The following is a 115,343-nucleotide window of genomic DNA, read 5'->3' as shown; positions in this document are numbered from 1 at the left end:
ACGGCGAGGAACTGGTCTCCGCATCTGACGACAAGACCATCCGCATCTGGGACTGGCAGAGCGGGGTGACGCTCCGCACCATCCGCGGCTATCTTGGCAATGGCAATGACGGCAAGGTCTTTGCGATCGCCGTGTCGCCGGATGGCAAGACGATCGCCGCCGGCGGTTATTTCGGCGCCGGCATCGGCGACAAGCCCCCTTATGGCGATATCAGGCTGTTCGATTTCGCCACCGGCAAGATCAAAACCGTGCTCAAGGCCGCCGACTATGCCATTTATGATGTCGCCTTTTCACCCGACGGAAACACGCTCGCCGCCGGCGGTGGCGATGGTTTCGTCTACCTCTGGCGGGCGGACGACAAATCCGCGTCGGGCTGGACGCTGGCGGAAAAATTCGATGCCGATTCCTGGCGTGTGGAAAAGCTCGCCTTCGCCGCTGCGGGAACCCGGCTGGCAGCGACGACCACCGACAACGGCATCCGGCTCTGGGACGTCGCCAAGGCCGAGGAAATTCCTTTGCCCGCCGAGGCCGAGCCGCTGCGCGATGTCGGCGTCGCCGCACTCGCCGTGTCATTGGATGGCAGCCTGTTCGCCACCGGCAGCAAGGACGGCGACGTCCAGCTCTGGCAGGCCAGCACGGGCAAATTCGTCCGCGCCATGCCGAAGCAGGATTTCCAGATCGGCGCTCTGAGCTTCGCCACGGGTTCGCGGCTTGTTGCGTCATGCAGCTACCACTGCGCCGACAAGCATCGCTCGGTGGTCTGGAATACCGACAGCGGCGAGCAACTGCTCGACTATAACGGCCATGACGGCACGGTCTTTGCTGGCGCCGGCAATGCCGACGGTTCGCTGGTGGCGACAGCCGGCGGCACCCGCAACGGCATCCAGGTCTGGAACCCCATGACCGGCGAGCGCAAGGCGCTGCTGCAAGGGGTCGGCGAACCCGTGACGGCGATCGGGATCGATGCGGCGAGCAACTCCATCGCTTGGGGCAACACCAACCCCTGCCCTGAACGCGTGTCCTGTCCCGAGCTGCAGGGCACGCTGGACAAGGTACTGGCACTACCGACGGCCGAGCGGTTCTTCGAAGACCCGGTGGCGTTGGCGGAACAGGGCGCCTATGCCCGCGCGGCACTCGCACAGGGTGAGTGGTCGCTCCGTGCTGCCCCCGGCGGCAAGGACGGCCTGGAGAATGCCGTGCTCGAAATCGCGAGCGGCGGAAAGGTGATGCACAGCATCGAGAATGCCGCCACCAATGGCTTCGTCCATTCGGCTTACACGCTGATCGGCAATGGGCTTGGCCTGATCACCGGCGGCAGCGACGGCACGCTGTTGGAATACAAAACCGCGACCGCCGATGTATCGGGTGAATTCACCGGCCACACCGGCGAGATCAACGCCATGGTTGCCGCCGAGAAGGAAGGGCTGTTGGTCACCGGCAGCGCCGACCAGACCGTGCGGTTGTGGAATTTGAAGAGCCACAAACTGATCGTGTCGATGTTCTTCGCCGGTTCCGAATGGATCGCCTGGATGCCGCAGGGCTACTATTATTCCTCCGCCGACGGCGACAAGTTGATAGGCTGGCACGTCAATCAGGGTCGCGACCACGAAGGGCGTTTCATCAGCGCCGGCCAGCTGAAGAAATATCTCTGGAGCCCGGAAATGGTGCGCCGGGCCATCATCCTGCGCAGCGCCGAACAGGCGGTCCAGGAAATGCGCCCCGGCGTCGACCGCGAGCTGGAAAAGCTGCTCGAGCGCAAACCGCCGGAATTCGGCATCAAGCTTGCCGCCGACCAGAGCAACGTCCGCGAGGGCTATGTCGCCGTCGAGATTTCGGGCGCGCAGGAAGCCGGCGCCGATGTCGCCGGATTTTCGATCCTGTCGGACAGCCGCAATGTCGGCGATGTCACCGCTCGGTCAATCGATGGCGGCAAGAGCACCATCGTCGAAGTGCCGGTCGAGAATGGCGAAAATACCATTCGCATCACCGGCACCAACGAGTTCGGCTATCTGACCGAGCGCAGTGTCACAGCACTTGGCAGGAAAACCGAAAAGCCCGCCAACAAGGGCAAGCTCTACGTCGCCGTGATCGGCGTCGACAAATATCCTTTCCTCACCGATGCATGCGCCGGCCACGCCTGCGATCTGCGCTATCCCGTCGATGACGCCACCGAATTCCTCAAGGTGATCTCGCAGAAATCCGCGCCCTTGTTTTCGGCGATGGAGACGCTGGTTCTGGTCAACCGCGAAGCGCTGGATGAGGCGCCCGATTCCGGCAAGGACGTGTTCAAGGTCGCCAGCGCCGACACCATCTTGGAACCGGATTCCGACACGATCGACGACCAGCTCGCCGACTTTCTCGACAGACCCGGCGAGAACGACACCACCATCATTTTCGTCGCCGGTCACGGCATCAACATCGACGAAGATTATTATTTCATCCCCACGGACGGCCGCAAACAGGATGCCGACCGCTGGAAGCGCTCCTCGCTGGTCGACTGGGGCGACATCCAGAAATCGGTTGAGCGGGCCAAGGGCATGCGCTTCATGCTGCTCGACACCTGCCACGCCGCCAACGCCTTCAACCCGCGCCTGGAAAAAGACGCGCAGAACGCACGCATCATCGTCTTCTCGGCCACCGCTGCCAACAACACCGCCGCCGAACTGCCCGAGCTCGGCCATGGCGTCTTCACCTATTCGATCCTCGAAGGCCTGCGCGGCCGGGCCAAGACCTCCGACGGCGGCGTGACGCTGTTCGGCCTCGCCGACTACATTTCGCGCGAAGTGCTGCGGCTGACCGCGTCCAAGCAGAAGCCGTTCTACTATGTCGGCGGCGTGGAGAACATTGTGCTGGCTGAGCCGTGAGAGGTCGGCACCCAGGCACCCCCCTCTGGCCTGCCGGCCATCTCCCCCGCAAGGGGGGAGATCAGTCTCTTCATCGCTGGAGATCTATTTTCAAGGTTGATGATTGGCGAAAGTCGAGGCGACATCCAATCTCCCCCCTTGCGGGGGAGATGTCCGGCAGGACAGCGGGGGGTGCCTGGGCACGGACCAGCATTCTGATCTTTGCCACCGCCTTGCTTATCCTCTCAGTGCTTCAAGCGTCTGCCGCCCCCATCACCTGCCCGCCCGGCGACACAAACTTCCCGTCCTTCTACTCCGACCCCACACTCTTCACCGACGCCATCGCCGCCGTCGCCAATATCGAGCCGTCCAACCAACGCCTCACCGGCATCACGGTCCCCCACCACCTGATCGTCGCAGATCTCGTCGCACTCGGTTTCCACGCCGCGTCCGGCTTCCGCTACAAGCGCATCGTCATCCTGTCGCCGGACCATTTCCACGAGACGCAGAAACTCTTCGCCACCACGACGCGCGGCTTCGACACCGTGCTTGGCCCGGTCCTGGCCGACACGGCAGCCCTGCGCCTTCTCCAGGCGAACAGCGACATGGTCGAGGACTCCTGCCTCTTCGCCAAGGAGCACGGCGTTCAAGCCATGCTGCCCTTCCTGCACCATTATTTTCCCGAGGCAACCATCGTGCCGGTGGCGATGTCGGTTAAGGCGAAGCGCGGCGACTGGGACCGGCTGGCGCAGGCGCTGAAAGCGATCGCCGACAAGGACACGCTGATCATCGAATCCACCGATTTCTCGCATTATCTGCCGCAGCACGAAGCCAGGCGTTTCGACCAGCAGACGCTGAACATGCTCGCCGCCGGTTCGCTCGACGGCATCGCGGCGCTGCGCCAGCCGGATCACGCCGATTCGGTCGGTGCGCTCTATATCCAGACCAGGCTGCAGCGCGAACTGTTCGGTGCTGCGCCCCTGGTCGTCGCCAACGAGAACTCGCAGGCGCATTCGGGCGACTATGTCGAGCGCACCACCAGCTATGTCGTGGCGCTGTTCGGCGCCTTCGGCCCCGGCTTGAACAATCCTGCCCGTCCCGACGACAAGCTCTATTATTTCGCCGGCGACGTGAATTTCGGTCGCGCCATGATGAGGATCCTGGTCCGCGACGGTGTTGCCGAGAAGATCGTCGACAGCGTGCTGGCCCTGACCCGCTCGCGGCCGCTGATCGTCAATCTCGAAGGCGTCATCCTGCCCAACGTCCCTGAAGCGATCGACGACATGACGCTGGCGATGCCAACCGATCTCGCCATCGGCATGCTGAAGAAATTGCATGTCGCCGCTGTCAGCCTTGCCAACAATCACGCCTATGACCTCGGCCCGTCAGGCTATGCCGAGACGCTGGCCGCTCTGGACGCCGCCGGCATCGCCCATTTCGGCCAGGGCGAGACGCTGGCGCTTGCCGATCTCGACCTAGTCGGGCTGACCGACATTGATACCAACGGCTCCAGGAACACCGACCTTCTGACGCCTGCTTTGCTCGACCGGCTGCTGCACGACAATGCCGAGCGGCCGGTGATTGCCTTCGTCCATTGGGGCCGCGAGTACAAGACGGAGCCGTCGCCGCGCGAGGAGATGCTTGCCGACCAGATGCGGCTGCGCGGCGTCACGGCAATCGTCGGCGGCCATCCGCATGTATCGAGCGAGGCGATCCTTCCGCTCGGCGGCGGCGATGTTGCGGAGATCTATTCGCTCGGCAATTTCCTGTTCGACCAGAAGGCCGAACGATCGTCCGGGTCGATGCTGGAACTCAGGGTGTTCAGCCAGGGCACGATCTTTGCCAGGCTGATCCCGCTGCCCAATTATTTCGAGATGGGCTCGAAATAACGCGATTCCCGAAAGGACGTGACAGGACCTCAACAGCCTTGCATATCTTCCGGCAGATAGCAGACCGCCGGCTTGGTGCTGGTTTCAAACAGCGACTGCTTCGGCCTGAAATAGAAGAACGTGGCCGGCTTGCTCTCCCGTGTGCTGCCATCGGCGAAATGGGCGGCGATGCTGAAGCGATGGATCGACGACATTGACGACCACATTTTCAGCCGTGCCGTGTAGGCGCTGAGATGCTTATTGCCGCGCACCGGCATGGGGATGCTGTAATCGGTCTTGCCGATCGGAAATTCGATGTTCTGGTAGCGCAGCGCTTCGGGCGACGCGCCGCCGCCATCGCCGCATTCGGCGAGCGATTCTGGAACCTCGATGCTGACCAGCGAGACGATGACGCGAAACGGCTCGCTCTGTTGGTAGATAGCGCCCTGTTCGTCCGCCCAGGAATAATCGAGCTTGCCAATCCCGGTCACGCTCATTTTCTCGACGCTGCCGCTGATGTAATCGGCAACGTCGCCGAACTTGACCTTGTTGGCCACCTGGGCGCGGCAGACATCCAGGCTGTCCCTTGACGGGCAAGTGAAGCGCTCGGTCTCGAGCGTGGTTGTGTCGACGCCGGCTTCAATCAGCACGTTCTTGATCGAGACGTCGACGCCGTCGCCGAAAGTGCCGATGTCCTTCGTGAACGTGCGGCTCGGCTCGCCGGTCGCGTTGTCCTCCTCGTCGGTCCTGGTGAACTGGATCGACATCTTCATGTCTTTCACGTCGCCCCAGCCATTGTTGACGATCGAGAAGTCGGGGCGGAAGCCGACGCAGCCATAATGCTCGCTGATCGACAGCATCGGCTTGCGGTAGGCCTCGCTCGCGGCCACCTTCATTTCCAGGCTGTCGATCTTGACCCTCGACTGGTCGGTGGTCTTGAGGTCGACTTCGGCGAAGGCCGGCGCCGTCTCCCAGTCCATGCCTTCATAGACATTGCCGGTACGAATCTCTCCGGTGCCGTTCCAGGCATCATTGTACTGGTCCGACACCGGATAGATCGCGATGTCTTCGTCGCGCACCAGATGCTGGTACTGCATGTCGGCCTGCTCCGTCATGCGCTGGTCGACGGCAATGCCGATCTCGACCTTGTCGGCGGAACCGCCGCCGGTCTGCGCCTTGAGCAACCCGCCCACTCTGGCATCGGCCAGCACGTCGGGGCGCGCACCGCCGATCTCCTTGCCCATCGCCCATTGCGACCAGTAGACGGTGCCGCCGGGCAACCGGGTGCGGCCCTTGCCATCCTTCAGCCCATCGGCAAAAGAGCCGACGAATATCTTGCCTGTCTTCGTCTCCAGCCTGCCCTCGCCATTCGGCACACCGGCCCTGAATTGCCCTTCATAGCGATTGCCGTCGGCATCGACATGGATCGCATGGCCGTCGAGCTGGCCGGCGACCCAATGGCCGTCGAGAATCTCGCCCGAACGCAGCTCCAGCCGGCCTTGTCCTTCGGGGCGGCCATTCCTGATCTCGCCGAAATAGCTGGAATAGATCGTCTTGGGGTCGTAGCTCGCCGAGCCGCGTACGCGCCAGACCAGCCTGCCCTTGCCGTTGACGGTGCCGTCGGCTGCGACGGTGCGGTCCGGCGACACGCCGGCTGCCGGCTCCCAGGTGAAATCAAGACCCAATTCCGGGTGGGAATCCCAGACCCGTACATTCTTGCGCAGCACCGAACGTGTTTCGCTTTGATAGAGGATTTGCACCCGCTCGGCCCAGGCGCCATCGGGTGCGGCACCGCCTTGATCGGCCATAGCGGAAAAGCATGTCAGTGCGGCCAGCATGGATGCAGCCGCCATCGCTTTGACCCCGAAGATCATTCTTGCCCGCGCCATCTTACCCAACCCCTTGGATCGCCTAGCGTAAGCACCGCTGCAACACAGTGCAAGAGAGGTGTTTCGATACAAAAAAAACCGGCGGCAGGAACGTCCCGCCGCCGGTTTGGTAGTGCTGGTTATCGCCGCTGTTTGCCGGCGAAAGATCATTCAGCCTTATTTGTACAGGCTGTTGATCCACGCCACGTTGGCGGCGTTCAGGCGCACCGCAGTGTTGGCGTTGGGGCTTTCGGCCACGTTCACGCCGGTGACGACGCGCTGCTTGGCGCCATTATCATAGGCGTAGACCGAGCTGCCGCTCGATCCCGGATAGGTGTCGCAGTCGTACTGGAAATACTCCGCGCCGACGTTTTCGGCTTTCACTTCGCAGGTCGCCTTCCACATCGTTCCCATCGGCTTGTCGCCGGGGTAGCCAACGATGTTTGCGGTGAAATCGCCGAGGTTCTCATAGTTGGCATAACCCAGCCAGCCGAGATTGGTGCCGACATCCTGCTTCAGCGTGATGATGCCGAGATCCCACGGAATGACCGAGCCGTAGTAACCCTGATAATTGTCGATGAAGCCCTGCAAGATATAGACGCTCTCGTAGCTGAAAGCGCCAAACGGTGCATCGTCGGCGGTGTTGCCGTTGAGCGACGGCACGAAGATGACGTCGTCGAGCCAAGCCTTGTCTTCATTGCTGTAGAGGCAATGCGCCGCGGTGAGCACCGTGCGCGGACCGATCAGGGTTCCCGAGCAGCTGCCGTAACCGCTCTTGGCTTTGCCTTCGATATAGCCGATCGCGGTGAACGGGTACGTCTTGGTGTTCTTGATCTGCTCGCGGTCGTCGGCCCCGAACACCTGGCGGCCGGCTTCGTCGCCGCCCGTCAGCCCGGTCTTGTTGGCCGCTGGTGCGTTAGCGGGCGCATTCAGTTCCTTGATGACAAGGTCCTTCAGCGTCTCGCCGGCATCGATCTTGATGTCCTTGCCATCGGCGGAACGTCCGACGATGCCATAGGATTTGACCGCCGTGCCCTCGTCGGTCAGCGGCGCTGCCCGGCTGGCTTCATCTTCGGTCAGTTTCGGCGGCGCGATCGGCTTTGCACGGCCGGGCTGGTAGTCGCCCGTTCCGAGATCGCGCATGCTTTCGCCATTGCCGGCATTCGCTGAGCCGGGATCGGCGGCGAAGGCAGGCATCGTCCACAGTGCGGTGGATAGCAGTGCGGACGCAATGATAGTGCTTGTCAGTTTCGTCATGGTGAGACTCTCCCAAAAGTCAGCAAGGAGTGGAGCAAAATACAGAAATATTGTCGAGATCGTGGTGGAGTTAAAAAATTAGTTTGGTTACCCGCCCGTATCGGATCATCGGTCCGGGCGGCCTCGTTAAAGCCCTCCGCCAAACGCACCCGCGTCGATATACTGCCTAAAATAATCCAACATTGGCAATGACAAATCGCTTCCACGTAGCCCGTGGGGGCTATAGGGTTTGGGTGGGCTCTGCCCGATGGGGCACGATTAGCAAAAGTCGTATTTCGGTTTATGACCGCGCGGATGTCGTTCGTTCTGGCAGAAGGCGATCGAGGTACCGCTACCGCTTCTGTTGGTTATGCGTCATGGCGGCATGGCTCGGCATTTTTCATCTCAGGAGGGTTTCAAGGTGAACATTATCCATCGGTTCAGGCCGCTTGCCGCTGCATCGCTGCTGGGCATCGCGGCCGCTTTCCCCGCCGTCAACGCGCTCTATGCAGCCGACGACGCCGCCAGGCCGGAAGCGGCGGTCTCGCCGATGCAGCGCGTCGCCGAATCCCGGGACAAGGCCAAGGCCGAGAATCCCGACGGGGCCGACCGCGTCTATGGCGGCAAGGAAGCCGACAAAGGGGCCTATCCGTTCCAGGTGGCGCTGCTGACCAGCGCCCGGCTGGACCCCAGCCCGGCCTCGCAGCCGAACGCGCAATTCTGCGGCGGCAGCCTGATTGCTCCGCAATGGGTGCTGACGGCGGCGCACTGCCTCAACGACAAGGGCCGGCCGATTTCGCCCGACACGGTGACCGTGCTGACCGGCGCCACCGATCTTACCGAAGGCAAGCGCTACAAGGTGGTCGAGGTCATCGTCAACGAGGGCTACAGCGAACAGACGCTGGACAATGATCTCGGCCTGCTCCGGCTGGCGGAGCCCGCCGATGCGCCGGTCATCAAGATCACCAATGAGCCGACGCCAGACAGCGGCAAGACCACGGTCATCGGCTGGGGCAAGATGCAGGACGGCACCTTCCCGACCGCGCTGATGGTGGCCGATCTCGATCTCGAGCCGAGCGCTGCCTGCAACAGCGGCATCAAGTCGATCTATGCGCATGACCTGAAGGCGGCACTTGGCGATCTCTCGCATCGGATGCGTTATTCGGAAAAGGGCATCGATGCCGCCGCCAATGCGATCGCCGCCGATATGTCGGATCCGCTGACCAAGAACATGATCTGCGCCGGCACCGACAGCGGCGAACGCGACGCCTGCAACGGCGACAGCGGCGGTCCGCTGTTCATGACCGGCGCCAACGGTCCGGTCCAGGTCGGCGTCGTCTCCTGGGGCGAAGGTCCGTCCGACGGCACCGCCGCTTGCGGCCACAAGAATGCCTATGGCATCTACACGCGATTGGCCAACTATACGGGTTGGATCGAAGCCAAGATGAAGACCCCGGCTCCCGCAGCCGCGGCGGCGCCCAAGGCCGGTCTCGGCACGGCCAAGAAGCCCTGAACGGGCCCGAAGCTTGATAAACGCAAAACGGCGGGATCTTTCCCGCCGTTTTGATTCATGTCCGGTGCCGGCTGTTCCGCTTACTTCCGCGGCGGGCCTTTGCGCTCGGCCGACGCCGCCCACAGATTGATGTCGGACTCGCGTGCGTAAGTGTCGATTTCGGCGAGCTCGGCATCGCTGAACTCGAGCACCTTGAGCGCGCCGACGCAGTCCTCGACCTGTTCGGGCCGGCTGGCGCCGATCAGCGCCGAGGTGACCCGGCCCTTGCGCAGCACCCAGGCTAGCGCCATCTGCGCCAGCGTCTGGCCACGCTTGCCGGCGATCGCGTTCAGCGCCTGGATGTTAGCGATGGTCTTTTCGTTGATGAAGGCGGGCCGCAGCGACTTGCCTTGGCTGGCGCGGCTACCCTCGGGGATGCCGCCGAGATATTTGTCGGTCAGCATGCCTTGCGCCAGCGGCGAGAACACGATCGATCCGACACCGAGCCCTTCCAGCGTATCGAGCAGTCCGTCCTCTTCGACCCAGCGGTTGAGCATCGAATAGCTCGGCTGATGGATGATGCAGGGCGTACCGAGCTGCTTCAATATGTCGGCGGCCTCGCGCGTGCGCTGCGAATTGTAGGACGAGATGCCGGCATAGAGCGCCTTGCCGGAACGCACCGCATGGTCGAGAGCGCCCATCGTTTCCTCAAGCGGCGTATCCGGATCGAAGCGGTGCGAATAGAAGATGTCGACATAGTCGAGCCCCATCCGCTTCAGGCTCTGGTCGAGGCTCGCCAGCACATATTTGCGGCTGCCCCATTCGCCATAAGGCCCTGCCCACATCTCATAGCCCGCCTTGGTCGAGATGATCAGCTCGTCCCGATAGCCGGCGAAGTCGGTGCGCAATATCTCGCCGAAGGCGATCTCGGCCGAGCCGGGCGGCGGGCCGTAATTGTTGGCGAGATCGAAATGGGTGATGCCGAGATCGAAGGCCTTGCGCGCGATCGCCTGCTTGGTGTTGTGCGGCGTGTCGTTGCCGAAATTGTGCCACAGGCCGAGCGAGATCGCCGGCAGTTTCAGGCCGGATCGCCCACATCTGTTGTAGAGCATTTTCTCATAGCGGTGTTCAGCCGGCTGCCAGCGCATGGGTACAGATCCTGGATTGTATGGGTGTCGGCGCGAGCGCGCCGACACCCTTCTACCTCATTTCTGCTTCGCCAACAGTCCTTTTGCGTCCTTGACGCCGAGTGCAGCCGGCCGCTCGCAGCTGGTCTGCATGGCGACGAACTTGCCGGTCTCGCCCGACCGCAACAGGCCGGTCATGACATCGACGGCATGCAGCGCGAGCTCCATCGAGCAACGATGCGGCCGGCCCTCGGCGATCGCCAGCGCCATGTCGGCAAGGCCTGCGGTGCGGTAGTTGGCCATCATGCCCTGGCCGTGCATTTCGTTGGGCACGCCGAACGGATGCTGCCATTTCGGCAGTTTCTTCACCGGTTTTGCCGCCTTGGTTATGCGCACGTCGCCACCGAAGAAATTCGGATCCGGCACGAACACCGTGCCCGTCTCGCCATAGAGTTCCATCGGCGCGTGACCATGCGCCCAGACGTCCCAGCTGGTGTTGAGCGTGATCACGGCGCCGTTCTCGAACTCCAGCAGGCCGTGGATCGTCGTCGGCGTGTTCACCGGGATTTTTTCGCCCGCGCGCGGTTTCGACGAGATCGTGCGTTCCTTGGCAGGCGTCGTCGCGAAGGCCGCCACCTGCTTCACCGGCCCGATCAGCTGGATCAGGTTGGTGATGTAGTAGGGCCCGATGTCGAGCACCGGCCCGGCGCCCGGCTGGAAGAAGAAATCGGGATTGGGGTGCCAGTGCTCCATGCCGTGGCCCATCACATGACAGGTGCCGCTGGTGATCTTGCCGAGCGCGCCGGTGTCGATGAGGTTGCGCACCAGCTGGTGCGCGCCGCCGAGGAAAGTGTCCGGAGCCGAACCGATGCGCAGCCCTTTCTTCTCGGCCCGGCTCTTGAGGTCGAGGCCTTCCTTGACCGACAGCACGAACGGCTTTTCCGAATAGACGTGCTTGCCGGCATCGAGGATCTGCTTCGACACCCCGTAGTGCACCGCCGGGATGGTGAGGTTGACGACGATGTCGATCTCGTCATCCTTGAGCAGTTCTTCGACGGTCTCGGCGCGCAGCTTGAACTCCTTCGCCCGTGCCTTGGCCGCGTCCATGTTGATGTCGGCGCAGGCGCGCATCTCAATGCCGCGAAACAGCGGCGCCAGCGAGAAATACGCTTTCGAGATGTTGCCGCAGCCGATGACGCCGATACCCAGTTTCTTTGCCATGATGATTGTTCCTAGTAAGCCTTGACGGATGCGAGCGAGCGGCTGGCGAAGCGCTCGATATCGTTGGGGTTGTCCTGTTCCATGACGTAATATTTGGCCGCGCTCTTCGCCCGAAGTGTCTTGATCAGGCCGGCCCAGTCGATGGTGCCGTGGCCGACATCCGCCCAGCCGTCCTCGTCAAGGCCTTCGCCTGACTTGGCCATGTCCTTGACATGGACGGCGCTGATGCGCTTGCCGTGCTTTTCGATCCACGGCAGCGGATCAACGCCACCGCGGACTACCCAGGCGACGTCCATCTCCCAGCCGATGTCGGGCGCAGCCGACAGGATGTGATCCTGCGGCACCGAGCCGTCGGCGAGTGTCTTGAACTCGAAATCATGGTTGTGCCAGGCAAAGCCGTAGCCGGCTTTTTTTGCGATCTCGCCGACCTTGGCCAGACGCTCGCCAAAGCCGCGCCAGCCGGCAGCGTCGGCCGGCCGCTGCTCGGCCAGCAGATAGGGACAGATAACGAGCGTGATGCCGAGTGCGTCGGCTGTTTTGCGTACGCCGTCGAAATCATTCTCCAGCGCATCGATCGAGAAATGTCCGGTCGGCATCGAAAGCCCGTTCTTGTCGAGTTCGGCGCGGAACGCCGTGGGGTCGTCATAGACGCCGCCGAAACCTTCGACTTCCTTGTAGCCGAGCTTGCCGAGCATTTTCAGGATGCCGTCCCACGGCTGGAAATTGCGGGCGCTGTAGAGTTGGAATGACCAGTTCATCGTCTCTGTCCGTTTCTTGGGTGGTTAAGGCTTGGGGATGTTTTCGGGGGATCGTTTTCGCGAGATCGTTTTAGGGGGATCGTTCTTGGGAGGATGGTTTGCGGATGATTCTAGAGGGTCACAGGCGATTGCCGGTCGCAGCGTCGAACAGCGAGGCGCGCGCCGGATCGAAACCGAACTGGATCGGATCGCCGCTGCGCAGCGTCCGTTCCGCTTCGACGCGGAAGGAGAGGTTGCGGCCGGCAAGCTTGGTCCACACCAGCGTGTCGGAACCCATCGGCTCAACGATCTCGACCGAACCGCCGGCGGAAAACGGCATCGACTTTGCAGCGTCACCGAAAGCGATGTGTTCAGGCCGGATGCCCAGCACGCAAGCGCCGGCCGGGCGCTCCGTGCCGTCAAAGGTATAGCGGTCGAGCGGCACCGAAACACCGTCGGTCCTGAACGCCGGAGCAGCACCGGCTTCCAGCTCCCCTTCGAGGAAATTCATCGCCGGCGAGCCGAGGAAGCCCGCGACAAAACGGTTGACCGGCCGGTTGTAGATCGTCTGCGGCGCGTCGAGCTGCTGGATGACGCCGCCGCGCATGACCGCGATACGGTCGGCCAGCGTCATCGCCTCGATCTGGTCGTGGGTGACGTAGATCATGGTGTTCTGCAGCTTGCGATGCAGAAGCTTGATTTCGACGCGCAGTTCCGAGCGCAGCTTGGCGTCGAGATTGGATAGTGGCTCGTCGAACAGGAAGACGTCGACGTCGCGCACCAGCGCCCGCCCGATCGCCACGCGCTGGCGTTGGCCGCCGGACAAGGCCGCGGGCTTGCGCTGCAAAAGCGGCTCGATCTGCAGGATCTCGGCGGCGCGGGCGATGCGCTTGGCGATCTCGTCCCTGGGCACGCCGGCAACGCGCAGGCCGAACGACAGGTTCTTCTCCACCGTCATTTGCGGATAAAGCGCATAGGACTGGAACACCATGCCGATGCCGCGATCCTTGGGCTCTTCCCAGGTGACGTTCTTGCCCTTGATGAAGATGCGGCCTTCGGAAATATCGAGCAGCCCGGCGATGCAGTTGAGCAAGGTCGACTTGCCGCAGCCCGAGGGACCGAGCAGCACGATGAACTCGCCCTCTGCGACCTCGAGATTGAGGGTCTGCAGCACCGATACAGAGCCGAAATTCAGGGACAGGTCCTGGATCGAAACGCTGGTGCCGTTGGCTGCCGTCATCGCCATCACCCTTTCACCGCACCGGCGGCGATGCCGCGCACGAAAAGCTTGCCGGAAATGAAGTAGACGATGAGTGGCACAAGGCCGGTCAGGATGGTGGCGGCCATGTTGACGTTGTACTCCTTCACGCCTTGCACCGAATTGACGATGTTGTTGAGCTGCACCGTCATCGGATAGGTGTCGGGACGGGTGTAGACGACGCCGAACAGGAAGTCGTTCCAGATGCCGGTCACCTGCAGGATGATGGCGACGACGAAGATCGGCAGCGACATCGGCGCCATGATCCGCAGGAAGATGCCCCAGAAGCCGGCGCCGTCGACCCGTGCCGCCCTGAACAGCTCTTCCGGCATCGAGGCAAAATAGTTGCGGAACAAAAGCGTGAGGATCGGCATGCCGAAGATGGAATGGACGATCACCAGGCCGCTGAGGCTGCCGTAGAGTCCGATCTCGCGCAGGATGATGACGATCGGATAGATCATCACCTGATAGGGGATGAAGGCGCCGACGATCAGGATGACGAAGAATGTGTCGGCGCCCTTGAAGCGCCAGTTGGCGAGCGCATAGCCGTTCACCGAGGCGATCGCGATCGACAGCAGCACCGACGGCACGGTGATGCGCACCGAATTCCAGAAGCCGCGCGAAAGCCCGTCGCAATTGAGGCCGGTGCAGGCGGTCGCCCACGCCTTCACCCACGGTTCGAACGTGATTTCGAGCGGCGGCGAGAAGATATTGCCCATCCGTATCTCGGGCATGCCCTTAAGCGAGGTGACCACCATCACATAGAGCGGCAGCAGATAGTAGACTGCCACCACGATCAGCGTGCCATAGAGGAAGATGTTGCGGCGCGAGAAGACATGCCGCGGCTTCGGCCCGCGCGGCCCCGAGGCTTCGCGCTCGGCGGCACCCGCGCTGGCGGGCAAAGGGACGGCCGGGTCAGCCACGCTTCCTGCCTCCGAATTCAAGGTAGGCCCACGGCACGACGACGATCACCACCGAGAGCAGCATCATGGTCGAGGCGGCAAAGCCCTGGCCAAGATTCTGTGCGAAGAACATGTAGTCGTAGACATATTTGGCCGGCACTTCGGAGGCGATTCCGGGGCCGCCGCTGGTCTGGGCGACAACGAGGTCGTAGACCTTGACGATGCCCGACGCGATGATGACCAGCGTGGTGATGAAAACCGGCCGCATCATCGGGATGACGATGAACAGATAGGTCTTCCACATCGGGATCCCGTCTACCCGCGCCGCCTTCCAGATGTCCTCGTCGATGCCGCGCAGGCCGGCCAGCATCAAGCACATGATGAGCCCGGTGCCTTGCCACAGCGCCGCAATCGAAATGCCGTAGATGACGATGCTGGAATTGTAGAGCGGGTCGAAGTTGAAGCTCGTCCAGCCGAGGTCCCGCACCACATGCTGGATGCCGAAATCCGGATTGAGCAGCCACTGCCAGACCAGGCCGGTGACGATGAAGGAAAGCGCGAACGGATAGAGGAAGATGGTGCGGAACGTGTCCTCGAAACGGATCTTCTGGTCGAGAAGCGCTGCAAGCAGGAAGCCGATGACCAGTGAGAACACCAGCGAGATCGCGCCGTAGATCAAAAGGTTCTCGATCGAGATCAGCCAGCGCGGCGTCGCCCACAGCCGGTAATACTGGTCGAGCCCGGCGAAATTCAGCCGTGGCAGCAGCTTCGAATTGGTAAAGGAATAGAACACCGTCCAGACGGTGCCGCCGACGAAAACCACCGACGCGGTGAGGATCATCGGGATCGAGGCGACCTTCGCATTGATGTTGCGGAACAGCGGGTTGGGGCGTTCGCTCTTGCTCATCTCGTCAGCCGGCTGGGTAAGGGCGGTGCGATCCCGGCCCTGCTTTCGCAAGGCCGGGAGCGAGGTGTATTGCCTCCAACGTCAGTCTGCCGAAGCGATGAGGTCGGCGAAGCGCTTCTGCGCGTCTTCGATGGTCAGGTCCGGCTTGGCGAAGAATTCGGCGAAGAGATCTTCCTTCTGCTTCTGGGTATCCTGCGAAAGCAGTTGGTCCGTCCACGGGATGACGGCGCCCTTGGCGAGGATGGCCAGACCCTTCTTCATGCAGTCGTTCGCCGCATTGAGATCGACGTCGCCACGCACCGGCAGCGAGCCCTTCTTGAGATTGAAGGCGACCTGAGTCTTAGGGTCGAGCAGCGTCTCTGCCAACACCTCCTGCGCCTTGGACTTGTCGGCATCCTTGAGCAGCGGGAAATAGAAGGCGTCGCCGCCGGTGGCGATCACTTCGTTCAGACCGAGGCCCGGCAAGCAGGCATAGTCCTTGCCGGCGACCTTGCCGGCAACCTGGAACTCGCCTTGCGCCCAGTCACCCATGATCTGGCCACCGGCCTTGCCGGTGATGACGAGATTGGTTGCCTGGTTCCAGTCCTGCACATTGGTGTTCTTCGCCATCTTGCGGGCATCGTCGGCGGCCTTGAAGACCTTGGCGATCTCGGGCCCGGCGGCGAACTTGGCATCCTTGTCCTTGTAGACCTTAAGGAACGCGTCGGTGCCGCCGACCGCCGCCAGCAGCACGTCGAAGGCGCCGGAAGATTGCCAGGCCTGTCCGCCGACAGCGAGCGGGATGATGCCCGCCTTTTCCAGGGCGGGCGCTGCCGCCACGAATTCATTCCAGTCCTTCGGCAGCGGCACGCCGGCCTTCTCGAAGGCTTCGTTCGACAGCCACAACCACTGCCAGGAGTGGATGTTGACCGGCACGCAATAGATCTTGCCGTCGATGGTGCAGCTGTCGAGCAGGCTCTTCGGCCGCACGATTTCCGTCCACTTGCCCTTGGTGGCCACATCGGTGAGGTCGCGCATCAAGCCGGCCTGCACCAGTTCTTCGGCCTGCCGGCCGTGATTGAACTGGGTGGCGCCCATCGGATCGCCGCCGGTGATGCGGCTGATCATGATCGGCCGTGCCGTGCCGCCGGATCCGGCAATGGCGCCGTCGACCCAATGATTGCCGGTCGCGTCAAAAGCCTTCGCGAATTCCGCAACCGCCGCCGCCTCGCCGCCCGATGTCCACCAATGGGTCACTTCCAGGTCGGTGGCGGCCGCCGGGCCGGCAAGCTGAAGCGCGGCCGTCGCGGCAAGGGCAGCGGTCAAAAGTCTATAGCGCATTTCGGTTCCTCCCAGAATCTGAAACGTTACAGATTTTCGATACGGCAATTATGCGGTGCGTGCAACCCCTGAGATAAACGCGCTCGAATGTTTTTTCGAGGCGCGAACAAATTCGTTGCGTGCGAACCGGCAAACTGCGCGCAAAACCGGGTGCTGCGCTGCAAAATCATGCTGCAGCGCAAGAAAACCGTCTCGAACCTGATTGTCGCGCAACGTTTCTGGCCGCCAAAACCCTGCCAAAACCATGGCTTGAGAGACCCACGCGCTGCGATGGTGGAAATCTGTAACGTTTCAGTATATTGAGGCCTGACGGCGAAGAACCGTGCCACATCGTCATCGAAGCGATTGTCGGCTGGTCCGGCGGCTGCTATGCGCCTGACGGGGCGGGACGAATGGACAGGGACCAGACGGAGAAGGACGACGAGGCGTCGGCGCATGAGCGGCCGACGCTGAAAACGCTTGCCTTCATGACCGGGCTCGGCGTCACCACCGTCTCGCGCGCGCTCAAGGATGCACCCGAGATCGGCGCCGAGACCAGGCGGCGGGTTCAACTCGTCGCCAGGCAGATCGGCTACCGGCCGAACCGCGCCGGCGTGCGCCTGCGGACTGGCAAGACCAATGTTATCAGCCTCGTGCTCAATACCGAGCGCGAGATCATGAGCTTTGTCTCGGACATCATCTACGGCGTCTCGGAGGTCATTGCCGACACACCCTATCACCTGATCGTCACGCCCTACTCGCGCTCGCAGGATCCGCTGGACCCGGTAAAGTATCTGGTCGAGTCCGGCTCGGCCGATGGCGTCATCATCTCACGCACGCAGCCCAACGATCCGCGCGCCCGCTACATGCTGGAGCGTGGCATACCCTTTGCCACGCATGGCCGCACCGATATGGGGCTTGTCCACCCCTATCACGACTTCGACAATTACGCCTTCGCCGCCGAAGCGGTGCGCCATCTGGCCAGCGTCGGCCGGCGCCGGCTGGCGCTGGTAGCGCCGCCGGTCGGGCTCACCTATTACGACCACACGGTCAATGGCTTTGCCGACGCACTGAGCGAGGTCGACGCCAGCGAAGTGCCGTTCAACGCTGTTTCGATCGACCAGTCGATCGATCAGATCAGGACGCGGACCGCGCAGTTGATGCGCCGCGACGTCAGGCCGGACGGTTTCGTCAGCAGCGCCGCCGCAGCAACGCTGGCCATCGTCGCCGGCATCGAGGATGCCGGCCTGAAACTCGGCCGCGACGTCGATGTCGTGTCCAAGCAATCGTCGGAACTGCTGCATCTGTTCCGCCGGGAGTTGCTGATCGTCAACGAAGACTTCCGCCTCGCCGGCACCGAGCTTGCCCGCGCCGTGCTGGGCTGGATAGGCGGCGCGGCACCTGGCTCTTTGCAGACTGTGGTCAAGCCAGGCGACGTCGTCGCGTATCAGGGCTGACTGGCACGACCTGAGAGGCCGCCTCACCTGACCCTAGCCGGCAGCGCCGCTGCCCCATGGGCCATGGAAAGCCCCCTGCTCGCCGATGCGCTCGAAACCATGCGCGCCGAAGAAATCGCGCTGCGCCTGGATCAGGTTCGAGGTGCCGCGGCCCTGGCGGTAGCTGTCGAAATAGGCAAGCGCCGACGCCAGCGCCGGCACGGGCGAACCGGCCTCCGACGCTCTTGCGACGATGCGCCGGAGCGACGGATGCGCCTCCTGCATCATGGTGGTGAAAGCCGGCGCCATCAAAAGGTTGGTGGACGCGCCGCCCGAGCCGAAGGCTTCCGCCATGGTGTCGAGCATCTGCGAGCGGATGATACAGCCGGCACGCCAGATCTTGGCGATGGTCGGCATCGGCAAGTTCCAGTTGAACTCCTTCGAGGCGGCGCTCATCACCGCGAAACCTTGTGCATAGGCGGCGATCTTGCCGGCGAGCAGCGCCAGCTCCAGGTCTTTCAGAAGTGCCGCCTTGTCGCCGGAGATCTTGATGACGCCGATATTGCCATAGGCTTTTTCGGCCGCCTGCCGCTCATCCTTGATCGACGACAGCACGCGGGCCGCCACCGCCGCCTCGATGGCCGTCGCCGGAATGCCGAGCTGCTGCGCCTCGATGACAGACCATTTGCCGGTGCCCTTCTGGCCGGCACGGTCGAGGATGATGTCGACCACCGGCTTGCCGGTCTTTGCATCGTCGGCGGCCAGCACCTTGGCGGTGATCTCGATCAGATACGAATCGAGCCGGCCCTTGTTCCAGTCCTCGAAGACCTTGCCGATCTCCTTCGGCCCCATGCCGAGACCGTCACGCAGGATGCCGTAGATCTCGGCGATCATCTGCATGTCGGCATATTCGATGCCGTTGTGGATGGTTTTCACGAAATGCCCGGCGCCGTCTGTGCCAAGCCAGGCAGCGCACGGTTCATCCTTGAACTTAGCCGAGATCGCGGTCAGCACGCGTTCGACGCGCTTCCAGGAGTCTTCGGTGCCGCCGACCATGATCGACGGTCCATGGCGCGCGCCTTCCTCGCCGCCGGATACGCCCATGCCTATGAAGGTGAGACCTGAGCCCGACAGTTCCGAAAAGCGCCGCATCGTATCGCGGAAATTGGCGTTGCCGGCATCGATGACGATATCGTTGTCAGACAACACGCCGCGCAGCGCTTCGATCTGTTCGTCGACCGGCTTGCCGGCCAGCACCATGATGATGACCGGGCGCGGCGGCTTGATCGCAGCTGCCAGTTCCTCCAGGCTGTAGCAGGGCACCACCATGTCCCTGAGCGAACCGGCGCCTTCGAGGAAGGCATCGGTGCGCGCCTTGGTGCGGTTGAAGACGGCGATGCGGTGCCCGTGCTCGGCAATGTTGAGCGCGAGGTTGGAGCCCATTGTGCCAAGGCCGATCAGGCCTATTTCGGCTTTTTCCATCGTTTCTTCCCTGCTTTCGGATTTTGTTGAGGCCGCGTTTTTCGGGATGCCCATTTTTCGGCGAGATGATTGACGGGCCTTTCGCGCCACGTCAACCGCCTCGCCGAATTGTGTTGCGTCTGCGTTGTGTCAGACCGAGTCAGGAAGGGTCAGTTGGTGACCAGGCGACGCCTTGCCGATCGAACATATGACGTTAGGTTGAACTTATGGCAGTCAAACGGATGGACAATGTCGGAATCGTCGTCGATGACCTCGACGAGACGATTGCCTTCTTTCGCGAGCTCGGCCTCGAACTGGAAGGGCGGGCGACGATCGAAGGCGAGTGGGCCGGACGTGTCACCGGGCTCGGCGATCAGCACGTCGAGATTGCCATGATGCGCACACCGGATGGCCATAGCCGGCTCGAGCTCTCCCGCTTCCTCACGCCGACGGTCGTCGCCGATCACCGCAACGCCCCGGTCAATGCCCTGGGCTACCTGCGCGTCATGTTTACCGTGGACGACATCGACGACACGCTTGAAAGGCTCCGCAAGCGTGGCGCGCAGCTGGCCGGTGAAGTCGTCCGTTACCAGGACGTGTATCGGCTCTGCTACATCCGCGGGCCGGAAGGGCATCTCATCGGGTTAGCCCAGGAACTCGGCTGAGCGCCCTTCGCAGGCGGGCTGAATATCACTCGGCGCGGATATCGATCGGCGCTTCGATCTTTACCACTTCGAAATCCGAAACCAGAATATCGAGCCGCGCCGTCCAGCGGCCTGGAATCGGAATGACGAGATTATCGACGCGCCAGGTGCCGTCGCCTGGCTTGGTCGCCGGACGCTTGATCGGCTCGATCCCCGAATCGGGCTTGGACAGCACCAGCGTCACTTCCTTGGCGTCGAGCGGGCCGAAATCGCCATCCATGATGACGATGGAGGCGGTGACCTCCCCGGTATGGCCGGGCGTGATGTCGATGTCGGCCATCGCCTTCATAGTGTGGATATGGGTCGACGTCGGTTGTGCCGCGGCGATTGCCAGGGCCCGTGGCGGCGGCGTGAAGCGCCAGCCGGCGGCAACGCCGAAGATCAGGAGCACGATCAGCATTTCGACTGAGATCGAGCGGCTAAGCCGTCGCCGCACTTCCGTCGCTCCGGCCTCGGCCAAGGCGGTGAGCCGCCATCGATTGACCGCCGCCAGCGTGAACAGAAACACCAGCAGCGCCAGCTTGATCAGCAGCAGCCGGCCATAGGCGGTGTTGACCAGTGCCGCCGGTGTCTGCACCTGGATGATGGCGAGCACCACACCGGCGGCGGCAAGCACTACCACCACGGGCATGATCGCGCGCGAAAACCGCCGCAGGAACGCCCCGGCTTCCACCGATTGGCTGCTCAACGCCAGGCCGAGCGGCAGCAGTGCTCCAGCCCAGAAAGCGATGCCGGCGCCATGCAGGAACACCATAGGCCGCGTCAGCCATTGCGGTTCGGCTGCACTGGCATGGCCGCTGGCGGCAAGGGCTGCACCCACACCGGCCAGCCCGGCGAGCGCCAACGGCCTGGCGCCAGCACGCGATCCGACCAACGACAGCAGGCCAAGCCCGAGCGCCGCCAGCGAAATCAGCACCGTCCAGCCGAAGCTGGTGCCAAGCGCCGTCCGCCAGACCACCGGTTGCGCCAGCCGGGCGAGTGGCGCGCCCAGCGCGTCCAGCCCCTGGAACCCGAGCGACAGGGGTGCTGCGACCAGCCCGCACAGGATGGCGGCAATGACGAAGCGCTGGCCTGAGCGCTGGCCTTGCGCCAGCCATGTCAGCGCGAAGGCGCCGCCAATGCCGAGGAAAAGCCCGATGTAGAGAAGAACCTTGCCGGTCCAGATCGCTGACCGCAAATCTATATCGACAGCTTCCCCCACCGCCGGCGCCGCACTTGGCGCGCCAACGGAAAACAGCACCGAGCCGCCGACCGGATGGCCATCGGCGGAAATCACCCGCCAGCTCAAGACATGGGTGCCCGGCCCGAGCTTTTGTGGATTGTCGATCTCAACCGTTTGGTCGCTCAACCGAAACGAGGTCAAAGCGACAGGCGTACCGTCGGGCCGCACCAAGGTCAGCACCAGCGGCGACACAGGCTCGCTGAAGGTCAGCGAAAATTGCGTCGGCGCTCGCTCCAGAACCGCGCCGTCGGCAGGCTCGGCCTTGATCAGCGCCGCATGGGCAAAGGCCTGGTTTGGCGTGGCAAGGACGGCAAGCAGCAGGATCGCGGCCAGCAGGCCGAAGCACCTGCCGGCTGTCCGTTCTATCCGCTGAAAACAGGCCACGTTCATGCCATCCACCAAAACAGTGGCGCGCCGCTTCGAAGCAGCGCGCCGCCAATGCATCATTTCTTCGGCAGCAGGTTGAGGCCGGGCGCCGGATCTTCCAGCGCATCCTCATCCTGACCAGCCGCCGGAATCTCTATCCAACGCGTGGTGGCCCCATCGCATTCCTGCACCACCGGAAAATAGAGTTTTTGCCCGGCCGGCAGATCGGCGGCCAACGTGCCGCGGAAGACGAACTCGTCATAAAATTCATCCGGCAGGCTGCCGCCGCTCCAGTCGACTTCCTTGACGCCCGAGGTCACCGCCTCGCCATAGAGCTGGTAGGATTTCTCGTACTTGCCTTTCTTCACCTGCAGCGTCCAGCCGGGCTTGGGCATCGGCTTCACCCCGATCACCCCTTCCGGGATCTGCACGCGCACGGCAATCGTCGCCTTGCCTTCGCAGCCATGCGGCACGCGCAGCACGGCCTTGTAGGTCGAACCGACCGGCGCTTCCTGGGTTTCGAGCGTGATATGGCCGAAGGCAGCGCTTGTCCCCAGGACAAGGAATGCAGCGGCCGGCAAAAGATACTTGTTCATGATGGTCCCTCTCGAAAAATCGGTTGGCAAATTGATTGGTCAGTCGTTGTCTTCGAGGGGTGGCGCGCTGCCTATGGCTTGCACGGCAAACTCGACGGTCACGGTTCCGGCCTTCTCGAAAGTCAGCGTGGCGGCAAACATCTGGCCTTCTTTAGGCGGCTGCTTCAAATCCATGAACATCACGTGGTAGGCGCCAGGACCCAGCGTGATCTTGCCGCCCGCCGGAATGTCCAGGGCGCCACTGACCGGGCGCATGGTCATGACGCCATCCTTCATCCCCATTTCATGCAGTTCGGCCTTCCCCGAAATGTCGGAGGAAATCGACAGCAGCCGGTCTGGTGCGCTGCCCTTGTTGACGATGGTGAAATAGCCGCCGGCAACCTTGGCGCCGGCTGGCGTGGCACGGGACCAGGGATGCTCGATCTCGATGTCACCGGCCTTGAACTCATGCGCAAGGACGGAATGGGCGCCGACGAACAACAGTGCAAAGGCAAAGAGGGCGCTGCCGAGACGCTGCTCGATAGTGGTGAAGATAGGGGTGCTGCGGCGCAACGCGCCGGCATGACGAAAACGGGACATGGGTAGGCTCCATGAATATGAGGTCGCGCCTTTGTCCGGCTGCGAACGAGTTTATCATTGGATGATTATCGCCCGCGCGGGTTACGCCAAGCGAGCGGCGGTTTTTCAGCCCGCAAGCGGCGGGGCGCGCGGATTGGCCGGAGAGCGCTCACGCGTAACGTCGGGATGCCTGACTGCCGGCGGAAGAAACGCGACTGTTTCAAAAGACAGGCTCACCGGCGCCACGCCGACGCCTGCCGGCGGCGCATAGGCGACGGAGGCCATGCTGCAGCCGAGCATGCAGCATGCCGGCATGTGCGGCTGGTGCGGATCGCCGCCGGGAAGCTGGACCGCCCCCTCATGTGTACAGATGACGTTGCCGAAAACGTCGAGTTGCGAGGCATCCGGCGCAATGCCGAAAGCAAACACGCCGAGCGTCGACTGGAGCAGCAGCACACAGGCCGCGACAAAGGCGGCCATCATGCTCCATCTCTTACGCCGGAAGTCCAAAGACCTGCCTCTTCACGCAGCAACGCTTGGATATCTAGCACGCGGCATGTCGGCGGAAAATCGCCAAATCATCGCTGCGGCAACGCGGCGCGTTAAGAAGCAATCCGACCGATTTCCGGGATCGACGTCAACAGCGTGTGGCGTGCCGACTTCAGATGCTTGCGGCAGGCGGCGTCGACCTTGCCGAGATCGCGCGATTTCAGCGCCGCGATGTAGGCGAGATGCTCGCTCACCGCGACTTCGTTGCGCTCGCGCTCCTGCGCCTTGTTCCACTGGTAGTGGTAGTGAAAGATCATGGCGATGACGTCGTAGAAATCGACGATGAAGCGGTTGTGCGACGCCCGGTGGATCAGCCGGTGGAAGCGCTCGTCTAGCTCCGAGAATTCGTTGAAGCGGATGGCGATTTCGCTGGCCAGAAGCCGGTGCTCGTCTTCCAGCCGGTCGAGATCCGCCCAGACCGGACTATCCCCAGGCAAGGCGGCAAAGGCCGCCGCCGAGCGTATCTCGAACATCTCGCGGATTTCAGTGAGTTCGAGCGCGAAGGCTCGCGTAAACCCCTTCAGCACCCAGTGGCTGTTGCGCCGCTTCTCGATCAGGCCGAAGCGGGAGAAGCGGATGAGGAACTCGCGCACGCTGGTGGTGCCGACGCCGATCTCGCGCGCCAGTTCGAGCTCGTTGATCTGCATGCCGGCCTCGGCGCCGCCAGCCAGCAATCTGCGCATAAACGACCGCTCGATGATCTGGGCCAGTGTGTCTGTCTCCTCCTCGGGGAAGAAATCATCCGGCTTCGGCGCCCTGAGCACTGTCTTGCTGCGTTTGTTCCACGCGATCAGCCCGGTCTCTTCCATGCGCGCCAGAATGGTGCGCACGGTGGTCCGGCTGACGCCGAGCAAAGTGCCCAGTTCCGGCTCCGACGGCAGGCTCTGCGTTTCATCGAGCAGCCGCAGACCCCTGTTGTAAGCGTCCTTGTAGACGTTGTTGTTCTTCGACATCCCTGCCCCGTTGCGCGCCGGCGCTTGCTGTGGCTGGCTTGAAGCGCGATATCACATATGTCCTGGCTCTCACCCGGCAGAGCAAACGCTCTGCGTGTCAGACGCCGCTCCCCACAAGCCAAGCGTCCATCGGACACATGGTCTCCTCCTGAAAAAACAATTGACGCACAAATGTTTTTTCACGATAAAAGACATTATATGTAAACAGACGCGTGTCAATCCGCGCATCCCCAGGAACAGACCCAGGAAACTGCCCGTGAACGCCTCGAACAGCATTCTTCTGTCCCCCGCCGACAATGTCGCGGTCGCCAATGGCCGCATCGAGATCGGCACCCCTCTGCCCGGCGGCGCCGTCGCCACGGCCTTGATCGAGCCCGGCCACAAGGTGGCGATCAAGCCTATCGCCGTCGGCGAGGCGGTGGTCAAGTATGCCCAGGCCATCGGCCGCGCCACCCAGGACATCGCGCCCGGCGACCACGTCCATTCGCACAATCTGGTCTTCGAGTCCGGCCGTCTGCCGGTCGTGCCGCCGAGCGAAGCGGAGCATGCCACCGAAGCCGACCGCGCCCGGACATTCATGGGCTATCGTCGCGCCGATGGCCGTGCCGGCACGCGCAACTTCATCGGCATCATCGCCAGCGTCAATTGCTCGGCCACCGTCTGCCACGCCATTGCCGACGAGGCCAACCGCGTGCTGTTGCCGAAATATCCGGGGATCGACGGCTTCGTCCCGATCGTCCATGGCCAGGGCTGCGGCATGAGCGGCACCGGCGACGGCATGATGGTGCTACACCGCACGCTCGCCGGTTACACCCGCCATCCGAATTTCGGCGGCGCGTTGATGGTCGGCCTCGGCTGCGAGGTCAACCAGCTCACCCTTTACGGCCAGAAGGGTGCGGCGGCGGGAAAACGCCATTTCAACATCCAGGACGCCGGCGGTTCGCGCAAATCGGTCGCAAAGGCGATGGGCGTGCTCGCCGAAATCGCCGAGGAAGTCGGCCAGTATCAGCGCGAGCCGATCCCGGTCTCGGAGATCGTCGTCGGCCTGCAATGCGGCGGTTCCGACGGCATGTCGGGCATCACCGCCAATCCCGCGCTGGGAGCGGCGGTCGACATCCTGGCCGGCGTCGGCGGCATCGGCATCCTGTCGGAGACGACGGAGATCTATGGCGCCGAACATCTGCTCGCCTATCGCGCGGCAACGCCGGAGATCGCCAAGAAGCTCGACGGTTTCGTCAAATGGTGGGAGGACCATGTCGCCAAGCACGGCGCCTCGATCGACAACAACCCCTCGCCCGGCAACAAGCGCGGTGGCCTGACCACCATCCTGGAAAAGTCGCTGGGCGCCGTGGCCAAAGGCGGCCAGACTCCGCTCAACGGCGTCTTCGGTTATGCCGAAAAGGTCACCGGCAGTGGCCTGGTGTTCATGGACACGCCCGGTTACGACCCGGTCTCGGCGACCGGTCAGGTGGCGGGCGGCGCCAACATCATCGTCTTCACCACCGGCCGCGGCTCCTGCTTCGGCTGCCGGCCCACGCCGTCGATCAAGGTCGCCACCAACTCGACCATGTACCACCAGATGGAAGAGGACATGGACGTCAATTGCGGCGTCATCGCTTCGGGTGAGAAGACCATCGCCGGCATGGGCCGGGAACTCTTCGAACTCATCGTCGAGACGGCATCGGGCCGCAAGACCAAGAGCGAGGCGTTCGGCTACGGCGACAACGAGTTCGTGCCGTGGCACCTCGGCGCGACGCTCTAACCACCGACGAAAAAAAACGGGCTGCAACGACGGCTCACAAGGGGAGGCTTTGGATGGACAAACGCCGCATCGGCACGACTGCGCTCGAGGTAACCGAGATAAGCTTCGGCGGGGCGGCGATCGGCGGGCTCTACCGGGCCTGTCCGCGCGAAGCGGCGATGGAGACGCTGCAGACAGCCTGGGATGCCGGCCTGCGCTATTTCGACACCGCGCCCTTCTATGGCTTCGGCCTGTCGGAGCGGCGGACCGGCGATTTCCTGCGCTACAAGCCGAGGGATTCCTATGTGCTGTCGACCAAGGTCGGCCGCCTGTTCCGCCCGGTGCCGGAAGACCAGGTTCCCGATCATTCCTATGTCGACCCGCTGCCTTTCGCGCTCGACTACGACTACTCGTATAACGGCATCATGCGCTCGGTCGAGTTCTCCTATGCCCGGCTCGGGCTGAACCGGATAGACATCCTGTTTGTGCACGACATCGGCACCTACACACATGGCGTCGAGAAGACGAAGCTGCACTTTCGCCAGCTGATGGACGGCGGCTTGAAGGCGCTGGACGAGCTTAAAACGTCGGGTGTAATTTCCGCCTATGGGCTCGGCGTCAACGAGGTGCAGATCTGCCTCGACGTGCTGCGCGAAGCACCGCTCGACTGCATCCTGCTGGCCAGCCGCTATTCGCTGCTCGACCGCTCGGCTGAAGCCGAGTTGCTGCCGCTGTGTCGTGAGCGACAGACTTCGCTGATCATCGGCGGCGTCTTCAACTCCGGCATCCTGGCAACCGGACCGGTGCACGGCGCGCATTTCGACTATCTGCCGGCGACGCAGGACATACTCGAGCGTGTCGGCGCGATGGAGAAAATCGCTGATGAGGGCGGATATCCGCTGGCGGCGGCTGCATTGCAGTTTCCGCTGCAGGAGCCTGTCGTGGCCAGCGTGCTGACCGGAACGGCCAAGCCTGCCAACCTGACGCGCAACCTCGACCTGTTCGACGTCCAGGTGCCGCAAGCGGAATTCGCCCGCTACGCTCCCTACACCATCGTGCAGGAGCTCGGGTGACGAAACGCCACAATCACGGTTCTCAAGAAGGAATGAATATTCCATATTGACTCGACGGTGGAATTAATATTCCATGATGATCAAGGAGGATCGGGAGCGTCTGGACGTGGCACTGAGGATCGGCAGGGAGGTTTCCCCGCCAAGCCATGCGCAGGCCGATATGAAACACCGCTTGCGTCGGCCGGACCGATGCACTATCAAAAAGCGGCAACTGTTTTTTATTGATAAAGTTCTGTTTGGGCCGCGCCTATCCAAATGGAGCTTCCGTAACCTTCACCGGGCGATCTAGGGAGGATTCCTAATGAAATTCGTGACCAGCATTCTCAACCGCCGCTCACTGATGGCACTAGCTGCCGCCTCGATGCTTGCCGGCACGCTGCACACGGCGCCGGCTTCGGCGGCGGACGTGACCATTCCGATCATCGTCAAGGACACCACGTCCTTCTATTGGCAGATCGTCCTGGCCGGCGCCCGCAAGGCCGGCAAGGATCTCGGCGTCAACGTACCCGAACTCGGCGCCCAGGCTGAAACCGACGTCAACGGCCAGGTCTCGATCCTCGAGAATGCCGTCGCCGGCAACCCGGCCGCGATCGTCATCGCGCCGACCGAATTCAAGGCGCTTGGCAAGCCGATCGATGAAGCGGCCAGCAAGGTCAAGGTCATCGGCATCGACTCCGGCGCCGACTCCAAGGCGTTCACCTCGTTCCTGACCACCGACAATGTGCAGGGCGGACGCGTCGCCGCTGACGGTCTTGCAGCAGCCATCGGCGAAGCCAATGGCGGCAAGATCGAGGGCGACGTCGCCCTGATCACCAACGCGCCGGGCGCCGGTTCGCTGGAGCAGCGCAAGCAGGGCTTCACCGAGCAGCTGGCCGCGAAATATCCGGGGCTCAAGCTCGTCGCGGACAAATATGCCGACGGCCAGGCAACGACCGGTCTCAACATCGCCACCGACCTGATCACCGCCAACCCGAACCTCAAGGGCATCTTCGCGTCCAACCTGATCATGGCGCAGGGCGTCGGTCAGGCAGTCGCCGAGAACAACCTTGGCGGCAAGCTGGCGCTGGTCGGCTTCGACAGCGACGAGAAGCTGATCAAGTTCCTCAATGACGGCGTCATTTCCGCGCTCGTCGTCCAGGATCCGTACCGGATGGGCTATGACGGCATCAAGACCGCGCTCGCCGCCTCGAAGGGCGAGAAGGTCGAGGCCAATGTCGACACAGGCGCCAACCTGGTGACCAAGGCAAACATGAAAGACCCCAAGATCGACGCCCTGCTCAACCCGAAGCTCTGAGCCCGTCGACCAAAAATCCTTTCCGGGGCCTCGCGCCCCGGAAACACCGGATACAAGCTTGAATATCCACCGGCTTGAATCACCTCGACGATGCGGCTTGACTGCATCGCGACGTGCCAATCGTAAGGCCAATCTGGGAGGATTGTCATGACGCCCATGGCGCAGGAACTGCACCCGGCCCCAACGCTAGCGCCCGGCAGGACGATCCTCGAACTGCACGGGCTGGAAAAGCGCTATCCCGGCACGCATGCGCTGAAGCCCGTTCACCTTGCCTTCAAGGCAGGTGAGATCCACGCCATCGTCGGCGAGAACGGCGCCGGCAAATCCACCTTGATCAAGCTTCTGACCGGCGTCATGCCGCGCACCTCCGGCGATGTCATCTGGGAGGGCAAGCCGGCAGCGCTGGCAACCCCGCACGAGGCAATGGCGCTGGGCATCAACGCCGTGCATCAGGAGGTCGTGCTCTGTCGCCATCTCACCGTCGCCGCCAACATGTTCCTCGGCGAGGAGAATTCGCGCTTCGGCATCCTGCAGCAGCGCGCCATGGTCAAGGAAGCGCAGAAGATCATCGACGGTCTCGGCTTCGACCTGCCGGCGCATGTCATGCTGGGTGACCTCACCATCGGCCAGCAGCAGCTGATCGCCGCCGCCCGCGCCACCGTGCGCGGCACCAAATTCCTGATCTTCGACGAGCCGACCGCCTATCTCACCCGCAAGGAAGCCGACCAGCTGTTCACGCTGATCCGCAGGCTCAAGGGCGAAGGCGTCACCATCATCTACATCAGCCATCGCATGGAAGAGGTGTTCGAACTCGCCGATCGCGTCTCGGTGCTGCGCGACGGCACGCTGGTCGGCACCCGCAACATTGCCGAGACCAATGACGCCGAGCTGGTCAAGATGATGATCAACCGCTCGATCGAGCAAGTCTACCATAAGGAGCATTTCACCCCCGGTGCCGTGATCGTTGAAGCGAAAAACCTGTCGGGCAAGGGTTTCGAAGACGTCTCGATGACGGTGCGCGCCGGCGAGATCGTCGGGCTCTATGGCCTGATCGGCGCCGGGCGGAGCGAGTTCGTCACCACGCTCTATGGCCGCCACAAGAAGTCGGCCGGACAGGTCCTTTGGCAAGGCAAGCCGGTCCACATCAATTCCGAGCACGACGCGATCAAGCTCGGCATGGCGCTGGCGCCGGAAAGCCGCCGCGACCAGGGCCTGTGCCTGAACCTGCCGGTCGGCCTCAACCTCAACCTGCCGATCTACAAGCGCATCTCCAACAACCTGCTGATTTCGAACACGAAGGAAAAGGCTGAAGCCGATCGCCAGATCGCCGGCCTCCGCATCAAAACGCCAACACGCGGCGCACTGGCCTCCAGCCTGTCCGGCGGCAACCAGCAGAAGATCGTTATCGGCAAATGGCTGGCGCACGGCGCCAAGCTGTTCATCTTCGACGAGCCTACGGTCGGCGTAGATGTCGGCACCAAGGCCGAGATCTACCGCCTGTTCGGGGAACTGTTGTCCAAGGGCGCCGGCATCATCCTGATCTCGTCCTATCTGCCCGAGGTTTACGAGCTCGCCGATACGCTGCACGTGTTCCGGCGCGGCAAACTGGTCGCCAGCCATGGCTTTCGCGCCGCCAGCCACGAAGACGTGCTGACGCAGGCGATCGGCTGACAAAACAAGAAACGGGAGGAACCATGAGCATCGAAACCGTCGCGATCGAAAAACCGAAACGGAACTACAACGTCCTGTTCGGGCTGACGCTTCTGGCGTTGCTGGTTCTGCTCTGGATCGTGCTGTCGGTGGCGACGCCGAGCTTCGCCTCCTCCAACAACATCGCCAATCTTTTGCGGCAGGGCTCGATGATCGCCATCATGGCGGTCGGCCAGACCTTCGTCATCATCACCGGCGGCATTGACCTCTCGGTCGGCGCCGTGGTCGGCTTCGCCACCGTCATTGTCGCCATGATGATTAATGCCGGCTTCCCGATCTGGGTCGCCATTCTGGTGACGCTGCTGGTCGGTGTTGCCATCGGCCTGTTCCATGGCTTCGGCATCGTCAAGATGGGCCTGCCGCCCTTCATCATCACGCTGGCGACGCTGACCTCGTTGCGCGGCATCGGCCTGTTGATGACCAACGGCAACTCGATCAACATCAACAGCGACAGCTTCACCGCGTTCTCGCGCAGTTCCTTTGTCGGCATCCCCAATCTGTTCTGGATGGTGATCCTGGTCGGTATCCCGGCCTACATCTTCCTGCACCACAGCCGCTGGGGCCGCTATCTCTTCTCTGTGGGATCCAATGCCGAGGCCTCGCGCCTCTCGGGCGTCAATGTCCAGCGCACCATCTACATGGCCTACACGCTGTCGGGCCTATGCGCGGCCTTCGTCGGCGTGCTGCTGGCGGCGCGCATCGGCATCGGCAACCCGACCCAGGCCGAAGGTTGGGAGTTGCAGGCGATCGCCTCATCGGTGATCGGCGGCACCTCGCTGTTCGGCGCCGTCGGCTCGGTGCATGGCCCACTGCTCGGCGCCTTCATCCTGGCCACCATCAACAACGGCGCCAATCTGCTCAACGTCAACTCGTTCTGGCAGCGCATCATCACCGGCGCGCTGATCATAATCATCGTCTATTTCGACGGGCTGCGCCGTCGCGGCAAGTAATTCTCCCTGACCTTCTGCGCCGGCCTGCTTAACAACGGACCGGCGCCTTTTTTGAGAAACACTGGAATTGCCGAATGAAAGCTGTTGTCTGCCGCTCGCCCGGCGAGCTTGTCCTGGAAGACCGGCCGGCGCCAGGAGCGCCGCCTGCCGGCTGGGCGCTGGTCGCCGTCAGCCATGTCGGCATCTGCGGCACCGACTACCACATCTTCGAAGGCAAGCACCCGTTCCTTGCCTATCCCCGCATCATGGGCCATGAAGTGTCGGGCACCGTCGTCGAGACCGGCGAAGATGTCGACCTTGCCGTGGGCGAGCCCGTCATCATCAATCCCTATCTCGCTTGCGGAAAATGCATCGCCTGCCGGCACGGCAAGCCGAATTGCTGCGTCAGGATCGAAGTGCTTGGCGTCCATCGCGACGGCGCCATGGCCGAGCAGATCCTGGTGCCGGCGCAGAATCTTTATCCGGCAAACGGCTTGTCGCTGGCCGATGCGGCGGCGGTGGAATTCCTCGCCATCGGCGCGCATGGCGTGCGGCGCGCTCGCGCCGAACCAGGCGCCCGCACGCTGGTCATCGGCGCCGGGCCGATCGGCCTTGGCGCAGCGCTGTTTGCGCGCATCGCCGGGCTCGATGTCAGCCTGCTCGACATGAGCACGGAGCGGCTGGATTTTGCAAAAGGCGAACTCGGCTTCGCCACGCTCGACGGCTCACAAAAAGCGGCAGCCGAACTGGTGCGCGAGGCAACCGGCGGCGAAGGGTTCGACATCGTCTTCGACGCCACCGGCAACACCGCCTCGGTGCAGTCGGCCTTCGCCCATGTCGCGCATGGCGGCACGCTCGTGCTGGTCAGCGTCGTCAAGGATGACATCGTCTTTTCCGACCCGGAATTCCACAAGCGCGAAATGACATTGATCGGCAGCCGCAACGCGCTGAAAGTCGATTTCGACCACGTCGCCGCCTCGATCCGCAACGGCGCCGTGCCGCTGGCAAAACTCGTCACCCACCGCACCACGCTGGCCGGCACGCCGGATGATCTCACCCGCTGGGCGCATGAGAAATCGGGGTTGATCAAGGCTGTGATCGAGGTTGGGGCATAACATCGCAGGTGGTCCCGGCCCGAATGACGACGACCCGCGCAGGTTGACTCCCACTCCGTCCTCAAAACGCCAGGCCGCTGAAAAATAGGCGCGACCCCGCTACAGCGCCGACAGTTTCAGCTCGACCCGCTCCGCCGGAAACCGTGTTTCGGCAAACTGGATCGGCTGGCCGTCCGGTGTGACGTTGACGGCGACCGCCACCAGCACGATTGCGCCGGGCTGCAGATCGAGGTCGGCGAGATCGGCGGCATCGGCATGGCGGGCCGACAGCACCGTCGATTGCCTGAGATAATCGTCAATGCCGAAACGCTTGAGCGAGGCGGTAACCGAACCGGTTTCGGCCATCGCAGCATTGATGCCGGCGAAACGCTTCGCCTCGTACCAGGCGGCGGCGCGCGACACCGGCCGTCCATCGGCTTCGCCGCGCGTCTCCAGGCGGATCACCTCAGCCCCTCTTGCCAGACCAAGCCCCTCGGCGACGCGCTGACTGGCCGACTCAACTGTAGAAGCTAGCAGCACGATGTGCCGTTCCGATGTTTGCCCTTGCAGACCGGTCGAAAACCGAGTGCGCGCGCCGATCGGATAGGACAGCCGTTTGCGCGAAAAGACGAAGGTGCCGCGTCCCTGCTCGGCCCGCAGCACGCCGTCCTGCACCAGGGCCGATATGGCGCTGCGCACCGTGTGGCGATTGACGCCGTAGTGTTCGGCCAAGGCCATTTCCGGCGGCAGCGCGGCATTCTCGGCAAAATCGCCGGCGGCGATCGAATGCAGGATCAGGTCCGCAATCTGCCGCCACAGCGCGACACCGCTACGGCGTTCGATGCTGCTCGCGCCCTTTTGAGCCACCATTTCGTCCACGCTCCCGCCCATGTCATCCACCCGTCATGGACACAAGTTAGATAATAGGTATAATTTGTATAATTGTCTATATCACTAGACAAATTATATACATTCAGGGAGTTGTCCATGCGAGGACAGGAAGCCCGCGACCAGGCCGAGCGCAAAGCCGTCATGACGACGTTGGCGCAGGCCAGTGGCGATGACATCGCCCGGCTGTGGAATGAGGCCGGCCTGATCTCGGAAGCAGAGCTTTTGCGCGGCCCGGAAACCGGTCTGGTCACCGTGCGTGGCCGCATCGGCGGCGGCGGCGCGCCCTTCAATGTCGGTGAAGTGACCGTCACCCGCGCCACCGTCCGGCTCTCTTCCGGACAGGTCGGCCACAGCTACATGCTCGGGCGCGACAGGCAGAAGGCGAAGCTTGCGGCAATCGCCGATGCACTTTGGCAGGATCCCGCCCATCGGCAGACGGTCGAGAGTGCGCTGGTCGCACCGCTGCGCGCCGCCCAAAGCGAGGCGCGCGAAAAGCGCCGCTCCGAGACGGCGGCAACGAAAGTGGATTTCTTCACCATGGTGCGCGGAGAAGACTGATGGACATCGCAGCCCAATGGATCGACGGCGGCTTCGCCGATCCGGTGTTCAACGCCCAGGCGGTCTTCCGCGCGGTCATGGATGCCATGGCGCGGCCGGGCAGCGAGCGGCCTCTGCCTGCCTTCGCCCGCCCCCCTTCGCCGCTGTCCGCAACCGCCGGCGCCATTGCACTTTCGCTCTGCGACAACGACACACCGCTCTGGCTCGATCCTGCTTTGCAGGCATCGGCAGCGATCAAATCCTGGCTCGGCTTCCACGCCGGCGCGCCACTCGCCAACACACCTGCCGATGCGCATTTCGCGTTGGTCGCCACGCCGGCCGAGATGGCCGCCCTCGACGGTCTTTCGCAAGGCACGCAGGATTATCCCGACCGTTCGACGACACTGATCCTGCAGGTCAGCGATCTCACCTCCGGCGCGCCGCTATTGCTCGAAGGCCCAGGCATCGAAAAGACGGCGACCATCGCGCCGGCGCAGATGCCGCGCCATTTCGTCGAACAGTGGAAGCAGAACAGCCAGCGCTTTCCGCGCGGCGTCGACATCATCCTGGCGGCGCCCGACGGTATCGCCTGCCTGCCGCGCACGACGCGCATCAAGACGATGGAGGCATAAATGTATGTCGCGGTAAAAGGCGGCGAAGTCGCAATCGCCAATGCCCACAGTCTGCTTGCGGACCGCCGTCGCGGCGACCGTTCGGTGCCGGCGCTGCGCCTCGACCAGATCGTCGAACAGCTGGCGCTCGGCGTCGACCGGGTGATGAGCGAAGGATCGCTCTACGACCGGGAACTGGCGGCGCTCGCCATAGTCCAGGCGCGCGGCGACATGATCGAGGCGATCTTCCTGGTGCGCGCCTACCGCACCACACTGCCGCGCTTCGGCTACACCAACGCCATCGACACCGGCGCCATGCTGGTCGAGCGGCGCGTGTCGGCGACCTACAAGGATTTGCCCGGCGGCCAGCTGCTTGGGCCTACCTTCGACTACACCCACCGCCTGCTCGACCCGGAACTCGCCGCCGGCGCCGATGTCGCCGAACCGCTGCAGCGCGAGACGGAAACGCAGGCCATGCCGCGCGTTTCGACGATCCTCGCCCGCGAAGGGCTGATTGAGCCGGATGGCGACATGCCGCAGGACCATGTCCCCGGCGACATCACCCGTGAGCCGCTTGAGTTTCCGATGGCGCGCGACATCCGCCTGCAGGCGCTGTCGCGCGGCGATGAAGGGTTTCTGCTGGCGCTCGGCTATTCCACCCAGCGCGGCTATGCCCGCAACCACCCCTTTGTCGGCGAGGTGCGTATCGGCGAGGTCGAGCTGGAACTCGACGTGCCGGAACTGCCCTTCGCCGTGCTGCTCGGCAAGGTCCGCGTCACCGAATGCCAGATGGTCAACCAGTTCAAGGGCTCGGCCAAGGCGCCGCCGCAATTCACCCGCGGCTACGGACTGGTCTTCGGCCAAAGCGAGCGCAAGGCGATGGCCATGGCGCTGTGCGACCGCGCGCTGCGCGCAACGGAACTCGGCGAAGATGTCGTCGCCGCCGCGCAGGACGAGGAGTTCGTCATCTCGAACTCCGACAATGTTCAGGCGACCGGCTTCGTGGAGCATTTGAAGCTGCCGCACTATGTCGACTTCCAGGCCGAGCTCGATTTGGTGCGCCGCATGCGCGCCGAATACGAAGCTCGAGAGAACCCTGCAAAGGTGGAAGAGAAGCGGGAGGCGGCCGAATGAGCCTAATCGCCCCCGCCATTGCCGCCATCCCCGTTGCCGCCGTCATGGGAATGGCTGCTATGCCCGCCGACGTAGCTGCCGTTTCCGCCTGTGACATGCGCGCCATCTCTGGAAGCAGGCAGAAACAAGCGCCGAGGTACAAAACCGACCACGCAGACAAACGCCAGAAGCAGAATTGCAATCTGGATCCAACCGGTCTGAGTCATTCGACTTCGCCTTTATTTCCGTTTTCTGGGCGTCAATGCAATAGCAGGGAGTGGATTTGATCGCCATGACCGACATCGCCACCTACAACTTCGCCTATCTCGACGAGCAGACCAAAAGGATGATCCGCCGGGCGATCCTCAAGGGCATCGCCATCCCTGGCTATCAGGTTCCCTTCGCTTCGCGCGAAATGCCGATGCCCTATGGCTGGGGCACTGGCGGCGTGCAGGTCACCGCCTCGATTATCGGGCCGGACGATGTGCTGAAAGTCATCGACCAGGGCGCCGACGACACCACCAATGCCGTCTCGATCCGCGCCTTCTTCAAGAAGGTAGCCAACGCCGCGGTGACGACCGATACCGCCAGCGCCACCATCATCCAGACCCGCCATCGCGTCCCGGAACACCCGCTGAGCGCCGGCCAAGTTCTAGTCTACCAAGTGCCGATACCCGAGCCGTTGCGCTTCCTCGAGCCGCGCGAAACCGAAACGCGCAAAATGCATGCGCTCGAGGAATACGGCCTGATGCATGTGAAGCTCTACGAGGACATTGCCAAACACGGCCGCATCGCCACCACCTATGCCTATCCGGTCAAGGTCGAGGGCCGCTATGTCATGGACCCCTCGCCGACGCCGAAATTCGACAACCCCAAAATGCACCGTTCGCCGGCCCTGCAACTGTTCGGAGCCGGGCGCGAAAAGCGCATCTATGCCGTGCCGCCCTTCACCGATGTCGTCAGCCTCGACTTCGAGGATCATCCCTTCGAGGTCCAGACCTTCGACCTGCCCTGTGCGCTGTGCGCGGCGGAAAATGTCTATCTCGACGAGGTCATCCTCGACGACCATGGCGACCACATGTTCGTCTGCTCCGACACCGACCATTGCGAGAAGCGGCGCGCCGAAGGACATCGCGGCCACCTTGCGGCTGAAAGCCATGTTACCGCAGGAAAGATGAGGCCAGCAGAATGACCGGCGACCCACTGCTGCGCGTCTCCGAACTGTCCAAATTCTACGGCTCGCGCGTCGGCTGCGAGAATGTCACCTTCGACCTGTGGCCGGGTGAGGTTCTGGCCGTCGTCGGCGAATCCGGCTCCGGCAAGACGACGCTGCTCAACTGCCTGTCGACGCGGCTGCTACCATCTTCTGGCACCGCCAGCTACCGCATGCGCGACGGCCAGTTCCGCGAACTCTACCGTATGAGCGAGGCCGAGTGCCGCTTCCTGATGCGCACCGACTGGGGCTTTGTTCATCAGAACCCCGCCGACGGCTTGCGCATGACGGTGTCTGCCGGCGCCAATGTCGGCGAGCGGCTAATGGCGGTCGGTGACCGCCATTACGGCAAGATCCGCGCCACTGCCGTCGACTGGCTGTCGCGCGTCGAGATCGACGAGGACCGCATCGACGACGAGCCGCGCGCCTTTTCCGGCGGCATGCGCCAGCGCCTGCAAATCGCCCGCAACCTCGTCACCGGACCGAGGCTGGTGTTCATGGACGAGCCGACCGGCGGCCTCGACGTCTCGGTGCAGGCGCGCCTGCTCGATTTGCTGCGCGGGTTGGTCACCGATCTCGGCCTGGCGGCCATCGTCGTCACCCACGATCTCGCCGTCGCCCGGCTTCTGTCGCAGCGTATGATGGTGATGAAAGACGGCCGTGTCGTCGAAAGCGGCCTGACGGATCGCGTGCTCGACGATCCCCGCGCGCCTTACACGCAATTGCTTGTTTCCTCGATTCTACAGGTGTGAAGATGGCGCCAAGGCACCCCCCTCTGGCCTGCCGGCCATCTCCCCCTCAAGGGGGGAGATCAGCAGCTTTTATGTCCCGCCCCTTCTACGATGCAGAAGAATGGCGAAGTCGAACGCGACAGCCAATCTCCCCCCTTGAGGGGGAGATGCCTGGCAAGGCAGAGGGGGGTGTTGGCCCGCGGACGAACAACGATTGGAGAACCTTCTGATGCCGACGCCCCTCGTTGTTTCCGGCGTCGCCAAAAGCTTCACCATGCATCTGCGCGACGGCATCAGATTGCCGGTTGTCGCCGGCGTCTCATTCTCGATCCGGGCCGGTGAATGCGCCGTGCTCGGCGGGCCTTCCGGCGCCGGCAAAAGCTCGATCCTGAAAATGCTCTATGGCAATTATGCCGTCGATGAAGGCCAGATCATCGTTCAGCATGAGGGCGGCCTGATCGATCTCGCCATCGCCAGCCCGCGCACGGTGCTTTCCGTGCGCCGCCAGACGATCGGCTATGTCAGCCAGTTCCTGCGCACCGTGCCGCGCGTCTCCGCGCTCGACGTGGTCGCCGAGCCGCTGGTCGAACGCGGCGAGGACCGCGAGAGCGCGCGAAAAAAAGCACGCACCTTGCTGGGGCAGCTCAATTTGCCGGAAAAGCTCTGGGCGCTGCCGCCGGCGACTTTCTCGGGCGGTGAGCAGCAGCGCGTCAATATCGCGCGCGGCTTCATCACCGAGCATCCGGTCTTGCTGCTCGACGAGCCGACAGCTTCGCTCGATTCGAAAAACCGCAACGTTGTGGTTGCGTTGATCGCCGCCAAGAAGGCCGGCGGTGTCGCCTTGCTCGGCATCTTCCATGACCCGGATGTGCGTGACGCCGTCGCCGATCGCATCATCGACGTGACCTCTTTCGCCGCCGGAAAAATCGCTGCATGAGCAGGAAACTATCGGAAGCGCCGTTGGTCCACGCCACGGCGCAGGTCGAGAACTCGACATTGGGGCGCTGGACAGAGATCGCCGACCGCAGCCGCGTGTCCGAAAGCATCCTCGGCGACTATTCCTACATCATGCAGGACTGCGTCGTCTGGTGCGCGACCATCGGCAAGTTCTCCAACATAGCCGCCGCCGTGCGCATCAACGCCACAAACCACCCGACCTGGCGGCCGACGCTGCATCACTTCACCTATCGCGCCTCCGACTATTGGGACGACGCCGAGCACGAAACAGAATTCTTCGCCCAGCGCCGCGCCAAACGCGTCTCCATCGGCCACGACACCTGGCTCGGCCACGGCTCGACCATCCTGCCCGGCGTCACCGTCGGCGATGGTGCTGCCGTAGGCGCCGGCGCTGTGGTGTCGAAGGATGTCGCGCCCTACACCATCGTTGGCGGGGTGCCAGCCAAGCCGATCCGCGAGCGTTTCGATCGCCGCACGGCCGAACGCTACCAGGCGCTCGCCTGGTGGGACTGGGACCACGCCAGGCTGCGCGCCGCGCTCGACGATTTTCGCGTACTCGAGGCAGACGCGTTCCTCGAGAAATACGGCGCCTGATCGGGTGCGACCACCCCCACTTGCCGCACGGCTGTGGAGCGTAACAAAACTGACATCGTGATGACATGGCAGGTTCATGTCGCTGCGCTAGGCGAGAACCAGACGATCAATTCAGGTCTGGAACTCTTCGATGTTATCGACCCCTGCCACGCTCGAAATCCGCGGCGTCTCGCGCCGATTTGGCAAGAACACCGCTGTCAGCGCCATCGACCTGTCGATCCCGCAGGGCCAGATGGTCGGCATCATCGGTCGTTCCGGCACCGGCAAATCCACCCTCCTCCGCATGATCAACCGTCTCATCGACCCCAGCCAGGGATCGATTTTTTTTGACGGTGCCGAGGTCTCGCGGCTGCGTGGCTCGCCGCTGCGACGCTGGCAGCGCGACTGCGCCATGATCTTCCAGCAGTTCAACCTGGTGCCGCGCCTCGATGTGCTGACCAATGTGCTGCTCGGCCGTCTCAATCATCGCTCGACCTTTTCCAACCTGCTCGGCATGTTTACCCGCGCCGAATGCGCTGAGGCGATTGCAGCACTCGAGCGCCTCGACATCGCCCGCACCGCACTGCAGCCAGCCGGCACGCTGTCTGGCGGCCAGCAGCAGCGCGTCGCCATTGCCCGCGCCATGATGCAGCAGCCCAAGGTGCTGCTCGCCGATGAGCCGATCGCTTCGCTCGACCCGCTCAACGCCAAGGTGGTGATGGACTCGCTGCAGGACATCAACCTGCGCGAAGGCATCACCGTCGTCACCAATCTGCACACGCTGGACACCGCCCGCACCTATTGCAACCGCATCATCGGCATGGCTGCCGGCAAGATCGTCTTCGACGGTCCGCCGGAAGCGCTCAACCGCGAGGCCGTGCGCCTGGTCTATGGCGCCGACGGCAACGGCGTCGATATCTCCGAGGCCATCACCTCGACCAGCATCGCCTACAAGCAAAAGATCGCCGCATCCGCCAGCCCGCTCGAGCCCGCATTCCCCGGGTACTGATCCATGATCCCGAAAAGTGGATACCGGTTTTCGGAAAAGATCATGGACCAAAACTGAGCCGCACTGGATCGACCGCCCGCGTCAAGGGCACTTGCAAAAATCAAGAACGCTGCCGGCGCGGGGCCGGAACTTACAGGAGAGACATCAAATGTTCAGGAAGATGGTATTCGGCGCCGTTTCGGCTCTCGCCATGGCAACCAGCGCCGCGCATGCGGCCGACCTCAAGGAATTCCGCGTCGGCATCCTCGGCGGAGAGAACGAAACCGACCGCCTGCGCAACTATCAGTGCCTGGCCGATCACCTGAAGACCGAATTCGGCTTCGAAAAGGTCTCGCTGTTCCCCGCCGCCGACTATGACGGCGTCATCCAGGGCCTGCTCGGCGGCACGCTCGACTTCGCCGAACTCGGCGCTTCCGGCTACGCCAGCGTCTACATCAAGGACCCGAAGGCGGTCACCCCGGTCCTCACCACCCAGCAGACCGACGGCGCCACCGGCTATTATTCCATCGGCCTGGCGCTGAAGTCTTCGGGCATTACCGACATCAAGTCGGCCAAGGGCAAGAAGCTCGGCTACGCCGATCCGGACTCGACCTCGGGCTACCTGATCCCGCTGACCCAGATCCCGAAGGACACCGGCGCCTCGAACGACGCCTACTTCGCCTCGACCCAGTTCAATGGCGGCCATGAAAACAACATCCTCGCCGTTCGCGACGGCAAGGTCGACGTTGCGGTTGACGATTCCTCCGGCATCGGCGACTTCAAGAACGGCTACACCTCCGGCACCTTCCACAAGGTCACCGCCAAGGGCGCCGTCGACCCCAACGACTTCGTCGAAGTCTGGCGCTCGGGCCTGATCCCGAACGGCCCGCTGGTCGTGCGCACCGCGCTCGGCGACGACATGACCGCCAAGCTTGCCGCCTTCTTCACCGACCTGCCGAAGAAAGACAAGGCCTGTTTCGAAGGCGTCGAAGGCGGCGACTTCACCGGTTACGTCCCGGTCAAGCCTGACTTCTACAACGTCATCGTCGAAGCCCGTAAGGCAGCCATCGGCGGCTGACGGCAAAATCAGAAAGGGCGACGTGAAAAACGCCGCCCTTTTTGCATGTCCCGATCATGACCATCTCAGCAACAGCCCGCTCCAACGCGACCCTGCAGGTAGCCAACGCTTGGCAGCGCCAGATATCGTTGCGGCGGCTTTATACCATCCTCGGCATCGGCCTGCTGCTGGCGGCGACGCTGTCGAGCATGTGGTTCGCCGACGAGGCCAATGCCGGTCACTTCTGGGACCGGCTGCCGCATATATTCGACTTCCTCAGCTGGCTGATCCCGAAGGACTGGAACGACGTCTGGCGGGCGCTGTTCGACATCGCCTCGCCGCATGACACCGGCACCCAGGAGTTCAACTTCCCGCTCGGCCGCGTCTATGTCTGGGGCGGCTTCTACATCCCCGAATATTTCGAGCTGATGCTGACCACACTCAACGTGGCGCTGGTCTCGACTTTCATCGGTTTCATCTTCGCCGTGCCGTTTTCGTTCATCGCCGCGCGCAACCTGACGCCGCATCCGGCGCTGCGGCTCGTCGTCAAGCGCTTCATGGAATTGCTGCGCGCCTTTCCCGAAATCGTCATTGCCGGCCTGTTCGCCGCCATTGTCTCGACCGGGCCGATCGCAGCCATCATCGCCATCGGCCTGCATTCGATCGGCGCGCTCGGCAAGCTGTTCTATGAAATCAACGAGAACATCGACATGCGCGCCGAAGAGGGCCTGAGAGCGGTCGGCGGCAACTGGTTCGAGCGCGTGCGCTTCGCCGACCTGCCGCAGGTGCTGCCCAATTTCATGTCCTACACATTGCTGCGCGTCGAGATCAACGTGCGGGCCTCGACCATTATCGGCGCCGTCGGCGGCGGCGGTATCGGCGAGGAACTGAAGCTCTCGATATCGCGCGGTTTCGGCGCCAAGACGGTGGCGTTGGTGCTGCTGTTGTTCACGACGATCTTCATCGTCGACCAGTTCTCCGCCTGGCTGCGCCGCAAGCTGGTCGGCGAGCAAGCTTTTCTGATGAGCGCTTAAATGACCGCTTTGACCACTGATCAGGTCCAGTCGATCGAGGAACGCTATCCGCAAATCTTTCGGCGGCCGGCCTACAAGCGATTCGCGCCGCTGTTCCTGTTCGGCGGCATCCTGCTCTACCTCGTTTACGCCTTGTGGTTTTTCAACCTGCCGCAGGTGATGCGCGACTCGCATTGGGAGCGCCTGCCGCTCTTCCTGACGCAATGGATCAGCTACGATCTGCAGCCTGAATTCCGCCTCGACCAGCCTGAAATCACGCCGAAATACCCGCGGTTTTCAGCACTCGGCGAGAACCCAGATCCCGACTGGGTTGTCAAGAACGCGGATGGCACCTTCACCGTCCTGATCGATGGCGCGGCCAGGTCCGTCACCTTCGACAAGACCAAAGCGACGATCGTCGCCAATGGCGAGATGGTGCCGGTGGCGCTGACCAGCGGTAAGCCGGTAATTACAGGTCCGGTGCCTGGCTGGATCACCGCGCATGACGACGAGATCGTCGCCAGGATGGGCTTTGTCGGCGAAGTGCGCGTCACCGTCGATCGCGTCAAGGTCCGCAAGCGCTTCTTCGGCTGGGCAAATTTCGTCTTCGACACGCGCTCGCCCTTCTTCGGCAAATCGGCCAGTGAAGTGATCTCGCTGATCTGGTCCGGACCGGAACTTAAGCCTGGCACCTCGAACCTCGCGCTCGCCGGCGACAACATCTGGAACAATGCGCAGTGGCAGCATGGCGACGTCTGGACGAAACTGCTGCAGACCATCGTCATGGCCTTTCTCGGCACGTTGCTCGGCGGCCTCGTCGCCTTCCCGCTCGCCTTCTTCGCCGCCCGCAACATCACGCCGAGCGGATTGTTCGGCCAGGTGCTCAAGCGCTTCTTCGATTTCATGCGATCGGTCGACATGCTGATCTGGGCGCTGTTCTTCACCCGCGCCTTCGGCCCGGGACCGCTCGCCGGCAGCGCCGCGATCTTCTTCACCGAAATAGGCACGCTCGGCAAAATCTATTCGGAAAGCCTGGAAAACATCGACGACAAACCGCGCGAGGGCATCAAGTCGACCGGCGCCAACGGCCTGCTGGTGCAGCGCTATGGGGTCATGCCGGAAGTGATCCCGGTCTTCATCAGCCAGACGCTCTACCAGTGGGAATCCAACACAAGAGGCGCCACCATCATCGGCGCCGTCGGCGCTGGCGGCATCGGCCTGAAACTCTGGGAAGCCATGCGCACCAATTCCAACTGGGCCAACGTCTTCTACATGGTGCTGCTGATCCTGCTCGTCGTGTTTGTGTTCGACAACATCTCGAATTTCCTGAGGCGCCGGCTCAGCCGGACCATCCATGATTACAACAGGATGCAGGCCGAGGAGGGGTGACGTGCGAGGGACAGCACCCCCCTCTGTCCTGCCGGACAGTGGGGGGTGTGAAGGAACGCAGCACTCCTTGGGCGGCGCGGCTAAGCCGCCCGCTTCCACCCATCCCTGATATGCCTGTATCCCTCGCGATAAACCGCTTCCGGCGTCTCGGAAAAATCCCGCCACACCTTGGTCGCCGCCGCCAGATCCTTCAGCGACCTGCCAAACGCCTCGATCGTCAGCCAGTCGTCATAGCCGCTCTTGCGGATGGCCGCGAAAGTCTCTTTCCACGGAATGTTCCCGCGTCCCGGCACGCCGCGATCGTTCTCCGAAATGTGGATGTGCACGACATTCCTGCGGTGCTTCGTATAGGCGCCGATCGGGTCGGCTTCCTCGATATTGGCGTGGAAGGTGTCGTACATCGCCTTGATGTGCGGCCGGTCGATGGCATCGACGTGCTCGGACAGATCGGCCATCGTGTTCAGCAGATAGCACTCGAAACGGTTGAGCGCCTCCAACCCGATGGTAACGTTCCGCTTGCCGGCATGATCGCCAATGGCGCGCTGCGAGGCGATCGAGCGCTTCTTCTCGGCAGCGGTCGGCCCGCTGCCGGAGAAGGCGCCGAGCGTCGAATGCAGCGGCCCGCTCAGCGTACTCGCGCCGAGCGCCTGGGCGCAATCGATCGCCCATTTCATGTAGCCGATGCCGGCCTTGCGGGTCACGGCATCCGGCGAAATCAGATTCATCGCCGGGTCGCCCATCGCCGTAACAGCCGTGCGCTCCAACCCGATGCGGTCGAGCAAATCGCCAAGCTTCTTGTAGTCCTCTGGCGTGCCTGAGAAGATCGGTATCTCGACGCCGTCGAAGCCGGTCGCCTTGATGTCGCGCAGCAACGGCTCGTGTTTCTTAGACACGGAAGTCGTCCACAAAAACATGCACATGCCGATTTTCATCGACAGCCCCTCCCCATTTGACGGCGCGCTGGTTTCTTTCGCACCTCGCACCATGCGCCCTCATTCGGCCGCTTAGCGGCCACCTTCTCCCCGAAGGGAGAAGAGACTTGGCGCCGGCGCTACCTAAAGTTTCGTCCACGCCCCGTTCTTCTTCGATGACTTCACGCAGGCCTCGATGAACGCCATACCTTCGACGCCGTCCTGGATGGTCGGGAACACCACGTCCTTGCCCGGCTTGCCGCCCTTCTTGCGTGCCGCGCGGATCGCCCGCGCCGCCTCCTGGTAGATGTTGGCGAAGCCTTCGAGATAGCCTTCCGGATGGCCAGACGGAACGCGGCTGACGCGTCCCGCAACTGGCAGCGCGCCGGCGCCGTTGCGGGTGAGCAGCTGCTTGGGCTGGCCAAACGGCGTGTACCAGAGATAGTTCGGATCGGCCTGCACCCATTCCAGCCCGCCTTTAGAGCCATAGATGCGCAGCTTCAGCCCGTTCTCGTGGCCCGGCGCCACCTGGCTCGCCCAGATCATGCCCTTGGCCGGATGCACCTTGCCGACCGGCTTGAAGCGCAGCATGACATTGACATTGTCGTCGAGCAGTCGCCCCGGCACGAAAGCGTCGAGATCGGCCGACAGGGAATCGAGCTCCAGACCCGAGACGAAGCGCGCCAGATTGTAGGCATGCGTGCCGATGTCGCCGAGCGCGCCGCCCGCGCCCGCCTGCTTGGGGTCGGAGCGCCACGCCGCCTGCTTCTGGCCGGTGGCGGCAAGATCTTCGGTCAGCCAGTCCTGCGGGTACTCGGACTGAACGATGCGGATGTCGCCAAGCTGCCCCTTGGCCACCATCTCGCGCGCCTGCCGGATCATCGGATAGGCAGTGTAATTGTGCGTCAGCACGAACACCTTGCCGGTCTTTTCAACCACGGCCGCGAGCTTCTTGGCCTCGGCCAAAGTCGTCGCCAGCGGCTTGTCGCAGATGACGTGGATGCCCGCCTCGAGGAAGACCTTGGCCGCCGGCACGTGCACATTGTTGGGGGTGACGATCGCCACCGCCTCGATGCCGTCCGGGCGCTTGGCCTCGGCCTTGGCCATCTCGGCATAGGAGGCGTAGCTGCGCGCCGGGTCGAGACCGAGTTCGGCGGCGGAAGCCTTGGCGCGCTCGGGATTGGCCGACAGGGCGCCGGCCACCAGCACGAAGTCATTGTCCATGCGCGCCGCGATCCGGTGCACCGCGCCGATGAAGGCGCCTTGGCCGCCGCCGACCATACCATAGCGGATCGGGCCGCCCCCCGCTTCCGACTTCGATGCGCCGACCATGTCTTTCTCCTGCTTGTGTCAAATACCCATCATGGCGCGCAGCATCTTCTTGTCGGTGGTGCCGCCGGCGAAATCATCAAAGGCCTTTTCCGTCACCCGGATAATGTGGTGCTGGATGAAGGGCGCGCCTTCGGCCGCGCCGTCCTCCGGATGCTTGAGGCAACACTCCCATTCCAGCACCGCCCAGGAATCGTAGCCATACTGGGTAAGCTTGGAGAAGATGCCGCCGAAATCGACCTGCCCGTCGCCAAGCGAGCGGAAGCGGCCGGCGCGATTGGTCCAGCTCTGATAGCCGGAATAGACGCCTTGCCGCCCCGTCGGATTGAACTCGGCATCCTTGGCATGGAAGGCCTTGATCCGCTCGTGATAGATGTCGATGAATTCGAGATAGTCGAGCTGCTGCAAAAGGAAATGCGACGGGTCGTAGTTGATGTTGCAGCGCTTGTGACCGCCAACCGCGTCGAGGAACATCTCGAAGGTGGCGCCGTCGAAGATGTCCTCGCCGGGATGGATCTCATAGCCGACGTCGACGCCGTTCTCGTCATAGACGTCGAGGATCGGCTTCCAGCGCTTGCCGAGTTCGGCAAAGGCCTCCTCGATCAGCCCGGCCGGCCGCTGTGGCCAGGGATAGAGATACGGGAAGGCCAGAGCGCCGGAAAACGTCACCGAGGTTTTCAGGCCAAGATTCTTCGAGGCCTTGGCGCCGAACTCCATCTGTTCGACCGCCCATTTCTGCCTGGCCTTGGGGTTGTTGTGCACCGCAGGCGGTGCAAAGCCGTCGAACTGGGCATCATAGGCCGGGTGCACCGCCACCAGCTGCCCTTGAAGATGCGTCGACAGCTCGGTGATCTCGACGCCGGCATCAGTGCAGACGCCTTTCACCTCGTCGCAATAGGTCTTGGAAGACGCCGCCTTCTTGAGGTCGAACAGGCGTGCATCCCAGGTCGGGATCTGCACGCCCTTGTAACCGAGACCGGCCGCCCATTTGGTGATCGAGGCCAGCGAATTGAACGGCGCGGTATCCCCCGCGAACTGCGCCAGAAACAGCCCCGGACCCTTCATTGTCGACGGCATCGGCATCCTCCCAATTCATTTTTCCAAGGACCAAGCATAGCGCCTGATGAAAGCAGGGCCAGCCTCTTTGGTCTCTTGTGATGTGCATTCTCGTATGGCATTCTGGTATTACCAAATACCGGAAATGGGTCAAGCCATTTGACTCACGCGCAAAGCTGCCAGGGCATTCCATTTTTGGCGATATATACCAGCATAATCAATACAGTACACAGATGCCGATATCGCATGGCGGCGGTTCTTGCCGCGCGACAAAAATTGCTGTAGACCTCCATTAGGGCCCAATTGGTCGAACCAGTTGCGCAAAAACGCTGGAGCGCCTTGGGGAGGAAACACGCGACGCGCCTTGTGGGGGGCATCGCAGGCGAACTGGCACAGACGAATTCTGGGAAGGATAGACCATGCATCTTTCGACGCACAACTGGATGCGCGCGGAACCGTTGGAGGTGACGCTGAAGCGCATCAAGAAATTCGGCTACGAGTCGATCGAGATTTCCGGCGAGCCCGAGCAATACAAGACCAAGGAGACCCGCGCGCTGCTGAAAGAATACGGCATCCGCTGCTGGGGGTCGGTGACGCTGATGCTGGGCGAACGCAACCTTGCCGCCAGGGACCAGGGCCAGCGCGAACGCTCGGTGCAGTACGTCAAGGACGTGCTGACCATGGTCAGCGAACTTGATGGCGAGATCATAACGCTGGTGCCCGCGACCGTCGGCAAAGTGGTACCGGACGGCACCGAGGAAGAGGAATGGAAGTGGGTGGTCGACGCCACCCGCGAATGCTTCACCCATGCCAAGAAGGTCGGCGTCAAGATCGCGGTCGAGCCGCTCAACCGCTTCGAGACCTATCTGTTCAACCGCGGCGCGCAGGCGTTGGCCCTGGCCGATGCGGTGAGCCCCGAATGCGGCGTCTGCCTCGACGCCTATCACATCCATATGGAAGAATTTAACGTCCATGACGCGATCCGTCAGGTCGGCAAACGGCTGTTCGACTTCCACGTCGCCGACAACAACCGCTTTGCCGCCGGCCTTGGCCAGATCGATTGGCCACGGATCGTGCAGACGCTGAAGGAAGTCGGCTATGACGGCGCGCTGACCAACGAATTCGTCGCGCCCGTCGACCGCACACCCGCCGCGCCCTATCCCGACATGGTCGACCGGAATCCGGTCGACATTTCTCCCGAACAGCTGAAGTTCATCCAGGATCACGGCTCCAGCGTGCTGACGGAGAAATTCTACACCGACCAGATGCGCATCACGGCCGAAACGCTGCTGCCGCTGATCAAGTAGCCGATCGGGATGCGCATCAAAACGGTCCAGGCGTGGTGGGTCCGCGTGCCGATTGAGGCCGCGAAGCAGCATCGCAGCGACTTTGGCCAGGTGACGACGTTCGACGCCGCCATCCTGCGCATTGAGACTGACGACGGGCTGATCGGCTGGGGCGAGGGCAAGAACGCCGCCGGCAGCGCCGGCAGCTATGGTGCGCTGGTCTACATGCTGAATCACGAGGTCGGGCCGCAGCTGATCGGCCGCGACCCCGCCGACATCGGCATGATCTGGGAGATGCTCTACAACGGCGTGCGCCATGACAGTGCCGCGCGCGCCGGCCATGCCATGCCGCAGCTGGCGCGGCGCGGCATGAGCATTGCGGCAATCAGCGCCGTCGATATCGCGCTCTGGGATATTCTGGGGAAGTCGTTGGGACAGCCGGTGTGGCGGCTCATCGGCGGCCGCAAGCTCGACCGCATGCCGGCCTACGCCTCCGGCGGCTGGGCTGCCGCCGAGGCTATCGGCGAGCAGCTCAAATCCTACATCGCCAAAGGCGGCTTCAGGGCGCTGAAGATGCGCGTCGGCGCCATGGACGGCGCCCCGCACATTTCCGCCGCCCGCGTCCGCGCCGCACGGCAGGCGCTCGGTCCTGACGTCGAGTTGATGGTCGACGCGCACGGCACCTATACGGTGGCCGAGGCCAAGCGCTTCATCAGCCTGGCCAGCGATCTCGACCTCGCCTGGTTCGAGGAGCCTGTTATCGCCGACGACAAGGCTGGTATGGCCGAGGTGCGCGCCTCGGGCTCGATCCCGATCGCCACCGGCGAAAGCGAAGCGACGCGCTACGCCTTCCGCGATCTCGCGGTGCTGAAATCCGCCGACATCTTCCAGCCGGATCCGGCCTTTTGCGGCGGTATCAGCGAGGCGATGAAGATCGGCACCATCGCCAGTGCCTTCAATCTGCGCTTTGCCCCGCATCTGTGGGCCGGCGCGCCATGCTTTTTCGCCGGCCTGCATGTTTGTGCGGCCTCGCCTGCCAGTTTTACCGTCGAATATTCGCTCGGCGCCAACCCCATGATCCACGATCTTATCGAAGAGACTGTCGAAGCAAGGGACGGTATGATAGCGATCCCTGAAAAGCCGGGTCTGGGATTCACCATTTCGGAGCGGTTCCTGGAGGCGCACGCGCAACGCGGTTGACGATGAAAGAAAAGAACCTTCTCGCCGAACTCGCCGCCTATCTCTTCGCCCATTCGGACAAGGAGACCGGCCGCACGCCTTCGGAGCGCGAACTGGCGGAGCATTTCGTCGTCAGCCGCGGCCAGATCCGCGAGGCGCTGGCCATCCTCGAGGCCATGCGCATCGTCGAGCGCCGCGCCAAATCCGGCATCTATGTCGACACCAGGCAGGCCAGTGTCGAGGCGCTGGCGCTGTTTGCCCGTGCCGGCCTGCCGCTCGACCCGGTGCAAATCTACGAGACCGTCGAACTGCGCAAGATCCACGAGATAAAGGCCGCCGAACTTGCCTGTTCCCGCGCCACTGAAGAGAATTTCGAACGCCTGCGGGAGATCCTGAAAGCCTCGGAGGAGTGCATCGCCGCCGGCGAAGGCCTCGCCAAGGAAGACCGCGAATTCCACCTCGAAATCGTGCGGGCGACCAAGAACGGCGTCTTCCACAATATCTGCAGTGTCTATTACCTGATGGGCGAGCAGCGGCTGCCGATCTACTTCAACGATCCCGAGCGCTCAGTGCGCTCGCATGCCGAGCATATCCAGATCTACGAGGCGCTGCTGCGTCGCGACGGCAATCTCGCCCAGGCGCTGATGAGCGCCCACCTGCAAGGCGCGGAAAGCTACTGGAAGGGGATCATCGAGGGCCGGGAGGCGCAAGCGCAAAGCCTGGCACTTGAGAAGGTCTAGTGCAATTCCAGGAAAGGTGTGAAACGGTTTTTCTGGGAAAAGCGCGCGGCGCTTTCCTTTGAGAATTGCGACTAGCGAGAGCCCCATGCCCAGAATCCTGTCGACGCACACGCTGCATCCGCGTGCCTCCGTAATGCTGGCGGGCGCCGGTGAACTCGTCGTCGCCTCAGCGCTTGATGCGGCAACGCTGACCGCCGAGGCGAAGCATGCCGACGTCATCATCGTTCGCGCACCGCTGCCGCCGTCGCTGTTCGAAAACGCCACGAAACTCAGAGCAGCGGTCCGCCACGGCGCCGGGCTCGACATGGTGCCGATGGAGGCCGCGGCCGCGGCCGGCGTGCTGGTCGCCAACGTGCCGGCGGTCAATGCGCGTTCGGTCGCTGAATATGTGATGTTCGCGGCCCTTGCCCTGCTTCGGCGCTTCCGTTCGGTCGACCGCGACTTGCGCGCCAAGGGCTGGAATGCCGGCCGCGACCACGCCAGCCATGCCAGCGAGCTTGCCGGCAAGACCATCGGCATCATCGGCTTCGGCGCCATCGGTCAGGCGGTCGCCCATATCGCCGCGCACGGCTTCGGCCTCGACGTCGTGGCGACGACCCGCAGCATGCAGCCGGCGCCCGACAGGATCGGCTTCCTGTCGATCGATGCGCTGATCGAACAGAGCGACATCATCGTGCTCTGCTGCCCGCTGACGCCGGAAACGCGCGGCCTGATCAGCCGCGAACGCATTGCCCGCATGAAGCCGGACGCGCTTTTGATCAACATTTCGCGCGGACCGGTGATCGACGACGAGGCGCTGATCGAGGCCTTGCGCCAAGACCGGATCGGCGGCGCCGCACTCGACGTCTTTGCCACGCAGCCGCTGCCGGCAAACCATCCCTATTTCGGTTTCGACAATGTTATCGTCACCCCGCATATGGCGGGGATTACCGAGCAATCGATGATGCGCATGGGCGTGGGCGCGGCCGGCGAGACCTTGCTGGTGCTGGCCAACCGGCTGCCTGTCAATCTGCGCAATCCCGACGTGGTCGAGCATTACCGCAGACGGTTCCCGGCGGACGCGTGAACCATGTCCGGTTTTCGCTTCGCATCTCTGGTTCTGGCAGTGTCGTCGATCGTGGCCTTACCTTCGCTCGCGGCGGCACAAAGCAGCGATTATGTCTATTGCAGCAATGGGATCGTCTGCATGATGGCGCCCTGCCCGTCAGGCAATGCGCTGGATCTGACCACCGGCAATGTCGTTAAAGGCGTGGAGCTCAACACTACGGAATTGCCGCCGCTGGACAGATCGGCACCTGACCTCTCCGACAAGCTTTATGCTGGAAAACTCGTCGTCGGAGGATCGATCCAGCATCGCGGCCAGCCGAACGATCCGCCGATGCTGGTCGTTACCAAAATCGAACGCTCCTCCAAGAAAAGCGAGCGCAAGCGCTGCGCGGCACGTTGACTGCCGACCTACGGCTCGCTGCCTATCGGAGCAGCCGCTCGACTTCAGCCGCGATGCGCAGCAGATGGTGGTCGTGGCCATTGCGCGCCACCAGCATCAGTCCGGCCGGCAGCGTCATGCCGGGCATCGGCAGCGAGATCGCGCAGAGGTCGAACTGGTTGGCGACCTGGGTATTGCGCAGCAGCAGACCTTCGGTGCGTTCACGCAGAGCCGTATCCTCGGCCATCGAAACGATAGTCGGCGCTGTCACCGGCGTGGTCGGCAGAGCTAGCACATCGACCGAACCCAACCGCTCGTCCATGGCTATGCACAGTGCCGCGCGACGACGCATTGCCCTGATATAAACCGGCGTCGGTATGGCCGCCGCCCGCGACAGCGGCCCGCTGACATGGGGATCGACCGGCACCGATGCGCCCGTCGCCAGCCAGTCGGCATGGATTTCAGAACCTTCCATGGCCGCGATCGAGCCGCGTTTGGTGGCCAGGCGCAGATCGGCAATGAGGTCGTCGATCGAAATGTCCGTGAGCCACGCGCCTGCCTGCTCGATCCCGGCAAGGCTGCGATCGAATGCGGCGGCAATCTCCGTTTCCGTGTCTTCGAAAAGCAGGCCGCGCGGAATGCCGACACGAAGCCCGGCAAGCGCTAACGGCAGGTGCAGTTGCGGCATCTGCTCGCCCGTCATCGCGGCGTCAGCCAGGGCACACGCAGCAACACTCAGCGCCAGCGGCCCGATCGAATCCAGCGTCGCGGAAAGGGGATAGGCACCAGTCAGCGGCACGCGCCGCGCCGTCGGCTTGAAACCGACGACGCCGTTCAGCGATGCCGGGATGCGCACCGAACCGCCGGTGTCGGAGCCGATGGAAATGTCGCTCGTCCCCTCGCCAACGGACACGGCGGCGCCCGACGACGAACCGCCTGGAATGCGGCTGGTGTCGGCGGCATTGCCCGGTGTGCCGTAGTGCATGTTGTCGCCGATAGCGGTGAAGGCGAATTCGGTCATGTTGGTCTTGCCGATGATGACGGCGCCGGCCTGGCGCAGACGGTTGACGACCGCAGCGTCGTGCCGACGGGGCGCGGTGTCCCTCAGCATCAGCGACCCGGCCGTGGTCGGCTCGCCGGCGACATCGAACAGATCCTTGATCGAGATGATGGCGCCGTCGAGCGGCCCGAGCGATACGCCGGCCTTCTTGCGCGCATCGGTGGCCTCGGCCGCTGCGCGCGCCGCCTCGGCATAGAGTTTGGTGAACACCTTCTCGCCTGCCGCGCAACTGGCAAGACGTGACAGGATGATCTCGAGACGATCGCGGATTGATTGCATGTCGATGTCGGATTCCGTCAAGGTGGAGCGTCTTTAAGGCATATGGGCCGCTAGGTCAGCGGAAGGAATAGCCCGGACAGCGTGCCTTTGCACCTGCCAGCGATAGGAAGGGACTGATGCTGTACAAAGGCAGCTGCCACTGCGGCAAGGTTGCGTTCGAATTCAAGGCGCAGCTGACCGGCGCCGTGCGGTGCAATTGTTCGATCTGCTCGCGCAAGGGCGCGCTGTTGGCCGCCATCCCGCATGACAGCCTGACGGTGCTGGCGTGGGGCGACGATCTCGGCACCTACACATTCGGCAATCATGCAATGGCGCATCGCTTCTGCCGCACCTGCGGCATCCATCCCTTTGCCGAGGATGTCAGTCAGGGCAGCGAACGCAGCGCCTACATCAACCTCAACTGCGTCGCCGATTTCGATCCCACCGGCCTGCCGGTCTTCGACTTCGACGGCCGCGCGGTCTGACCCTACGGTAGCCTCTCACCACAAAAGCAACGCCCCGAAAACCTTGATAGTTCTCGGGCCCGCTGCTTTAGCCAAGGATGGCTATCGGCTATTCGACGCGCTTAGGGCCGCGCGCGAACACAACGATCGCCGCCAGCAAGGTCGCAGCGCCACAAATAGGCGAAGGCGCTGGCCACACCGGCATTGTCGACCACCAGGCCGCCGAAGACGGCGCGTTTCTGGCGCTCGCCGTTTCTTGCGTCTTTCCCGCTCGCGCCTTTGCCCTCGAGGACAGCTATCTCCCGGCCGACAAGTTCCCCTATGTCGCCGAAGTGCCAGACCAGCCGCATCGCCTTGGCCCGTTGTGGGGTGACCGGGCCAAAGGCCCGGCGGGCACCTTGCTGAAAGTTCCCGGCAACTGGCGCGCGCCGGTTCACGCGCACACCGCCGACTATCGCGCGTTGGTCATCAAGGGACTGTGGGCGCATTGGCAAATGGACGGCGGCGAAGCGACGAAGGTCGAATTGCCGCCGGGATCCTACTGGACCCAGAAGGCCAACGAGATGCACGACGACGCCTGCCTCTCAGAGACGGAGTGCGTGATCCTGCTGATCAACGATACGCCTTACGAGACCTACTTCCAGAAATAGTCAGGCGGCGCCGTCGTTCGACCGCAACTAGCTGGCGTGCCGCAAGCTCACGCCGCTGCCCTTGTCGAACAGCACCACCTTGTCCTGATTCCAGGCAAAGCGCACCGGCTGCTCGATCTGGACATCGGTTCTGGCCGGCACCGTGGCGCGCAGCGTCGTGTCGCCGACCCGCAGAGTCAGGATCTTTTCCACGCCATGGTTCTCGACATCGTGGACGCGTGCCTCGACCGGCGCACCGCTTTCAAGATACACATCCTCAGGTCGAATACCGAAGACGAGCGGGCGACCGTCGGTCGCACCGCCCGCCTTGGCACCCCCAGAGAAAGGCAGTTCGAAATTCAGCGGCGCCATCACCGCGCGGCCGTTGACCAGCTTGCCATCGATCAGGTTCATCGGCGGCGAGCCGACGAAGCTCGCCACATAGGTATCGCGCGGATTGTTATAGATCTCGTGCGGCGTGCCGGTCTGGATGATGCGGCCATGGTTGAGCACGCCCACCTTGTCGCCCATCGACATCGCCTCGATCTGGTCGTGGGTGACGAACAGGAAGGTGGCGCCAAGCTGGATCTGCAGGTTCTTCAGTTCCGTGCGCAGCGCCTCGCGCAGTTTGGCGTCGAGCGCCGACAGCGGTTCGTCCATCAGGAACACGCGCGGCTTGCGCACGATGGCGCGCCCGATAGAGACGCGCTGCATTTCGCCGCCTGAAAGGCGGTCGGTCTTGCGGTCGAGCAGATGCTCGATCCGCAGTGTCTTGGCCGCTCGTGCAACACGGTCCTTGATCTCGGCATCCGGCAGCCGACGGATCTTCGGCTTCAGCGGGAATTCGAGATTTTCGCGGACCGTATAGCGCGGATAGAGCGAATATTGCTGAAGCACCAGCGCCACGTCGCGCTCGGCCGCACCCCAGTCGGCGACGTCGACGCCGTTGATGAACACCTGACCCTCGGTCGGCTTTTCCAGACCCGCGATCATGCGCAGCGTCGTCGTCTTGCCGGCGCCGGTCTCGCCGAGCAGCACGAAGAACTCGCCATCGGCGATCTCGAGATCGAGCCCGGTCAGTGCGGTGTGGTTGCCGAAGCTCTTGGAAATATTCTTGAGCTGGATATGAGCCATCAGAGCCTCACCTCAAGCGACTTGCCGCTTGCCGTGTCGAAGAAATGTGCTTGCGTCGGATCGATCCTGGCGAAGACCTTTTCGCCCGGGCCGCCGACGAAGCCGCTCTTGGTGCGCGCGCGCAGCATCTTGGAGCCGACCTTGAGATCGACAATGTCGAACGAGCCGAGCGGCTCGACGATCTGTGTCTCGACCGGCAAGAAACCCTCCGCTGCTTCATGGCGCACCAGCACGCCTTCGGGCCGGATGCCGAGCGCCAGCTGGCCGCCGGCATGGCCGTTGAGCTTGGACAAAAGCGTGCGCGGAAATTCGAAGCCGGCGGCAGCGCCACCGACGGTGACCGAGGCCGCCGATGCGGTCTCGGCGATCGCCGCATCGGCGACGTTCATCACCGGGCTGCCGACGAACTGCGCCACGAACAGATTGGCCGGATGCGAATAGACCTCGTCAGGCGAACCGACCTGCTGCAGCACGCCCTCATGCATGATCACGATGCGGTCGGCGAGGCTCATCGCCTCGATCTGGTCGTGCGTGACATAGATAGTGGTCGAGCCCTGTTTGATGTGCAGCCGCTTGATCTCGGCCCGCATCTCTTCGCGCAGCTTGGCGTCGAGGGCGCCGATCGGCTCGTCCATCAGCATCGCCTTCGGCCGCCGCACCAGAGCCCGGCCGATGGCCACACGCTGCATGTCGCCGCCCGACAGCGCCGACGGCTTCTTGGCCAGCAGTTCCGTGATCTGCAGCGTCTTGGCGACCGAGCGCACCTCGCTATCGATCTCGGCCTTGCTCTTGCGCGTCGCGCGCAAGGGAAAAGCAATGTTCTCATAGACGCTCATATGCGGGTAGAGCGAGAACGACTGGAACACCATGGCGATGTCGCGGTCGGCGGCCTTGAGGTGTTGCACCGGCTTGCCGTCGATGAGGATGTCACCGCCGTCGATCGTCTCCAGCCCGGCAACCGCCCTCAATGTCGTCGTCTTGCCGCAACCCGACTGACCGAGCAGCACGATGAACTCGTTGTCGTCGATCTTGAGGTTGAGGTCCTTGATGACCTGGACCGCACCGAAGAATTTCTGGACGCCGCGAAGCTCAATCTGGGTCAATGCTCTGCTCCCGGATTGCGCACCTGGCCGGTACCGGCCTTCTCCGCCGGCGCGATCTTCGAGGTGATGTTGAAGCCGATCAGGCCGATCAGGATGATGGTCACGCCATAGCTGTGCAGCAGCAGGTTCCACGGCTGGCAAAGCGCGATGATGCCGAGGACCATCAGCACCTGAGACCCCGGTTCGAGATATTTCTGGTTGATGGCTCGAAAGCTCATTTGCGGATCGCTCCGAAGGACATGCCGCGCAGCAAATGGTTGCGGAGCAGGAAGGTGAAGATTGCGACCGGCAGCAGGAACAGGAAGGTTCCGGCGGCGATCACCGTCCAGTCGGGCAGGCCGGCGCCGACCTGGCTGGGGATGAAGGGCGGCGCCGTCTGGGCGCGGCGGTTGGTCATGATCAGCGCGAAAGCATACTCGTTCCACGCCGTGATGAAGCAGAAAACCGCGGTCGCGGCGATGCCGGTGGCGGCCTCCGGCAGCACGATCTTGAAGAAGGCTTCCATGCGGGTGTAGCCGTCGACCAGCGCTGCCTCTTCATACTCCTTCGGGATCTCGTCCATGAACCCCTTCATCAGCCACACCGAAAAGGACAGGTTGAAGGCGGTATAAAGGATGATCAGCCCGATATGGGAATCGTTGAGGCCGACGGCCCGGTACATCAGGAACATCGGGATCGCGACCACCACCGGCGGCAGCATGCGCGTCGACAGGATGAAGAAGAGCAGATCCGCCTCCCCCTTCACCTTGAAGCGCGAGAAGCCGTAGGCGGTGAAGGTACCCATGCCGACAGCCAGCACCGTCGAGGTGATGGCAATGATCAGCGAGTTCATGAAGCGGCTCGGATAGCCCGACCATTGCACCTGGCCCTTGCCGTCGCGCACGATCTTTTCACCGCCATCGAAGACGACACGTTCCCACCAGGGTGCCGCCGCATACTCTTCCGGCGACGGCGGGTTGCGCATCTGCGAGCGCTTGGTGAACAGCTTGACGAACGGCGATATCTCGGGCTGGAACACCACCGTCGGCGGGATGGTCGTGGCAAGATTGCGCGGCTTGAACGCCGTCGAGGCGATCCAGTAGATCGGCGCCAGGAAGATGATCGTCACCAAAAGGACGGCGACGATGGCGACGCGATTGAAGCCTATTTCGGAAGAAGTGCGGACGGCGGCCATCTCAGCGCTCCTTCACCTTGTTGAGGTACTTGACGTAGATGTTGGTGATGGCCAGCACCATGATCAGCACGATGTAGGCGAGCGCGCAGGAGCGCCCGGTCTGCCATTCCTGGAACGCCATCTTGTACAGCCGGATCGAGATCAGCTCGGCCGTCGGCTGGCTGGTCAGGATATAGGCGAGGTCGAAGGTCTTGAACGCTTCCATGGTGCGGAAGATGACCGCGATCATCAGGATCGGCGCGACCAGCGGCAGCGTGATGCGGAAGAAGGTGTAGAACGGTCCGGCGCGGTCGATCGCCGCTGCTTCGTAGAGATGCTTCGGCACCGCTGAAAGACCGGCCAGCGACAACAGCATGACGAAGGGCGACCACATCCAGATGTCGGTTAGCGCAACCGCATAGAGCGCCATCTTGGGGTCGGCCAGCCACTCGAAATTGCCGAGGCCAAGCGCATAGTTGATGACCCCCCATGACGGATCATAGAGCAGTTTCCAGAACAGACCGACGACGGCCATCGACAGCATCATCGGCAGCAGCAGCAGCGTTGTGATGAGACCCTTGAGGGGAATATCCCGGTTGAGCAGCATGGCCACGCCGAAGCCGACGAGCAGCTGACCCGCGACCGAGATGATGACGTACTTCGCGGTGATGGCGAAGTTGGACCAGACATAAGGGTCGTTGAGCAGGTCGCGATAATTCTGCAGCCCGACGAAATTCGCCGGCGCGTTGGTCGACGCGCGGAAATCGGTGAAGGAATAGCCCAGCGAATAGATCAGCGGGAAAATGTTGAAGACGATCAGGAACAGGATCGTCGGGATTATGAAGAGGTTGCGGATCGACATGTCGCTCAAGCCGCGTGCAGCGGCCCGCGAGGAAGTGTCCAGCGTGGTGATCATCGTGGTCGCCAAGACCCTGCTCCCGTTTCGGAAAAAAGAACGGAGGAGGCACGGATGCCTCCTCCGCGAGAAAAGCTGCTTATTGGCCGCGGCCGTATTTCTTGAACGTCGCGTTCCAGTCGCCTGCGAGGGCGTCCAGCGTTTCCTTGGCGGTGCCTTCGCCGCCGATCATGTAGGGATAGACGCGCTGGTTGAGCTGCTGCAGCAGCTCGGCATATTCCGGCACCGCCCAGAAGTCCTTCACCTTGAACATGGTCTCGTAGAAGGCCTTGTTGTACGGCGTGGCGTTCTGGAACTCCTCCGACTTGAGCACGGCGGCGCTGCAGGTGTAGCCGCCGAGCGCCGCCCACTTCTTCTGGGTCTCGTCCTTGATGAACCATTCAAGGAACTTCGTCGCCTCTTCCTGCTTCTTGGAGTAGGAAACGATCGAGATGCCCTGACCGCCGAGTGCGGCGAACTGATCGCCGTTCGGGCCTGGAGGATTGGCGAAGAAGCCGGTGTTCTTGGCGTTCGGGTTCGACGCCTCGTTGATCAGCGAGGGGAAGAACGCGAAGTAGTTCATGCTCATCGCGGCCAGGTTTTCGGTGATCGCCTGATTGTCCTCCACGAAGAACGACTTGGCCCAGCCCGGAGGCGTGAACGTGTAGAGTTCCTTGTAGGCGTCGAGTGCGGCGATTGCCTTGTCGGAGTTGATGAAGCCGTCGACCTTGTAGGTCTTGTAGTCACCCAGTTCGCCGCCGAAGGAGAACAGCGCGTTTTCGAAGCCCATCGCCATCGCGTCATAGGAATTGTCGGTGTAGATGGCGATGCCGTATCGCTTCTGATCCGGCCGGTAGAAGAACTCCGCGATGTCGCGCAGCGCCTTGAAATCCTTCGGCACGTCGAGATCGTAGCCGTACTTGGCCTTGAAGGCTTCCTTTTCCTTCGGGTCCTCGAACCAGTCCTTGCGATAGGACCAGCCGACAGCGTCGCCTTCGAGCGGGATCGCCCAGTACTTGCTGCTGCCGCCCGGATACTCGGCGTAATATTTCACCGTTGCCGGCGCCATCACTTCGCCAAGCTTGTGCTTGTTGAAGAAGTCGGTCAGGTCGACATAGTGGCCGCCGGTCGAGCCGGCGCCGAGCCATTGCGAGTCGCCGACGACCATATCATAGGCGTCGCCATGGGCGTTGAACTCGGTGAAAGCCTTGGTCTGGAAGTCGGACCAGGGCGTGGTTTCCACCGTGATCTTGACGCCGGTTTCCTTCTCGTACTCGTTGCCGAGTTCCTGCAGATAATTGGCCGGATCCCATTCCGCCCAAAAGATGGTGAGCTCCTTGTCCTGCGCGTAGACGGACGTTCCGCAGGCAAGTACTAAGCCGATACCAGCAAGCAGGCTGGTCATTGTCTTGCGCATAATGATTTCCTCCCTTGTGCGCATTCTACCTTGTCATGCTAGCCGGCGGTGAAGCCGGCCTGGTAGTTCCTCCCGAGATCGCACCTTTCCGGTTCCAAGCCTCCTCGCTTTGCCGGAAACTGGATCGCAGCTCTCACTTTCGATCCGCTTTTTCTGTCCTGATCTGGTATTACCAATTTTGGATAGCCGTCAAGCTCTTTCTTGGACCACCACCGGACCTTGCATAACCGGATTCTTCATGTATCCGACTGTTTTCCCTGAATTTTCCTACTCGTTGATATAGGAGAGCCTTGTTTCGGCACCGCCATCCCGGTTAACATCAATAGTGCGCATCCAAATCTGGTCGAACCAGATTGGCGCTATTTCGCCAACGCCTCTGGCCGGACCGCATCGGTTTCAGCCGTTGATTCCGCCACCGCGGCGCGCACAAGGGCGCCCGCCGCCCATTGCGCGACCGACCGCATGCCGCGGCTATCGAGCCCCCATATATCCTTCAGCACGATCAGCACTTCGACGCCGAACATCATCGACAGCACCTGCGCCAGGCGCTTGAACTCGCGCGGCGGCAGCCGGCCCTTGAGCGGTGCGATGGCATCCTTCAGCAGCTGGACGCGATGTCCGCGCGTGAATTGCGGCTCGCCGTCCAACGTGCCCGCCTGCCGCTGCGCCCATTGGTCGAGCGACAGTTTCAGCGCCGCCTTGAAAGTTGCCTCGAAAGCCTCGATGCGCGGCATGGCGGTGTCGAACAGTTCGGCGACGCGGCGCCCGGCATCGGTGGACGTCGATTGCCAGGTCAGGATCGGCCCAAGCCCCTCGTCGACCACCGCCTGCACCAGGGCTGCCTGGCTTGGGAAATAGCGATAGGCGGTGGCGCGCGACACTTGCGCCGCCTCCGCGACTTCGCTGACAGACGGGGTGACGCCCGCCTGCATCAGCCGCGTCGCCGTCTCCAGCATCAGCCGTTTTGTGCGGGCCCGCGGGCCGCGTTCGGCAGCCTCGTTGGCGTCGTCGTTCCCAGCGGCTTGTTGACGTGAGACTTCCATGTCAATACGATACGCGCGTCTCAAAAAATTGCAATGACCTTTGCCTACCGAAAGGCCGGCAAAGGGCGACAGGCGGCCCGGCGCCGGTCGGCCGGTGACGGGAGAAACGCGATGAAGCGCATCTACGTGGTGGGCACAGCCGACACCAAGGGCGAGGAACTTGCCTTCCTGGCCGATGCTATTGCCGCCATCGGCAGTTCGGTTGCCCGTGTCGACATCGGAACGCGCGGCGCCACCGTGCCGGTCGATATCCCGGCCAGCGAGGTCGCGGCGCATCATCCGGATGGAGCCAGTGGCGTGCTCGGCATCGTCGATCGCGGCACGGCGGTGGCCGGCATGAGCGCCGCCTTCACAAATTTCATTCCGTCGCGCGACGACATATCAGGCGTGATCGGCATTGGCGGCGGCGGCGGCACGTCGATCATCACTGCCGGCATGCGCGCGCTGCCGCTTGGGCTGCCCAAGATCATGGTCTCGACGCTCGCCTCCGGCGACACCGCGGCCTATGTCGACGTCTCCGACATCATCATGATGCCATCGGTCACCGATATGGCGGGACTGAACCGGCTGTCACGCGTCGTGCTGCACAATGCGGCGCAGGCAATCGCCGGCATGGCCGCCAGGCCGGCGCCAGTCGCCACTGGCAAGCCGGCACTCGGGCTCACCATGTTCGGCGTCACCACGCCTTGCGTGACCGCCATCGCCGACCAGTTGCGCGCCAACTATGACTGCATGGTCTTCCACGCCACCGGAACCGGCGGCCGCTCGATGGAGAAGCTCGCAGACTCGGGCCTGCTCGCCGGCGTCATCGACATCACCACGACGGAAGTCTGCGACCTGTTGTTCGGCGGCGTGCTGCCGGCGACGGAAGACCGCTTCGGCGCTATCGCCCGCACCAAGCTGCCCTATGTAGGCTCGGTCGGCGCGCTGGACATGGTCAATTTCTGGGCGCCGCCGACCATTCCCGAGAAGTTTAGGGGCCGGCTGTTCTACGAGCACAATCCCAACGTCACACTGATGCGCACCACGGTGGACGAATGCCGCGGTATAGGCGAGTGGATCGGCATCAGGCTCGCTCGCTGCGAGGGCCCTGTGCATTTCCTGATCCCCGAAAAAGGCGTCTCGGCACTCGACATCGAGGGCGGCGCCTTCTTCGACCCCGAAGCCGACGCCGTGCTGTTCGATGCCGTCGAGCGCACCATCAAGCCGAACGCCGCGCGCCGCGTCACACGCCTGCCGTTGCACATCAACGATCCGGAATTTGCCAAAGCCGCAACCGCGGCCTTCCTCGACATCGCCAGATAGTGAGAGCCAACAAATGCCCGCAATACCGCGCAAAGACATATTGAAGAAGTTCAAGGCGATGATCGCCGACGGCGTGCCCATCGTCGGGGGCGGCGCCGGCACCGGCCTGTCGGCCAAGGCCGAGGAAGCCGGCGGCATCGACCTCATCATCATCTACAATTCCGGCCGCTACCGCATGGCCGGGCGCGGCTCGGCTGCCGGCCTGCTCGCCTATGGCAACGCCAACGAGATCGTCAAGGAAATGGCCTACGAGGTGCTGCCGGTGGTCAAAAAGACGCCGGTGCTGGCCGGTGTCAACGGCACCGATCCCTTCGTCATCATGCCGCTGCTGCTTGCCGAGCTGAAGACGATGGGCTTTTCCGGCGTGCAGAATTTCCCGACCATCGGCCTGTTCGATGGCAGCATGCGCCAGAGTTTTGAGGAAACCGGCATGGGCTTCGGGCTGGAGGTCGACATGATCGCCGAGGCGCACAAGCTCGATCTTCTGACCACGCCCTATGTCTTCAACCCCGACGAGGCGCGCGCCATGACAAAAGCCGGCGCCGACATCGTCGTTGCCCATATGGGGGTGACGACCGGCGGCTCGATCGGAGCCACGTCGGCCAAGTCGCTCGACGACTGCGTGGTCGAGATCGACGCCATCGCCAACGCGGCGCGCTCGGTGCGCAAGGATGTCATCCTGCTTTGCCATGGCGGGCCGATCTCGATGCCGGATGATGCCCGCTACATCCTCGACCGCTGCAAGGGCCTGCATGGCTTTTATGGCGCGAGTTCGATGGAACGGCTGCCGGCTGAAGCCGCGATCGCCAGGCAGACGGCGGATTTCAAGGCCGTCACGCTGCACGACCAGAAGAAAAAGAAGGGATGAGATCATGACCGACAAGAGCAAGGTGTTCGTATACCCGAAGGACGTGAGCGCCTTCGGCTTTGACTGGGGCAAGCTGTCGCTGACAGTCGCGCCGGAAGTAAATGGCGCGACGCGCTTTTCCGGCGGCGTCGTCGACCTGCCGTCAGGCAAGGGCCACACGCGCCACAACCATCCCGGCGCGGAAGAGATCATCTTCGTCATCTCAGGCAATGGCGAGCAGATGGTGGAGGACGAGGAGGGCAATCCGGTCGTCGCCAAGGTCGGCCCCGGCTGCACCATCTATGTGCCGGAAAGCCGTTTCCATTCGACACTGAACACGGGCGATGGGCCGATGCAGCTCTTCGTCGTCTATTCGCCGGCCGGACCCGAACTGGTGCTGCGGGAGTTGCCGGATTTCAGGTTGATCCCGGCGGGGAAGTAATCGCGAAAGGCCCCCTTCATCCGGCCGCTTCGCGGCCACTTTCTCCCCGAGGGGGAGAAGAGGCAGAAGCCAGCGCCGGCGCAAACTCCTCTCCCCTCGGGGAGAGGTCGGATAGCCCCGAATTGCCCTTCGCAATTCGGATGGCAATCCGGGTGAGGGGGTAGCGCCGAGCTAGGCTATCCCACCTCTATTCCACCCCCGTGCCCGATCCCCAAACATCACATACCCCGCATCCGTCACCGCCAGCGTATCCTCCAGCTTGATGAACCCCCGCGTCGGGTGAAGCATGGTCGTCTCCACCGACAGCACCATGTTCGTCTCCAGCGGCTTGGCCGAATAAGTGCCTTCATAGGTGACCGGGTGGTTGGTCATCAGGAACGGCGCTTCATGGGTGATCAGGCCCATGCCATGGGCGAAGAAATCCGTATAGGGCGCGACCTTCGACGCCTTCAGCACGCCCTCCGCGTGCGAAATCATATCGCCGCCGATGGTGCCTGCCCTCACCTTCGAGAACGCCGCCTGCTGCACCGTCTCGACCTCGGCCAACAGATCTTCCAGCTCGGCATCCGGTTCGCCCAGAATGCCCATGCGGCAGAGATCGCCGATATAGCCGTGATAATTGCCGCCGGAATCGATCGACAGCACCTCGCCCTTTTTCCAAGCCTGCGGTGACGCCGCACGGTTGTGGCTGGAGCCCAGCGTCAGCAGGCAATATTCGAAATGCGCGCCGCGATTGGTCTCCTCGCGCCTGAGCTGCTCGATCATCTCGGCCTTGGTCGTGCCTTCGCGCGCCCACTGGATAGTCGCCAACATGGAATCGGTGATCAGCTCGGAGGCGATGCGCAGCTTCTCCAGCTCGGCGTCTGTCTTGATGGCGCGCATGCGCTCCAGCATGTCGGTCGCGTCGATCAGCTTCGCGTCCGGCAACGCCTTGCGGATCAGCGCATAGGCATCGGACGGCAGGAAGGCCGGCTCGATGCCGATGCGGGCGCCTGCCTTGCCGATCTTGCTGACATGCTCGACCGCAAGATTGGCGGCGTCGAGCGTACCCCAGCAGGCGGCATGCAGCGTCGGCGTCCAGAACGGGTTGTTCTGGTGCTCGGCGCCTTCCATGCGGTTGCCGATATAGGCGGCATGATCCGGCCCGCCCTTCTCATAGACGACGACAGGCAGATAGCGGCTGTGGCCAATCGCATCCATGGCGGCGAAGAAGATGAATTTGTAGCCACCGAGCAGATATTGCGTGTTGTGCTTGGACGTCGCCAGCAGCACATCGATGCCGGCTTCCTCCATCAGCCGGTCGACCCTTGCCTGGTCGAACGGGATATTGCTGACGGCATTCTTGCCCGGGGCAATGTTCATTGTTCTCTCCCTGATTTCCGTGGGATCGCCGGCCGCGCTGCGCCAGATTCCCTTGGCTGTCGGTCAAATCTGCATCATTGTCCACTCTGGTCCAGCCAGAAATAGGGTCAAATTGCTTCAGCGGGCGGTCGCCAAGTCGTCTTTGCTGCATATCAAGGCAATCTGGTCCTACCAGAATATCAGAATAAAAGGGCCACCTCTAAACTGGTCCAGCGGACGAAAATTTCAAAGCCAAGCAAGGATGCGCCAATTCCGTCTCTGGCGAAACCCTTGGCAAGGGCCATAATCGCCGCGAGGATGCTGGCGGGTGCCGCCAGCTTCGAGGGGTGCGCCCATCTGGTCGCGGAGAGGACGGAGTTCGGTCATGTCAGATATTTCCAGACGCACGCTGCTTGGCGGCTCAGCTTTGCTGCTGGCCTCCACCGCCCTGCCCACATTCAGCTGGGCGCAGACGCCGAAGAAAGGTGGCCGGCTGGTGCTCGCCGCCGATTCCGAGCCGCGCAATCTCAACCCGGCAATCGTCGCCTCCAACGGCGTTTTCTTCATCTCCAGCAAGATTGTCGAGACGCTGGCCGAAGCCTCGTTCGACGGCAAGGACGGGCTCGAGCCCCGCTTGGCGCTCTCCTGGGAAGGTGCTGCCGACGGGCTCTCGGTAACCTTCAAACTGCGCGATGGCGTCAAATGGCATGACGGCAAGCCGTTCACCTCGGCCGACGTCGCCTTCTCGGCGCTGCAGATATGGAAGCCGCTGCAGAATCTCGGCCGCACCGTGTTCAAGGATCTGGCCAGCGTCGACACCCCCGACGATCTCACCGCCGTGTTCAAATTCGCCAAACCGACCCCGTTCCAGCTGATACGCAATGCCTTGCCGGCGCTGAGCAGCGTGGTGCCGAAACATATCTACGAAGTCGGCAAGATCGAGGACAACCCGGCCAACAATGCCCCCATCGGCACCGGCCCGTTCAAGTTCGGCGAGTACAAGGCCGGCCAATATTACAAGCTGACAAGGAATGCGAACTATTGGGGCAAGGACGAGCCCCATCTCGACGAGATCATCTATCAGGTGCTGCCGGACCGCACGTCCGCCGCGGCCGCACTCGAGGCCGAAGAGATCCAGCTCGCCGCCTTCTCCGCCGTGCCACTGGCCGACCTCGACCGTATCTCGAAAGTGCCGGGCCTGAAGGTCATCTCCAAGGGCTATGAGGGGCTGACCTATCAACTCGTCGTCGAGATCAACCATCGCCGCAAGGAACTGGCCGACGTGAAGGTGCGCCAGGCGATCGCGCATGCCATCGACAAGGATTTCGTCGTCAAGACGGTGTTCCTCGGCTATGCCGCCACCGCTACCGGTCCGGTGCCGAAGAACGACCCGCAATTCTACACTGCCGACGTGCCGATCTATCCATTCGACGTCGCCAAGGCCAACGCCTTGCTCGACGACGCGGGGTACAAGCGCGCCGATGACGGCAAGCGTTTTGCGCTGAAACTCCTGCCGGCACCCTATTTCAACGAGACCAAGCAGTTCGGCGACTATCTGCGCCAGGCGCTGGCGGCAATCGGCATCGACGCCGTGATCGTCAACAACGACTCGGCCGCGCACATCAAGGCCGTCTACACCGACCACGCCTTCGACCTCGCCGTCGGCCCGCCGGTGTTCCGCGGCGACCCGGCGATCTCGACCACCATCCTGGTGCAGAGCGGCATTCCCGACGGCGTGCCGTTCTCCAACCAGGGCGGCTACAAGAACGCCGCGCTCGACGCGCTGATCGCCAAGGCTTCGGAGACGCTGGATACGTCAGCGCGCACCGACCTCTACAAGGAATTCCAGAAACAGGTCGCGGCGGACCTGCCGCTGATCAACGTCGCCGAATGGAGCTTCATCAGCGTCGCGCGCGAGACGGTGGGGAACATCGCCAACAACCCGCGCTGGGCGGTTTCGAACTGGGCGGACACGTATCTGGAATCGTGACACATTTGCGCGGATGAAAGTTCGCAAAGAAATTGGTGTGAAGGCATGGCGTAGGGCCGCGTTTCGTCACACCCCCCTCTGTCCTGCCGGACATCTCCCCCGCAAGGGGGGAGATCAGCAGCTTCGCTGTCGCGTACATTCGGCATCGAAGATTGGCGAAGGCAGAGGCGACATCCAATCTCCCCCCTTGCGGGGGAGATGTCCGGCAGGACAGAGGGCGGTGCCTAGACACCGCACCTCTCCCGACTGGCGCAGTGCTATGCCTTTCCCATGACCCGCGTCCTCACCCTCATCCGCCGTCGCCTCGTCGGCAGCATCTTCGTGCTGCTGATCGTCATCATCGGCACATTCCTCCTCCTGGAAGCTGCCCCCGGTGACGCGGTCGACGCCTACATCGTCTCGACCGGCGGCGACGCCGGCATGATCGAATTGCTGCGTCATCGCTGGGGCCTCGACCAGTCCGAGCTGACACGGCTCGCGAACTATCTCTGGGCGCTGCTGCATTTCGACCTCGGCCAGTCCGTTACCTTCTCCCGGCCAATTCGCGATGTTATCCTGGAACGCCTGCCGACGACACTGCTCCTGATGGTGACCGCCACCGCGCTCTCCTTCGGTTTGGGCTTGGCGCTCGGCATCTACGCCGGCGCCAGACCCGGCAGCTTTCGCGACCGCTTCCTGTCGATCGGCTCGCTGGCGCTTTATGCCGTGCCGGGTTTCTGGCTTGGCCTGGTGCTGATCGTCGTCTTTGCCGTCGACCTGCGCTGGCTGCCGATCGGCGGCATCGAGACGCTCGCCTCGGACAAGACCGGGCTTGCCCGCGCCACCGATATCGCCGTCCACCTCGTCCTGCCGGTTTCCGCGCTCGGCTTCATCTATCTCGCGCTCTATCTGCGCATGATGCGCGCCGGCATGGCCGAGGCGTGGCGGCAGGATTTTGTGCTCGCCGCCCGCGCCAGGGGGCTGTCACGCCGCCGCATCGTGCTCGCCCATGTCGCCCGCAACGCGCTCTTGCCGCTGGTCACCATGCTCGGCCTGCAATCGGCGCAGATGCTGGGCGGCAGCGTCGTCATCGAAAGCGTCTTTGCCGTGCCCGGGCTCGGCCGGCTGGCGCAGGAAGCGGTCGCTTCGCGCGACACGCCGCTGCTGCTCGGCATCATCCTCACCAGCGCCGTCCTCGTCATTGCCGTCAACCTTGCCGTCGACATCGCCTACGCCTTCCTCGACCCGCGCGTCGGCGCCGGCGAGGCCAGCGCGTGAGCGCGCTGCCGCGGTTCCTGCGCCGGCCGGAAGCGGTCGCCGGCGCGATCATCCTGGCGCTTCTGTTCGCCATGGCGCTGTTTGCGTCGCTGCTCTTCCCCGGCGACCCGCAGGCCATTGCCGGACCAGCACTGCTGCCGCCCTTCCAGGACTGGTCGCTGCCGCTCGGCACCGACCGGCTCGGCCTTGACGTGCTGGCCGAACTGTTCCACGGCGCCCGCACCTCGCTGGCGGTCGGCCTGGCGGCGGCAGCGGCGGCACTCTTCATCGGCGCGGTCGTCGGCACGCTGGCCGGCTTTGCCGGCGGCCTTGTGGACGAGGGGCTGATGCGCATCACCGATGCCTTCCAGACCGTGCCGAGTTTTCTCCTGGCGCTGGCCTTCGTCAGCGTCGTCGGGCCGTCGCTCGGCGTCGTCGTCACGGCAATAGCGCTTGGCGCCTGGACCGGACCGGCGCGTGTAGCGCGCGCCGAAGTGCTGTCGATCCGCGAGCGCGATTACGTCGCCGGCGCTCGCGTCATCGGCATGCATCCGCTTGAGATCGCTTTTCGCGAGGTGTTGCCCAACGCGTTGCCGCCGGTGCTGGCCTTGTCCTCGGTGATCGTGGCCGCCGCGATCCTCACCGAGGCAGCGCTGTCCTTCCTCGGTCTCGGCGACCCCAATCGCGTCACTTGGGGCGGCATGATCGCCGAGGGCCGCACTGTGCTGCGCACCGCGCCCTTTCTGTCGATCGTTCCGGGCATCGCCTTGGTGCTGACCGTGCTTGGCGTCTATCTCACCGGCGAAGGCGTGGTCGAAACGACGGCGGTGCGGAGGAGCCTGTCGTGACCGCACTGGCTGAGATACGCGATCTGTCTGTGCGCTATTTCAGCGATGGCAGCGAGGTAACGGCGCTGAAGGGGGTCAGCCTGGATGTTATTGCCGGCGAGCGGCTGGCGATTATCGGCGAAAGCGGTTCGGGCAAGAGCACGCTGGCGCTGGCGGTGGCTGGACTGCTGCCGGCGAGCGCCAAGATTGAAGGGCATTTCAAGTGGCAATTTCAGGCGCCGCGATCCTTCCCACCCCCTTCTGTCCTGCCGGACATCTCCCCCGCAAGGGGGGAGATCAGCAGCTTTGCCGACGGCTTCCCTTCTGCAACGTTCGTGGTTGGCGAAGGCGGAGATGAGAGAGCAATCTCCCCCCTTGCGGGGGAGATGTCCGGCAGGACAGAGGGGGGTGTGACGGAACGCCGACCTCTCAAATTAACCGAACCCAGTACGCTCCCCCTTCCCGGTCGCGACATTGGTTTCGTCTTCCAGGACCCCTCCGCCAGCCTCGACCCCGTCATGACCGTCGGCAAACAGATCGCCGAAGTCGCCCGCACCCACCTCGGCCTCGACTGGCCACAAGCTTACGCCAAAGCCAAAACCCTGCTCCAACGTGTCCGGCTGCCCGACCCACAAACCGCCATGCGTGCTTTCCCGCACCAGCTCTCCGGCGGCCAGAAGCAGCGCGTTGCTGTTGCCGCGGCCATTGCAGCCGGTCCGAAACTGCTGATCGCCGATGAGGCGACCAGCGCGCTGGACACCATTGTGCAAGCCGAAATCGTCAGCCTCATTCGGCAACTGGTGGCGGAGGACGGCATGACGCTGCTGTTCATCAGCCACGACATCGCGCTGGCCGCCGAACTCGCAGAGCGTATCGCTGTATTCCGGAACGCCGAACTGATCGAACTCGGCCCGACGGAGCAAATCATAAACGCCCCGCGCCATGCCTATACGCGAACGCTGCTCGACGCCCATCTCGGCCTCGACGCCGATCCGCTGCTACGACGGGCGCCGGCATGAACTTGCTCACCGTCTCCGGTCTTACCAAGCGATACCGTCGTGGCGGCAAGGCCATCGCGGCCGTCGACGGTGTCTCCTTCGCCATCGAACCCGGCGAGACGCTGGCGCTGGCCGGGCCCTCCGGCAGCGGCAAGTCGACGATCGCGCGGCTGGTGCTTAGGTTGATCGAGCCCGACGCCGGCACCGTCCAGTTCGAAGGCGATGACTTTCTGCTCTTGAAGGGTGCGGCCCTGCGCACCAAGCGCGCGCGCCTTCAAATGGTGTTCCAGGATCCGCTCGCCGCGTTCAACCCGCGCGCCACGGTGGCTCGCGTGCTTGACGATCCCTTGCGCATCCATGCCATCGCTTCCCGCGCCGAGAGGCCGGCCCGCATTGCTGCCTTGCTGGATCGCGTCGGGCTGGCAGCCGATCTCGCCCCGCGCGCCATTCACGAAATCTCCGGCGGCCAGCGCCAGCGCGTCGCCATCGCCCGAGCCATCGCGACCAAACCGTCGCTGATCGTGCTCGACGAGGCGGTGTCGGCGCTCGACGTTTCGGTCCGCGGACAGATCCTTGAGTTGCTGCTCGACCTGCAAGCCAGGGAACGGATCGCCTATCTCTTCATTTCGCATGATCTCGGCGTCGTACGGGCCATCGCCCACCGCGTCGTTCTTCTCAACGCCGGGCGGATCGCCGAGAGCGGCGACGCCCGCAACGTAGTCGACGCGCCGCAATCGGCAATCGGCAAGGCGCTGGTTGCGGCGGCGCCAAGATTGGACAGAAGCAGCAGGCAAGTACCATGACCGAACCAGAAGCCAGAGCCGAAAAACTCTCGCGCGAACTCGATTCCGCCTTCCGCAACCGCGCCGATCTCTACCGTCTGTTTCTCGACGAGCTGACCGGCGAACTCGGCGCGGAAAAGGCCGAGGCGATCATGATCCGCACCATCGAGCAGCGCGGCAAGGAGGTGGCGGCGGCCGCCTTCGCCCGTTTCGGACCTAACGACGCGCCGGCCATCGGCGAGGCATTTTTGGCCGTCAGCCCGGATGGCGGCCTGATGTATCCGACCGATGTCGAGCGCGGGCCGGACCACATCGCCTTCAAGGTGAAGCGTTGTCCGCTGAAGGACGCCTGGGTCGAGGCCGGTGTCGGTGATGAAAAACTCGCCACGCTCTGCCGCATCGCCGGCGCTTTCGACCGTGGTCTGTTCGAGGCAACGGGCGTGCGCTTCGACAATGTCACCTGGACGCCGGGCCACGGCTCCGGCTGCTGCCACATCGCGCTGACCAACCGGGATGCCGCCGGATAGCCAATGCTGATCAGTCGGCGGCAAACACATGCATCTCCGTGCCCGCCTGTTCGGCAGCAGTGCGCAGGTCGGCCTTCGGTTCGCTGTCGGTGACGATATCGGCAATGTCATCGAGCCCGCAGATGCGTTCCAGACTGCTGCGGCCAAACTTGTCGTGGGTCACCACCAGCACGGTCGACAGTGAACGCGATATCATTGCGCGTTTAACGGCCGCGGCGCCCGAGATCATGTCGCTCGGACCATCGGCGCTTATCCCCGATGCGCCGATAATGGCGACGTCGGCATTGTAGCGGCGCAGGAACTCGACGGTGTCTTCGCCCAACACGCTGCCTTCCCGGCTATCATAGGTCCCGGGGCAGAGCAGCACCCGAAAGGTCGGATTGGCGCCCGCCACCGAGGCCACGCCGGTGGAATTGGTGATGATGGTCAGGTCGCGCTTCAGCTGCGAAAGGTTGCGCGCCACCTCATAGGTGGTCGAACCGCCATCGATCATCACGATCTGGCCCTTCTCGACAAGGCTTGCCGCGCCGCGGCCGATGCGGGCGCGCTCCTCGATCAGGGTCAGGCCACGCTCCGAAATCACCGGTTCTGATGTCACCAGCGAGATCGTCGCACCGCCATAGGTGCGGTTGATCAGCCCGGCATCGCCGAGTTCGATGAGATCGCGGCGGATGGTCTCGCCGGCGACGCCGATGCGCCGTGCGAGCTTGGAGATGCGTATCGACGCCGACCGGCGCACTTCCGAAAGGATAAGCGCGTGCCGCTCCTTCTTCGTCAGTCGGCCTTGGTCCATGACTATTCCATTCCCTTTGCAGCAATCAGCGCGTCGCCAAGCTCGGCAAATCCCTTCGCGCCGCGCCCGCTTGTGACGAAGGCGGGAGACGCCGGAAGCTCGCCGGCGAAGTCCAGCACATTAGCGACGCCGACGCTGTTGGGGAAGAAGCCGAACATTGGTGCATCGTTTGGACTATCGCCGACGAAGACAATGCTGTCCTTGTCGTGGTCAATATCTATACCGAAACAGTCCTGCAAGAATAGCCGGCTTGTCGACAGTTTGTCGTATTTGCCGAACCAGCCATTGACGTGGATGGACGAGATTTTCGCCGTCGCGCCATAGCGCTGGAAGATGCCGACGATCTTCAGAACCTCGGTTTTGGGCAGCGGCGCCACGTCCTCGCAAAAATCGATCGCCAGATCGGCCTCGCGATAGGCCTGGTCGGCCGCGACCGCCGCACCCGGAACTTCGCGCAGAACGGTTTGCTCGATCTCCTTGAGGCGCGCGGCATCGGCCTGCCGTTCGGCAGCGCTCTTGGCGTAGTGGCGAACAATCCGCTTTTTGGCGTCGTCGTAGCGGAAATAGAAGGCGCCGTTCTCGCCGATCACGCCGTCCACCGGCCATTGCCGGGCGATCAGGTCGCACCAGCCGGCAGGGCGGCCGGTAACCGGCGCGACAATGAAGCCGGCCTGCTTCAGCCGCTCGAGCGCCGCATAGGCTTTTGCCGGCAACCGCCCCTTGTCGGTCAAGGTGTCGTCTATGTCGGTCAGCACGACAGCGATGTTGCGCCGGTCCGGCGCGGTGAAGTCGGTGAGCGGACGCAGCACCCGCTCAGGCTCCCGCCGCAACCGTTTCGAGCGAGGCAGCAGCGACGTCGAGCATGGTGAACCTGTCGCGGATCAGCCGCGCATTGGCGACCGCCTCGTCGTAGAAGCCAGCCGGTATGGCGACCTCTTGCGGCGTGGTTGGGGCGCCGGCGGCACGCAGTGCTGCCGCGATCTCGCGCGCCGGGCGTGCCACCTGCAGCAGCCTTTCGCGATGCGAGCGCCACTGCCTGGCCAGCATGGTGTTGACAGCGTCCGCCCCTTCGCGGTCCAGCAGCTTGGGCTTGAATGCCGCCCAGCAGGAACGTCCGAGCGTTTCGCCGAAGATTTCGATGAAGCGGTCTGGCGTATCGGCGGAGGGCGCGAGCTGCAACTCCCGCAGCGCCAGCACGCGTTCCTGCAGCCGCGCCATCGTCAACGTCGTCACCGCTATGTGCTCGCCGTGATGCGCCTCGGGCAATCCCTGGCCCCGCATGTCGATATAGTGGGCGATGAGATGTTCGCCCTGACTGGCCGGATAGGAGCCGCCGCACAAAGTCATGCCAAGGCCCGACATGACCAGCGTGCGCACCAGCACTTCCATCGCCTCAAGGTTGCCGGTCCCGAGTTCGCCGGCTTTGGCGATAAGCGCCTCCTCGTCCTCGGCCAGAAGCATGAACGGCGCCTCCCGGTAGGGCGTGCCGAGCAACAGATGCGCCATCAGCCAATCGGTCTGCGCGGTCGGCCGCGCCATCGAATCGCCGAAGCCGGCAGCGATCAGCCGGTGCGGCGCTCGCGCCATGACATCGAGATCGAGGAAGACACCGACCGGCAGGCTCGCCGTCAGCGATTTCTTCAGGCCGTCGTCGGTGATTGCCGCAGACACCGAGGTGTAGCCGTTCATCGACGGCGCGGTGCCGAACACCGCATAGGGCTTTTGGGTCAGATGGGCGGCATATTTGGTGATGTCATTGATCGAGCCGGATCCGACCGCGACCAGACCGCTGGCGTCTTTCGTGCGGGCGATCACCGATCGCACGGCGTCCATGTCGGGATGCGGATGGCGCGGCAGGATGATCTTGTCGACATCGCTGCTGCCACGCAGTGCGATCGACACCCTCTCACCCAGCGCCAGCCTTGTGTCGGGATCCATGACCACGGAAAGCTTGCGGCCGAGCGGCAGCGGCTTGACCAGCGCATCGGCTTCGTCGCCGAGACCGCGCCCTATGACGATGGTCTTCAGCGGCACCGACAGCATTCCCTGGCTATCCGGGTCAGGCAGCGTGCCGGCAATAAGGCGATCGAGCATTTGTCTGGACATAGGATGCAGTCCGGTCAGTCAGCATGAAGCGGGGTCAGGGCATCGAACAAGGTGCGATACCGGCGGTAACTTCTGTCGTAGGCGGCCTTGGCGGAAGGATCAGGGTCGATCGTCTCGATGTGGCCGGCCAGCCTTTCAGCCGCCTGCCGCACTGAGGAGGTAAGGCCGATGGCTGCGGCGGCAAGGATTGCCGCACCGATCGGCGAGGCATCGGCCGCACCCGCGATCTCGACCGGCCTGCCGCTGACATCGGCCCGGATTTGCCCCCACACCCGGCTGCGCGCGCCACCGCCTGAGAGCCGGATGCGCCCGGTTGTTATGCCGAGCTCGTCCAGCCGGTCGACAACGTCGCGCATGGCGAAGGCGCAGCCTTCCAGCACTGCGCGAGCGCAGGCCGCTTTGCCGTGGAAGGATGTCAGGCCGTAGAAAGCGGCACGCGCTTCGGCGATCCAGCGCGGCGCCATGGCACCGGACAAGGCCGGCAGGAACAGCAAATCGTCGCTGCCGGCAACCACCGTCGCCGCCAGTTCCGACATCGCCGCCGGCGAATCGACGCCGAAGGTTGTTAGAAACCACGTCACCGCGCCGCCCGAGAGCCATCCGGGATTGGAGATGAAATAGCCGTCGCCGAGAAAGCCATGGGTCTCGACCAGGCCGCCGGGGTCGAGGCGAAGCGTGCCGGACACCGCGCCGACCACTTCGGCCGTGCCGAGATTGCAGGCGACGACACCGGGCACGACGACCCCGGCGCCTATGGCGGCCGAAAAATCATCGCCGGTGCCGACCGCCAGCGGCGTGCCCACAGGCAAACCGGTGAGCTCGGCGCCGGCGTGCGTCAAGGCGCCGGCGATGTCAGATGCATCGTCGATGCCGGGCAATTTATCTGCATCGATGTCGAAGGCCGCCAGCAGATCGCCGGCATAGTTGTGCTCCTTCAGTCCATAGAGCATGGTTGTCGAGGCCAGCGCGTGATCGATGACGGCACGACCGCACAGCGCCGCGACCACGAACGATACCGGTTGATGCCAGAGCGCCACCCGGCGCGCTTCGGGCAGGTTGCGCGCTGCCCAGCGGATTTTCGCCGCCATATGCGTGGCATCGAGGACAAGACCGGTGCGCTCGCGGATGAAGTCCGGATCGATGCCGGCGATCTCTCCTGCCGCCCGCCGGTCCATCCAGATGATGCACGGAGCCAGCGCCTCACCATTGCCATCGACCGCGACGCAGCCGTCGAGCTGGCCGGCAATGGCAATACCCTTGATGTCGGACGGCGCAAGCCCAGCCTTGTCGAGCGCGCCGGCAATGGCCGGCTTGAGCGCCGCCAGCCACAGCGCCGGGTTCTGTTCGGCCCAGCCGGGCGCCGGGAAGGCCGGCTGGTACAGCGCAGCTGCCTCGCCACGCAGCCGCAATTCGTCATCGACAACGATCGCCTTCAGGCTTTGTGTGCCGAGATCGATGCCGATGACTGGCATTAGACGCGCTCGCAATCCGCGAGGACATCCCGCAGCTGCGAGAGGATAGAACCTTTCGTCGGCGAATAGGAGCCATCGAAAACCGCTGTGCCAATGGTAAAAGCGTTGGCGCCGGCCAGCTTGATTGCCTTGATCCGATCGGCTGATGCCACAGCGCCGGCGACGATCAGATGCCGCGACGGACCAAGCCCGCGCCGGGCTGCGCGCACCAGTTCGGCCGGGTCGGCCTCGGTGGCGCGATAGGCGAGGATGTCGCATCCCGCACAACCCTTCTCGGCGAAGGCGCGGCAGTCGGCCTCGACATCCTCGGCCGAACCGCCGAGCTTGGTCGGATGGCCGACCGGCCGCCCGGGAAAAGGGTAGTATTCGGTGCCGCTCCCCTCCAGCAACGCCATGATCTCGTCGACCTGAGTACCACCGAGCAGGCGCTGGATGCCGAGATCCCTGGCGATGCGCGCGGAATTAAGGCAGGCCTCAGCCGTCGTCGAGACAACTTCCATGTAAGTGGTGGCGCCTGTCCGGCCAATGGCGACAGCGAGCTTGCGCAGCACATCCGGCGCGACGCCAATATCCTTGAAGCCGACATGCTTCAGGCCGACCGGCTCGATCAAATCGACCAGGTCAAGACAGTCCTCGACCGTGCGATCGTGGCGCGTCAGCATGAAGATGAAGTCCATCCGAAAGGTCCCTCGCCTGGTCGGGAAAGCCGGTTTGCTGCCGGTCTGTTAACACCTCCCAACCATTTGTTGCAAGGTGCCACATTTTGATTTGCAGTACCACACATTTTATGACAGAACGGGCGCCGGCCCGCCAGGCACGACTTCTAGGGAGAGGGAAGAATGCTCAAGCCGCTGAGACGTACCGCGTCCAGACTGCTCGTCGCAGCCGTATTTGTGTGGCCCCTGACGTGGCAAGTGACACAAGCGGCCGCGTGGGATCTGAAAGAGGCGTCGAAACCCTATAGAGGCCAGACCATCCGCATGGTCGGCGAGGCGCTGCCGCCGCTCGAAGCGCTGAAGAAGATGGCGCCGGAGTTTGAAAAACAGACCGGCATCCATGTCGAAGTCGAGATGTACGAGCACTCGGAAGCCGTCAACAAGGTGCAGCTCGATCTCAACTCGCACCGCGGCCGCTACGACGTCATCATCCAGCCGCATCGCGAACTCGGCAAGTTCGCCACCAACAACCATCTGGTCGAAATCGCCAAGATGATGGCCGACCCGGCTTTGCGCGATCCGAGCTTCGAGCCGGAGAAGCAGCTCTACCAGACCGCCTGGCACGAAATCTCCTGGTATGACGGCAAGGAGTACGGCTTCCCCTTCACAGTGCTCAACATGTTCATGTGGTATCGCTCGGACCTGCTCGCCGATCCCAAGGAGCAGGCAGGCTTCAAGGCCAAGTATGGCTACGACCTCGCTCCCGCCAAGGACTGGAAGCAATATCGCGATATCGCCGAATGGTTCTATCGCCCCGACCAGGGCTTTTACGGCACCGCCCTGCAGGGCAAGCGCCACGAGGCGCTGTGGTATGAGTGGCTCAACTTCCTTTATTCCTTCGGCGGCGACGTGCTCGACGTGAAGAGCGGCTCGGCCTGCGGCCCGGTCATCGTCAACAGCCCCAAGGCCGTCGCCTCGCTCGAATATTACAAGAGCCTGCTGCAATTCTCGCCGCCGGACAGCCTCAACTATTTCTGGGATGATGTCATGGCGCTGATGCAGCAAGCCAAGGTCGCCGAGCTGATCATGTGGAACGACGCCACCTATGCCGTGTCGGTCGACACAACCGCCTCCACCGTCGTCGGCAAGGTCGGCTTCGATCTCGTGCCGCAAGGCGAAGGCGGCAAGATCGGCCAGGTCGAAGGCTGGACCTATCTCATCCCTATCTATTCGAAGAACCCACAGGCCGCCTTCCTCTTCGTCCAGTGGATGATGGGCTATGACCGCCAGCTCGAGCAGCATCTCAATGGCGGCGCTTCAGGCCGTCCCGATGTCTATGCTTCGGCGGAGGTGCAGAAGCTGCCCTATGCCAAGGCTTCCATGGAGGCCAACGAGCATGCGGTGCCGAAGGCGACGCTGCCGCAATCGGCCGAGATGACCGACATACTGGTGCGGGAACTGTCGTCCTACCTCGCCGGCGAGAAGGAGGCTCAGGCCGCCCTCGACACCGCCGCCACCGACATCTCGACATTGCTCGGTTCTTGCGCACCAATGACCTATCCGGCACGATAGGCCTTGAGATGTCGCGCAGAGGCTACCCGCACAAGCGGGTAGCCGTTCTTGTCCGCAGGAAACGCCCGTGACGAACCGCACTCCATCGCTGCGCGGAATGCCGCTTCTCGACCGTGGGGTGGGACCGCTCTTGATGCTGCCCGCGACGCTGCTCGTCGTCGTCTTCCTGGTCGGCCCGTTCTACTACATGATCTACACCGCGCTGACCGACCTCAGCTTCGCCGACGCCAGCCATGCGGGCGCCTTCGTCGGTTTCGACAATTTCCGCAAGCTGATGCGCAACGACCCATTCTTCTGGGCATCGTTCCTGCTGACGCTGAAATTCGTCATCATCGCCGTCGGCCTCGAATTCCTGCTCGGCTTGGCGCTGGCCTTCCTGATCTTCCGCTTCGTCGCCAGCCAGCGGCTTCTCACCACACTGCTGCTCATCCCGATGATGATCGCGCCGGTCGCCGTCGGGCTGATCTGGCGGCTGCTGTTGCAGGGCGATTTCGGCATGCTCACCTTCTACATGCGCAAGGTTGGCCTGCTGGCGCAGAATTCGGCGGTGCTTTCGGCACCCGACCTGGTGTTTCCGACCATCGTCGCCATCGATGTCTGGCAGTGGACGCCCTTCGTCACCCTGATCATGCTCGCCGGGATGATGAGCCTGCCGCGCGCGCCGTTCGAGGCGGCGATGATGGATGGCGCAAAACCGTTTCAGATCTTTTGCGATGTCATGCTGCCGCTGCTGCGGCCCGTCATCGCGCTGGTGCTATTGCTGCGCGGCATCGATGCCTTCAAGGAGTTCGACAAGGTTTTCCTGATGACCGGCGGCGGTCCGGGAACGCTGACCGAACTGGTGTCGATCTACGCCTACCGCGTCAACTTCCGCAACTGGGACCTCGGCTACGGCGCCGCGGTCGCCTTCATGATCTATCTCGTCGTGCTGATCCTGTGCTCCGTCTTTTACAAGGCCGTCTACTGGTCGAGCCGCAAGCAGGCGGCGGCGTTTTGAGGGCGCGGCGATGATCGATCAATCCACCAACCGCGCCTGGAAAAGCTTTGCCTGGGCGGTGTTGCTCGTCGCCGTCGTGGTGGCGCTGACGCCTTATGTCTGGATGGTGCTGGCGTCGTTCAAGAACCGCGTCGATCTTCTGTCTTCTGTGCCGAAATGGATTTTTTCGCCGACGCTTGCCAACTATCCCGCCGTCTTCATCGACAAGGAATACTGGCCGCTGGCAATCAACTCGGTGCTGATCTCGGTGTCGTCGACCATACTCTGCATCGTCATCGGCGCGCCAGCGGCCTATGGCTTTGCCCGCTCGGATTTTCCCGGCAGGGAAGACCTGTTCTTCTTCTTCCTGACGACGCGCATGGCACCGCCGATCTCGATCGCCGTGCCGCTGTTCCTGTTCTTCACCTCGCTCGGCCTGATCGACACCATCTACGCCGTGGTGATCGCCCACACCTCCTTCAACCTGTCGCTCGTCGTCTGGATGATGCGCGGCTTCTTCGCCGAAATCCCCAGGGAGATCGACGAAGCCGCGATGATGGACGGCCGCTCGCGGCTCGGCGCATTCTTTTTCGTCGTCGCGCCGCTGGCCGCGCCCGGCATCGGCGCGACGGCCGTGCTCTGCTTCATCCTGTCGTGGAACGAGTTCCTCTATGCCTTCATCCTCGTCGCTTTCGACGGGCGGCCGCTGACCGTCGGCATACCCGGACTGGTGACGCCGCATGGCACGCTATGGGGCCAAGTCGCGGCGGTCGCCATCGTGGCGACGCTGCCGATCGTGCTTTTCACTTTCCTTGTCCAGAAACAGCTCGTGCGCGGCCTCACCTTCGGCGCGGTCAAGGGTTGAAGGGATCCTTGCATGGCAATTGTTTTCGACGGCGTCACCAAGGCCTTCCCGGACGGGACGGTGGCGCTGCAGGCGCTCGACCTTGCTTTCGAGCCCGGCGAATTCCTGGTTCTGCTCGGGCCCTCTGGTTCCGGCAAGACGACAGCCTGCCGGCTGCTTGCCGGCCTTGAACGTCCCACGGCCGGGCGCATCATGGTCGAGGGCCTCGATGTCACCGACCTGCCGCCGCGCCTGCGCGGCATGGGCATGGTGTTCCAGAACTATGCGCTCTACAGCCATAAGAGCGTCTACGAGAACATCGCCTATCCCTTGCGCATCCGAAAGATGCCGGCTGCCGAGCTCGACCGCTGCGTCCGCGCCATGGCCGAGCTGCTCGAAATCACCCGTTACCTCGACCGCCGCCCTTCGCAATTGTCGGGCGGCCAGGCGCAGCGCGTCGCTGTGGCCCGCGCCCTGGTCTGGCAACCTAGCCTCTGTCTGATGGATGAGCCGCTGTCCAATCTCGACGCCTTGTTGCGGCTCCACATGCGCACCGAGCTGAAGCGTCTGCATCGCGAGCTGAAAAAGACCTTCGTCTTCGTCACACACGACCAGGAAGAGGCGATGACGCTGGCGACCAGGGTCGCGGTGTTGCGCGAAGGCGCACTGATCCAGTACGACGACCCGCGCGAGATTTATCGGCGGCCTGCCAATCGCTTCATCGCTGAATTCATCGGCCGTCCAGCGATGAACACGTTCGATGGCGATGTCCGCGCCGGCGTCTTCCACGCCAGCGGTTTCACTTGCCCGCTTCCGGGAAAGCCTGATGGTCCCATCGTGCTCGGCATTCGCCCCGAGCAGATCCAGCTTGTCGACGCGACTGCCGGCGATGCCATCCTGTTTGCCGTCGACGTCGTCGAACCGGTCGAGCCGGACGTGCTGATCTTCGCCACGAGCGAGGCCAACGCGCTGATCGTCAGGACCGTGAATGTCGATCGCGCTTTCGATCCCGGCCAGCCGCTTTATCTACACTTTCCGCCGGCGGCGCTGCACACCTTCGATGCGGTGTCGGGAGCGCGACTGCCGTGAGCACGCTGCTCGCTTTGGTGCCGCTGGCCGCCGCAGCCTTGGTCGGGTGGCTGTTCTACAGCTTCAACCGGTCGTGGCGCTGGTTCTCGATGGGCGAACTCATCTTCTGGGACGCCATTGCACTGGTAATCCTGCAGCTTGTCTGGCTGATCTGGTTCTGAATGCGCATTCCAGCAACGCAGATCAGTAGCCCAGCGCACAACCGTCCTTGCGCGGATCGGAGGCACCGGTGAGCGTGCCCTTTTCCCAATCGATCAGCACCAACTGGCCGCCGCCATGCGGCTCCTCGGCGATCGAAACCTGATGGCCGCGCTGACGCAGGCCGGCGATCGCCTCAGCCGGAATCCCGCGCTCGGCCAGCACGGCATTGTCCTTGTAGAACACCCGTGGCGCATCCAGTGCCTGCTGCGGGTCCATCCCGAAATCGATCATGTTGGTCAGCAGATGGACATGGCCGAACGGCTGGTAGCCGCCGCCCATCACCCCGAACGGCATCACCACCTTACCCCCTCGCGTCGCCATGCCAGGCATGATGGTGTGCATCGGTCGCTTTCGCGGCGCGATACGATTTGGATGGCCTTCCGTGAGGCGAAAACTGCTGCCGCGATTCTGCAGCACGACGCCTGTCTTGGGACCGACGACGCCGCTGCCGAAGGAACCGAAGGTCGAGTTGATGAAGCTGACCGAATTGCGGTCGCGGTCGACCACGGAGATATAGACGGTGTCGCTGCGCGACAGCTCAAGCCGCGGCAGATGCGTCATGGCGAGGGCCGGATCGATGGCGGCGCGCAGCCGCTCCGCATACGCTGCCGACAACAGTTTCTCGACGGGGACATCAACGAAATCCTGGTCGCCGATGAAAGTGTCGCGGTCCTGATAGGCAAGCCGGCCGGCTTCGATCTCGAGATGCAGCCGCTCGGCGCTGTTCGGCTCCAGCGAGTTAAGCGCAAAGCCGGAAAGCACATTGAGCATGATCAGCGCCGTCATGCCCTGATTGTTCGGCGGCATCTGGTGGATGTCGTGGCCGCGATAGGATGTCTTCACTGACTTGACGTAGTCGCCTTGGGTCTCGGCGAAATCCTCCAATGCATGCAGCCCGCCCAGCGCGCGAAGACGCGCTACCAGGTCCTCGGCGACCGCGCCTTCATAGAAGCCGGCGCGACCTTGGCTCGAGACGACGCGCAAGGTTTCCGCCAGTTGCGGTTGGCGGTGCAGATCGCCCGCCTGCGGCGCCCTGCCCTCCGGCAGGAAGATGCGCGCGGCATGTTCATCGGCTGAGAGCAGGGCGACCTCGTCGGCCCAGTCGAAGGCGACGCGATCATAAACGACATAGCCTTGTTCGGCATAGCGAATGGCTGGCGCCAGCGCGGCGTCGATGCCCTTTTTTCCGTGGTCCTCGAGTAGCCGGCACCATGCATCGATGGCGCCTGGTATGGTGACGGCATGCGGTCCGGCCGCAGGCAGTTCGCTATGCCCCCGCTCCAGATACCATTCGGCGGTTGCCGCAGCGGGCGAACGCCCCGAGCCGTTGAAAGCGAGAACATCGCCCTCGCCTTTGGGACTGTAGAGCACAAAACAGTCGCCGCCGATGCCGGTCGATTGCGGCTCGACGACGCCTTGCACCGCCGCAGCGCAGACAGCGGCATCCATGGCATTGCCGCCGGAGCGCAGCATGTCGATGGCGGCCAGCGTCGCCAGCGGATGCGATGTCGCCCCCATCGCTTCTGTCGCGCGAACCGGCGAGCGGCCGGGGACCTGAAAATCACGCATGCAATCGCCTCCAATGATTTCGCGCCCGCCGGCCGCAGCCTTCAATGCTTGATGCGGTCGCGCATCGCGTACCACAACATCCCCAGCACATAGAGCGGACCGCGTAGCGCGGTTCCACCCGGGAACGGCATCGGCGTCAGCGTCGAGAACAGATCGAGCCGTGAGGCATCACCGGTGATCGCTTCGGCGAGCAGTTTGCCCGACAGCGTCGACAGGATGACGCCCTTGCCGGAATAGCCATGCGCGAAATAGACCTCGCCATAGTGCCCGACATGCGGCAGCCGCGATGTCGTCACCGACACCAGCCCGCCCCAGGCATGGTCGATACGGCAGCCCTTCAATTGCGGGAAAGTGGCTTCCATATGCGGCCGCACGAAGCCGGCGATGTCGGCCGGCGGCGACGGCGTGTAACGCTCGCCGCCACCGAACAGCAGGCGTCCGTCCGCCGACATGCGGTAGTAGTTGACGACGAAGCGTGTGTCGGACACCGCCACATTGGCCGGGATGACATTGCGTTTACCCTCCAACGGCTCGGTGGCGACGATGTAGTTGCCGACCGGCATGATACGGCTGTTGACGCGTGGCTCCAGCCCATTGAGCAGCGCATCGCCCGCCAATACGACATGCTTGGCCCGTACCGAACCCTTCGATGTCGAGACCCGGATCGATGGTTCCAGCTCCAACTTCACCGCCACCGAATTCTCATGAATGGTGACGCCGGCGGCCACGGCTGCTCGGGCAAGCCCGAGCGTGTAGTTCAGCGGATGCATGTGGCCGCCAAGCGGCTCATACATCGCCCCACGATAGGGCGTGTCCACCTTGCCGCGCGCCTGCGCTGCCGACAGGATCTCGACGTCGCGGAACTTCATCACGCTTTCGAGGCATTTCGCCTCTTCTTCGAGGTCTCTGAGATCAGAGCCGTTAACCGCGCCGACGAGATGGCCGGTCAGCCGCAGATCGCAATCGATGGCGTGGCGCTCGATGATGTCGAGCACCAGGCCGCGCGCTTCGAAGGCAAGGTCGAACAGCACCTTCGCCCGCTCGGGACCATAGAGCTTGACCAACCCCTTGGCGCCCTTGCGCAAGCCGGGGATCATCTGGCCGCCATTGCGGCCCGATGCCCCCCAGCCGATCTTGCCGCCTTCGAGCAGCACCACCTTCAGGCCGCGCACGGCGGCGTGTAGGGCGGCCGACAGGCCGGTGCAGCCGCCGCCCACCACCACCAAATCGGCGTCGACATCTCCCGCCAGCGCCGGATGGTCCGGCGCCGGATTGGCGGTGGCGACATAATAGGATTTGCCGATATCGAGGCCCGAATTGAAACCCGTCGAGCTGGAGGCCATGATCACACCTTCAGCAGCAAATGGTCGCGTTCCCAGCTCGTGACCACGCTCTGGAACAGGTCGAGTTCGACGCTCTTGACGCGCAGATAGGTCTGGAAGAAATCCTCGCCCAGCAGTGCCCGCACCGGCTCGCAAGCGGTGAAACGATCAAGCGCCTCCTCCATGGTTTTCGGCAGCGTGCTTTTGATCTTGTAGGCATTGCCAGATGCCTCGGCCGAGCGCGCCAGCTTCTGCTCGACGCCGAGATAGCCGGCAAGCAGCGAACCGGCGATCGCCAGATAGGGATTGCAATCCGCTCCCGGCAAGCGGTTCTCTACCCGCCGGGCGGCGCGGCCACCTGCCGGCACGCGCAGGCCGCAAGAGCGGTTGTCATGCGACCATTCGATGTTGGCCGGTGCGCTGTGGTTCGGCCGGATGCGGCGGAACGAGTTCACGTTGGGTGCGAACAGCGGCATGATCTCGGGCACATATCTCTGCAGGCCGCCGATGAAATGGCCGAACATTTCGGTGTCTGCATCATCTCTGTCGGCAAACAGCGCGGCGCCCGTCTTCTCATCGACGACGGACATGTGCAGATGCATCGAGCTTCCCGCCTGCGCCGCGATCGGCTTGGCCATGAAGGTGGCGTGCATGCCGCTCTGCTGCGCCGCCTGGCGCGTCAGCCGCTTGAACAGCAGCACCTGGTCGGCCAGCGGCACCGCGTCGCCATGCAGCAGATTGATCTCCAGCTGCGCGGTGCCGGATTCATGGATCAGCGTGTCGAGCGGCAGACCGGCTGCCGCGGCATAGTCATAGACGCGCCTTATCACCGGCTCGAATTCTTCCAGCGCCACCATGTCATAGGGATGCTGCGAACCCTCGGCGCGGCCATTGGCGCCGACCGGTGCTGTCAGCGGCTGGTCGGGATTCGGATTGGGCGCGGTCAGATAGAATTCGACTTCCGGCGCCACCACCGCGCGCCAACCGCGCTTCCGGTAGAGATCGAGCACGGCGCGCAGCACATGTCGTGGCGAGGCCATCCAGGGCTTGCCTTCCATGTGGAAGGCGTCGGCGAAGACATAGGCTTTGCCAGGGCCACCGCCCGGCGCCAGGCACAGCGTCGACATATCAGGCACCATGCGCATATCCGGGTCTTGATAGGCAAAGCCTTCGTCGATCGAACCGGAGTAGCGGCCATCGATGCTGACCAGGAAAGCGCTGCTCGGCAGGTAGAGTGCGCGGTCTTCCAGCGCCTTGAGGAATTTTGCTGTCGGCAGCGCCTTGCCGCGCAGCACGCCATTCATGTCGGGCACCAGGCACTCGACCTCCGTGATGCCGTGCTGGGCGAGCCAGGCCTTGGGATCGTTGCCGGTGAAGAGAGCGGTGTTGGTATTTTTGTCCTGCATTTTGGTTCACGTACCTATGAGAGAGAGTATGGCTTGCGCGGCCACATCCGTTCCAGGGGTCAGCGCCATCTTGGCAGCATTGTCCCTGAGGCGGGCGCGCATCGCATCGTCGGCCAGCAGGCCGAGAATGGCTCTCTCCAATCCCCCTTCGGTCCAGGCGTCGCGGCCGATATGGTCGCCCACGCCCGTCTCTCCCGCGCGTTGCGCATTGTCATGTCCGTCCCAGCAATAGGGCATGATCAGCGATGGCACGCCGAAGCGCAGCGCCTCGCAAAAACTGTTGTTTCCTCCGTGATGAATAAACAGGTCCGACTTCGCCACCACCGAAGGCTGCGGAAACCAGGCGTCGAGATAGACATTGTCCGGCACCGCGCGGTAGGCGTCGCGCAGGCCGCCGGCATTGACGATGAAGCGCGCCGGCAGCCGGTCGAAGACGGCGAGCATGCGTTCGATCAGCCCGACATCCATCGCGCCGAGACTGCCGAAGCTGACATAGACCAGCGGCCCGCCATTGCGCGGAAACACCGGCACCTCGAACGGCCCTTCCGAGCGCACGCAGCCTTCGAGATAAACGAAGCGTTTGGGGTCGAGCGGCTCGGCCCGCTCACGCCGTACGATCGCTGGCGTCAGCAGCAGATTGAGGTCGGGTGATGTCTCGAGGAACAGGCCCTTGGGCAACGGCGCCAGGCCGGCATCCGCGCGAAAACGGTTGAAGCACTCATGCGCGGGTGCGGAGGCCGCGAGATAGCGCGCTTCGAACGCCGCACGTTGCGGGTCCTCGGCACCCATCCCCGAGAGATAAGGCGGCACCTCGGCATCCGGCAGTTCCGTCTCGGCACAGGAGACGACGCGCACCCACGGGCAGCCGGCGGCGGCGATCGCCGGGAACATGATGACGTTGTCGAGCACCACCGCGTCCGGCTTCAGCCGCGCCAGCAATTGGCGCAGCGGCGCCTCGGCGTTGACGGCGGTGTCGACGATCGCTTGCCAGGTCGGCGCGACATAGGTCTCGAGCTGGTCGATCGGGCTCAGCCGGAAATGCGGCAGGTGCCGGCGCACGAAGGCCTGCCAATAGCTCTGGCGGTCGCTGTCGCTCAGCGGCTCATCCGTCGGCAGATGGTATTCCTGGAAGCCATAGTCGGTAAAGACGCCGGAGAAGCCGGCATGGCAGATGAAGACGGGGCGAGCGCCCCGTGCGCGCAATGCCTGTGCGATACCGACGCAATTCAACGCGGCGCCGAAACTGGCTTCGGGAAACAGCGCGATGGTCGGGCTGGCTTTACGCGTCAATTATTCCTCTTCAATCCGGCCGGCTGATCATGCCGAACAGTGCGGGAGCTCCGCGGCTGGCTGCTTGCGGTCGCTGGCTGCGGGAGAGCCGCAGGTGGATGCGAAGCAGATCGGCAGCCACCTCATACTGCCGGCTTTCAAGATAGTCGAGTATGCCCGAGTGTTCGCGCAACGATTGCCGCAGCCGAAACACGTTGACGCCGGAATAGATGCCCGGCAGCCGGCGCAGGCGGAGATGATCGGCCAATGCATCCGACACAAAACGGTTGGCGCAGCCCTCGGCGATCATGCCATGAAAATCCATGTCCAGCCGCTGGAACTCGCGCGTGTCGAATGTCTCGTCCGGCAGCGCTGCAAGCGCTTCCATGCCTTGCCGCAACATTGCTGCCCGCGCCCCGTCCAGCCGAAAGCCTGGCGTCAGGATGGCCGCCGGCTCCAGCACCAGGCGGAACTCGTAGCTTTCGCCTTGCGCCTCCGGATCGTCCGGCGCGCGGCGAAACAACCAGGATTGCCCAGGCGCACGATCCAGAAGATTCTCGTCGGTCAGTTTGTTAAGTGCTTTTAGTACCGTCTTGCGATCAGCGTCGTAGCGTCGCATCAGCCCCGCGATGGTCACCGTCTGGTCCAACCGTCGCGCCGAGCGGTCGCGCAGGATGGCTTCGGCGAGCTCGTCTTCCTCCGCACTAGGTAGTTCGGCGGCAATGGCGGGCTGGGCGGCGAGGTCGACCGTCAGATGATAACCGCTGTCGGCCTCCCAGCGCACCACGCCCCGTTCCGCGAGCAGGCCGAGTGCGGCGCGTACGGGCGTGCGCGAGACATTGCACAGCGAGGCGATCTGCTGTTCGGGCAGGCGGGCGCCAGGCTCGAAGCCACGCTGCCGCGCCACATCCAGGATGCGCTGCGCCAGATCGAGATGGTTGGTGCGAGGTCGTCTGGCTACGGCTTGCATGACTTTTCTCGAATGCGAATGTGGCGCATTGGTCTGGCTGATCGCCGGAACAGGGACAATCGGCCAAATTCCTCCGTCGGTTGACAGATTATGGATTGACGTACTTTTTTCTGCAATAGTACTGTCGGCACAATCGGCGAGAAAAGACCGAGGGAACAGGATCGAGGCAGGCGCGCGCGTCGCCGGCCTTGGTCCGGCAAATGATTTCGACGATCAAACCGAATGGGAGACTGCCATGACCGCTACCAGCCTGCGGCGCCGTGCGCTCAATACATCCTCAATCGCTCTCGGTCTCGCCCTGACGCTCTCGGGGCCGGCCGCCGCAGCCGACCTCGTTATTTCGAACTGGGATGGGTACATGGCACCCGACGCCATGGCCGCTTTCAAGACCGCCACCGGCATTGCCGGCGAAGTGGTGGTGCACGCCACCAATGAAGAGATCATGGGCAAGCTGATTGCCGCCGGCGGCAAGGGCTATGACGTGGTCTTCGTCTCCTCGCCCTTCGCCGAAGTATTAAACAAGCTTGGCCTGACCGAGCCGATCGACCATGCCAAGATCCCCAACCTCGCCAACCTCTATCCCGAAGCGACCAAGCTGCCGCACGATGCCGGCAACGCTTTCTCCGTGCCTTACACCTGGGGCACGACGGGCCTCTGCTACCGCTCTGACCTTGTCAAGACGGCGCCCACGAGCTGGAGCGACCTGCTCGCCCCTTCCGACGAGATGAAGGGCAAGACCACCATGCTGGCGACCGATCGCTGGCTGCTGGCCGCCGGGCAGCTCGACAAGGGCTATTCGGTCAACGAGACCGACCCGGCCAAGATGGCCGAGGTCAAGGACCTCTTGATCTCCGCCAAGAAGACCCTGCTCGCCTATGACGACACCACCTTCTATTCCAAGCTGGTTTCCGGCGAGGCGCTGATGGTGCAGGCCTGGGACGGCTGGTGCAATTACGGCATCGCCGACAAGCCGGAGATCAAATACGTCATCCCTAAAGAAGGTTCGGACCTGTGGGTCGACACGATGGTGGTGATGAAGGCGTCCGAGCACAAGGACGACGCCTTCAAGTTCATCAACTTCATGCTCGACGCCAAGAACCACGCCTGGGCGGCGCAGAACATCGACTACAAGGTGCCGAACAAGCCGGCGATGGAAAGCCTGCCGGCCGACTTCCTGGCCAAATTCCCCAACATGGCGATGCCGGTGGCCGATCTCGTCAAGTTCGAGCAGTTGCGTGACGTCGGCGAAGCCCAGCGCGACTATTCCAAGATCGTCAGCGAGATCAAGGCCGCGCAGTAAGCGGCGCAGACTTCACGGCCGGCAGCACTTCTGCCGCCGGCCCTGAGCGGTACCCGAGAAATTGTCCCAGACCCGACTTCGTTCCTCTCTGCTGATGGCCCCGGCGCTGGTCTGGCTGACCGCGCTGATGGTTATCCCATGCGCCCTGGTGCTGGCGCTCGCCTTCTTCCGGCGCGGCGTCTATGGCGGCATCGACTACACTTTGACGCTGGAAAATTTCGGGTTGGTCTTCGACCCGCTCTATGCCGGCATCTTACTCAAATCGGCGCGTATCGCCGGCACCGCGACCCTGATCGCGGTGGTGATCGGCTATGCCGCCGCCTATGCGATCGCGGCCGCCCCGCGCCGGTGGCAGCCGGTGTTCCTGTTTTTCGCCGTGCTGCCGTTCTGGTCCAACTACCTGATCCGCACCTATGCCTGGATCGTGCTGCTGAACCGCGAAGGCCTGATCACCCAGCTCTTGCGCTGGTTCGGCTACACCGGCGAACCGCCCTCGATGCTCTATACCGAAGGCTCGGTCATCGCAGGCCTCGTCTACAACTATCTGCCCTTCGTCATCCTCGCCTGCTACGCGCCGCTGTCACGCCTCAACCCGGAACTGGCCGAGGCCTCACGCGATCTCGGCGCCTCCGCTGCCACCACCTTCCGACGTGTCATCCTGCCGCTGACCGTGCCCGGCATCGCTGCGGGTGCTGTCTTCGTCTTTGTGCTGTCGATCGGCAATTTCGTCACCCCGGCGCTGCTTGGCGGCGGCCGCTTCCAGATGATCGGCAACCTCGTCTACGACCAGTTCCTGACCGCCAATGACTGGCCGTTTGGCGCGGCATTGGCGATGGCGCTGATCGCCATCATGCTTCTGGTGCTTATGGCGCAGGCGCTCGCCGCCGACCGCGCCGCGGGACGTGCGGCTGAGGCAAGGGGTGACGCCTATGGCTGAGCGCCGCGCAATTCTTGCCTTCTCCCCGTTCACCGGGAGAAGGTGCCCCGAAGGGGCGGATGAGGGGCGGCGTCAACCTTTGCGACGCTCAACGCTGCCCCCCGTCTGCCTGCCGGTAGCTTCTACCCGCGAACAGGGAGAAGGACTCTGGTCGTTCGCTTGCCCTCCAATTGTCGGAGGCCGGCGATGACCCATTCCTTCACCCGTACGCTCGGCATGCGGACGATCCTCACCCTCGTCTTCGCCTTCCTCTACATCCCGATCGCCGTGCTGGTGGCGCTGTCCTTCAACGAAGGCGGATTGCCGACGGCATGGTCGGGCTTTTCGCTGAAATGGTATGCCTCGCTGGCCGGCAATTCCGCAATCCTTTCCGCTGCGCTCAACACGCTGATCGTGGCGTTGCTCTCCACGGCCATCGCCACGCTGCTCGGCACGCTGCTGGCCATCGGCATCGAGATGCGCCGGCAATACGGCAGGGGTCTCGAGGCGCTGATCTTCGCACCGATGATCATCCCCGACATCGTCCTGGCGATCGCTCTGCTGTCGTTCTTCTCCATGCTAAACCTGACCATGGGCCTGCATACCATCATCCTCGCCCATGTCGTCTTCAACCTCGCCTTCGTCTGCTCGGTGGTGCGCGCAAGGCTAAAGAGTTTCGACTGGTCGATCGTCGAGGCCTCCGCCGACCTCGGCGCCTCGGCTCTGACCACCTTCCGGCGTGTGACATTGCCGGTCATCGCGCCGGCAGTGATTGCCGGCGCTCTGCTTGCCTTCACGCTCTCGGTCGACGAGTTCATCATCGCCTTTTTCACCGCCGGTGCCGGCCGCGCCTCGACGACGCTGCCGATGCAGATCTACGCCATGATCCGCTTCGGCATCACGCCGGAGATCAACGCGCTGGCGACCATCGTCATGGCGGTATCCATCACCGCGCTGACCCTGTCGCAGCGGCTCAACCGTGGGATCATCGGCCAATGAGCGAACCGCGCACGCTGCTGGCCATTGATAACGTTTCGAAGAAGTTCGGCCGGGTCACCGCCGTCGACGGCATCTCGCTCGACATCCGCGAAAACGAGTTCTTCGCGCTGCTTGGACCCTCCGGCTGCGGCAAGACCACGCTGCTGCGCATACTGGCCGGCTTCGAGACGCCAACCGGCGGCCGCATACTGCTCGATGGCAAGGACATCGCCCGGACCCCGCCCAACAAGCGGCCGGTCAATCTGATGTTCCAGTCCTACGCGCTGTTCCCGCATATGAGCGTGCGCGCCAATGTCTCCTACGGGTTGGAGATGGAGCGCTTGCCGAAAGCTGAAATCCGTTCCCGCGTCGAGGCCATTCTGGCCACCACCGAGCTTGTCCCCTTCGCCGACCGTAAGCCTGAGCAATTGTCGGGTGGCCAGAAGCAGCGCGTCGCGCTCGCCCGCGCGCTGGTCAAACGGCCTCGGTTGCTGCTGCTCGACGAACCGCTCGGGGCGCTCGACAAGAAACTGCGCGGCGCCATGCAGTTGGAGCTGAAGCGCCTGCAGCACGAAGTCGGCATCACCTTCGTCATCGTCACCCACGACCAGGAAGAGTCACTCGTCATGGCCGACCGCATGGCGGTGCTCAAGGACGGCCAGTTGCTGCAATGCGACGCGCCGCATGCGATCTACGAGCATCCCGCCGACCGTTTCGTCGCCGACTTCATCGGCGTGATGAATTTCGTACCGGGCAAGGTGTCTGCGGATGGCGTGATCGCCGCGAACGGCGCGCGCATTGCCGGCAAGGTTCCCGCCGCGCTTTCACCCGGCGCTTCCGCCGTGGCCTCGGTGCGACCCGAACGCATCCGGCTGTTCCCGTCACCCGAGACCGCCAACCGCACCGCCGGCATGGTCGAGGCGCTGGCCTATCACGGGCTGGACCTGCAGTTGCATATCCGCACGCCTCTGTCGCCAAAACCATTTCTGGTGCGCGTCACCGCCGATGCCGCCGACCGCCGGCCGGTCTCGTCGGGCGATCAGGTCGAACTCGGCTGGGACGCCGCCGATGTCAGAATTTTTCAGGAATAGGAGAGCTTGATGGCGCAGAAGACGATCGCGTTTTTTCCCGAAGCGGCCTACGGCCCGGCGCTCAATTCGGTCGGCATCGCGCAAGCGGTCGAGGCGCGCGGCCATAAGGCAGTGTTCCTGTCCGACCCCGGCTTTGTCGATGTCTACAAGGGTTACGGCTTCGAAGCGCATCCGGTGAACCTGTCGGAGCCGATGCCGCCCGAGCAGATGGCGAAATTCTGGGAAGACTTCATCAACGGCCACATCCCGAACTTCCGCAAATCGCCCTACGATCAGGTCGACAATTACGTGAAGGATTGCTGGACCGCGATCGTCGACAGCGCCAAATGGGCGCAGAAGGATTTGCCGCGAGTCCTGGCCGCCATCAAGCCTGATGTCATTTGCGTCGACAATGTCATCCTGTTTCCGGCCATCAAACAGTTCGGCAAGCCTTGGGTGCGCGTCATCTCCTGCTCGGAAAACGAGATCGAGGATGAGGACATCCCGCCGCATCTCTCCGGTTGCGGCGAGAACGACCATGTGGGCCACCAGCGCTATCGCGATCATTTCAATGCGGTGATCAAGCCCATCCACGACGACTTCAACGCCTTCCTCACCGCAAACAATGAAGCGCCATACCCGGTCGGTCAGTTCTTCGAGACCTCGCCCTATCTCAATCTGCTGCTCTATCCCGAAGCGGCAAAGTTCAAACGCCGCCATCCGCTTGATACGACGAAATTCCAGTATCTCGAAGGCTGCGTGCGGCAGGAAAAGCCATACGCCGTGCCGACCTTCGCCGAGAACAATGACGGGCCGCTGCTCTATGTCTCCTTCGGCAGCCTCGGCGCCGGCGATGTCGATTTGTTGAAGCGCATAATCGCAACACTGGGCAAGACCTGTTACCGCGCGCTGGTCAATGTCGGCGGCTACAAGGACCTGTACACGGATGTGCCGGACAACGTCGTCGTCGAGAGCTGGTTTCCGCAGCCTTCAGTCATCCCGCAGGTCGATGCCGTAATCCACCATGGCGGCAACAACTCGTTCACAGAGTGCCTCTATTTCGGCAAGCCGGCCATCATCATGCCCTATGTCTGGGACGGCCACGACAACGCCACCCGCGTCCAGGAAACCGGCCACGGCTTCGGCATGCCGCGCTATGACTGGAGCGACGCCCAGCTGATCAGCAGGATCGAAGCCTGCCTGACTGACCCCAAGATGAAGATCAGGCTGGCGAAGACCTCGGCGCAGATGCAGGCCCAGAACGGGCCTGAGAAGGCAGCCGGGCTGCTGGAGGCGCTGCTGTGACCTCCTCCGCCCCGCATCTCTACCAAGCCTCCACCCGCACCGACCTCGTCGACTGGGGCGCCCAGTCCGACGCGCTGGACGGCGCGTCGCACTCGACCGGCAGGCTTGTCCACAAAGGACCCAACAACCAGCCGGAATCCGGCATCTGGGTCTGCACGCCCGGCCGCTGGCGGCTCTCGATTCCGCGCGACGAATTGTGCCATTTCGTCGCCGGCCGCGCGACGTACCGGTCGGATGCCGGGGAGGTGGTAGAAGTCGCAGCCGGGACCGTGGTCATGTTCCCTGCCGGCTGGACAGGCGAATGCACCGTGCATGAGACCATGCGCAACGTCTACATGCTGGCTTGAACAGCAACGGAGCTTCCCAATATGCCGACACCGCACTGGCCAAAGGCCTCGACCGTGAAACTGGAGGACTGGGGCGGGGGCAGCAACACGCTTGCCGGCTCGCCGCGCGCCTCGGGCAGGATCCTCTCGCAGAACCCGGACGGCTCAAGCGAATGCGGCCTGTGGTCGTGCACGCCAGGCAGCCGCAAGGTTACCTTTGCCGCCGACGAGTTCTGCCATTTCCTGTCGGGCCGCGGGACCTATGTCCGCGAGAATGGCGAAGAGATCCCGGTCGAGGCCGGCATGCTGGTGTTCTTCCCCGCCGGCTGGGCCGGCACCTCCACCATCACGCAAACACTGACCAAGGCCTTCATGTGCCGCTGAGCACTTTTTTAAAGGAAATCGCCATGACCACGCCCATCATGCAATCTCCGCTTGCCATCACCGACCTCGTCGACTGGGGCGTCATCCCGACCGTGATCGAGGGCGAGTCTCACACCTCGGGCAAGCTGCTCTACAAGGGGCCGGAGGGCCGTTCGGAATGCGGCCTGTGGGTCTGCACCCCCGGCAAATGGCACTGCCATGTCACCCGCGACGAGTTCTGCCACTTCCTCGAGGGCCGCTGCACCTATGTGCACGAATCGGGCGAGGTCATCGAGATCGAGCCGGACACGGCGGCGTTCTTCCCGCAGGACTGGAAAGGCGTCTGCACCGTCCATGAGACCATCAAGAAGGTCTACATGATCCGCTGAGCGGACCTGAAAGGACGACCATGCAATTCTCCGCTGAACGGCCGGCTTTCTTCGTCAATCCGGACTACCGGCCGATGACCGGCACGGCAAAACCGGTGATCGATCCGGCGACGCTGGAGACCGTCGGCTCGATCTCCGCCGCAACGGACGGTGAGGTCGATGCGGTGCTGTGTGCCGCAACCACGGCACAAGCCGCCTGGAAGAAGCTCGATGCCAAGAGCCGGGCAAAGCATCTGCATGCGGTCGCCAACGCCATCGAGGCGGCGGACTTCACGCGCTGCGCAGAGCTGATGGTGCGCGAGATGGGCAAGCCCTATCCCGAAGCGATCGGCGAGATCGCCAATTGCGCGCCGATCTTCCGCTACTATGCCGAGATGGCGCGCGACGACGCCGGCAAGATCGCCGGTACGACGCAGGCCGGGTCGTTCCAGTATGCGCGCTACGAGCCGTATGGCGTCTCCGTGCACATCATGCCTTACAACTTCCCGATCCTGCTGATGTGCTGGACCGTTGCGGCCTCGCTTGCCGCCGGCAATGGCTGCGTCATCAAGCCGGCCGAAGCGACGACGCTGTCGACGCTGGACTACATGACGGTGTTCCGTTCACTGCCGGAAGGGCTGGTCGCCTGCCTGCCTGGCACGGCCGCCACCGCGCAGGCGCTGATCGCCTCCGAACGCATCCACGCTGTCGCCTTCACCGGCTCGGTCGCCGCCGGCAAAGCCGTGGCAGTCGCCTGCGCCGAGCGCATGAAGCCTTGCGTCATCGAAGCCGGCGGCAGCGATCCGCTGATCATCAGCGAGCACGCGCCGCTCGACGTGGCGGCAGCCGGCAGCGTCACCGCCGCCTTCCACCTGACCGGCCAGGTCTGCACCTCGGCCGAACGCTTCTTTGTCGTCGACTCGGTTCACGATCGCTTCGTCGAGCTGTTCGCCGAGAAGACGCGGGCGCTGCGCATCGGCAATGGCATGGACAAGACCGAGATCGGCCCGCTGGTCAGCGAAGCCGCCCGGGCGAAAGTGATGCGGCTGGTCGATGATGCTATCAGCAACGGCGCTATAGCCGTTGCCGGCGGGCGCATTCCGCCGGCGCACAACACTGGCTGGTTCTACGAGCCAACGATCCTGACCGGCGTCACCCCCGATATGGCGATCGTGCGCGAAGAGTGTTTCGGACCGGTCGCCGCGATCTGCCGCGTCAAGGATTTCGACGAGGCGATCCGGCTTGCCAATGACAGCCCGTTCGGCCTCGGCGCCTCGGTGTTCACCACCGACCTCGCCGAGGCGCATGAGGCGGCCGAGCGGCTCGAGGCCGGCATGGTCTGGGTCAACAACCCGCTGATCGACAATGACGCCTTGCCCTTCGGCGGCTGGAAGGCATCAGGCCTTGGCCGCGAGCTGGGACGCCAGGGACTCGACGCCTTCCGACGCTCCAAGATGGTCATCATCGACCACAGACCGGCGATCCAGGACTGGTGGTATCCTTACCCCGACAGCTGGTTCCGCGAGACAGGCGGCCGCAAGCACGTGTGAGTCCGGCCGGTCCAAAACGTAAGCTGATGCTTACGCATCTGCCGAGATAGGCCGGCTATTTCAACGCTTGAAGCTTGTCGATCGCGGCAGTGAATCCGGCAAGCGAGACCGGAATGGTCACCGGCTTGCGCGTCACCGACTCCATGCCGATGTTCAGGTTGGTTCCCGATTTCATCGCCTTGACGAGGTCCGCCGACAAAGGGGTCGCGGCATAGGCGCCGTTCTGGTCGCTGGTCTGGATGGCAATGGTCGTCTTCTGCCCCTGGTCGATCTGGTACGAGGCGCCGGAAGGCAGGAACAGCCCGTGCGGCAAGGCCAGCAGCATGGCGAGGTTGCCATTGCCGTTGTCGCGGCGAACCGTAACGGTAAGAACGCGCTGCCCCGTCTTGGCCTCGGTAAGGTTTTGGGAGACCTGGCATTGAAGCTCGATGCCGGCCGATCCGCTGGCGCAGTTTAGCGCCCACGGATTGCCTTCTGCAGGCTTGGTCTCGGCAGATGTGGTTGACTTCGGCTCTTCGGCAAGCGCCGACCCTGCCGTCACGACCAGCCATAGCGCGCCGACCCAGGCGGCCCGGCCACAAACGGTTCTCAGCAATGAAGCCACCCGATCCTCGTCGTGTCAGGGTTTCGCCGAGCGCGTTGATACAACAGCCGAGCCTGGCGGGGAAGCCAATACGGTACATGAGCTCGGGCTAAATTACTGTTGCTGAATTGTCACAATAAACAACTTTGAAATCTTGTACGTGTAAAGCAAACAATCATGCTCGCTATACACTGGGATTCGGATAGTATTAGCGACGGAGCGTGTACTCGTCGGGGTTCGCAAGGGATGGAGACGACCGAGAAAACTCGGCAGATCAATGACATGGCGACGCACGGAAGAAGCTTCCGGGCGAATAGCAAGTATCGCCGGTCAGGTTTTTCCAGGCATCTCTGGAAGACGACTGCGCTGTCCACTCTGGCACTTGCCCTTTCCGGCATAGCCGCCCATGCCGGCGACACCGGACTGTGGCAGCCGCAGGTCCGCGCCATCATCGGCGCCAACAACAATGGCGGCAACACGGCGATCGAGGGTTTCCTGCCGCTGAAGCAGAACCTCGAATCCGTTCTCTTTCTCGATGTGCGCTCGAAATACGATTTCGACGACGGCTTCGGCCAGGACGTCGGCCTCGGCGTTCGCCGCATCGTCAATCCGGATCTGATGATCGGCGGCTACGCCTATCTCAACATCCAGAACCAGGACAGTCACCAGTTCGTCGCCTCGACGCTCGGCCTCGAGGCCATCACCTCAAAATACGATGCGCACGTAAACGTCTATCTGCCGATCAGCGGCGACCGCAGCACGGCCGGGCAAGAGTCGAGCCTGTCGCTGGTCGGGCATCAACTGATCGAGCAGATATCGGCCATCGCCCACCGCGATTACGCGGCCTGGGGCATCGAGGGCGAGGTCGGCGTTCAGGTGCCGCTCAACCTGCCCGAGAACCATTCACTGCGTTTCGATGTCGGCGCCTACCATTTCGGCGATCCCGACGGCGACGACGGCAGCATCACCGGCGCCAAGGCCGGCCTGGAATATTCGATCGGCGACGTCATCGGCAAAGGCACGTCGCTGACCTTCACCGGCGAGGTGCGCAACGACAACCGCGATGACACCCAGTTCGCCGGCAGCATCCGGCTGACGGTGCCGCTCAACGCTTTCGACAAGGGCTCGTCTTCGTCCGATGACGGCGCCGAGCCGGTCTATCCGGTCAGCCCCGGCCTGCGCAAACGCGTCAACGAGCGCGTGCGTGGCGACATCGGCGTTCGCATCGAGAGCCAGGACAAAGTTACCGGCACGTCGACGCGGGTGGCGATCAATGCCGCCACCAACACGGCATTCGGCCAGTTCTTCTTTGCCGATGGTGACAACGACGCGCTCGGCCTCGGCACGATCGGCGACCCGACCACGCTCGACAATGCGGTCGCCGGCGCCGGCGCGAACGGCGTCGTCGTCGCGCTCGGCGGCAAGGGCAACATTACGACAGCCGGTGTGACGCTCGCCAACGGCCAGACCGTCATCGGCGGTGGCGGGGGCGTCCAGGCGCGGCTCGTCGACGGCAGCATCGGCACCTACAATTTCGGCGGATCCAACGGCACCCTCCAGGGCACCAACCCCGCCAACAACGTCCTGACGCTCGCCAACGGCAACACGCTGAGCGGCATCATCATCACAGGCGGCAAGGACGGCATCTTCGGCAACAACATCACCGGCGCCACGTTGACCAACGTCACGGTCACCGGCACCGGCGGCCACGGCGCCGACTTCACCGGTACATCGACCGGCGTCAATGGCTCGAACTTCACCGCGACCGGCAACGGCCTCGACGGACTGCACATCGAAGGCGACGGCACCTATAACTTCACCGGCACGACGCTGCTGCAGGGCAATGGCGACGACGGCCTGGATATAACCGGCCACGGCACCTACACTTTCGCCACCCTCAACTCGCTCGACAACAACGATGCCGGCATTACCGTGAAGGGCACCGGGGTCGCCGGCTCGATCACCATCACCGGTGGCCAGGTGTCGGGCAACAAGGCACTCGGCGACGACGGCGTCGGTGTCTTCATCGATCCGATCACCGCCCATATCGTGCTGGATTCGATCACCCAGACCGGCGGCGCATCGGGCGTCGTGCTCGAGAATCTTTCGGGCAGCTTCACCGTCAACGGCGCGACGACGATCTCGAACACGACCGGACCGGCCATCGCGATCACGGATTCGCCGGCCGCGATCCGCTTCGGCGACATCAACATCACCGATCCCGGCACCGACGGCATGGTGTTTACCGGCGTCAATGCGTCCGTCATCGCCGGCAACATCATCATCTCCGGGCTCGGCTCCGGCATCGGCCTCGACTTCTCCGGCAGCCAGACTAATTTCACGGCGCAGTCGCTGAACATAAACGGCACCGGCGGCACGACGTCCATCGGGATCGACCTTGTCCAGACCAACGGCGGCACGATCATCATCACCAATGGCGGCACCATCGCCAATGTCGGCACCGGCGTGCGGCTCGGCATTGCCGGCTCGCCAGCCGACACCGCCAACGCCCAATTCACCTTCGGTGGCGGCTCGATCGGCGGCAACCTCGCCTCGCTCGACGCACGCGGCCTCAATTCCGGTTCGGGCCAATACGCATTCGGCACGACGACGTTCAACGGGCCGCAACTGTTCGACCAGACGCAGCTGATCTTTGTCGCCGCAGGCGGCACAGGCGACGGTACCTCGCTTTCGGACCTGGCTTCGATCACCGACGCCGACAACAATACCGACGGCACCGCGATTTTCGTGCTGGTCAATCGCGGTGTCATCGACGACACCGACGGCTTTACGCTCGAAGCGGGGCAGACCCTGGCCTCTTTCGGCAACGGCCGCACCTTCTCGCTCGGCGGCCTGCCGATCAATGTGACCGGCGACAACGTCGATCCCGGCAGCACCATCTCGGATGCGGCCGGTGCCGCAACGCTGACCGCTTCGGGCAGCGGCGACGTCGTCACGCTGGCCAACAATACCTCGCTCCAGGACTTCAACATCTCCGGCGGTACTGCCAACGGCATCCATGGCAGCGGCGTTACCGGCGTCGTGCTGACCGGCATGACCGTGTCGGGGGCCGCCCTCAATGGCGTGCTGTTCGATGGCGCCAACGACGTTTCCGGCAGCAATCTGAGCTCGACCGGTAATGGCGGCGCTGGGCTGTCGATCCAGGGCGACGGCACCTACAATTTCACCGGCACGACGACGGTGTCGGATAATGCCGGCGACGGCTTGCTGATCAACAGCAATGCCATCACCAGCTTCCAGACGCTCAACGCGACCAGCAATGGCGGCAGCGGCGTCCAGGCCACGTCAACTGGCACCGGCTCGCTTTCGATCGACGGCGGTACCGTCAACAACAACACCACATCCGCCTTTACAGCGTCGAATATCGGGCTCGGTGTCACGCTCTCCAACATCGGCCACGTCGGCGGCACAACCGGCGTCAGCCTTTCGGGCGTCAGCGGCAGCGTCAGCGTTACCGGCCCGACGACGATCGGCAGCACCACCGGCGACGGCATCTCGATCAGCGGCAGCACGGCAACGGTCGGCTTCAGCGGCGACGTGCTCATCAGCCAGGTGCTTGGCAATGGCATCGCGCTCAACGGCAACACCGGCGCCGTCAGCTTCGGCTATGCGGAAATCGGTGCGCCGGGCCTCAACGGCATCGATATTGGGGGGAATACCGGGTCAGTCACATTCTCTGGCCCCACCATCGTTGTCATCGGTTCTGCCGATGGCAGCGCGGGCATCAACTTCAGCGGCACAAACAACGACGTCAGTTTCGGTACGACGACGGTGTTGCTCGGCGAAGGGCTGAACCAGACGGGCATTGACTTCAGCGGCTCGTCAACGACAGCCGATTTCGGGCTGACCAGCATTACCGGCACCGGCGACCTGACCTCGCGCGGCATCGACCTGTCGTCGACGACCGGCAACAAGACGATCACCTTCCTGCAGGGCTCCAGGATCGACAATGTCGGCGTCGGTGTCGAATTGTCGTCAGGCGGCACCACGGCCACGTCGGCCAACGCCAACTTCACCTTCGGCGACGGCAATTCCGCCGATGGGCTGGAATCCTTCATCACCGCGGCAACCGGCGGCTACACTGTCAATACGATCGGGCTGGATCCGGCGCTCGGCAACTACGACTTCGACGATGTCTTCTTCACCGGCGATGCCCAACTGGCGGTAACTGTCGGCGGGGTCGTCATGATCTCGCAGACAGGCGGCACTGTTCACGCGGGCACGAACGGGCTGAGCGCCGATGTCACCACCGTGACGGCCGCGCAGGCCGATGCCATGGTCGGCACGCAGACCTACGCCTTTGTCGGCACCGTCGATCTCAGCGCGACGCCGTTCACGCTCGATTCGGGACAGTCGATCACCGGTTTCGGCAACGGCAATTCCATCCTCACCTCCGGTACGTTCCAGCCGGTCAATGTGCAGGGCAATCTCGGCGCCACCGGCGGCAATGTCACCGGCGATGAGGGCGTGGTCAAGAGCACGGGCGACACCCTTCATCTGCTCGGCAGCAATCAGGTGCGCAACACCGCCTTCGACTACAGCGGCGGCAGCGGCTCGGTGTTCGTCATCGACCAGAGCGTGGGTGGCTTCAACAATTCCGGCGGCACCGTTGTCGAAGGCGTCACCGTCAGCAATGTCGCTGCCGGCCAGACGGCGTTCAACGTCGACGGCCTCACCGGCAACCTGTCGATTATCAACAACAATATCAACGTTGCCGGCACGCTGCTCGATGTCGACGGCGGCAACGGCAACATTACGGTCACCCGCGGCAACTTGCCCAACAGCGCGACGCCCGGCACGCTGACCGGTGGCGGCATCGCAATCGCCAACCGCACCGGCGGCTTGGTCAACTTCACGGACAAGGCGACGATCGGCGGCAGCGGCGTATCGCTGACCAACAACACCGGCGCCACAATCACCTTCGCCGATGTCGACATCACCACGGACGCCGCAACGGCGTTCACTGCAACCGGAGGCGGCTCGGTCAACGTCACGACCGGAACGATCAATGCCACCAATGCGGGAGCGGTGGCGCTCGACGGCATTGCGGCCAACATCAATTTCGCCTCGACAAGCGCCAGCTTCAATTCCGGCAGCGGTGTCGACCTGCAGCATCTGACCGGTACGGTCGCGCTCGGCACCGGCACGCTGACCAACACCGGTTCGGGTACAGCCTTCAATGTCGGCTCGGCGGCCGATCAGAGCGGCGGCAATGCAATCATCTCCTATGCTGGCACCATCGCCAGCAACGGCACCGGGGCCGCCGTCTCGATCCAGGAACTGACCGGCGGCTCGGTGACGCTGTCGGGCAATCTGACCGACGGCAACGCAGCCGATGGCGGCCAGATCTTCATCGGTGGCATCGCCAACGGCACGGCGGCGACCGTCACCTTCTCGGGAAGCAGCAAGAAGATAAGCTCTGGCGCGACGACAGCTGTACAGATCGGCTACACGGGCCCCCTCTCCGCCATCGTCCCGTATGACAACACGGACGGCACGATCAACTTCACCAATGGCGGCCTGGATATAACGACAACGACCGGAGAAGGCTTCGGCGCCGCCTTCGGCGGCACCGTCAGCGTCTCCGGCACCGGCAACAAGATCGCCTCCGGCGGCAATGGTCTGTTCATTGTCCTCGCCGACGTCGGCGCCGCCGGCGTCACCTTCGACAGCGTCTCGGCCGTATCGACATCGGACGCTGCCGGCGTCTTGCTGACAGGGTCCAATCTGGCGGGCGACGTCAACATTGGCGGCCTGAAAGATACCGGCTACATGGGCGCCTCGCTGAACGCCCTGCTCGGCGCCGGTGCGGTGAATTTCACCGGCACGACCGATCTCGACGTCAGCTACCGAGGGTTCGATATCGGCGGCCCGCAAGTGGGCACCATAAACATCGCCAACGTCGCCGGCTCCACCCTGACCATCGACGGTGGGGAAGCCGGCATTGTCACGAACGGCCTGCAGGCAGGAATCATCAACGTTGGCGGCAATGGCGGCGTCGCCAGCATCGGCGCGACGACAAGCACCACCGGTGCGGCTATCGCCGTCAGCGGCGGTAACGACCTCATTCACGCCACGCTGAACTACAACGGCTCGATCAAGGTCGACACCGGCATGGTCGTGCAGGCCGTGGCCGACTGGAGCGAGCTCAACATGAGCGGTTCGGTCGTTTCGACTACGGCAGCAACTGGCATTGGTACGGCGGCCTTCGTCTTCACCGGCAACGCCAACGGCGTCTACAATATTTCAAGCATGATCGATCATACCGGCACGGGCATCGGCGTGCGGTTTGACGGATCGTCTAACGGGACGGCCACCTTCTCCGGTGCGTCGAAGATCTTCAACACCAGCAGCGGCACCAACGACGCGATCGTCAAGTTGCCCAGCATCAGCCCGACCCAGGGCATGGGCACGCTCAACTTCACCAATGGCGGCCTGGTCATCACCACCTCGAGCGGCGCCGGCTTCACCGCCAGCACTTTCGGCGCCGGCACGGTCAGCGTCAGCGGCACGGGCAACTCGATAACCACGACGACAGGCACCGCGCTCAACCTCGACAACGCGACGGTCGGCGCCGGCGGCATCAATTTCAGCTCCATCTCGGTCAATGGAGCGGCGACTGGCGTTTCGCTCAACAATGTCAGCGGCGGCACGCTCAATCTCGGCACGGTGAACCTGCAAGGCATCACCTCGACCGGCGTCGACATTTCCGGCACGCTCGGCTCGACGGTAAACTTCGCCAGCCTGACCATCGCCATGCCCGGCGACAATTCGACCGGCATCACCTTCGCCGATGCCGTCGTCAACAGCATCTTCACGACTGGCGGTTTCACGCTCACCAGTGCTTCCTCGACCGGCACCACCGCCGTCAACCTGTCCAACACCACCGGCACCGGCACCATCCAGCTCGGCGATCCGAACACGGCCGGCGCATCCTCCACCATCGGCGGCGCCGGCGCCGGACCCGGCATCGGCTTCCAGTTCACCCCGACGACGGCGATCAACTTGATCTATGGCGACGGCGAAAGCGCGGTCGACAAGCTGTCGACGGTCAAGGCAATCGACATCCTCAATTCCACCGGCGTTTTCCCGGTCGGCGGCACCTATAATTTCCAGGATGTCGACGGCGCAAATGGCGGCTTCATCGGCGACCTCTCCGAGGCCCAGGGACCGACCACCTATTATGTCGATCAGGAAGGCGACGGCGACGGCACCGCCGCCAATCCGGGCTCGATTGCCGGCGCGGAAGCGTCGGGCGCCTCGGTTGTCATCCTTGTCGACACGTCGCAGAACGGCACCAGCAACCTCATCGACATGATGCAGGCTCAGCAGAATGGCGGCGGCAACAACACGCTCAACCTTGCCGATGGCCAGATCCTGATCGGTCTCAAGGCCGGCGATTCCATCGATACCGCGCCGCTGGGCGCCGTCGGCGGCGGCCTCGGCGGCAACTTCAGCTTCAGCGGCATCAATGCCTCGACCGTCATCACGGCAGCGTCCAATGTTGACAGCGTGCTGGCGACGCTGACGACCGCGAACGGCAACACCATCGATTTCTCCGGCAAGGCCGGCATCGAAAATGTCATCGTGCAGAACACCGGTGCGGGCCTTGGCATCTCCGGCACCAACATCACCGATCTTATCCTGCGCCGCGCCACGATCGCCGGCGGCACCGGTGGCGCCCTGTCGCTTACCGACGGCGCCGCTGCCAGCCAGATCGCACTGTCGAACCTGATCCTGTCGGCAACCGGCGGCGACATTGCCAAGGTTGACGGCACGGTCGGCGCCGGGCTGATGAAGGTCAGCGCCTTCTCCGACATCACGCTTCTGGGCAACAATGGCGAAACCGGCGGCTTTGGGGTGAGCGGTGTAACCTTCGATGCCGTTCCAGCGACTGTCGGCATCGACCAGGTCGACGGCGGCGCCTTCGTCGCCGGCACAAGCACCAATGGCGTCGGCGGTTATGGCCTGACGCTATCCGGTGTATCCGGCGATATCCAGTTCGACAGCATCACCGCCTACGGTGGCGTCAACGGCATCGCCTTCAATGGCGTTGACGCCACCGTGACGGTCAGCGGCGCCACCACCATCACCGGCACCAGCAGCTTCGGCATAGACGTCACCGGCGCCAACACCGGTACGTTCACCTTCGGCGCGGTGACGGTCAACAACACCGCCACGGCCGGCGACGGCATCCATGTGGTATCAGGCACGGTCAACGTCACCGGCCTCGCCAACATCGATACGACGAGCGGCGTCGGCCTGTCGCAGAGCGGCGGCACGACAAGCTTCACCGGCGGTGTGACCATCGACACCACGACCGGCACGGCCATCGTGGGCACCGGCGGCACGATGGGCATCACCGCTTCCGCTGCAGCCCAGACGGTAAATTCGACCAGCGGTCAGTCGATCAGCCTCACCAACGTCGCCGCCACCATTGCGCTTGACTCGACCTCGTCGGGCGGCGGCACCAACAATGTTGGCCTGGCCAATGTCACCGGAACAGTCAGCCTCGGATCCGGCGCATTGAGCGGCGCTTCGGGCGTCGCATTCCTGGTCAATGGCGGCGCTGCGACCGTCAGCTATGGCGGCTCCGTCACCAAGACCACCGCCGGCAAGATCGTCGACATCTCCGGCGTCACCGGCGGTTCGGTCACACTGTCCGGCGCGCTCAGCGCCACCGGCGGTTTCGACAATGGTATCTATGTCCACGGCAACTCCGGCGGGACCATCACTCTCAGCGGTGGCACGAAGACGCTGACCACTGGCGCCAATACGGCGGTCGACTTGACGACCAACACCGGCGCGACGATCAACTTCGATACGGGTGGCCTGGTGATTACCACCACCTCCGGCACGGGCTTCAACGCCAGCGGCGGTGGCACGGTCAGCGTCGGCGCGCTCCTCAGCGACTACAGCATCACCACGACGGCCGGCGGCACCGCGTTGAACCTCAATGGCGTTACGATTGGCGCTGCGGGCATGAATTTCGACAGTGTTTCGGCCACTGCCGCCGCAACCGGCATCTCGCTGACCAATATCGCCTCGTCCGGCGGCGGGGCCATCATTCTCGGCACGGTCAACCTGCAAGGCATCACCACGCGTGGTGTCGATGTTTCCGGCACGCTTGGCGCGGCGCTGTCCTTCAACGATCTCGACATCGGCCTGAACAGCACCACGGGCGTGGCCTTCGACCTCAACGGTGCCACCATCAATGCGGCGGTGACGGCCAATGACTTCGATGTCACCAATGCCGCCGCCGCCGGCACCTCGATAGGCGTCGACCTGCGTGGCACCACTGGCGGCCAGACGGTACGCCTCGGCGATGCCGTTGTCGGCGGCGCCAGCTCCAGCATTGCCGGCGTCAACACCGGCGTGTTCCTCAACAGCGCCACCAACCTCGCTTTCACCTATGGCGACGGCGAATCGGCGACCGACCAGCTCTCGACCATCGGCGCCAATGTAGGCATCGACGCATCCAGTGCGCCGGTTGCCGGCACCTACAATTTCCAGGATGTGAACTTCCAGTCGGCTCCCGGCCTGGGCTTCGGAGTCGGCAAGGCCTATTTCGTCGGCGCGTCCGCGACCGGTGACGGCAGCGGTCGCGACCAGAACAATCTCGCGACGCTGGCCACCGCCGAAGCAGCAGCCGTGGCGACGGACATTCTGGTTCTCGTCAACGATGGCGGCACCATCACCGCGGCAGGCAGCAATGGCAACGACACGCTGGCTCTCGCCACCGGCGAGCAGGTGCGCGGCTTCGGCAACGGCAACATCAATCTGGCGCTGACGGTGCCCTCCACCATCCAGCTCGCCAGCAACAGCATCTCGATCATCGACCAGACGCCCAATGGCGCCGCGACGCTGACGACGAGCGCCGGCAACAATGTCATCACGCTCGGCGCCAGCGGCAACATCATCGACGGCTTCATCCTGAATGGCAGCCCGGCGGGTGCCGCGCGTGGCGTCAAGGACAATGGCGCGGGTGCTGCGAATACCGTCATCAGCAACATGACCATCAGCAATTTCGCCACGCAGGGTATCGAGATCACGCCGTCAAACAGCACGACGATCAACAACGTTACTTTCTCCGGCAACGCCAGCGATGTGTGGCTGAACGCGTCCAACACCACCATCACCAACGTCACCAGCACCGGCGCCACCGGCATTGCTTTCAAACTCGACAACACCACCGGCACGACGACGCTGACCAACGTCAACATCACCACGGCGGCGACCGGAACCGGCATCGCCTTCGGTGGCGCGTCGGGCGCTGGCGGCACGATTGCCGGTACCAATGTCGACATATCGGGCGGCAGCGGCCTTTCGGTGACCGGCGGCAACGCGGTGATCAGCTTCGACGGCGCCAGCTCTATCATCAGCACGTCGGGCGCGGCGGCCACGATCTCGACCCGCGCTGGCGGCAGTTTCACCTTCGCCGGCTCGGTGATCGCCAATGGCGCTGCCAGCGGCATTAGTATTTCCGGCGCGACGGCGGCCAATACGGTGAGCTTCACCGGTACGGTCGATCTCGGCACCACGACGCCGATGACCGGCACCGCAGTCGCAATCAACAACGGCGCCACGGCCTCGACCGTCAGCTTCGCAAACCTCGACATCGTCACCAACGGCACCACCGGATTCAGCGCCATCAATGGCGGCACGGTCAATGTGACGACCGGCACGGTGAGCTCCACTTCCGCGCAGGCGGTCAACCTCAACGGCATCGCCACCACCACCGGCATCAATTTCACCTCGACCAATTCGACCGGCGGAACCAACAACGTGTCGCTGACCAATGTCACCGGCGCCGGCACTGTCAGCCTCGGCTCCGGTGCGCTCGGCGGCGCGACCGGCGCGGCCTTCCTGGTCACCGGCGGCTCGGCCAATGTCAGCTATGCCGGCTCGGTCACCAAGACCACGGCCGGAAACGTCGTCAGCATCTCCACCCGCACCGCCGGCACCACGACATTGTCGGGCACTCTCAGCGCCACCGGCGGCGTGGCCAACGGGATCCTCGTCAACGCCAACACCGGCGGCACGATCAACTTCTCCGGCGCCAGCAAGATACTGACCACCGGAGCCAACAATGCCGTCGACCTGACGGCGAACACCAACACCGCGGTCAACTTCACCGGCGGCGGCCTAGCCATCACCACCACCTCCGGCACCGGCTTCAACGCCACGAGCAACGGTACTGGCACCGTGACCGTTATCGGCTCGGGCAACACGATTTCGACCGGCAGCGGCGTCGCGGTCAACCTTGACAGCGTTGCTATCGCGGCGGGCGGCGTGACCTTCGCTTCCACAAACAAAGGCGCCGGCGGCACCAGCGCCGTCATCCTCGATTCCGTCACCGGTTCGGGAGCGATCGACCTCGGCACCGGCGCGCTGGTGGGCGGAACAAGCGCCGTGATCCGTATCGGCGATGGCCTAGGCACCGCCAACAGCGGCGGCACGGCGGCGTTCACCTATGCCGGCGCGATCACCAGCGGCAGCACCGGCCAGGCGGTCAACATCCAGGATCGCGCCCTGACCGCCGGCAACATCACCCTGTCGGGCAACATCACGCATAATGCGGCGGGCCAGATCGGCATCCTGCTGGACGACAATGTCGCCGGCATCATCACCTTCTCCGGCGCGTCGAAATCGATCACCTCGACCACGGCGGCTGGCGTCAGCCTGAGCGACAATGCCGGCGCGACGATCAACTTCACCAATGGCGGGCTGGTCATCGCCACGACCAGCGGCGCCGGTTTCAGCGCCACCGGCCCCGGTCCGGCAGCCACCACCGGCGGCACGATGACGGTGCAGGGCACCGGCAACACCATCGTGTCCGGCACGGGCACGGCCCTTAATGTCGCCAACACGACGATCGGCGCCGGCGACGTGACGTTCAGGAGCATTGCGTCCAATGGTGCAGCCAACGGCATCGTGCTCAACAACACCGGCACCAGCGGCAATCTGGTGGTGACCGGCACCGGCGCGACGGGGGGCAGCGGCGGCACGATCCAGAACTCGACCGGCGATGGCGTCAGCCTGACCGACACTCAGGATGTCAGCCTGAGCAACATGATTATCAGCGACAATGCGGGCAACGGCATAAAGGGCCTGCGCGTCAACGGTGTGGTGCTCAACGGTCTGACCCTGAACAGCAATGCCGATGCCAACACCGAGTCCGGAATCCTGTTCAACGAACTTACCGGCAACGCCTCGCACGTCGCCACGTTCACCAACCTCACGGTCTCCAACTCATTCACCCATAACGTGCAGGTCATCAATTCCGGCGGCACGTTGGCGAACCTGGTGGTGAGCGGCGGCACGTTCTCGAACAACGGCGCCTCAAACAATGCCGGCAGCGACTTCATCTTCGAGGCGGACGGCGCCGGTGTCGCCGGCGCGCCGACGATGACGCTGACCGTCGACGGCGCAACCTTCACCGGCAACAACGCCTATCCCGGACCGGGAGTCATCCCTGGAACCGGTCTGTTCGTCATTGCCAATGACGGCACCGTCAACGCTCACATCGGCGAGACCACGGGAAATCTATTCAACAATCTGAACAACGGCATCAACCTTACCCAGAGCAGCAATTCCGGCGCCGGCACGGGCGGCAATCTGAATTTCACCGTCCGGAACAACACCGTCACCAACAGCGACTCGACGGCCATCAACGTGTTCAGCAGCGGCGACCTCGCACGGACGCTTGACGGCACAATCGCCAACAACGTCATCGGTACGCAAGGCGTAGCAACCTCGGGATCGCGAACCGGCAACGGCATCAGGGTTGGGCATGAAAGCCTCGGCGTCGCCAAGGTGCTGATCGACAACAACATTATCCAGAGCATCGGCGTCAACGGCATAAGCGGTGGCGACAGCGTCTCGATCACGCAGCTCGTGCAGCCGGGCACCGTGCACGCGACGGTCACCAACAACACCATTCGCGACAATGCCGACAGCCGCGGCATCACGGTCACCGCCACATTTGCCGGCGCTATCATCAATGCCGACGTTCATGCCAACACCATCACCAACGTCAACAACGCCAATGCCATCCGCTTCCTCGCGGACGGCCTCGGCGGCGCCGACGGCACGATCAACGTACCGCAGGCGAGCGAGGCCGGTATCGAAACCGTCAATGGCGGGGCAACGGCACTGACGGACACCCGGACGTTCTTCAACCAGCCGCTGCCACTGCTGCCTGCCGCGACACCGTAGTCAGCAACCTTGGATTTCGTCCTAGGAAATATATTTTATGAATTTGATATCGACTTGTTGTCTTACTTAGGCATAATACAAGAATTCAGACAGTAAGCGGCCAACGGAGGGAACGGGGATGAGTGAGCCTTATTTAGGTGAAGTCAAGATCATTTCCTGGAACTATGCACCGCGCGGCTGGGCATTTTGTAACGGCCAGTTGTTGCCGCTTAACCAGAACCAGCCATTGTTCTCACTTCTTGGCACCAGGTACGGCGGCAACGGCCAGACAAATTTTGCCCTTCCGGATATGAGGGGACGTGCGCCGGTTCATACGGGCGGCCCTATTGGTGCAATTGTCGGCGGCCAGGGCGGCGAAGAGTTTCACACGCTCACGCTCGGCGAAATGCCGACACACAACCATTTCGTCAACGCATCGAACACTGCCGGCAACGTCAACAATCCATCCGGCGCGCTGTTGGGGGCGAACGCCAGCCCGATCTATCAGCCGCCTGGCAGCGCGGTGGCTATGGCGAAGGAAAACATCACTTTCGTCGGTGGCGGCCAGCCGCATGAGAACAGATCGCCCTATCTCGTCTTGAATTTCATCATTGCCCTGCAAGGCATATTCCCGTCGCGAAATTAAGAGGACGCTTCGATGAGCCAACCTTTTGTCGGCGAGATCAGGATGTTCGGTGGCAATTTCCCTCCGAATGGCTGGGCGTTCTGCCAAGGCCAGTTGATGCCGATCTCCGAGAACGAAACCTTGTTCAATCTGATCGGTACGACCTATGGCGGCGACGGGGAGGAAACATTCGCCCTGCCCAACCTCGCATCCCGCATCCCCGTCCATGCTGGCAAGGGCCCGCTGGTCAGCCAGACCTATATCATCGGAGAACTGGGCGGGGTCGAATCCGTCACTGTTTCAACCCAACAAATGCCGAACCATTCCCATACCTGGACCGGTTCGTCGAATATCGCCAAGAATCCGGGTCCGTCCGGCGGTGTCCTGGCGACATCGAGCCTGCTGACGCCCTATGTGGGTATCGCACCTGATGGCAACATGGCCGCCGGAGCCATTTCGCCGGCCGGCGGCAGCCAGCCTCACGACAATATGGTGCCGTTCCTCGCCGTCAGTTTCATCATCTCGCTATTTGGCATCTTCCCCCAGCAAAGCTAGAGACTTGCCATGACCAATCCGTTCGTCGCCGAAATTCGAATTTTTGCCGGAGATTTCGCCCCGACGGGGTGGGCGACCTGCGATGGCCAGCTCCTGCCAATCTCGCAGAATACGGCGCTGTTTTCGCTGCTGGGCACAGTTTACGGCGGCGACGGCAAGTCGACCTTCGCGTTGCCGAATATGGCTGGCTCCGCGCCCATGGGGCAAGGACAGGGCAATGGCTTGTCGGAGCGGTTTCTCGGCGAGACGGGTGGCGAAACGTCCATCACCCTTCTGCAAACGGAAATGCCGCAACATAATCATTTTGTCGCGATATCCACCGAGAGTGGCGCCCAGGGAACTCTTACCGATGCGGTTGTTCTGGGGAAATCGGGGGGCGGAACGCTGTATCAGAACAACACTTCGCAAAATCTGGTCCAGATGGACCCCCAGGCACTGAGCATGACGGGCAGTACGTTGCCTCACAACAACCTGCCTCCCTATCTGGCGATGACGTTCATCATTGCTATGCAAGGCGTTTATCCGGCGCGTCCGTAAGCGCCACTCCATGATCCAGCTTCCGATTGTGGACAACGGGCCTGTTATATTTTGCTGGGTGCGCGCGGCGCGGATTGATCTGACGTTCCGCCCGATGGCGGACACCGATCTGCCGTTCCTGTCGGCGCTCTACGCCTCGACCCGCACCGAAGAACTTGCCGTCACGCCGTGGAGCGACGCGCAGAAAACGGCGTTCCTCGACATGCAGTTTCAAGCGCAGCACGCGCATTACCAGAAATACTATCCCAACGCCGACTGGCTGGTGATCGAGCAGGCAAGGCAAGATATCGGTCGCCTGTATATCGAGCGCTCGGCGAGCGAGCATTGCATCATAGATATCGCCTTCCTGCCGGCGCATCGCGGCAAGGGGTCTGGCGGTGCGTTGCTCGCCGATCTCATCGATGAGGCCGCCGCCGTCGGCAAGTCGGTCTCGATCCATGTCGAGAAGAACAATCCAGCGCGGCGGCTCTACAAGCGCCTCGGCTTCACCGTTGCCGAGGACAAGGGCGTCTACGACCTGATGATCCGTTCGCCGTAAGGGCCGTGCCGGTCGTCACGTGCCGCGATACCAGGAGACGATGGTGAAACGTTCGTTGCACGTGACCGGGGTGACTTCATGCGTCGTTTCCGAGCGAAAGGCGACGAGAGAGCCCGGCAATGCCGGCATGGCAATGCGCAGGTCCGGGCCGCTGTAAGGCCCATGCAGGACCAGCGAGCCGCCTGCATAGCTTTCTGGCGAAGGGTTGTCCGATTGACGGTTGAGAAAGATCACCACCGAGATCTTTCGGAACCGCGACTCGTCGTGAATGAGCGGCGTGTTGCCATCCTGGTGCGGCACAAAGAAATCGCCTTGCCGATAGTGAAGGAACTGAGGTTTCTCGACCTGGCCGAGCAGCAGCCCGAAATGCCGCTCCAGAGCCGCCTTCTGCTGCGCCAACAGGGCACTCACTCGCTCTTCAGTGGCCTGCGAAACATCGGCGCGCACGGTCTTTCGGATCTCCGGCCATGCCATCTTCTGGTCGGCACGCCCCAGCAGGCCGGCCGGACGGCCCAAGGCCGCCCGAATTTCCGCGCACAGTGCGCTACACGCCGCTCCGTCAAATACGTCCGCAATCTCGATATAGTCGATCATATGTCGAGCCGCCGCGCTGCCAAATCGCCCTGATGGCCGGAGCGTCCCCGTGGCCGATCCGGTCGAAAAAATCAGTTGAATACCGCCTCGTAAAGCCGCCCTGCCTCATCGGCAGCGATCGGCACGATGAAGATCTCATGGGCGCCGCTTTTGCCGTTGAACCGATAGATAGCCTGCGGCAGCGCCGCGTCGCGCGGCCCCCTGAACAGCAGCGTGAAGCCACCGCCGTCGCGCGGGCTGTTGGCAATGGGCTGCACCGCGCTCAGTTCCATCGTGAGCGTCTGACCGCCGGCTTCGACGGAAAAGCTCTGCCCCTGCTCGAAATCCGAAAGCGATGCCATGCGCCTGCCCTGGTTCGTCTGTCTTTCAGACGGCTCTCTTGAGATGTCTATCCCGTCAGCCAATCTCGCCGCTTCATGGCGTGCTGTCTATAGAGCTCGATCTCCAGAAGTACAAAAGAGCACGATCAAACAAACAGATAGATTTATCTTGGCCACGTAGGGTGAAGCAGCCGTCAACGCGTTGCGCACCGGCAGCCACTGGCCTAAACCGGAATGGTATAAGAGGAGAACACTAGGGATGACTGACGCGAAAACAGACACGGCCCCGGCCGGAAGCACCGCGACCAACACGCTGCCGCTGTTCTACAAAAAACCCGAGGCGCTCAATCCGCTGCGGCACGGCTCACTCGGCCTTACGGCGCGGGCCGATTTCTCCTTTGCCCGCACCGCGTACGCCATCCCCGTCGTCGCATCGGAAATGCCGGCGGCGATGCGCTCCTATCCGATCGTTTTCATTGGCGACGCCAAGGCGCCTGTCATCATCACCGGTCTGCGCCAGGACCAGAACCTGTTCGTAGGCGCCGACGGCAAATGGGCGGAGCCGCATTACATTCCCGCCTATGTCCGCCGTTACCCCTTCATCCTCGCCGATGAATCGAAAACGACCGGCCGCCTGACGTTGTGCATCGACCGTGCCAGCGAACGCGTCGTCGAGCAGATGCCTTCGTCCAAGGACAGCGACGAGATCGCGCCCTTCTTCGACGGCAACGAGCCGGCCGAGGCCTCGAAGCAGGCGCTCGCCTTCTGCAGCCAGTTCCAGACCGACTTCAATGCGACTCGCGCCATGATCGACAAGATCGACGCGCACGGCCTGTTCGCGCCGCGGCAGAGCAAGGTGACGCTGGAGGGCGGCGAGACCCTCAACCTCACCGACTTTCAGGTGATCGACGAGCCGGCCTTCAACAAATTGAGCGACGAGGCGTTTCTCGATCTCAGGAAATCCGGCGCGCTTGCGCTGCTCTATTGCCATCTCGCCTCGAGCAACAGCTGGACCTCGCTGGTCTTCCAGGCGTCATTGCGGCGAGCTGGCTGACGCGGCCCGCGACGAAAAGCTTCGGCAAGGCGCGGGTTGTTTAAATCAACGGTTCGCGCCTTCGTACGACGATCTCTCCGCCGCTCGAATCATGCTGTTGTCGTGCAGATCGCTTGCCATGACGGGCTGGCGAACTCCCAATGCTCGACGTGTAGCTCTCGCCGAAATGCGCCGAGGCGGCATCACCCCCCGGTTCGCGGACCTGTCAATAAAGTCGAGCACGCCAGCCTTGCTGCCCTCCTCGATCGTTGAATATCCGGTCGCGGCCATCGATCACGGTCCGAACGCAAAAAGCCCGCGTGAAGCGGGCTTTTTTTGTTGGTTGCGGGGACAGGATTTGAACCTGTGACCTTCAGGTTATGAGCCTGACGAGCTACCGGGCTGCTCCACCCCGCGTCACCTCCAGGGCAAGCTCTTGCTTGCTCCGGACTCTCCAGGGCAAGCTCTTGCCTGCTCCGGATCTGAAGCAAGCGTTTGCTTGCTTATCTGGACGTAAGCCTGGGCCTATGAACAGGATGGCTTACAGATAGGTATATGGCTGACCAAATGAAAGGGCCGCTTGCGCGGCCCGTGATCCCTTGGCGGGCCTTTTCGTAGAGAGAAGATTTCAGTTTCATCCGGTTTGCGGATGAGAGTTCAACGTGCGTTTTGCAGACCTGGCAGCGACCTACTCTCCCGCGTCTTGAGACGAAGTACCATCAGCGCTGGAGCGTTTCACGGCCGAGTTCGGAATGGGATCGGGTGCAGCCGCTCCGCCATAACCACCAGGTCGGCAAAACGCACGTTATATCGAGAAGCTGTTTTTTCGTGCCAAGGCGACGTTTGTGTCTAGCTAACGGACAAGTCCGCAAGCGCGACTGCGCGTCGCCGGTTTTCCGGCGCCCTCGCGGAGCATAGGCCCTGTTAAGGGCCGCTCATGCGTGAGCGCTGGTCAGATCATCGTGTTCACGATGAGCATAAGGAATGAGAACGATCAAGCCGATCGAACTATTAGTACCGGTAAGCTTCAAGCGTTGCCGCTCTTCCACACCCGGCCTATCAACGTGGTCGTCTTCCACGGTTCTCAGGGAATACTCGTTTTAAGGTGGGTTTCCCGCTTAGATGCCTTCAGCGGTTATCCCGTCCGGATATAGCTACCCTGCTATGCGGCTGGCGCCACAACAGGTCCACCAGAGATCCGTCCATCCCGGTCCTCTCGTACTAGGGACAGATCCTTTCAATATTCCTACACCCACGGCAGATAGGGACCGAACTGTCTCACGACGTTCTGAACCCAACTCACGTACCGCTTTAAATGGCGAACAGCCATACCCTTGGGACCTGCTCCAGCCCCAGGATGCGATGAGTCGACATCGAGGTGCCAAACAACCCCGTCGATATGGACTCTTGGGGGTCATCAGCCTGTTATCCCCGGCGTACCTTTTATCCGTTGAGCGATGGCCCTTCCACGCGGGACCACCGGATCACTATGACCGACTTTCGTCTCTGCTCGACTTGTCAGTCTCGCAGTCAGGCAGGCTTATGCCATTGCACTCAGCGAACGATTTCCGACCGTTCTGAGCCCACCATCGCGCGCCTCCGTTACTCTTTAGGAGGCGACCGCCCCAGTCAAACTACCCACCATACATTGTCCCGGACCCGGATAACGGGCCGCGGTTAGACATCCATAGTAATAAGGGTGGTATTTCAAGGGTGGCTCCACCTGAGCTGGCGCCCAGGTTTCAAAGCCTACCACCTATCCTACACATGCCACTACGAATGCCAATGTAAAGCTATAGTAAAGGTGCACGGGGTCTTTCCGTCTAACCGCAGGAACCCCGCATCTTCACGGGGAATTCAATTTCACTGAGTCTATGCTGGAGACAGCGGGGAAGTCGTTACGCCATTCGTGCAGGTCGGAACTTACCCGACAAGGAATTTCGCTACCTTAGGACCGTTATAGTTACGGCCGCCGTTTACTGGGGCTTCGATTCAGAGCTTGCACCCCTCCTCTTAACCTTCCA

The 115,343-nt window shown here is 63.2% G+C and carries 101 protein-coding genes, 1 tRNA gene and 2 rRNA genes (2 of these 104 running past the window's edge); 59 read left to right on the top strand and 45 right to left on the bottom strand.

Annotated elements, in window-relative coordinates; all coding sequences use genetic code 11:
- Both NLY43_RS23220 and amrB read left to right on the top strand, forming a co-directional pair.
- Positions 1 to 2,864: the 3' portion of a caspase family protein gene (locus tag NLY43_RS23220; protein ID WP_245264025.1), read on the top strand. Its footprint begins 100 nt before the window's first position; 2,864 of the gene's 2,964 nt are visible here — the last part of the coding sequence; the start codon falls outside the window, past its left edge; the stop codon is at positions 2,862 to 2,864.
- A 149-nt stretch (positions 2,865 to 3,013) separates the two neighbouring features.
- Entirely contained in the window at positions 3,014 to 4,732 is a 1,719-nt protein-coding gene (gene amrB, locus NLY43_RS23215; RefSeq protein WP_023712318.1) for an AmmeMemoRadiSam system protein B, read from the top strand.
- Between the two features lie 29 nt (positions 4,733 to 4,761).
- Here amrB and NLY43_RS23210 read toward each other — a convergent pair whose 3' ends face one another.
- Positions 4,762 to 6,564: an MORN repeat-containing protein gene (locus tag NLY43_RS23210; protein ID WP_245264026.1), complete on the bottom strand. Its 1,803-nt coding sequence runs from the start codon at positions 6,562 to 6,564 to the stop codon at positions 4,762 to 4,764.
- A gap of 192 nt (positions 6,565 to 6,756) precedes the next feature.
- On the bottom strand, positions 6,757 to 7,836 hold the full coding sequence (locus NLY43_RS23205) for a trypsin-like serine peptidase (RefSeq protein ID WP_023686603.1): 1,080 nt from the start codon (positions 7,834 to 7,836) through the stop codon (positions 6,757 to 6,759).
- 400 nt (positions 7,837 to 8,236) lie between these two features.
- On the opposite strand from NLY43_RS23205, the gene NLY43_RS23200 reads away from it, so the two are divergent.
- Positions 8,237 to 9,328 carry a S1 family serine peptidase gene (locus NLY43_RS23200; RefSeq protein ID WP_023713445.1) on the top strand — a complete coding sequence of 364 codons (1,092 nt, stop codon included), beginning with the start codon at positions 8,237 to 8,239 and terminating at the stop codon, positions 9,326 to 9,328.
- Positions 9,329 to 9,408: 80 nt separating this feature from the next.
- On the opposite strand, the gene mgrA is transcribed toward NLY43_RS23200, so the two are convergent.
- From mgrA to NLY43_RS23165, 7 genes are all read right to left on the bottom strand, one after another.
- Complete coding sequence (gene mgrA / locus NLY43_RS23195) at positions 9,409 to 10,455, bottom strand: L-glyceraldehyde 3-phosphate reductase (RefSeq protein ID WP_023669798.1); 1,047 nt, start codon at positions 10,453 to 10,455, stop codon at positions 9,409 to 9,411.
- A gap of 57 nt (positions 10,456 to 10,512) precedes the next feature.
- Positions 10,513 to 11,655, bottom strand: coding sequence for a Gfo/Idh/MocA family protein (locus NLY43_RS23190; RefSeq protein WP_023669799.1), 1,143 nt, complete (start codon positions 11,653 to 11,655; stop codon positions 10,513 to 10,515).
- 11 nt (positions 11,656 to 11,666) lie between these two features.
- Complete coding sequence (locus NLY43_RS23185) at positions 11,667 to 12,413, bottom strand: sugar phosphate isomerase/epimerase family protein (RefSeq protein WP_023712315.1); 747 nt, start codon at positions 12,411 to 12,413, stop codon at positions 11,667 to 11,669.
- A 118-nt stretch (positions 12,414 to 12,531) separates the two neighbouring features.
- Positions 12,532 to 13,632, bottom strand: coding sequence for an ABC transporter ATP-binding protein (locus NLY43_RS23180; RefSeq protein WP_023713446.1), 1,101 nt, complete (start codon positions 13,630 to 13,632; stop codon positions 12,532 to 12,534).
- A gap of 5 nt (positions 13,633 to 13,637) precedes the next feature.
- Positions 13,638 to 14,573, bottom strand: coding sequence for a carbohydrate ABC transporter permease (locus NLY43_RS23175; RefSeq protein ID WP_023669802.1), 936 nt, complete (start codon positions 14,571 to 14,573; stop codon positions 13,638 to 13,640).
- Positions 14,566 to 15,459: a carbohydrate ABC transporter permease gene (locus tag NLY43_RS23170; protein WP_023683029.1), complete on the bottom strand. Its 894-nt coding sequence runs from the start codon at positions 15,457 to 15,459 to the stop codon at positions 14,566 to 14,568. Before NLY43_RS23170 ends, NLY43_RS23175 begins: the two co-directional genes overlap by 8 nt.
- An 81-nt stretch (positions 15,460 to 15,540) precedes the next feature.
- Positions 15,541 to 16,779: an ABC transporter substrate-binding protein gene (locus NLY43_RS23165; protein WP_023683028.1), complete on the bottom strand. Its 1,239-nt coding sequence runs from the start codon at positions 16,777 to 16,779 to the stop codon at positions 15,541 to 15,543.
- A gap of 392 nt (positions 16,780 to 17,171) precedes the next feature.
- On the opposite strand from NLY43_RS23165, the gene NLY43_RS23160 reads away from it, so the two are divergent.
- On the top strand, positions 17,172 to 18,215 hold the full coding sequence (locus NLY43_RS23160) for a LacI family transcriptional regulator (protein WP_023683027.1): 1,044 nt from the start codon (positions 17,172 to 17,174) through the stop codon (positions 18,213 to 18,215).
- A 33-nt stretch (positions 18,216 to 18,248) separates the two neighbouring features.
- On the opposite strand, the gene gnd is transcribed toward NLY43_RS23160, so the two are convergent.
- On the bottom strand, positions 18,249 to 19,676 hold the full coding sequence (gene gnd, locus NLY43_RS23155) for an NADP-dependent phosphogluconate dehydrogenase (RefSeq protein ID WP_023692001.1): 1,428 nt from the start codon (positions 19,674 to 19,676) through the stop codon (positions 18,249 to 18,251).
- A 206-nt stretch (positions 19,677 to 19,882) separates the two neighbouring features.
- Between gnd and NLY43_RS23150 the strand changes: the two genes are divergently transcribed.
- Complete coding sequence (locus NLY43_RS23150) at positions 19,883 to 20,320, top strand: VOC family protein (RefSeq protein WP_023692002.1); 438 nt, start codon at positions 19,883 to 19,885, stop codon at positions 20,318 to 20,320.
- 25 nt (positions 20,321 to 20,345) lie between these two features.
- Here the strand turns inward: NLY43_RS23150 and NLY43_RS23145 are convergent, their stop codons facing one another.
- From NLY43_RS23145 to NLY43_RS23125, 5 genes are all read right to left on the bottom strand, one after another.
- Positions 20,346 to 21,971, bottom strand: coding sequence for a copper resistance CopC/CopD family protein (locus tag NLY43_RS23145; protein ID WP_023686611.1), 1,626 nt, complete (start codon positions 21,969 to 21,971; stop codon positions 20,346 to 20,348).
- A 53-nt stretch (positions 21,972 to 22,024) separates the two neighbouring features.
- A complete protein-coding gene (locus tag NLY43_RS23140) occupies positions 22,025 to 22,543 on the bottom strand; it encodes a YcnI family copper-binding membrane protein (protein WP_023683022.1) in 519 nt (172 codons plus the stop codon).
- Positions 22,544 to 22,582: 39 nt separating this feature from the next.
- On the bottom strand, positions 22,583 to 23,122 hold the full coding sequence (locus NLY43_RS23135; protein ID WP_023712310.1) for a copper chaperone PCu(A)C: 540 nt from the start codon (positions 23,120 to 23,122) through the stop codon (positions 22,583 to 22,585).
- A gap of 105 nt (positions 23,123 to 23,227) precedes the next feature.
- Entirely contained in the window at positions 23,228 to 23,584 is a 357-nt protein-coding gene (locus NLY43_RS23130) for a DUF2946 family protein (protein ID WP_023713447.1), read from the bottom strand.
- 119 nt (positions 23,585 to 23,703) lie between these two features.
- A complete protein-coding gene (locus tag NLY43_RS23125) occupies positions 23,704 to 24,603 on the bottom strand; it encodes a GntR family transcriptional regulator (protein ID WP_023712308.1) in 900 nt (299 codons plus the stop codon).
- 256 nt (positions 24,604 to 24,859) lie between these two features.
- Between NLY43_RS23125 and NLY43_RS23120 the strand changes: the two genes are divergently transcribed.
- From NLY43_RS23120 to NLY43_RS23090, 7 genes are all read left to right on the top strand, one after another.
- Positions 24,860 to 26,365, top strand: coding sequence for a UxaA family hydrolase (locus tag NLY43_RS23120; RefSeq protein ID WP_023712307.1), 1,506 nt, complete (start codon positions 24,860 to 24,862; stop codon positions 26,363 to 26,365).
- A gap of 53 nt (positions 26,366 to 26,418) precedes the next feature.
- Positions 26,419 to 27,417, top strand: coding sequence for an aldo/keto reductase (locus tag NLY43_RS23115; RefSeq protein ID WP_023726438.1), 999 nt, complete (start codon positions 26,419 to 26,421; stop codon positions 27,415 to 27,417).
- Positions 27,418 to 27,490: 73 nt separating this feature from the next.
- Positions 27,491 to 27,706 (top strand): hypothetical protein, encoded by a 216-nt coding sequence (locus tag NLY43_RS23110; protein ID WP_023669815.1) that lies wholly within the window; start codon positions 27,491 to 27,493, stop codon positions 27,704 to 27,706.
- A 12-nt stretch (positions 27,707 to 27,718) separates the two neighbouring features.
- Positions 27,719 to 28,711, top strand: coding sequence for an ABC transporter substrate-binding protein (locus NLY43_RS23105; RefSeq protein ID WP_023669816.1), 993 nt, complete (start codon positions 27,719 to 27,721; stop codon positions 28,709 to 28,711).
- A 147-nt stretch (positions 28,712 to 28,858) separates the two neighbouring features.
- Positions 28,859 to 30,382: a sugar ABC transporter ATP-binding protein gene (locus NLY43_RS23100; protein WP_023700145.1), complete on the top strand. Its 1,524-nt coding sequence runs from the start codon at positions 28,859 to 28,861 to the stop codon at positions 30,380 to 30,382.
- A gap of 23 nt (positions 30,383 to 30,405) precedes the next feature.
- The gene (locus NLY43_RS23095; protein WP_023683015.1) at positions 30,406 to 31,371 is read left to right on the top strand and encodes an ABC transporter permease; all 966 of its coding nucleotides are present in this window, start codon (positions 30,406 to 30,408) and stop codon (positions 31,369 to 31,371) included.
- Positions 31,372 to 31,445: 74 nt separating this feature from the next.
- Positions 31,446 to 32,465: a zinc-binding alcohol dehydrogenase family protein gene (locus NLY43_RS23090; RefSeq protein ID WP_023712305.1), complete on the top strand. Its 1,020-nt coding sequence runs from the start codon at positions 31,446 to 31,448 to the stop codon at positions 32,463 to 32,465.
- A 99-nt stretch (positions 32,466 to 32,564) separates the two neighbouring features.
- Here the strand turns inward: NLY43_RS23090 and phnF are convergent, their stop codons facing one another.
- Entirely contained in the window at positions 32,565 to 33,335 is a 771-nt protein-coding gene (gene phnF / locus NLY43_RS23085) for a phosphonate metabolism transcriptional regulator PhnF (RefSeq protein WP_245264027.1), read from the bottom strand.
- A gap of 96 nt (positions 33,336 to 33,431) precedes the next feature.
- Between phnF and phnG the strand changes: the two genes are divergently transcribed.
- The 3 genes from phnG to NLY43_RS23070 are packed head-to-tail and all read left to right on the top strand — an operon-like array spanning position 33,432 to position 35,617.
- Positions 33,432 to 33,893 (top strand): phosphonate C-P lyase system protein PhnG, encoded by a 462-nt coding sequence (gene phnG, locus NLY43_RS23080; RefSeq protein WP_023669821.1) that lies wholly within the window; start codon positions 33,432 to 33,434, stop codon positions 33,891 to 33,893.
- Complete coding sequence (phnH, locus tag NLY43_RS23075; RefSeq protein WP_023669822.1) at positions 33,893 to 34,504, top strand: phosphonate C-P lyase system protein PhnH; 612 nt, start codon at positions 33,893 to 33,895, stop codon at positions 34,502 to 34,504. The genes phnG and phnH overlap by 1 nt, the downstream gene beginning before the upstream one ends.
- Entirely contained in the window at positions 34,505 to 35,617 is a 1,113-nt protein-coding gene (locus tag NLY43_RS23070) for a carbon-phosphorus lyase complex subunit (RefSeq protein WP_023712303.1), read from the top strand.
- Between the two features lie 2 nt (positions 35,618 to 35,619).
- On the opposite strand, the gene NLY43_RS23065 is transcribed toward NLY43_RS23070, so the two are convergent.
- The gene (locus tag NLY43_RS23065; protein ID WP_023669824.1) at positions 35,620 to 35,823 is read right to left on the bottom strand and encodes a hypothetical protein; all 204 of its coding nucleotides are present in this window, start codon (positions 35,821 to 35,823) and stop codon (positions 35,620 to 35,622) included.
- A 65-nt stretch (positions 35,824 to 35,888) separates the two neighbouring features.
- Between NLY43_RS23065 and NLY43_RS23060 the strand changes: the two genes are divergently transcribed.
- From NLY43_RS23060 to phnE (NLY43_RS23025), 8 genes are all read left to right on the top strand, one after another.
- Complete coding sequence (locus NLY43_RS23060) at positions 35,889 to 36,788, top strand: alpha-D-ribose 1-methylphosphonate 5-phosphate C-P-lyase PhnJ (RefSeq protein WP_023713449.1); 900 nt, start codon at positions 35,889 to 35,891, stop codon at positions 36,786 to 36,788.
- Complete coding sequence (phnK, locus tag NLY43_RS23055; RefSeq protein WP_023669826.1) at positions 36,785 to 37,561, top strand: phosphonate C-P lyase system protein PhnK; 777 nt, start codon at positions 36,785 to 36,787, stop codon at positions 37,559 to 37,561. Before NLY43_RS23060 ends, phnK begins: the two co-directional genes overlap by 4 nt.
- A gap of 208 nt (positions 37,562 to 37,769) precedes the next feature.
- Positions 37,770 to 38,477: a phosphonate C-P lyase system protein PhnL gene (phnL, locus tag NLY43_RS23050; protein ID WP_023712301.1), complete on the top strand. Its 708-nt coding sequence runs from the start codon at positions 37,770 to 37,772 to the stop codon at positions 38,475 to 38,477.
- Positions 38,474 to 39,091, top strand: a complete 618-nt coding sequence (locus NLY43_RS23045; protein ID WP_023669828.1) for a DapH/DapD/GlmU-related protein — start codon at positions 38,474 to 38,476, stop codon at positions 39,089 to 39,091. Before phnL ends, NLY43_RS23045 begins: the two co-directional genes overlap by 4 nt.
- Positions 39,092 to 39,221: 130 nt before the next feature.
- The gene (gene phnC / locus NLY43_RS23040; protein WP_023712300.1) at positions 39,222 to 40,079 is read left to right on the top strand and encodes a phosphonate ABC transporter ATP-binding protein; all 858 of its coding nucleotides are present in this window, start codon (positions 39,222 to 39,224) and stop codon (positions 40,077 to 40,079) included.
- Between the two features lie 148 nt (positions 40,080 to 40,227).
- Positions 40,228 to 41,136 (top strand): phosphonate ABC transporter substrate-binding protein, encoded by a 909-nt coding sequence (phnD, locus tag NLY43_RS23035; protein ID WP_023698997.1) that lies wholly within the window; start codon positions 40,228 to 40,230, stop codon positions 41,134 to 41,136.
- Between the two features lie 56 nt (positions 41,137 to 41,192).
- Positions 41,193 to 42,149 (top strand): phosphonate ABC transporter, permease protein PhnE, encoded by a 957-nt coding sequence (gene phnE, locus NLY43_RS23030; protein WP_023669831.1) that lies wholly within the window; start codon positions 41,193 to 41,195, stop codon positions 42,147 to 42,149.
- On the top strand, positions 42,150 to 43,517 hold the full coding sequence (gene phnE / locus NLY43_RS23025) for a phosphonate ABC transporter, permease protein PhnE (RefSeq protein ID WP_023712299.1): 1,368 nt from the start codon (positions 42,150 to 42,152) through the stop codon (positions 43,515 to 43,517).
- 80 nt (positions 43,518 to 43,597) lie between these two features.
- On the opposite strand, the gene NLY43_RS23020 is transcribed toward phnE (NLY43_RS23025), so the two are convergent.
- The 3 genes from NLY43_RS23020 to NLY43_RS23010 all read right to left on the bottom strand — a co-directional run bounded on the left by NLY43_RS23020 (position 43,598) and on the right by NLY43_RS23010 (position 46,834).
- The gene (locus tag NLY43_RS23020) at positions 43,598 to 44,449 is read right to left on the bottom strand and encodes a sugar phosphate isomerase/epimerase family protein (protein WP_023669833.1); all 852 of its coding nucleotides are present in this window, start codon (positions 44,447 to 44,449) and stop codon (positions 43,598 to 43,600) included.
- Between the two features lie 123 nt (positions 44,450 to 44,572).
- A complete protein-coding gene (locus NLY43_RS23015; protein WP_023683012.1) occupies positions 44,573 to 45,760 on the bottom strand; it encodes a Gfo/Idh/MocA family protein in 1,188 nt (395 codons plus the stop codon).
- An 18-nt stretch (positions 45,761 to 45,778) separates the two neighbouring features.
- Positions 45,779 to 46,834: a sugar phosphate isomerase/epimerase family protein gene (locus NLY43_RS23010; protein ID WP_023683011.1), complete on the bottom strand. Its 1,056-nt coding sequence runs from the start codon at positions 46,832 to 46,834 to the stop codon at positions 45,779 to 45,781.
- Positions 46,835 to 47,232: 398 nt separating this feature from the next.
- Between NLY43_RS23010 and NLY43_RS23005 the strand changes: the two genes are divergently transcribed.
- The 5 genes from NLY43_RS23005 to NLY43_RS22985 all read left to right on the top strand — a co-directional run bounded on the left by NLY43_RS23005 (position 47,233) and on the right by NLY43_RS22985 (position 51,465).
- Positions 47,233 to 48,120 (top strand): sugar phosphate isomerase/epimerase family protein, encoded by an 888-nt coding sequence (locus NLY43_RS23005; protein ID WP_023669836.1) that lies wholly within the window; start codon positions 47,233 to 47,235, stop codon positions 48,118 to 48,120.
- A 9-nt stretch (positions 48,121 to 48,129) separates the two neighbouring features.
- Complete coding sequence (locus NLY43_RS23000; protein WP_023700157.1) at positions 48,130 to 49,299, top strand: mandelate racemase/muconate lactonizing enzyme family protein; 1,170 nt, start codon at positions 48,130 to 48,132, stop codon at positions 49,297 to 49,299.
- A gap of 2 nt (positions 49,300 to 49,301) precedes the next feature.
- The gene (locus NLY43_RS22995; RefSeq protein ID WP_023686625.1) at positions 49,302 to 50,018 is read left to right on the top strand and encodes a FadR/GntR family transcriptional regulator; all 717 of its coding nucleotides are present in this window, start codon (positions 49,302 to 49,304) and stop codon (positions 50,016 to 50,018) included.
- Between the two features lie 85 nt (positions 50,019 to 50,103).
- Entirely contained in the window at positions 50,104 to 51,084 is a 981-nt protein-coding gene (locus NLY43_RS22990) for an NAD(P)-dependent oxidoreductase (protein ID WP_023712297.1), read from the top strand.
- 3 nt (positions 51,085 to 51,087) lie between these two features.
- Entirely contained in the window at positions 51,088 to 51,465 is a 378-nt protein-coding gene (locus NLY43_RS22985; protein ID WP_023712296.1) for a hypothetical protein, read from the top strand.
- Between the two features lie 22 nt (positions 51,466 to 51,487).
- On the opposite strand, the gene NLY43_RS22980 is transcribed toward NLY43_RS22985, so the two are convergent.
- Positions 51,488 to 52,783: an amidase gene (locus tag NLY43_RS22980; RefSeq protein WP_023713450.1), complete on the bottom strand. Its 1,296-nt coding sequence runs from the start codon at positions 52,781 to 52,783 to the stop codon at positions 51,488 to 51,490.
- Positions 52,784 to 52,899: 116 nt separating this feature from the next.
- Here NLY43_RS22980 and NLY43_RS22975 point away from each other — a divergent pair, with 116 nt between their 5' ends.
- Entirely contained in the window at positions 52,900 to 53,247 is a 348-nt protein-coding gene (locus NLY43_RS22975) for a GFA family protein (protein ID WP_023669842.1), read from the top strand.
- Positions 53,248 to 53,465: 218 nt separating this feature from the next.
- Positions 53,466 to 53,876, top strand: coding sequence for a DUF4437 domain-containing protein (locus NLY43_RS22970; protein ID WP_031199561.1), 411 nt, complete (start codon positions 53,466 to 53,468; stop codon positions 53,874 to 53,876).
- Between the two features lie 27 nt (positions 53,877 to 53,903).
- Here NLY43_RS22970 and NLY43_RS22965 read toward each other — a convergent pair whose 3' ends face one another.
- From NLY43_RS22965 to NLY43_RS22935, 7 genes are all read right to left on the bottom strand, one after another.
- Positions 53,904 to 54,989, bottom strand: a complete 1,086-nt coding sequence (locus NLY43_RS22965; RefSeq protein ID WP_023686632.1) for an ABC transporter ATP-binding protein — start codon at positions 54,987 to 54,989, stop codon at positions 53,904 to 53,906.
- A complete protein-coding gene (locus NLY43_RS22960) occupies positions 54,989 to 56,092 on the bottom strand; it encodes an ABC transporter ATP-binding protein (protein WP_023683000.1) in 1,104 nt (367 codons plus the stop codon). The genes NLY43_RS22965 and NLY43_RS22960 overlap by 1 nt, the downstream gene beginning before the upstream one ends.
- Positions 56,089 to 56,310 (bottom strand): hypothetical protein, encoded by a 222-nt coding sequence (locus tag NLY43_RS22955; protein ID WP_023669846.1) that lies wholly within the window; start codon positions 56,308 to 56,310, stop codon positions 56,089 to 56,091. Before NLY43_RS22955 ends, NLY43_RS22960 begins: the two co-directional genes overlap by 4 nt.
- Positions 56,307 to 57,266: a carbohydrate ABC transporter permease gene (locus NLY43_RS22950; RefSeq protein WP_023682998.1), complete on the bottom strand. Its 960-nt coding sequence runs from the start codon at positions 57,264 to 57,266 to the stop codon at positions 56,307 to 56,309. The genes NLY43_RS22955 and NLY43_RS22950 overlap by 4 nt, the downstream gene beginning before the upstream one ends.
- Before the next feature lies 1 nt (position 57,267).
- Entirely contained in the window at positions 57,268 to 58,173 is a 906-nt protein-coding gene (locus NLY43_RS22945; RefSeq protein WP_023682997.1) for a carbohydrate ABC transporter permease, read from the bottom strand.
- Positions 58,174 to 58,240: 67 nt separating this feature from the next.
- Positions 58,241 to 59,557, bottom strand: a complete 1,317-nt coding sequence (locus NLY43_RS22940; RefSeq protein WP_023669849.1) for an ABC transporter substrate-binding protein — start codon at positions 59,555 to 59,557, stop codon at positions 58,241 to 58,243.
- 359 nt (positions 59,558 to 59,916) lie between these two features.
- A complete protein-coding gene (locus NLY43_RS22935; protein ID WP_023712292.1) occupies positions 59,917 to 60,600 on the bottom strand; it encodes a TetR/AcrR family transcriptional regulator in 684 nt (227 codons plus the stop codon).
- Between the two features lie 111 nt (positions 60,601 to 60,711).
- Between NLY43_RS22935 and NLY43_RS22930 the strand changes: the two genes are divergently transcribed.
- From NLY43_RS22930 to NLY43_RS22920, 3 genes are read left to right on the top strand one after another with little or no spacing between them, the layout of a single operon-like run.
- Positions 60,712 to 61,905: a Tm-1-like ATP-binding domain-containing protein gene (locus NLY43_RS22930; protein ID WP_023712291.1), complete on the top strand. Its 1,194-nt coding sequence runs from the start codon at positions 60,712 to 60,714 to the stop codon at positions 61,903 to 61,905.
- Positions 61,906 to 61,918: 13 nt separating this feature from the next.
- Positions 61,919 to 62,773, top strand: coding sequence for a phosphoenolpyruvate hydrolase family protein (locus NLY43_RS22925; protein ID WP_023712290.1), 855 nt, complete (start codon positions 61,919 to 61,921; stop codon positions 62,771 to 62,773).
- A 4-nt stretch (positions 62,774 to 62,777) separates the two neighbouring features.
- Positions 62,778 to 63,194 (top strand): cupin domain-containing protein, encoded by a 417-nt coding sequence (locus NLY43_RS22920; RefSeq protein WP_023698983.1) that lies wholly within the window; start codon positions 62,778 to 62,780, stop codon positions 63,192 to 63,194.
- A 171-nt stretch (positions 63,195 to 63,365) separates the two neighbouring features.
- Here NLY43_RS22920 and NLY43_RS22915 read toward each other — a convergent pair whose 3' ends face one another.
- The gene (locus NLY43_RS22915) at positions 63,366 to 64,556 is read right to left on the bottom strand and encodes a M24 family metallopeptidase (protein ID WP_023712289.1); all 1,191 of its coding nucleotides are present in this window, start codon (positions 64,554 to 64,556) and stop codon (positions 63,366 to 63,368) included.
- Between the two features lie 364 nt (positions 64,557 to 64,920).
- Here NLY43_RS22915 and NLY43_RS22910 point away from each other — a divergent pair, with 364 nt between their 5' ends.
- The 6 genes from NLY43_RS22910 (at position 64,921) to NLY43_RS22885 (ending at position 70,895) form a co-directional block, all read left to right on the top strand.
- Positions 64,921 to 66,525 (top strand): ABC transporter substrate-binding protein, encoded by a 1,605-nt coding sequence (locus NLY43_RS22910; protein ID WP_023712288.1) that lies wholly within the window; start codon positions 64,921 to 64,923, stop codon positions 66,523 to 66,525.
- A gap of 270 nt (positions 66,526 to 66,795) precedes the next feature.
- A complete protein-coding gene (locus NLY43_RS22905) occupies positions 66,796 to 67,782 on the top strand; it encodes an ABC transporter permease (RefSeq protein ID WP_023712287.1) in 987 nt (328 codons plus the stop codon).
- Positions 67,779 to 68,609: an ABC transporter permease gene (locus tag NLY43_RS22900; protein ID WP_023712286.1), complete on the top strand. Its 831-nt coding sequence runs from the start codon at positions 67,779 to 67,781 to the stop codon at positions 68,607 to 68,609. Before NLY43_RS22905 ends, NLY43_RS22900 begins: the two co-directional genes overlap by 4 nt.
- The gene (locus NLY43_RS22895) at positions 68,606 to 69,607 is read left to right on the top strand and encodes an ABC transporter ATP-binding protein (protein ID WP_023712285.1); all 1,002 of its coding nucleotides are present in this window, start codon (positions 68,606 to 68,608) and stop codon (positions 69,605 to 69,607) included. The genes NLY43_RS22900 and NLY43_RS22895 overlap by 4 nt, the downstream gene beginning before the upstream one ends.
- Positions 69,604 to 70,389 (top strand): ATP-binding cassette domain-containing protein, encoded by a 786-nt coding sequence (locus NLY43_RS22890; protein WP_023712284.1) that lies wholly within the window; start codon positions 69,604 to 69,606, stop codon positions 70,387 to 70,389. The genes NLY43_RS22895 and NLY43_RS22890 overlap by 4 nt, the downstream gene beginning before the upstream one ends.
- Entirely contained in the window at positions 70,386 to 70,895 is a 510-nt protein-coding gene (locus NLY43_RS22885; protein WP_023712283.1) for an L-2-amino-thiazoline-4-carboxylic acid hydrolase, read from the top strand. The genes NLY43_RS22890 and NLY43_RS22885 overlap by 4 nt, the downstream gene beginning before the upstream one ends.
- A 10-nt stretch (positions 70,896 to 70,905) precedes the next feature.
- On the opposite strand, the gene NLY43_RS22880 is transcribed toward NLY43_RS22885, so the two are convergent.
- The 5 genes from NLY43_RS22880 to NLY43_RS22860 are packed head-to-tail and all read right to left on the bottom strand — an operon-like array spanning position 70,906 to position 75,943.
- On the bottom strand, positions 70,906 to 71,688 hold the full coding sequence (locus NLY43_RS22880; protein WP_023712282.1) for a DeoR/GlpR family DNA-binding transcription regulator: 783 nt from the start codon (positions 71,686 to 71,688) through the stop codon (positions 70,906 to 70,908).
- Between the two features lie 2 nt (positions 71,689 to 71,690).
- On the bottom strand, positions 71,691 to 72,494 hold the full coding sequence (locus NLY43_RS22875) for an HAD-IIB family hydrolase (RefSeq protein WP_023713454.1): 804 nt from the start codon (positions 72,492 to 72,494) through the stop codon (positions 71,691 to 71,693).
- A 7-nt stretch (positions 72,495 to 72,501) separates the two neighbouring features.
- Entirely contained in the window at positions 72,502 to 73,794 is a 1,293-nt protein-coding gene (locus NLY43_RS22870; RefSeq protein WP_084561188.1) for an iron-containing alcohol dehydrogenase, read from the bottom strand.
- Positions 73,795 to 73,808: 14 nt separating this feature from the next.
- The gene (locus tag NLY43_RS22865; RefSeq protein WP_023712279.1) at positions 73,809 to 75,266 is read right to left on the bottom strand and encodes a xylulokinase; all 1,458 of its coding nucleotides are present in this window, start codon (positions 75,264 to 75,266) and stop codon (positions 73,809 to 73,811) included.
- Positions 75,266 to 75,943, bottom strand: a complete 678-nt coding sequence (locus NLY43_RS22860) for a beta/alpha barrel domain-containing protein (RefSeq protein WP_023712278.1) — start codon at positions 75,941 to 75,943, stop codon at positions 75,266 to 75,268. The genes NLY43_RS22865 and NLY43_RS22860 overlap by 1 nt, the downstream gene beginning before the upstream one ends.
- A gap of 237 nt (positions 75,944 to 76,180) precedes the next feature.
- Between NLY43_RS22860 and NLY43_RS22855 the strand changes: the two genes are divergently transcribed.
- From NLY43_RS22855 to NLY43_RS22835, 5 genes are all read left to right on the top strand, one after another.
- The gene (locus tag NLY43_RS22855) at positions 76,181 to 77,494 is read left to right on the top strand and encodes an ABC transporter substrate-binding protein (RefSeq protein WP_023713455.1); all 1,314 of its coding nucleotides are present in this window, start codon (positions 76,181 to 76,183) and stop codon (positions 77,492 to 77,494) included.
- Between the two features lie 67 nt (positions 77,495 to 77,561).
- Positions 77,562 to 78,491 carry a carbohydrate ABC transporter permease gene (locus tag NLY43_RS22850; protein WP_156935560.1) on the top strand — a complete coding sequence of 310 codons (930 nt, stop codon included), beginning with the start codon at positions 77,562 to 77,564 and terminating at the stop codon, positions 78,489 to 78,491.
- Between the two features lie 10 nt (positions 78,492 to 78,501).
- Positions 78,502 to 79,335: a carbohydrate ABC transporter permease gene (locus tag NLY43_RS22845; RefSeq protein ID WP_023712275.1), complete on the top strand. Its 834-nt coding sequence runs from the start codon at positions 78,502 to 78,504 to the stop codon at positions 79,333 to 79,335.
- Between the two features lie 12 nt (positions 79,336 to 79,347).
- The gene (locus tag NLY43_RS22840; protein WP_023712274.1) at positions 79,348 to 80,403 is read left to right on the top strand and encodes an ABC transporter ATP-binding protein; all 1,056 of its coding nucleotides are present in this window, start codon (positions 79,348 to 79,350) and stop codon (positions 80,401 to 80,403) included.
- Positions 80,400 to 80,564, top strand: a complete 165-nt coding sequence (locus tag NLY43_RS22835; RefSeq protein WP_023712273.1) for a hypothetical protein — start codon at positions 80,400 to 80,402, stop codon at positions 80,562 to 80,564. The genes NLY43_RS22840 and NLY43_RS22835 overlap by 4 nt, the downstream gene beginning before the upstream one ends.
- Before the next feature lie 22 nt (positions 80,565 to 80,586).
- Here the strand turns inward: NLY43_RS22835 and ggt are convergent, their stop codons facing one another.
- From ggt to NLY43_RS22810, 5 genes are read right to left on the bottom strand one after another with little or no spacing between them, the layout of a single operon-like run.
- The gene (gene ggt, locus NLY43_RS22830; RefSeq protein WP_023713457.1) at positions 80,587 to 82,173 is read right to left on the bottom strand and encodes a gamma-glutamyltransferase; all 1,587 of its coding nucleotides are present in this window, start codon (positions 82,171 to 82,173) and stop codon (positions 80,587 to 80,589) included.
- A gap of 41 nt (positions 82,174 to 82,214) precedes the next feature.
- Complete coding sequence (locus NLY43_RS22825) at positions 82,215 to 83,516, bottom strand: NAD(P)/FAD-dependent oxidoreductase (protein ID WP_031199555.1); 1,302 nt, start codon at positions 83,514 to 83,516, stop codon at positions 82,215 to 82,217.
- A gap of 2 nt (positions 83,517 to 83,518) precedes the next feature.
- Positions 83,519 to 84,901: a glutamine synthetase family protein gene (locus NLY43_RS22820; protein ID WP_023712270.1), complete on the bottom strand. Its 1,383-nt coding sequence runs from the start codon at positions 84,899 to 84,901 to the stop codon at positions 83,519 to 83,521.
- Between the two features lie 6 nt (positions 84,902 to 84,907).
- Entirely contained in the window at positions 84,908 to 86,191 is a 1,284-nt protein-coding gene (locus NLY43_RS22815) for a glycosyltransferase (protein ID WP_023712269.1), read from the bottom strand.
- Between the two features lie 10 nt (positions 86,192 to 86,201).
- Entirely contained in the window at positions 86,202 to 87,140 is a 939-nt protein-coding gene (locus NLY43_RS22810; protein ID WP_023685712.1) for a GntR family transcriptional regulator, read from the bottom strand.
- A gap of 235 nt (positions 87,141 to 87,375) precedes the next feature.
- Here NLY43_RS22810 and NLY43_RS22805 point away from each other — a divergent pair, with 235 nt between their 5' ends.
- The 9 genes from NLY43_RS22805 (at position 87,376) to NLY43_RS22765 (ending at position 95,316) form a co-directional block, all read left to right on the top strand.
- Complete coding sequence (locus tag NLY43_RS22805) at positions 87,376 to 88,440, top strand: polyamine ABC transporter substrate-binding protein (protein WP_023686655.1); 1,065 nt, start codon at positions 87,376 to 87,378, stop codon at positions 88,438 to 88,440.
- A 94-nt stretch (positions 88,441 to 88,534) separates the two neighbouring features.
- Positions 88,535 to 89,377 carry an ABC transporter permease gene (locus NLY43_RS22800; protein WP_023712268.1) on the top strand — a complete coding sequence of 281 codons (843 nt, stop codon included), beginning with the start codon at positions 88,535 to 88,537 and terminating at the stop codon, positions 89,375 to 89,377.
- A 186-nt stretch (positions 89,378 to 89,563) separates the two neighbouring features.
- Entirely contained in the window at positions 89,564 to 90,355 is a 792-nt protein-coding gene (locus tag NLY43_RS22795) for an ABC transporter permease (protein WP_023712267.1), read from the top strand.
- A complete protein-coding gene (locus NLY43_RS22790; protein ID WP_023712266.1) occupies positions 90,352 to 91,425 on the top strand; it encodes an ABC transporter ATP-binding protein in 1,074 nt (357 codons plus the stop codon). The genes NLY43_RS22795 and NLY43_RS22790 overlap by 4 nt, the downstream gene beginning before the upstream one ends.
- Before the next feature lie 9 nt (positions 91,426 to 91,434).
- The gene (locus NLY43_RS22785) at positions 91,435 to 92,709 is read left to right on the top strand and encodes a glycosyltransferase (RefSeq protein WP_023712265.1); all 1,275 of its coding nucleotides are present in this window, start codon (positions 91,435 to 91,437) and stop codon (positions 92,707 to 92,709) included.
- A complete protein-coding gene (locus NLY43_RS22780; RefSeq protein ID WP_023672949.1) occupies positions 92,706 to 93,056 on the top strand; it encodes a cupin domain-containing protein in 351 nt (116 codons plus the stop codon). The genes NLY43_RS22785 and NLY43_RS22780 overlap by 4 nt, the downstream gene beginning before the upstream one ends.
- A 21-nt stretch (positions 93,057 to 93,077) precedes the next feature.
- On the top strand, positions 93,078 to 93,419 hold the full coding sequence (locus tag NLY43_RS22775) for a cupin domain-containing protein (RefSeq protein ID WP_023672950.1): 342 nt from the start codon (positions 93,078 to 93,080) through the stop codon (positions 93,417 to 93,419).
- A 23-nt stretch (positions 93,420 to 93,442) separates the two neighbouring features.
- A complete protein-coding gene (locus NLY43_RS22770; protein WP_023712264.1) occupies positions 93,443 to 93,787 on the top strand; it encodes a cupin domain-containing protein in 345 nt (114 codons plus the stop codon).
- A 20-nt stretch (positions 93,788 to 93,807) separates the two neighbouring features.
- Positions 93,808 to 95,316 carry an aldehyde dehydrogenase family protein gene (locus tag NLY43_RS22765; protein ID WP_023712263.1) on the top strand — a complete coding sequence of 503 codons (1,509 nt, stop codon included), beginning with the start codon at positions 93,808 to 93,810 and terminating at the stop codon, positions 95,314 to 95,316.
- A 55-nt stretch (positions 95,317 to 95,371) separates the two neighbouring features.
- On the opposite strand, the gene NLY43_RS22760 is transcribed toward NLY43_RS22765, so the two are convergent.
- On the bottom strand, positions 95,372 to 95,920 hold the full coding sequence (locus tag NLY43_RS22760; protein WP_031196023.1) for an invasion associated locus B family protein: 549 nt from the start codon (positions 95,918 to 95,920) through the stop codon (positions 95,372 to 95,374).
- Positions 95,921 to 96,181: 261 nt separating this feature from the next.
- Here NLY43_RS22760 and NLY43_RS22755 point away from each other — a divergent pair, with 261 nt between their 5' ends.
- The 5 genes from NLY43_RS22755 (at position 96,182) to NLY43_RS22735 (ending at position 111,372) form a co-directional block, all read left to right on the top strand.
- Positions 96,182 to 109,138, top strand: a complete 12,957-nt coding sequence (locus NLY43_RS22755; RefSeq protein WP_156936201.1) for an inverse autotransporter beta domain-containing protein — start codon at positions 96,182 to 96,184, stop codon at positions 109,136 to 109,138.
- A gap of 118 nt (positions 109,139 to 109,256) precedes the next feature.
- Entirely contained in the window at positions 109,257 to 109,763 is a 507-nt protein-coding gene (locus tag NLY43_RS22750; protein ID WP_023672955.1) for a phage tail protein, read from the top strand.
- A 12-nt stretch (positions 109,764 to 109,775) separates the two neighbouring features.
- Entirely contained in the window at positions 109,776 to 110,297 is a 522-nt protein-coding gene (locus tag NLY43_RS22745; protein WP_023672956.1) for a phage tail protein, read from the top strand.
- 9 nt (positions 110,298 to 110,306) lie between these two features.
- Positions 110,307 to 110,834 (top strand): phage tail protein, encoded by a 528-nt coding sequence (locus NLY43_RS22740; protein WP_023672957.1) that lies wholly within the window; start codon positions 110,307 to 110,309, stop codon positions 110,832 to 110,834.
- Positions 110,835 to 110,844: 10 nt separating this feature from the next.
- Positions 110,845 to 111,372, top strand: coding sequence for a GNAT family N-acetyltransferase (locus NLY43_RS22735; RefSeq protein WP_023712261.1), 528 nt, complete (start codon positions 110,845 to 110,847; stop codon positions 111,370 to 111,372).
- A gap of 15 nt (positions 111,373 to 111,387) precedes the next feature.
- Here NLY43_RS22735 and NLY43_RS22730 read toward each other — a convergent pair whose 3' ends face one another.
- Positions 111,388 to 111,966 carry a 2OG-Fe(II) oxygenase gene (locus NLY43_RS22730; RefSeq protein ID WP_023672959.1) on the bottom strand — a complete coding sequence of 193 codons (579 nt, stop codon included), beginning with the start codon at positions 111,964 to 111,966 and terminating at the stop codon, positions 111,388 to 111,390.
- 71 nt (positions 111,967 to 112,037) lie between these two features.
- Positions 112,038 to 112,307 (bottom strand): DUF6916 family protein, encoded by a 270-nt coding sequence (locus tag NLY43_RS22725; RefSeq protein WP_023672960.1) that lies wholly within the window; start codon positions 112,305 to 112,307, stop codon positions 112,038 to 112,040.
- A gap of 238 nt (positions 112,308 to 112,545) precedes the next feature.
- On the opposite strand from NLY43_RS22725, the gene NLY43_RS22720 reads away from it, so the two are divergent.
- Entirely contained in the window at positions 112,546 to 113,340 is a 795-nt protein-coding gene (locus NLY43_RS22720) for a SapC family protein (protein ID WP_023712260.1), read from the top strand.
- A gap of 319 nt (positions 113,341 to 113,659) precedes the next feature.
- Here NLY43_RS22720 and NLY43_RS22715 read toward each other — a convergent pair.
- From NLY43_RS22715 to NLY43_RS22705, 3 genes are all read right to left on the bottom strand, one after another.
- Positions 113,660 to 113,736, bottom strand: a tRNA-Met gene (locus NLY43_RS22715).
- 258 nt (positions 113,737 to 113,994) lie between these two features.
- Positions 113,995 to 114,109, bottom strand: a 5S ribosomal RNA gene (gene rrf, locus NLY43_RS22710).
- 200 nt (positions 114,110 to 114,309) lie between these two features.
- Positions 114,310 to 115,343: ribosomal RNA gene (locus tag NLY43_RS22705) — 23S ribosomal RNA — on the bottom strand; it runs 1,768 nt beyond the window's last position.

It is taken from the genome of Mesorhizobium sp. C416B (assembly GCF_030323165.1).
Lineage (GTDB): Bacteria > Pseudomonadota > Alphaproteobacteria > Rhizobiales > Rhizobiaceae > Mesorhizobium.
Note: the sequence above shows the minus strand (reverse complement) of the source record. Positions and strands in the feature narration are given on the sequence as shown.

Bases quoted from the DNA above. Each gene is read 5' to 3' on its own strand.
- amrB (WP_023712318.1), top strand. From the start codon at position 3,014: ATGTCCGGCAGGACAGCGGGGGGTGCCTGGGCACGGACCAGCATTCTG.
- NLY43_RS23210 (WP_245264026.1), bottom strand. From the start codon at position 6,564: ATGGCGGCTGCATCCATGCTGGCCGCACTGACATGCTTTTCCGCTATG.
- NLY43_RS23205 (WP_023686603.1), bottom strand. From the start codon at position 7,836: ATGACGAAACTGACAAGCACTATCATTGCGTCCGCACTGCTATCCACC.
- mgrA (WP_023669798.1), bottom strand. From the start codon at position 10,455: ATGCGCTGGCAGCCGGCTGAACACCGCTATGAGAAAATGCTCTACAAC.
- NLY43_RS23190 (WP_023669799.1), bottom strand. From the start codon at position 11,655: ATGGCAAAGAAACTGGGTATCGGCGTCATCGGCTGCGGCAACATCTCG.
- NLY43_RS23185 (WP_023712315.1), bottom strand. From the start codon at position 12,413: ATGAACTGGTCATTCCAACTCTACAGCGCCCGCAATTTCCAGCCGTGG.
- NLY43_RS23180 (WP_023713446.1), bottom strand. From the start codon at position 13,632: ATGACGGCAGCCAACGGCACCAGCGTTTCGATCCAGGACCTGTCCCTG.
- NLY43_RS23170 (WP_023683029.1), bottom strand. From the start codon at position 15,459: ATGAGCAAGAGCGAACGCCCCAACCCGCTGTTCCGCAACATCAATGCG.
- NLY43_RS23165 (WP_023683028.1), bottom strand. From the start codon at position 16,779: ATGCGCTATAGACTTTTGACCGCTGCCCTTGCCGCGACGGCCGCGCTT.
- NLY43_RS23160 (WP_023683027.1), top strand. From the start codon at position 17,172: ATGGACAGGGACCAGACGGAGAAGGACGACGAGGCGTCGGCGCATGAG.
- gnd (WP_023692001.1), bottom strand. From the start codon at position 19,676: ATGGAAAAAGCCGAAATAGGCCTGATCGGCCTTGGCACAATGGGCTCC.
- NLY43_RS23150 (WP_023692002.1), top strand. From the start codon at position 19,883: ATGGCAGTCAAACGGATGGACAATGTCGGAATCGTCGTCGATGACCTC.
- NLY43_RS23145 (WP_023686611.1), bottom strand. From the start codon at position 21,971: ATGAACGTGGCCTGTTTTCAGCGGATAGAACGGACAGCCGGCAGGTGC.
- NLY43_RS23140 (WP_023683022.1), bottom strand. From the start codon at position 22,543: ATGAACAAGTATCTTTTGCCGGCCGCTGCATTCCTTGTCCTGGGGACA.
- NLY43_RS23135 (WP_023712310.1), bottom strand. From the start codon at position 23,122: ATGTCCCGTTTTCGTCATGCCGGCGCGTTGCGCCGCAGCACCCCTATC.
- NLY43_RS23130 (WP_023713447.1), bottom strand. From the start codon at position 23,584: ATGATGGCCGCCTTTGTCGCGGCCTGTGTGCTGCTGCTCCAGTCGACG.
- NLY43_RS23125 (WP_023712308.1), bottom strand. From the start codon at position 24,603: ATGTCGAAGAACAACAACGTCTACAAGGACGCTTACAACAGGGGTCTG.
- NLY43_RS23115 (WP_023726438.1), top strand. From the start codon at position 26,419: ATGGACAAACGCCGCATCGGCACGACTGCGCTCGAGGTAACCGAGATA.
- NLY43_RS23110 (WP_023669815.1), top strand. From the start codon at position 27,491: ATGATGATCAAGGAGGATCGGGAGCGTCTGGACGTGGCACTGAGGATC.
- NLY43_RS23105 (WP_023669816.1), top strand. From the start codon at position 27,719: ATGAAATTCGTGACCAGCATTCTCAACCGCCGCTCACTGATGGCACTA.
- NLY43_RS23100 (WP_023700145.1), top strand. From the start codon at position 28,859: ATGACGCCCATGGCGCAGGAACTGCACCCGGCCCCAACGCTAGCGCCC.
- NLY43_RS23095 (WP_023683015.1), top strand. From the start codon at position 30,406: ATGAGCATCGAAACCGTCGCGATCGAAAAACCGAAACGGAACTACAAC.
- NLY43_RS23090 (WP_023712305.1), top strand. From the start codon at position 31,446: ATGAAAGCTGTTGTCTGCCGCTCGCCCGGCGAGCTTGTCCTGGAAGAC.
- phnF (WP_245264027.1), bottom strand. From the start codon at position 33,335: ATGGGCGGGAGCGTGGACGAAATGGTGGCTCAAAAGGGCGCGAGCAGC.
- phnG (WP_023669821.1), top strand. From the start codon at position 33,432: ATGCGAGGACAGGAAGCCCGCGACCAGGCCGAGCGCAAAGCCGTCATG.
- phnH (WP_023669822.1), top strand. From the start codon at position 33,893: ATGGACATCGCAGCCCAATGGATCGACGGCGGCTTCGCCGATCCGGTG.
- NLY43_RS23070 (WP_023712303.1), top strand. From the start codon at position 34,505: ATGTATGTCGCGGTAAAAGGCGGCGAAGTCGCAATCGCCAATGCCCAC.
- NLY43_RS23065 (WP_023669824.1), bottom strand. From the start codon at position 35,823: ATGACTCAGACCGGTTGGATCCAGATTGCAATTCTGCTTCTGGCGTTT.
- NLY43_RS23060 (WP_023713449.1), top strand. From the start codon at position 35,889: ATGACCGACATCGCCACCTACAACTTCGCCTATCTCGACGAGCAGACC.
- phnK (WP_023669826.1), top strand. From the start codon at position 36,785: ATGACCGGCGACCCACTGCTGCGCGTCTCCGAACTGTCCAAATTCTAC.
- phnL (WP_023712301.1), top strand. From the start codon at position 37,770: ATGCCGACGCCCCTCGTTGTTTCCGGCGTCGCCAAAAGCTTCACCATG.
- NLY43_RS23045 (WP_023669828.1), top strand. From the start codon at position 38,474: ATGAGCAGGAAACTATCGGAAGCGCCGTTGGTCCACGCCACGGCGCAG.
- phnC (WP_023712300.1), top strand. From the start codon at position 39,222: ATGTTATCGACCCCTGCCACGCTCGAAATCCGCGGCGTCTCGCGCCGA.
- phnD (WP_023698997.1), top strand. From the start codon at position 40,228: ATGTTCAGGAAGATGGTATTCGGCGCCGTTTCGGCTCTCGCCATGGCA.
- phnE (WP_023669831.1), top strand. From the start codon at position 41,193: ATGACCATCTCAGCAACAGCCCGCTCCAACGCGACCCTGCAGGTAGCC.
- phnE (WP_023712299.1), top strand. From the start codon at position 42,150: ATGACCGCTTTGACCACTGATCAGGTCCAGTCGATCGAGGAACGCTAT.
- NLY43_RS23020 (WP_023669833.1), bottom strand. From the start codon at position 44,449: ATGAAAATCGGCATGTGCATGTTTTTGTGGACGACTTCCGTGTCTAAG.
- NLY43_RS23015 (WP_023683012.1), bottom strand. From the start codon at position 45,760: ATGGTCGGCGCATCGAAGTCGGAAGCGGGGGGCGGCCCGATCCGCTAT.
- NLY43_RS23010 (WP_023683011.1), bottom strand. From the start codon at position 46,834: ATGCCGTCGACAATGAAGGGTCCGGGGCTGTTTCTGGCGCAGTTCGCG.
- NLY43_RS23005 (WP_023669836.1), top strand. From the start codon at position 47,233: ATGCATCTTTCGACGCACAACTGGATGCGCGCGGAACCGTTGGAGGTG.
- NLY43_RS23000 (WP_023700157.1), top strand. From the start codon at position 48,130: ATGCGCATCAAAACGGTCCAGGCGTGGTGGGTCCGCGTGCCGATTGAG.
- NLY43_RS22995 (WP_023686625.1), top strand. From the start codon at position 49,302: ATGAAAGAAAAGAACCTTCTCGCCGAACTCGCCGCCTATCTCTTCGCC.
- NLY43_RS22990 (WP_023712297.1), top strand. From the start codon at position 50,104: ATGCCCAGAATCCTGTCGACGCACACGCTGCATCCGCGTGCCTCCGTA.
- NLY43_RS22985 (WP_023712296.1), top strand. From the start codon at position 51,088: ATGTCCGGTTTTCGCTTCGCATCTCTGGTTCTGGCAGTGTCGTCGATC.
- NLY43_RS22980 (WP_023713450.1), bottom strand. From the start codon at position 52,783: ATGCAATCAATCCGCGATCGTCTCGAGATCATCCTGTCACGTCTTGCC.
- NLY43_RS22975 (WP_023669842.1), top strand. From the start codon at position 52,900: ATGCTGTACAAAGGCAGCTGCCACTGCGGCAAGGTTGCGTTCGAATTC.
- NLY43_RS22965 (WP_023686632.1), bottom strand. From the start codon at position 54,989: ATGGCTCATATCCAGCTCAAGAATATTTCCAAGAGCTTCGGCAACCAC.
- NLY43_RS22955 (WP_023669846.1), bottom strand. From the start codon at position 56,310: ATGAGCTTTCGAGCCATCAACCAGAAATATCTCGAACCGGGGTCTCAG.
- NLY43_RS22950 (WP_023682998.1), bottom strand. From the start codon at position 57,266: ATGGCCGCCGTCCGCACTTCTTCCGAAATAGGCTTCAATCGCGTCGCC.
- NLY43_RS22940 (WP_023669849.1), bottom strand. From the start codon at position 59,557: ATGCGCAAGACAATGACCAGCCTGCTTGCTGGTATCGGCTTAGTACTT.
- NLY43_RS22935 (WP_023712292.1), bottom strand. From the start codon at position 60,600: ATGGAAGTCTCACGTCAACAAGCCGCTGGGAACGACGACGCCAACGAG.
- NLY43_RS22930 (WP_023712291.1), top strand. From the start codon at position 60,712: ATGAAGCGCATCTACGTGGTGGGCACAGCCGACACCAAGGGCGAGGAA.
- NLY43_RS22925 (WP_023712290.1), top strand. From the start codon at position 61,919: ATGCCCGCAATACCGCGCAAAGACATATTGAAGAAGTTCAAGGCGATG.
- NLY43_RS22920 (WP_023698983.1), top strand. From the start codon at position 62,778: ATGACCGACAAGAGCAAGGTGTTCGTATACCCGAAGGACGTGAGCGCC.
- NLY43_RS22915 (WP_023712289.1), bottom strand. From the start codon at position 64,556: ATGAACATTGCCCCGGGCAAGAATGCCGTCAGCAATATCCCGTTCGAC.
- NLY43_RS22910 (WP_023712288.1), top strand. From the start codon at position 64,921: ATGTCAGATATTTCCAGACGCACGCTGCTTGGCGGCTCAGCTTTGCTG.
- NLY43_RS22905 (WP_023712287.1), top strand. From the start codon at position 66,796: ATGACCCGCGTCCTCACCCTCATCCGCCGTCGCCTCGTCGGCAGCATC.
- NLY43_RS22890 (WP_023712284.1), top strand. From the start codon at position 69,604: ATGAACTTGCTCACCGTCTCCGGTCTTACCAAGCGATACCGTCGTGGC.
- NLY43_RS22885 (WP_023712283.1), top strand. From the start codon at position 70,386: ATGACCGAACCAGAAGCCAGAGCCGAAAAACTCTCGCGCGAACTCGAT.
- NLY43_RS22880 (WP_023712282.1), bottom strand. From the start codon at position 71,688: ATGGACCAAGGCCGACTGACGAAGAAGGAGCGGCACGCGCTTATCCTT.
- NLY43_RS22870 (WP_084561188.1), bottom strand. From the start codon at position 73,794: ATGTCCAGACAAATGCTCGATCGCCTTATTGCCGGCACGCTGCCTGAC.
- NLY43_RS22865 (WP_023712279.1), bottom strand. From the start codon at position 75,266: ATGCCAGTCATCGGCATCGATCTCGGCACACAAAGCCTGAAGGCGATC.
- NLY43_RS22860 (WP_023712278.1), bottom strand. From the start codon at position 75,943: ATGGACTTCATCTTCATGCTGACGCGCCACGATCGCACGGTCGAGGAC.
- NLY43_RS22845 (WP_023712275.1), top strand. From the start codon at position 78,502: ATGATCGATCAATCCACCAACCGCGCCTGGAAAAGCTTTGCCTGGGCG.
- NLY43_RS22840 (WP_023712274.1), top strand. From the start codon at position 79,348: ATGGCAATTGTTTTCGACGGCGTCACCAAGGCCTTCCCGGACGGGACG.
- ggt (WP_023713457.1), bottom strand. From the start codon at position 82,173: ATGCGTGATTTTCAGGTCCCCGGCCGCTCGCCGGTTCGCGCGACAGAA.
- NLY43_RS22825 (WP_031199555.1), bottom strand. From the start codon at position 83,516: ATGGCCTCCAGCTCGACGGGTTTCAATTCGGGCCTCGATATCGGCAAA.
- NLY43_RS22820 (WP_023712270.1), bottom strand. From the start codon at position 84,901: ATGCAGGACAAAAATACCAACACCGCTCTCTTCACCGGCAACGATCCC.
- NLY43_RS22810 (WP_023685712.1), bottom strand. From the start codon at position 87,140: ATGCAAGCCGTAGCCAGACGACCTCGCACCAACCATCTCGATCTGGCG.
- NLY43_RS22805 (WP_023686655.1), top strand. From the start codon at position 87,376: ATGACCGCTACCAGCCTGCGGCGCCGTGCGCTCAATACATCCTCAATC.
- NLY43_RS22800 (WP_023712268.1), top strand. From the start codon at position 88,535: ATGGCCCCGGCGCTGGTCTGGCTGACCGCGCTGATGGTTATCCCATGC.
- NLY43_RS22795 (WP_023712267.1), top strand. From the start codon at position 89,564: ATGACCCATTCCTTCACCCGTACGCTCGGCATGCGGACGATCCTCACC.
- NLY43_RS22790 (WP_023712266.1), top strand. From the start codon at position 90,352: ATGAGCGAACCGCGCACGCTGCTGGCCATTGATAACGTTTCGAAGAAG.
- NLY43_RS22785 (WP_023712265.1), top strand. From the start codon at position 91,435: ATGGCGCAGAAGACGATCGCGTTTTTTCCCGAAGCGGCCTACGGCCCG.
- NLY43_RS22775 (WP_023672950.1), top strand. From the start codon at position 93,078: ATGCCGACACCGCACTGGCCAAAGGCCTCGACCGTGAAACTGGAGGAC.
- NLY43_RS22770 (WP_023712264.1), top strand. From the start codon at position 93,443: ATGACCACGCCCATCATGCAATCTCCGCTTGCCATCACCGACCTCGTC.
- NLY43_RS22765 (WP_023712263.1), top strand. From the start codon at position 93,808: ATGCAATTCTCCGCTGAACGGCCGGCTTTCTTCGTCAATCCGGACTAC.
- NLY43_RS22755 (WP_156936201.1), top strand. From the start codon at position 96,182: ATGGCGACGCACGGAAGAAGCTTCCGGGCGAATAGCAAGTATCGCCGG.
- NLY43_RS22750 (WP_023672955.1), top strand. From the start codon at position 109,257: ATGAGTGAGCCTTATTTAGGTGAAGTCAAGATCATTTCCTGGAACTAT.
- NLY43_RS22745 (WP_023672956.1), top strand. From the start codon at position 109,776: ATGAGCCAACCTTTTGTCGGCGAGATCAGGATGTTCGGTGGCAATTTC.
- NLY43_RS22740 (WP_023672957.1), top strand. From the start codon at position 110,307: ATGACCAATCCGTTCGTCGCCGAAATTCGAATTTTTGCCGGAGATTTC.
- NLY43_RS22735 (WP_023712261.1), top strand. From the start codon at position 110,845: ATGATCCAGCTTCCGATTGTGGACAACGGGCCTGTTATATTTTGCTGG.
- NLY43_RS22730 (WP_023672959.1), bottom strand. From the start codon at position 111,966: ATGATCGACTATATCGAGATTGCGGACGTATTTGACGGAGCGGCGTGT.
- NLY43_RS22725 (WP_023672960.1), bottom strand. From the start codon at position 112,307: ATGGCATCGCTTTCGGATTTCGAGCAGGGGCAGAGCTTTTCCGTCGAA.
- NLY43_RS22720 (WP_023712260.1), top strand. From the start codon at position 112,546: ATGACTGACGCGAAAACAGACACGGCCCCGGCCGGAAGCACCGCGACC.